The sequence below is a fragment of the Mesorhizobium ciceri WSM4083 genome, from assembly GCF_000519305.1.
GTDB classification, from domain to species: domain Bacteria; phylum Pseudomonadota; class Alphaproteobacteria; order Rhizobiales; family Rhizobiaceae; genus Mesorhizobium; species Mesorhizobium ciceri_B.
Window position 1 is genome coordinate 396,032 of record NZ_JAFG01000003.1, and the last position, 108,617, is coordinate 504,648.

121 protein-coding genes, 1 tRNA gene, 3 pseudogenes and 1 riboswitch (2 of these 126 running past the window's edge) are annotated in these 108,617 nt (G+C 63.8%); of the genes and pseudogenes, 45 read left to right on the top strand and 80 right to left on the bottom strand.

The genetic code is table 11. From position 1 onward, the window contains the following. The 12 genes from MESCI2_RS0101860 to MESCI2_RS0101915 form a co-directional block, all read right to left on the bottom strand. Positions 1-765: the 5' portion of a fatty acid desaturase family protein gene (locus MESCI2_RS0101860; protein WP_245270234.1), read on the bottom strand. 318 nt of this gene lie to the left of the window's left edge; the window shows 765 of its 1,083 coding nt (coding positions 1-765); the start codon lies at positions 763-765; its stop codon lies off the left edge, out of view. Positions 766-814: 49 nt separating this feature from the next. Beyond that, positions 815-1,996, bottom strand: a complete 1,182-nt coding sequence (locus MESCI2_RS0101865) for an aldose 1-epimerase family protein (protein WP_027035068.1) — start codon at positions 1,994-1,996, stop codon at positions 815-817. 16 nt (positions 1,997-2,012) lie between these two features. Further along, positions 2,013-2,795: an ATP-binding cassette domain-containing protein gene (locus MESCI2_RS0101870; RefSeq protein ID WP_027035069.1), complete on the bottom strand. Its 783-nt coding sequence runs from the start codon at positions 2,793-2,795 to the stop codon at positions 2,013-2,015. Further along, entirely contained in the window at positions 2,792-3,772 is a 981-nt protein-coding gene (locus MESCI2_RS0101875; RefSeq protein ID WP_032900356.1) for an ABC transporter permease, read from the bottom strand. The genes MESCI2_RS0101870 and MESCI2_RS0101875 overlap by 4 nt, the downstream gene beginning before the upstream one ends. Positions 3,773-3,854: 82 nt before the next feature. Beyond that, positions 3,855-4,799, bottom strand: a complete 945-nt coding sequence (locus tag MESCI2_RS0101880) for a sugar ABC transporter substrate-binding protein (protein WP_027035071.1) — start codon at positions 4,797-4,799, stop codon at positions 3,855-3,857. Between the two features lie 57 nt (positions 4,800-4,856). Further along, positions 4,857-5,771, bottom strand: a complete 915-nt coding sequence (locus MESCI2_RS0101885; protein WP_027035072.1) for a sugar phosphate isomerase/epimerase family protein — start codon at positions 5,769-5,771, stop codon at positions 4,857-4,859. Positions 5,772-5,826: 55 nt separating this feature from the next. Continuing rightward, positions 5,827-6,912: a Gfo/Idh/MocA family protein gene (locus tag MESCI2_RS0101890; RefSeq protein WP_027035073.1), complete on the bottom strand. Its 1,086-nt coding sequence runs from the start codon at positions 6,910-6,912 to the stop codon at positions 5,827-5,829. Positions 6,913-6,944: 32 nt separating this feature from the next. After that, positions 6,945-8,006, bottom strand: a complete 1,062-nt coding sequence (locus MESCI2_RS0101895; RefSeq protein ID WP_027035074.1) for an ABC transporter ATP-binding protein — start codon at positions 8,004-8,006, stop codon at positions 6,945-6,947. A 1-nt stretch (position 8,007) separates the two neighbouring features. Then, a complete protein-coding gene (locus MESCI2_RS0101900; RefSeq protein ID WP_027035075.1) occupies positions 8,008-9,099 on the bottom strand; it encodes an ABC transporter ATP-binding protein in 1,092 nt (363 codons plus the stop codon). Further along, a complete protein-coding gene (locus MESCI2_RS0101905) occupies positions 9,096-10,055 on the bottom strand; it encodes a carbohydrate ABC transporter permease (RefSeq protein ID WP_027035076.1) in 960 nt (319 codons plus the stop codon). The genes MESCI2_RS0101900 and MESCI2_RS0101905 overlap by 4 nt, the downstream gene beginning before the upstream one ends. Continuing rightward, positions 10,052-10,912 carry a carbohydrate ABC transporter permease gene (locus MESCI2_RS0101910; RefSeq protein ID WP_013530821.1) on the bottom strand — a complete coding sequence of 287 codons (861 nt, stop codon included), beginning with the start codon at positions 10,910-10,912 and terminating at the stop codon, positions 10,052-10,054. Before MESCI2_RS0101910 ends, MESCI2_RS0101905 begins: the two co-directional genes overlap by 4 nt. 81 nt (positions 10,913-10,993) lie before the next feature. Further along, entirely contained in the window at positions 10,994-12,607 is a 1,614-nt protein-coding gene (locus MESCI2_RS0101915) for an extracellular solute-binding protein (protein WP_027035077.1), read from the bottom strand. Between the two features lie 336 nt (positions 12,608-12,943). On the opposite strand from MESCI2_RS0101915, the gene MESCI2_RS0101920 reads away from it, so the two are divergent. After that, positions 12,944-13,972 (top strand): LacI family DNA-binding transcriptional regulator, encoded by a 1,029-nt coding sequence (locus MESCI2_RS0101920; RefSeq protein ID WP_027035078.1) that lies wholly within the window; start codon positions 12,944-12,946, stop codon positions 13,970-13,972. Positions 13,973-13,992: 20 nt separating this feature from the next. Here MESCI2_RS0101920 and MESCI2_RS0101925 read toward each other — a convergent pair whose 3' ends face one another. After that, positions 13,993-14,934, bottom strand: a complete 942-nt coding sequence (locus MESCI2_RS0101925) for a heme/hemin ABC transporter substrate-binding protein (RefSeq protein ID WP_027035079.1) — start codon at positions 14,932-14,934, stop codon at positions 13,993-13,995. A 181-nt stretch (positions 14,935-15,115) separates the two neighbouring features. Between MESCI2_RS0101925 and MESCI2_RS0101930 the strand changes: the two genes are divergently transcribed. Both MESCI2_RS0101930 and MESCI2_RS0101935 read left to right on the top strand, forming a co-directional pair. Beyond that, entirely contained in the window at positions 15,116-17,242 is a 2,127-nt protein-coding gene (locus MESCI2_RS0101930) for a TonB-dependent hemoglobin/transferrin/lactoferrin family receptor (protein ID WP_027035080.1), read from the top strand. A 2-nt stretch (positions 17,243-17,244) separates the two neighbouring features. After that, entirely contained in the window at positions 17,245-18,330 is a 1,086-nt protein-coding gene (locus MESCI2_RS0101935; RefSeq protein ID WP_032900286.1) for a siderophore-interacting protein, read from the top strand. Here the strand turns inward: MESCI2_RS0101935 and MESCI2_RS0101940 are convergent. From MESCI2_RS0101940 to MESCI2_RS0101985, 10 genes are all read right to left on the bottom strand, one after another. After that, a complete protein-coding gene (locus MESCI2_RS0101940) occupies positions 18,291-18,749 on the bottom strand; it encodes an aconitase X swivel domain-containing protein (protein ID WP_027035082.1) in 459 nt (152 codons plus the stop codon). The two genes, MESCI2_RS0101935 and MESCI2_RS0101940, sit on opposite strands and share 40 nt — an antisense overlap. Continuing rightward, complete coding sequence (locus tag MESCI2_RS0101945) at positions 18,746-19,996, bottom strand: aconitase X (protein WP_027035083.1); 1,251 nt, start codon at positions 19,994-19,996, stop codon at positions 18,746-18,748. The genes MESCI2_RS0101940 and MESCI2_RS0101945 overlap by 4 nt, the downstream gene beginning before the upstream one ends. Before the next feature lie 238 nt (positions 19,997-20,234). Beyond that, a complete protein-coding gene (locus tag MESCI2_RS0101950) occupies positions 20,235-21,299 on the bottom strand; it encodes an ABC transporter ATP-binding protein (protein WP_027035084.1) in 1,065 nt (354 codons plus the stop codon). Next, on the bottom strand, positions 21,299-22,087 hold the full coding sequence (locus MESCI2_RS0101955; protein ID WP_027035085.1) for an ABC transporter permease: 789 nt from the start codon (positions 22,085-22,087) through the stop codon (positions 21,299-21,301). Before MESCI2_RS0101955 ends, MESCI2_RS0101950 begins: the two co-directional genes overlap by 1 nt. Continuing rightward, positions 22,087-22,950, bottom strand: a complete 864-nt coding sequence (locus MESCI2_RS0101960; protein WP_027035086.1) for an ABC transporter permease — start codon at positions 22,948-22,950, stop codon at positions 22,087-22,089. Before MESCI2_RS0101960 ends, MESCI2_RS0101955 begins: the two co-directional genes overlap by 1 nt. 66 nt (positions 22,951-23,016) lie before the next feature. After that, positions 23,017-24,078 (bottom strand): extracellular solute-binding protein, encoded by a 1,062-nt coding sequence (locus MESCI2_RS0101965; RefSeq protein ID WP_027035087.1) that lies wholly within the window; start codon positions 24,076-24,078, stop codon positions 23,017-23,019. A gap of 57 nt (positions 24,079-24,135) precedes the next feature. Continuing rightward, positions 24,136-25,107 carry a PfkB family carbohydrate kinase gene (locus tag MESCI2_RS0101970; RefSeq protein ID WP_027035088.1) on the bottom strand — a complete coding sequence of 324 codons (972 nt, stop codon included), beginning with the start codon at positions 25,105-25,107 and terminating at the stop codon, positions 24,136-24,138. Then, positions 25,104-26,144 carry an ADP-ribosylglycohydrolase family protein gene (locus tag MESCI2_RS0101975; protein ID WP_027035089.1) on the bottom strand — a complete coding sequence of 347 codons (1,041 nt, stop codon included), beginning with the start codon at positions 26,142-26,144 and terminating at the stop codon, positions 25,104-25,106. Before MESCI2_RS0101975 ends, MESCI2_RS0101970 begins: the two co-directional genes overlap by 4 nt. Positions 26,145-26,147: 3 nt before the next feature. Continuing rightward, on the bottom strand, positions 26,148-26,873 hold the full coding sequence (locus MESCI2_RS0101980; RefSeq protein ID WP_027035090.1) for a GntR family transcriptional regulator: 726 nt from the start codon (positions 26,871-26,873) through the stop codon (positions 26,148-26,150). Positions 26,874-27,100: 227 nt separating this feature from the next. Next, positions 27,101-27,370 carry a DUF982 domain-containing protein gene (locus tag MESCI2_RS0101985; protein WP_027035091.1) on the bottom strand — a complete coding sequence of 90 codons (270 nt, stop codon included), beginning with the start codon at positions 27,368-27,370 and terminating at the stop codon, positions 27,101-27,103. Positions 27,371-27,454: 84 nt separating this feature from the next. On the opposite strand from MESCI2_RS0101985, the gene MESCI2_RS0101990 reads away from it, so the two are divergent. Together MESCI2_RS0101990 and MESCI2_RS0102000 are read left to right on the top strand one after the other, a co-directional pair. After that, the gene (locus MESCI2_RS0101990; RefSeq protein WP_023814060.1) at positions 27,455-27,712 is read left to right on the top strand and encodes a hypothetical protein; all 258 of its coding nucleotides are present in this window, start codon (positions 27,455-27,457) and stop codon (positions 27,710-27,712) included. Between the two features lie 253 nt (positions 27,713-27,965). Next, positions 27,966-29,036, top strand: coding sequence for a sensor histidine kinase (locus MESCI2_RS0102000; RefSeq protein WP_027035092.1), 1,071 nt, complete (start codon positions 27,966-27,968; stop codon positions 29,034-29,036). A gap of 14 nt (positions 29,037-29,050) precedes the next feature. Here the strand turns inward: MESCI2_RS0102000 and MESCI2_RS0102005 are convergent, their stop codons facing one another. The 4 genes from MESCI2_RS0102005 to MESCI2_RS0102020 form a co-directional block, all read right to left on the bottom strand. Beyond that, positions 29,051-29,521, bottom strand: coding sequence for a pyridoxamine 5'-phosphate oxidase family protein (locus tag MESCI2_RS0102005; RefSeq protein ID WP_346557993.1), 471 nt, complete (start codon positions 29,519-29,521; stop codon positions 29,051-29,053). Positions 29,522-29,953: 432 nt separating this feature from the next. Next, positions 29,954-30,112 carry a hypothetical protein gene (locus MESCI2_RS1000000137790; protein ID WP_155936561.1) on the bottom strand — a complete coding sequence of 53 codons (159 nt, stop codon included), beginning with the start codon at positions 30,110-30,112 and terminating at the stop codon, positions 29,954-29,956. Positions 30,113-30,416: 304 nt separating this feature from the next. Continuing rightward, positions 30,417-31,028, bottom strand: a complete 612-nt coding sequence (locus MESCI2_RS0102015; protein WP_081738563.1) for a hypothetical protein — start codon at positions 31,026-31,028, stop codon at positions 30,417-30,419. Between the two features lie 608 nt (positions 31,029-31,636). Beyond that, the gene (locus MESCI2_RS0102020; RefSeq protein WP_027035096.1) at positions 31,637-32,332 is read right to left on the bottom strand and encodes a methyltransferase family protein; all 696 of its coding nucleotides are present in this window, start codon (positions 32,330-32,332) and stop codon (positions 31,637-31,639) included. A 416-nt stretch (positions 32,333-32,748) separates the two neighbouring features. Here MESCI2_RS0102020 and MESCI2_RS01000000134065 point away from each other — a divergent pair, with 416 nt between their 5' ends. Then, positions 32,749-35,742 carry a tetratricopeptide repeat protein gene (locus MESCI2_RS01000000134065; protein ID WP_245270188.1) on the top strand — a complete coding sequence of 998 codons (2,994 nt, stop codon included), beginning with the start codon at positions 32,749-32,751 and terminating at the stop codon, positions 35,740-35,742. A gap of 168 nt (positions 35,743-35,910) precedes the next feature. Here the strand turns inward: MESCI2_RS01000000134065 and MESCI2_RS0102035 are convergent, their stop codons facing one another. The 4 genes from MESCI2_RS0102035 to MESCI2_RS0102050 form a co-directional block, all read right to left on the bottom strand. Further along, positions 35,911-36,933: an ABC transporter substrate-binding protein gene (locus MESCI2_RS0102035; RefSeq protein ID WP_027035097.1), complete on the bottom strand. Its 1,023-nt coding sequence runs from the start codon at positions 36,931-36,933 to the stop codon at positions 35,911-35,913. Beyond that, positions 36,930-37,694: an ABC transporter ATP-binding protein gene (locus MESCI2_RS0102040; RefSeq protein ID WP_027035098.1), complete on the bottom strand. Its 765-nt coding sequence runs from the start codon at positions 37,692-37,694 to the stop codon at positions 36,930-36,932. Before MESCI2_RS0102040 ends, MESCI2_RS0102035 begins: the two co-directional genes overlap by 4 nt. Further along, positions 37,691-38,443: an ABC transporter permease gene (locus MESCI2_RS0102045; protein WP_081738565.1), complete on the bottom strand. Its 753-nt coding sequence runs from the start codon at positions 38,441-38,443 to the stop codon at positions 37,691-37,693. The genes MESCI2_RS0102040 and MESCI2_RS0102045 overlap by 4 nt, the downstream gene beginning before the upstream one ends. A 102-nt stretch (positions 38,444-38,545) precedes the next feature. After that, the gene (locus MESCI2_RS0102050; protein ID WP_027035100.1) at positions 38,546-39,154 is read right to left on the bottom strand and encodes a YkoF family thiamine/hydroxymethylpyrimidine-binding protein; all 609 of its coding nucleotides are present in this window, start codon (positions 39,152-39,154) and stop codon (positions 38,546-38,548) included. Further along, positions 39,145-39,258: riboswitch (TPP riboswitch) on the bottom strand. Its footprint overlaps the gene before it by 10 nt. A gap of 194 nt (positions 39,259-39,452) precedes the next feature. On the opposite strand from MESCI2_RS0102050, the gene MESCI2_RS0102055 reads away from it, so the two are divergent. Then, the gene (locus MESCI2_RS0102055; RefSeq protein ID WP_027035101.1) at positions 39,453-39,782 is read left to right on the top strand and encodes a hypothetical protein; all 330 of its coding nucleotides are present in this window, start codon (positions 39,453-39,455) and stop codon (positions 39,780-39,782) included. Between the two features lie 96 nt (positions 39,783-39,878). Here MESCI2_RS0102055 and msrA read toward each other — a convergent pair whose 3' ends face one another. Then, the gene (gene msrA, locus MESCI2_RS0102060; protein ID WP_027035102.1) at positions 39,879-40,397 is read right to left on the bottom strand and encodes a peptide-methionine (S)-S-oxide reductase MsrA; all 519 of its coding nucleotides are present in this window, start codon (positions 40,395-40,397) and stop codon (positions 39,879-39,881) included. A 132-nt stretch (positions 40,398-40,529) separates the two neighbouring features. Next, positions 40,530-42,095 carry a glycosyltransferase family 39 protein gene (locus MESCI2_RS0102065; protein ID WP_032900287.1) on the bottom strand — a complete coding sequence of 522 codons (1,566 nt, stop codon included), beginning with the start codon at positions 42,093-42,095 and terminating at the stop codon, positions 40,530-40,532. 278 nt (positions 42,096-42,373) lie between these two features. Between MESCI2_RS0102065 and MESCI2_RS0102070 the strand changes: the two genes are divergently transcribed. Continuing rightward, a complete protein-coding gene (locus MESCI2_RS0102070; RefSeq protein WP_027035104.1) occupies positions 42,374-43,081 on the top strand; it encodes a hypothetical protein in 708 nt (235 codons plus the stop codon). Positions 43,082-43,167: 86 nt separating this feature from the next. On the opposite strand, the gene MESCI2_RS1000000136060 is transcribed toward MESCI2_RS0102070, so the two are convergent. From MESCI2_RS1000000136060 to MESCI2_RS0102110, 10 genes and pseudogenes are all read right to left on the bottom strand, one after another. Then, positions 43,168-43,482: a hypothetical protein gene (locus MESCI2_RS1000000136060; RefSeq protein ID WP_081738566.1), complete on the bottom strand. Its 315-nt coding sequence runs from the start codon at positions 43,480-43,482 to the stop codon at positions 43,168-43,170. 316 nt (positions 43,483-43,798) lie between these two features. Then, complete coding sequence (locus tag MESCI2_RS0102080) at positions 43,799-44,122, bottom strand: hypothetical protein (RefSeq protein ID WP_013530789.1); 324 nt, start codon at positions 44,120-44,122, stop codon at positions 43,799-43,801. Then, on the bottom strand, positions 44,122-44,307 hold the full coding sequence (locus MESCI2_RS1000000136425) for a hypothetical protein (protein WP_032900360.1): 186 nt from the start codon (positions 44,305-44,307) through the stop codon (positions 44,122-44,124). The genes MESCI2_RS0102080 and MESCI2_RS1000000136425 overlap by 1 nt, the downstream gene beginning before the upstream one ends. After that, on the bottom strand, positions 44,292-44,525 hold the full coding sequence (locus tag MESCI2_RS1000000136065; RefSeq protein ID WP_027035105.1) for a hypothetical protein: 234 nt from the start codon (positions 44,523-44,525) through the stop codon (positions 44,292-44,294). Before MESCI2_RS1000000136065 ends, MESCI2_RS1000000136425 begins: the two co-directional genes overlap by 16 nt. Position 44,526: 1 nt before the next feature. Further along, a complete protein-coding gene (locus MESCI2_RS0102090; RefSeq protein ID WP_027035106.1) occupies positions 44,527-44,745 on the bottom strand; it encodes a hypothetical protein in 219 nt (72 codons plus the stop codon). After that, a complete protein-coding gene (locus MESCI2_RS1000000139250; RefSeq protein ID WP_430981654.1) occupies positions 44,742-45,239 on the bottom strand; it encodes a hypothetical protein in 498 nt (165 codons plus the stop codon). Before MESCI2_RS1000000139250 ends, MESCI2_RS0102090 begins: the two co-directional genes overlap by 4 nt. Before the next feature lie 15 nt (positions 45,240-45,254). Beyond that, positions 45,255-45,845, bottom strand: a pseudogene (locus tag MESCI2_RS1000000139255) (terminase large subunit domain-containing protein); the annotation flags it as partial. A gap of 314 nt (positions 45,846-46,159) precedes the next feature. Then, a pseudogene (locus tag MESCI2_RS0102100) lies at positions 46,160-46,819 on the bottom strand (terminase large subunit domain-containing protein); the annotation flags it as partial. Further along, a complete protein-coding gene (locus MESCI2_RS1000000136435) occupies positions 46,740-47,162 on the bottom strand; it encodes a hypothetical protein (RefSeq protein WP_245270191.1) in 423 nt (140 codons plus the stop codon). The gene MESCI2_RS1000000136435 and the pseudogene MESCI2_RS0102100, both read right to left, overlap by 80 nt. Next, positions 47,155-47,589, bottom strand: a complete 435-nt coding sequence (locus MESCI2_RS0102110) for a hypothetical protein (RefSeq protein WP_027035108.1) — start codon at positions 47,587-47,589, stop codon at positions 47,155-47,157. Before MESCI2_RS0102110 ends, MESCI2_RS1000000136435 begins: the two co-directional genes overlap by 8 nt. A gap of 77 nt (positions 47,590-47,666) precedes the next feature. Between MESCI2_RS0102110 and MESCI2_RS0102115 the strand changes: the two genes are divergently transcribed. Further along, entirely contained in the window at positions 47,667-48,482 is an 816-nt protein-coding gene (locus tag MESCI2_RS0102115) for a class I SAM-dependent methyltransferase (protein WP_027035109.1), read from the top strand. A 67-nt stretch (positions 48,483-48,549) separates the two neighbouring features. Here the strand turns inward: MESCI2_RS0102115 and MESCI2_RS01000000134095 are convergent, their stop codons facing one another. Then, complete coding sequence (locus MESCI2_RS01000000134095) at positions 48,550-48,780, bottom strand: hypothetical protein (RefSeq protein WP_032900288.1); 231 nt, start codon at positions 48,778-48,780, stop codon at positions 48,550-48,552. 179 nt (positions 48,781-48,959) lie between these two features. Between MESCI2_RS01000000134095 and MESCI2_RS1000000136445 the strand changes: the two genes are divergently transcribed. The 3 genes from MESCI2_RS1000000136445 (at position 48,960) to MESCI2_RS0102135 (ending at position 50,233) form a co-directional block, all read left to right on the top strand. After that, a complete protein-coding gene (locus tag MESCI2_RS1000000136445) occupies positions 48,960-49,283 on the top strand; it encodes a hypothetical protein (protein ID WP_245270193.1) in 324 nt (107 codons plus the stop codon). A 301-nt stretch (positions 49,284-49,584) separates the two neighbouring features. Continuing rightward, the gene (locus tag MESCI2_RS0102130; protein WP_027035110.1) at positions 49,585-49,854 is read left to right on the top strand and encodes a hypothetical protein; all 270 of its coding nucleotides are present in this window, start codon (positions 49,585-49,587) and stop codon (positions 49,852-49,854) included. 73 nt (positions 49,855-49,927) lie between these two features. Next, positions 49,928-50,233, top strand: a complete 306-nt coding sequence (locus tag MESCI2_RS0102135; RefSeq protein ID WP_023813813.1) for a hypothetical protein — start codon at positions 49,928-49,930, stop codon at positions 50,231-50,233. A gap of 49 nt (positions 50,234-50,282) precedes the next feature. On the opposite strand, the gene MESCI2_RS0102140 is transcribed toward MESCI2_RS0102135, so the two are convergent. Next, entirely contained in the window at positions 50,283-50,711 is a 429-nt protein-coding gene (locus MESCI2_RS0102140) for a DoxX family protein (protein WP_027035111.1), read from the bottom strand. Between the two features lie 194 nt (positions 50,712-50,905). Between MESCI2_RS0102140 and MESCI2_RS0102145 the strand changes: the two genes are divergently transcribed. The 5 genes from MESCI2_RS0102145 (at position 50,906) to MESCI2_RS0102170 (ending at position 52,975) form a co-directional block, all read left to right on the top strand. Continuing rightward, positions 50,906-51,097 (top strand): hypothetical protein, encoded by a 192-nt coding sequence (locus tag MESCI2_RS0102145; protein ID WP_027035112.1) that lies wholly within the window; start codon positions 50,906-50,908, stop codon positions 51,095-51,097. Between the two features lie 492 nt (positions 51,098-51,589). Then, entirely contained in the window at positions 51,590-51,769 is a 180-nt protein-coding gene (locus MESCI2_RS0102155) for a DUF3606 domain-containing protein (RefSeq protein ID WP_024501602.1), read from the top strand. Positions 51,770-51,940: 171 nt separating this feature from the next. Beyond that, positions 51,941-52,384 (top strand): GFA family protein, encoded by a 444-nt coding sequence (locus tag MESCI2_RS0102160; RefSeq protein WP_027035114.1) that lies wholly within the window; start codon positions 51,941-51,943, stop codon positions 52,382-52,384. A gap of 94 nt (positions 52,385-52,478) precedes the next feature. After that, positions 52,479-52,715 (top strand): DUF982 domain-containing protein, encoded by a 237-nt coding sequence (locus MESCI2_RS0102165; RefSeq protein ID WP_027035115.1) that lies wholly within the window; start codon positions 52,479-52,481, stop codon positions 52,713-52,715. A 14-nt stretch (positions 52,716-52,729) separates the two neighbouring features. Further along, the gene (locus MESCI2_RS0102170) at positions 52,730-52,975 is read left to right on the top strand and encodes a DUF982 domain-containing protein (protein ID WP_027035116.1); all 246 of its coding nucleotides are present in this window, start codon (positions 52,730-52,732) and stop codon (positions 52,973-52,975) included. A gap of 49 nt (positions 52,976-53,024) precedes the next feature. On the opposite strand, the gene MESCI2_RS1000000139130 is transcribed toward MESCI2_RS0102170, so the two are convergent. After that, positions 53,025-53,159: a hypothetical protein gene (locus tag MESCI2_RS1000000139130; RefSeq protein ID WP_255337188.1), complete on the bottom strand. Its 135-nt coding sequence runs from the start codon at positions 53,157-53,159 to the stop codon at positions 53,025-53,027. A 90-nt stretch (positions 53,160-53,249) separates the two neighbouring features. After that, positions 53,250-53,552 carry a hypothetical protein gene (locus MESCI2_RS0102180; protein WP_027035117.1) on the bottom strand — a complete coding sequence of 101 codons (303 nt, stop codon included), beginning with the start codon at positions 53,550-53,552 and terminating at the stop codon, positions 53,250-53,252. A 145-nt stretch (positions 53,553-53,697) separates the two neighbouring features. Here MESCI2_RS0102180 and MESCI2_RS01000000134105 point away from each other — a divergent pair, with 145 nt between their 5' ends. Beyond that, positions 53,698-54,636, top strand: coding sequence for an alpha/beta fold hydrolase (locus MESCI2_RS01000000134105; protein WP_197031500.1), 939 nt, complete (start codon positions 53,698-53,700; stop codon positions 54,634-54,636). Here MESCI2_RS01000000134105 and MESCI2_RS0102190 read toward each other — a convergent pair. Both MESCI2_RS0102190 and MESCI2_RS0102195 read right to left on the bottom strand, forming a co-directional pair. Next, positions 54,616-55,164 (bottom strand): MgtC/SapB family protein, encoded by a 549-nt coding sequence (locus MESCI2_RS0102190; RefSeq protein ID WP_027035118.1) that lies wholly within the window; start codon positions 55,162-55,164, stop codon positions 54,616-54,618. The two genes, MESCI2_RS01000000134105 and MESCI2_RS0102190, sit on opposite strands and share 21 nt — an antisense overlap. 137 nt (positions 55,165-55,301) lie before the next feature. Beyond that, positions 55,302-56,357: a PAS domain S-box protein gene (locus MESCI2_RS0102195; protein ID WP_027035119.1), complete on the bottom strand. Its 1,056-nt coding sequence runs from the start codon at positions 56,355-56,357 to the stop codon at positions 55,302-55,304. 186 nt (positions 56,358-56,543) lie between these two features. Here MESCI2_RS0102195 and MESCI2_RS0102200 point away from each other — a divergent pair, with 186 nt between their 5' ends. From MESCI2_RS0102200 to MESCI2_RS0102225, 5 genes are all read left to right on the top strand, one after another. Further along, positions 56,544-57,026, top strand: a complete 483-nt coding sequence (locus MESCI2_RS0102200) for a pyridoxamine 5'-phosphate oxidase family protein (protein WP_027035120.1) — start codon at positions 56,544-56,546, stop codon at positions 57,024-57,026. Between the two features lie 381 nt (positions 57,027-57,407). Then, on the top strand, positions 57,408-57,701 hold the full coding sequence (locus tag MESCI2_RS0102205) for a hypothetical protein (RefSeq protein WP_027035121.1): 294 nt from the start codon (positions 57,408-57,410) through the stop codon (positions 57,699-57,701). A gap of 84 nt (positions 57,702-57,785) precedes the next feature. Further along, positions 57,786-57,859 (top strand) — tRNA-Gln (locus MESCI2_RS0102210). A gap of 314 nt (positions 57,860-58,173) precedes the next feature. Then, on the top strand, positions 58,174-58,359 hold the full coding sequence (locus MESCI2_RS1000000136455) for a hypothetical protein (RefSeq protein ID WP_081738570.1): 186 nt from the start codon (positions 58,174-58,176) through the stop codon (positions 58,357-58,359). Between the two features lie 196 nt (positions 58,360-58,555). Continuing rightward, positions 58,556-58,762, top strand: coding sequence for a hypothetical protein (locus MESCI2_RS0102225; protein ID WP_013530768.1), 207 nt, complete (start codon positions 58,556-58,558; stop codon positions 58,760-58,762). A gap of 89 nt (positions 58,763-58,851) precedes the next feature. On the opposite strand, the gene MESCI2_RS0102230 is transcribed toward MESCI2_RS0102225, so the two are convergent. After that, on the bottom strand, positions 58,852-59,094 hold the full coding sequence (locus tag MESCI2_RS0102230) for a hypothetical protein (protein ID WP_027035123.1): 243 nt from the start codon (positions 59,092-59,094) through the stop codon (positions 58,852-58,854). Positions 59,095-59,375: 281 nt separating this feature from the next. On the opposite strand from MESCI2_RS0102230, the gene MESCI2_RS0102235 reads away from it, so the two are divergent. Then, positions 59,376-59,693: a hypothetical protein gene (locus tag MESCI2_RS0102235; RefSeq protein WP_027035124.1), complete on the top strand. Its 318-nt coding sequence runs from the start codon at positions 59,376-59,378 to the stop codon at positions 59,691-59,693. 103 nt (positions 59,694-59,796) lie between these two features. Here MESCI2_RS0102235 and MESCI2_RS0102240 read toward each other — a convergent pair whose 3' ends face one another. After that, complete coding sequence (locus MESCI2_RS0102240; RefSeq protein WP_027035125.1) at positions 59,797-60,666, bottom strand: NmrA/HSCARG family protein; 870 nt, start codon at positions 60,664-60,666, stop codon at positions 59,797-59,799. A gap of 103 nt (positions 60,667-60,769) precedes the next feature. On the opposite strand from MESCI2_RS0102240, the gene MESCI2_RS0102245 reads away from it, so the two are divergent. The 3 genes from MESCI2_RS0102245 to MESCI2_RS0102260 all read left to right on the top strand — a co-directional run bounded on the left by MESCI2_RS0102245 (position 60,770) and on the right by MESCI2_RS0102260 (position 63,414). Next, positions 60,770-61,654, top strand: coding sequence for a LysR family transcriptional regulator (locus MESCI2_RS0102245; protein ID WP_027035126.1), 885 nt, complete (start codon positions 60,770-60,772; stop codon positions 61,652-61,654). A gap of 432 nt (positions 61,655-62,086) precedes the next feature. After that, positions 62,087-62,281, top strand: a complete 195-nt coding sequence (locus MESCI2_RS0102255) for a hypothetical protein (protein WP_027035128.1) — start codon at positions 62,087-62,089, stop codon at positions 62,279-62,281. 131 nt (positions 62,282-62,412) lie between these two features. Next, on the top strand, positions 62,413-63,414 hold the full coding sequence (locus tag MESCI2_RS0102260; protein ID WP_027035129.1) for an aldo/keto reductase: 1,002 nt from the start codon (positions 62,413-62,415) through the stop codon (positions 63,412-63,414). Positions 63,415-63,469: 55 nt separating this feature from the next. On the opposite strand, the gene MESCI2_RS0102265 is transcribed toward MESCI2_RS0102260, so the two are convergent. The 6 genes from MESCI2_RS0102265 to MESCI2_RS0102295 all read right to left on the bottom strand — a co-directional run bounded on the left by MESCI2_RS0102265 (position 63,470) and on the right by MESCI2_RS0102295 (position 69,206). Next, complete coding sequence (locus MESCI2_RS0102265; protein WP_027035130.1) at positions 63,470-63,958, bottom strand: GNAT family N-acetyltransferase; 489 nt, start codon at positions 63,956-63,958, stop codon at positions 63,470-63,472. 165 nt (positions 63,959-64,123) lie between these two features. Continuing rightward, entirely contained in the window at positions 64,124-66,109 is a 1,986-nt protein-coding gene (locus tag MESCI2_RS0102275) for an AI-2E family transporter (RefSeq protein ID WP_027035131.1), read from the bottom strand. A gap of 149 nt (positions 66,110-66,258) precedes the next feature. Beyond that, positions 66,259-67,332 (bottom strand): D-alanine--D-alanine ligase family protein, encoded by a 1,074-nt coding sequence (locus MESCI2_RS0102280; RefSeq protein ID WP_027035132.1) that lies wholly within the window; start codon positions 67,330-67,332, stop codon positions 66,259-66,261. Positions 67,333-67,356: 24 nt separating this feature from the next. Then, positions 67,357-67,974: a C39 family peptidase gene (locus tag MESCI2_RS0102285; protein WP_027035133.1), complete on the bottom strand. Its 618-nt coding sequence runs from the start codon at positions 67,972-67,974 to the stop codon at positions 67,357-67,359. Positions 67,975-68,075: 101 nt separating this feature from the next. Beyond that, positions 68,076-68,591, bottom strand: coding sequence for a hypothetical protein (locus MESCI2_RS0102290; RefSeq protein WP_027035134.1), 516 nt, complete (start codon positions 68,589-68,591; stop codon positions 68,076-68,078). 186 nt (positions 68,592-68,777) lie between these two features. Next, on the bottom strand, positions 68,778-69,206 hold the full coding sequence (locus tag MESCI2_RS0102295) for a VOC family protein (protein ID WP_027035135.1): 429 nt from the start codon (positions 69,204-69,206) through the stop codon (positions 68,778-68,780). 323 nt (positions 69,207-69,529) lie between these two features. Here MESCI2_RS0102295 and MESCI2_RS01000000134110 point away from each other — a divergent pair, with 323 nt between their 5' ends. Further along, positions 69,530-69,832: a hypothetical protein gene (locus tag MESCI2_RS01000000134110; protein ID WP_245270195.1), complete on the top strand. Its 303-nt coding sequence runs from the start codon at positions 69,530-69,532 to the stop codon at positions 69,830-69,832. On the opposite strand, the gene MESCI2_RS0102305 is transcribed toward MESCI2_RS01000000134110, so the two are convergent. The 3 genes and pseudogenes from MESCI2_RS0102305 to MESCI2_RS01000000134115 all read right to left on the bottom strand — a co-directional run bounded on the left by MESCI2_RS0102305 (position 69,809) and on the right by MESCI2_RS01000000134115 (position 72,643). Beyond that, entirely contained in the window at positions 69,809-71,008 is a 1,200-nt protein-coding gene (locus tag MESCI2_RS0102305) for a PLP-dependent aminotransferase family protein (RefSeq protein WP_032900289.1), read from the bottom strand. The genes MESCI2_RS01000000134110 and MESCI2_RS0102305 overlap by 24 nt on opposite strands. 176 nt (positions 71,009-71,184) lie before the next feature. After that, positions 71,185-71,637 (bottom strand): GNAT family N-acetyltransferase, encoded by a 453-nt coding sequence (locus MESCI2_RS0102310; protein WP_027035137.1) that lies wholly within the window; start codon positions 71,635-71,637, stop codon positions 71,185-71,187. Positions 71,638-71,895: 258 nt separating this feature from the next. Next, a pseudogene (locus MESCI2_RS01000000134115) lies at positions 71,896-72,643 on the bottom strand (pyridoxamine 5'-phosphate oxidase family protein). A gap of 35 nt (positions 72,644-72,678) precedes the next feature. Between MESCI2_RS01000000134115 and MESCI2_RS0102320 the strand changes: the two are divergent. After that, complete coding sequence (locus tag MESCI2_RS0102320; protein ID WP_081738571.1) at positions 72,679-74,094, top strand: PLP-dependent aminotransferase family protein; 1,416 nt, start codon at positions 72,679-72,681, stop codon at positions 74,092-74,094. A gap of 206 nt (positions 74,095-74,300) precedes the next feature. On the opposite strand, the gene MESCI2_RS0102325 is transcribed toward MESCI2_RS0102320, so the two are convergent. Further along, a complete protein-coding gene (locus MESCI2_RS0102325) occupies positions 74,301-74,798 on the bottom strand; it encodes a hypothetical protein (RefSeq protein WP_027035139.1) in 498 nt (165 codons plus the stop codon). A gap of 92 nt (positions 74,799-74,890) precedes the next feature. Here MESCI2_RS0102325 and MESCI2_RS0102330 point away from each other — a divergent pair, with 92 nt between their 5' ends. After that, positions 74,891-75,523, top strand: a complete 633-nt coding sequence (locus MESCI2_RS0102330) for a DUF922 domain-containing Zn-dependent protease (RefSeq protein WP_050596435.1) — start codon at positions 74,891-74,893, stop codon at positions 75,521-75,523. 165 nt (positions 75,524-75,688) lie between these two features. On the opposite strand, the gene MESCI2_RS0102335 is transcribed toward MESCI2_RS0102330, so the two are convergent. Together MESCI2_RS0102335 and MESCI2_RS0102340 are read right to left on the bottom strand one after the other, a co-directional pair. Continuing rightward, positions 75,689-76,747 carry a Gfo/Idh/MocA family protein gene (locus MESCI2_RS0102335; RefSeq protein WP_027035141.1) on the bottom strand — a complete coding sequence of 353 codons (1,059 nt, stop codon included), beginning with the start codon at positions 76,745-76,747 and terminating at the stop codon, positions 75,689-75,691. Positions 76,748-76,796: 49 nt separating this feature from the next. Next, positions 76,797-77,501 (bottom strand): SDR family oxidoreductase, encoded by a 705-nt coding sequence (locus MESCI2_RS0102340; protein WP_027035142.1) that lies wholly within the window; start codon positions 77,499-77,501, stop codon positions 76,797-76,799. Positions 77,502-77,628: 127 nt separating this feature from the next. Here MESCI2_RS0102340 and gcvA point away from each other — a divergent pair, with 127 nt between their 5' ends. Then, the gene (gcvA, locus tag MESCI2_RS0102345; RefSeq protein WP_027035143.1) at positions 77,629-78,525 is read left to right on the top strand and encodes a transcriptional regulator GcvA; all 897 of its coding nucleotides are present in this window, start codon (positions 77,629-77,631) and stop codon (positions 78,523-78,525) included. A 6-nt stretch (positions 78,526-78,531) separates the two neighbouring features. Here the strand turns inward: gcvA and MESCI2_RS01000000134120 are convergent, their stop codons facing one another. Together MESCI2_RS01000000134120 and MESCI2_RS0102355 are read right to left on the bottom strand one after the other, a co-directional pair. Continuing rightward, positions 78,532-78,780 carry a hypothetical protein gene (locus MESCI2_RS01000000134120; protein WP_050596436.1) on the bottom strand — a complete coding sequence of 83 codons (249 nt, stop codon included), beginning with the start codon at positions 78,778-78,780 and terminating at the stop codon, positions 78,532-78,534. Positions 78,781-78,885: 105 nt separating this feature from the next. Next, a complete protein-coding gene (locus MESCI2_RS0102355; RefSeq protein ID WP_024501633.1) occupies positions 78,886-79,503 on the bottom strand; it encodes a helix-turn-helix domain-containing protein in 618 nt (205 codons plus the stop codon). Between the two features lie 137 nt (positions 79,504-79,640). Here MESCI2_RS0102355 and MESCI2_RS0102360 point away from each other — a divergent pair, with 137 nt between their 5' ends. From MESCI2_RS0102360 to MESCI2_RS0102370, 3 genes are all read left to right on the top strand, one after another. Further along, complete coding sequence (locus MESCI2_RS0102360) at positions 79,641-80,774, top strand: NAD(P)/FAD-dependent oxidoreductase (protein ID WP_027035144.1); 1,134 nt, start codon at positions 79,641-79,643, stop codon at positions 80,772-80,774. A gap of 55 nt (positions 80,775-80,829) precedes the next feature. Then, a complete protein-coding gene (locus MESCI2_RS0102365) occupies positions 80,830-82,434 on the top strand; it encodes an ABC transporter substrate-binding protein (RefSeq protein WP_027035145.1) in 1,605 nt (534 codons plus the stop codon). A gap of 83 nt (positions 82,435-82,517) precedes the next feature. Next, the gene (locus MESCI2_RS0102370; protein WP_027035146.1) at positions 82,518-83,618 is read left to right on the top strand and encodes a serine hydrolase domain-containing protein; all 1,101 of its coding nucleotides are present in this window, start codon (positions 82,518-82,520) and stop codon (positions 83,616-83,618) included. Here MESCI2_RS0102370 and MESCI2_RS0102375 read toward each other — a convergent pair. Then, positions 83,615-84,328, bottom strand: coding sequence for a 3-keto-5-aminohexanoate cleavage protein (locus MESCI2_RS0102375; RefSeq protein WP_027035147.1), 714 nt, complete (start codon positions 84,326-84,328; stop codon positions 83,615-83,617). The two genes, MESCI2_RS0102370 and MESCI2_RS0102375, sit on opposite strands and share 4 nt — an antisense overlap. Positions 84,329-84,769: 441 nt before the next feature. Between MESCI2_RS0102375 and MESCI2_RS0102380 the strand changes: the two genes are divergently transcribed. Beyond that, positions 84,770-84,964: a hypothetical protein gene (locus tag MESCI2_RS0102380; RefSeq protein WP_024501638.1), complete on the top strand. Its 195-nt coding sequence runs from the start codon at positions 84,770-84,772 to the stop codon at positions 84,962-84,964. A 54-nt stretch (positions 84,965-85,018) separates the two neighbouring features. Here the strand turns inward: MESCI2_RS0102380 and MESCI2_RS0102385 are convergent, their stop codons facing one another. Beyond that, positions 85,019-87,115 (bottom strand): EAL domain-containing protein, encoded by a 2,097-nt coding sequence (locus tag MESCI2_RS0102385; RefSeq protein WP_027035148.1) that lies wholly within the window; start codon positions 87,113-87,115, stop codon positions 85,019-85,021. Positions 87,116-87,353: 238 nt separating this feature from the next. On the opposite strand from MESCI2_RS0102385, the gene MESCI2_RS0102390 reads away from it, so the two are divergent. Continuing rightward, positions 87,354-87,803 (top strand): ester cyclase, encoded by a 450-nt coding sequence (locus tag MESCI2_RS0102390; protein WP_027035149.1) that lies wholly within the window; start codon positions 87,354-87,356, stop codon positions 87,801-87,803. 288 nt (positions 87,804-88,091) lie between these two features. Further along, a complete protein-coding gene (locus tag MESCI2_RS0102395; protein WP_027035150.1) occupies positions 88,092-89,189 on the top strand; it encodes a phosphatase PAP2 family protein in 1,098 nt (365 codons plus the stop codon). Here MESCI2_RS0102395 and MESCI2_RS1000000138395 read toward each other — a convergent pair. Continuing rightward, a complete protein-coding gene (locus tag MESCI2_RS1000000138395) occupies positions 89,184-89,438 on the bottom strand; it encodes a hypothetical protein (RefSeq protein WP_032900290.1) in 255 nt (84 codons plus the stop codon). The two genes, MESCI2_RS0102395 and MESCI2_RS1000000138395, sit on opposite strands and share 6 nt — an antisense overlap. Between MESCI2_RS1000000138395 and ada the strand changes: the two genes are divergently transcribed. The 4 genes from ada to MESCI2_RS0102415 all read left to right on the top strand — a co-directional run bounded on the left by ada (position 89,437) and on the right by MESCI2_RS0102415 (position 92,407). Next, complete coding sequence (ada, locus tag MESCI2_RS0102400; protein WP_032900291.1) at positions 89,437-90,561, top strand: bifunctional DNA-binding transcriptional regulator/O6-methylguanine-DNA methyltransferase Ada; 1,125 nt, start codon at positions 89,437-89,439, stop codon at positions 90,559-90,561. The genes MESCI2_RS1000000138395 and ada overlap by 2 nt on opposite strands. An 18-nt stretch (positions 90,562-90,579) precedes the next feature. Beyond that, the gene (locus MESCI2_RS0102405; RefSeq protein WP_245270197.1) at positions 90,580-90,801 is read left to right on the top strand and encodes a hypothetical protein; all 222 of its coding nucleotides are present in this window, start codon (positions 90,580-90,582) and stop codon (positions 90,799-90,801) included. 308 nt (positions 90,802-91,109) lie between these two features. After that, positions 91,110-91,667, top strand: a complete 558-nt coding sequence (locus tag MESCI2_RS0102410) for a methylated-DNA--[protein]-cysteine S-methyltransferase (RefSeq protein WP_027035153.1) — start codon at positions 91,110-91,112, stop codon at positions 91,665-91,667. Then, positions 91,664-92,407, top strand: coding sequence for a 2OG-Fe(II) oxygenase (locus MESCI2_RS0102415; RefSeq protein ID WP_027035154.1), 744 nt, complete (start codon positions 91,664-91,666; stop codon positions 92,405-92,407). The genes MESCI2_RS0102410 and MESCI2_RS0102415 overlap by 4 nt, the downstream gene beginning before the upstream one ends. A 17-nt stretch (positions 92,408-92,424) precedes the next feature. On the opposite strand, the gene MESCI2_RS0102420 is transcribed toward MESCI2_RS0102415, so the two are convergent. Then, a complete protein-coding gene (locus MESCI2_RS0102420; RefSeq protein ID WP_027035155.1) occupies positions 92,425-93,024 on the bottom strand; it encodes a dihydrofolate reductase family protein in 600 nt (199 codons plus the stop codon). A 103-nt stretch (positions 93,025-93,127) separates the two neighbouring features. Between MESCI2_RS0102420 and MESCI2_RS0102425 the strand changes: the two genes are divergently transcribed. Continuing rightward, the gene (locus tag MESCI2_RS0102425) at positions 93,128-93,544 is read left to right on the top strand and encodes a winged helix-turn-helix transcriptional regulator (RefSeq protein WP_027035156.1); all 417 of its coding nucleotides are present in this window, start codon (positions 93,128-93,130) and stop codon (positions 93,542-93,544) included. Positions 93,545-93,664: 120 nt separating this feature from the next. Further along, entirely contained in the window at positions 93,665-94,912 is a 1,248-nt protein-coding gene (dinB, locus tag MESCI2_RS0102430) for a DNA polymerase IV (RefSeq protein ID WP_027035157.1), read from the top strand. Positions 94,913-94,930: 18 nt separating this feature from the next. Here the strand turns inward: dinB and MESCI2_RS1000000136070 are convergent, their stop codons facing one another. From MESCI2_RS1000000136070 to MESCI2_RS0102470, 7 genes are all read right to left on the bottom strand, one after another. Beyond that, a complete protein-coding gene (locus tag MESCI2_RS1000000136070; protein WP_081738573.1) occupies positions 94,931-95,959 on the bottom strand; it encodes a cupin domain-containing protein in 1,029 nt (342 codons plus the stop codon). Positions 95,960-96,092: 133 nt separating this feature from the next. Further along, positions 96,093-97,694 (bottom strand): FGGY-family carbohydrate kinase, encoded by a 1,602-nt coding sequence (locus tag MESCI2_RS0102445; RefSeq protein ID WP_027035158.1) that lies wholly within the window; start codon positions 97,692-97,694, stop codon positions 96,093-96,095. A gap of 97 nt (positions 97,695-97,791) precedes the next feature. Then, positions 97,792-98,520: an SDR family oxidoreductase gene (locus tag MESCI2_RS0102450; protein ID WP_027035159.1), complete on the bottom strand. Its 729-nt coding sequence runs from the start codon at positions 98,518-98,520 to the stop codon at positions 97,792-97,794. Between the two features lie 22 nt (positions 98,521-98,542). Next, positions 98,543-99,802 (bottom strand): sugar ABC transporter permease, encoded by a 1,260-nt coding sequence (locus MESCI2_RS0102455; RefSeq protein ID WP_027035160.1) that lies wholly within the window; start codon positions 99,800-99,802, stop codon positions 98,543-98,545. Further along, positions 99,799-100,629: an ATP-binding cassette domain-containing protein gene (locus MESCI2_RS0102460; RefSeq protein WP_027035161.1), complete on the bottom strand. Its 831-nt coding sequence runs from the start codon at positions 100,627-100,629 to the stop codon at positions 99,799-99,801. The genes MESCI2_RS0102455 and MESCI2_RS0102460 overlap by 4 nt, the downstream gene beginning before the upstream one ends. A 95-nt stretch (positions 100,630-100,724) precedes the next feature. Further along, on the bottom strand, positions 100,725-101,813 hold the full coding sequence (locus MESCI2_RS0102465) for an ABC transporter substrate-binding protein (RefSeq protein ID WP_032900292.1): 1,089 nt from the start codon (positions 101,811-101,813) through the stop codon (positions 100,725-100,727). Between the two features lie 246 nt (positions 101,814-102,059). Continuing rightward, positions 102,060-102,944, bottom strand: coding sequence for an AraC family transcriptional regulator (locus MESCI2_RS0102470; RefSeq protein WP_027035163.1), 885 nt, complete (start codon positions 102,942-102,944; stop codon positions 102,060-102,062). 456 nt (positions 102,945-103,400) lie between these two features. Between MESCI2_RS0102470 and MESCI2_RS0102475 the strand changes: the two genes are divergently transcribed. Next, complete coding sequence (locus MESCI2_RS0102475; protein ID WP_027035164.1) at positions 103,401-104,183, top strand: SDR family oxidoreductase; 783 nt, start codon at positions 103,401-103,403, stop codon at positions 104,181-104,183. Between the two features lie 136 nt (positions 104,184-104,319). Here the strand turns inward: MESCI2_RS0102475 and MESCI2_RS0102480 are convergent, their stop codons facing one another. Then, entirely contained in the window at positions 104,320-105,825 is a 1,506-nt protein-coding gene (locus MESCI2_RS0102480) for an ATP-binding protein (RefSeq protein WP_027035165.1), read from the bottom strand. 409 nt (positions 105,826-106,234) lie between these two features. Between MESCI2_RS0102480 and MESCI2_RS0102485 the strand changes: the two genes are divergently transcribed. Continuing rightward, positions 106,235-106,540 carry a hypothetical protein gene (locus MESCI2_RS0102485; RefSeq protein WP_013530714.1) on the top strand — a complete coding sequence of 102 codons (306 nt, stop codon included), beginning with the start codon at positions 106,235-106,237 and terminating at the stop codon, positions 106,538-106,540. A gap of 84 nt (positions 106,541-106,624) precedes the next feature. Here MESCI2_RS0102485 and MESCI2_RS0102490 read toward each other — a convergent pair whose 3' ends face one another. From MESCI2_RS0102490 to MESCI2_RS0102500, 3 genes are all read right to left on the bottom strand, one after another. Then, a complete protein-coding gene (locus MESCI2_RS0102490; RefSeq protein ID WP_027035166.1) occupies positions 106,625-107,473 on the bottom strand; it encodes an aldo/keto reductase in 849 nt (282 codons plus the stop codon). A gap of 143 nt (positions 107,474-107,616) precedes the next feature. Then, positions 107,617-108,249, bottom strand: coding sequence for a Vgb family protein (locus tag MESCI2_RS0102495; protein WP_027035167.1), 633 nt, complete (start codon positions 108,247-108,249; stop codon positions 107,617-107,619). Positions 108,250-108,285: 36 nt separating this feature from the next. Then, positions 108,286-108,617: the 3' portion of a hypothetical protein gene (locus tag MESCI2_RS0102500; RefSeq protein ID WP_027035168.1), read on the bottom strand. Its footprint extends 889 nt past the window's final position; the window shows 332 of its 1,221 coding nt (coding positions 890-1,221); its start codon lies beyond the right edge, outside the window; it ends in the stop codon at positions 108,286-108,288.

Here is a 108,617-nt window from a genome sequence, read left to right on the forward strand (position 1 = left end):
GACATTATCGGCCAGGCCGATATGCTGCAGCAGGCCGGTCAGCACCATGTGCCAGCTGCCGTAGAGGCGCGGCAGGCCGATAAGCACCAGCGGCAAGAACGACCACAGATAAAGCGCCAGCGCGATCGCCGCGACATAGATGGCGACATGCCAGCGCGCGGCTGTGACCACCTTGTGAAGCTCCATCTCGGGAATAAAGCTTTTCTCGTCGGGCGAGATGCTGCCGAACGCATTGCGCACCAGCGTCGGCAGCGAATAGCGGAAATCGAGAATGCCGGTGAAGGCGAGTGCGGCGCGCAGCAGGTCCGGCGGACGCATCACCGCGATCTCGGCGTCGCGGCCGACGATGATGGTGTCGGTGTGATGGCGGGCATGGCTCCAGCGCCAGGTCACCGGGTTGCGCATCAGCATGAAACTGGCGATCTGGTAGACGGCATCGTTCATCCAGCGCGTACGGAAGGCGGTGCCGTGGCCGCACTCGTGCCAGCGCGAGTCGCTGGACGAGCCGTAGAGCACGCCATAGACGAGCAGGAACGGCACCACCCACCACGTCCCCCAGAACCAGGCGATCCCGGCGGCCGAGCCCAATATGGCAACGATCCAGATGATCGTATCGCGGATCGCCGGGCCGTCCGAGCGCTGCATCAGCTCTTTCATCGCCTTGCGCGGCACATCGGTGTGATACCAATCGGCCGAGGCCAGCCCGGTCTCGATCGCGATGCGCGTGCTTTCCCCGACCAGGCTGTAGTCGCGCTTTTTCTCCATCACATCGACCTCCGATTTCCGGCCCGCCAGCCGGAGCATTCGTTTCGCATCATGCCCTGTCCGCCAATCCCGGGAAATTGCCCGACGGCACAGGATAATCCTGTTGCGGCTGCCTGGCGATCGACGCGATCTTTGCTTCGGCCGCCGCGATCGCGCCGGCGCCGTCGAGCACTCGGAACACCGCGTCGTAAGAACGGCTTTCGCCATGCTCCAGCCAGATCATCTCGCCTCGCTCGCGCGCCGCGAGATTGCCCAAGACATGGTGTGTCGAGGGCTCTATGCCCAGCGCATACTGCCCTGCCTGGAAATTCTGCCATTGGTAGGCGCAAGGCAGCTGATCCTTGCGCGTGATCACTTCGAAGCCGAGCCCGAGCTGATCGTTGACCACCGCCACCGGCACCTCGCCATTGGCGTCCGCCGCCATCTCGTGCTGCCAGACCTGCTCGCTGAACCCCGATTGCGGCGCCGGCACGGTGCGGTAGCCGACCTTCTGCGCCTCGTAGCGCTCGCCGGCATGGCCAGCCCAGACGACGTCGCGGATCGGCGCCAGATAGCGCGAACCCTCGTCGAGCAAAGGGTGGCTGACATTGACGTGGTAGAAATACATGTGCGGCGTGCGGTTGAAGCCGTGGTTGACGACGCGGTCCGACAGCCGGATCTCGTTGCCGCCGACATCGGCCTCGATGCGCCGGATCAGATGCAAATCCTCGCCGAACACCGCCGATTGCTGAACGATGCCTTCGGCCCACAGCACGCAGCGGTCGCCGTCCCAGGCCTCGCCATAACCGGTCAGCCGTGCCGGAATGGTGCCGACGCGGCCATGCAGCGAATGGATCACGGTCTTCTTGCCCGGGTAGTTGTAACTCTCGGCCGGCACCTCTTCCTGGCCCAATATGTGGTCGAGGCCGCAGGTGACAAGCAGGCCCGAAAACGAGCGCGCCCAAGCGAGGCCCCCTTCCCCCTCATAATCGTGCAGGCCGGGGTTGCGAAAGCCGCTCGGCGAATGCCAGCCGATCGCCTGGCCCTTGAAGTCGCAATCGGCGATGTCGAGCGCCCGGTCGACCAGCGCCGTGAAACGCAGGCCCGAGCCGGTGCGGAACTCGAGCATGCGGATGCCACGCTCCACCCCGTCGCCAAGCGTCATCAGCCGCACGCCTGCAAATTGCGACAGCATGCCCGAACGTTCCGATACCTCCCGGCGCGAAAGCGTCTTGCCGTAAAGTTCTACCATGTGACGGCCAACTTCTTCACTTCGCTCTCGTCTCTTTCAGCAGGGCCGACATGTCGGCCCCGGTGATGATGCTTTCCACGGTCAGAAGATCGGTATCGGCAACCGTCTGCTCGGCGACGATCTCGCCGCGGCGCATAACGATGATACGGTCGGCGACCTGGAACACGTGATGGATGTTGTGGGTGATCAAGAGCACCGAATGACCGGCGTCACGCACCTCCTTGACGAAGCGCAGCACGCCATGGGTTTCCTCGACACCGAGATTGTTGGTCGGTTCGTCGAGGATGATGACCTTGGCGGCAAACTGCATGGCGCGCGAAATCGCGATCGACTGACGCTCGCCGCCCGACAGCGTCGAGACCAGCGCATCGGCGTCGAGTTTTTTCGAGATGCCGACGCGCTTCAACAGCGCCGACGCCGCGTCGCGCAATTTGGCGAAATCGAGCGGCGCGAACACGCCCAGCCATTTCAGCTTGACCGGCTCGCGGCCAAGGAAAAGATTGCGCGCGATGCTGAGATCCGGCGCCAGCGACGTGTCCTGGTGGATGGTCTCGATGCCGAGGTCCATCGCATCGCGTGTCGAGCGGATCGAAACCTTTTCGCCGCGCACATAGATGTCGCCACGGTCGATCGGAAACACGCCGGAAATTGCCTTGATCAATGTCGATTTGCCGGCGCCATTGTCCCCGAGCAAGGCCACCACCTCGCCCTCGTTGAGGGCAAAGGACGCATTCTTCAGCGCGCGCACGCTGCCGAAGGACTTTTGCAGATTCTGCAGCCGAAGCACTTCCATCGTCAGCCCCTTGCGGCGTTCTTCTGCAGCAAAGCGTGCAGGATGAGCATGGCGAGGATGATGAGGCCCACGAAGATGTTGTAGGCGAGGCCCGGCACGCCGATCAGCACGATGCCGTTGCGGATCGCGCGCAGCATCAGCGCGCCGACAATGGTGCCGAGGATCGTGCCGCGCCCGCCGGTCAGCGCCGTGCCGCCGACCACCACCATGGCGATCACTTCGAGCTCGTAGCCGGTACCGGCCACCGGTGAAGCGGCCGAGATGCGGAAGGCGCTGATCATGCCGGCCAGCCCCGCCAGCACCGACGTCAGGATGAACAGCCACACCTTGACGGCGTCCGCCGGCACGCCACGCGCCACCGCCGCGTTCCGGTTCGAGCCGATGGCGCTGATCCAGTTGCCGAGCTTGGCATAGCGCAGCACGTAGATCGCCAGCAGCGAGAGACCGATGAACCACCACAGCGAGGTGTAGAACCGGAACGACCCGACATTGAAGCTGCCGGCCAGCAGGGTCACGAAGAAGCCTGGCTGGTCCCAGGATTTCAGCGGAAAGCCCTGCGTGATGTAGAGTGCCGCCCCGCGCACCACGAGCAGCATCGACAGCGTGACCAGGAAGGACGAAATGCCGATCTTGGTGACGATCAGCCCGTTGATCGCGCCGATGGCGACGCACAACAGAAGGCCGGCCAGAAGCGCGATGCCGATATCGACACCGCCGTTCTGCACCAGAAGCATGACGACGACCGGCGCCAACCCGAACACGGCGCCGACCGACAGGTCGAACTCACCCGCCGTCAACAGCAGCGTCATACCGAGCGCGATGATGCCGAGCTCGGGCAGGAACGCCATCATGTTGGAGATGTTGAGCGGCGACAGGAAATTGGCATCGGCGATGGCGAACACCGCGAGCAGGACAATGAGGATGATGAGCGAGGAGAATTGCGGCGAGCGTATAAGGCTCGATCTGCGTTTCCCGACAGGCATTTCGTCTTCTGCGGCGATCATCATGACTGCTTGAACCATGCTTTGAAGAGACGCCCGCGGCCTGCGCCGCGGGCACCGGTTTTCACTTCGTGTCGTAGAGTTTCAGGATCGGTTCGACGCTCGAGGCGTCGTAGAGGCTGAAAGTATGGATGTCGTAGCCGATCGGTTCGCCCGACGCGGCGAGCCCGAGCAGCGCCACCGGCATGAAGCCTTGCGCAGACGGGAACTGCCAGGCGGCCGCGTTGACGAAGCCGGACTTCACGGCTTCCGCGGTTTCCTTCGAATTGCCCCAGCCGACCACCGGGATCTTGCCGGCCGGCACACCTGCGCCGTCGAACACCCGCTTGACGCTGGCCGCGACGGAATCGCCGAGCGCGATGATCGCCGGCGGATTGTTGGCCACCATATAGTCGGTCATCTTGGCGATGATGCCGGCCGGATCGGTGCCGCAATCGACCACATCATATTTGATCCCCAACGGATCAAAGACGCTGGCGATGCCTTCGGTCTCGAGCTGCTGATAGCTGGCGCCAGGCACTTCCACCGGCAGGAACACCTTGTCGCCCTGCTTCACCATCTTGTGGTCGACAAGATACTTGGCCCAGATGACGCCCGCCTCCTTGAGATCGGCGCCGACATAGGCCTGCCGTCCGGTCGCCGGATCGTCTGTGTTGAAGAACACGATCGGGATGCCGGCCGCCTTGGCCGCCTTCACCTCCTCGGTCCACAAGCCCGGCTGGGCCGAGGTGGTGGCGATGCCGTCGGGCTTGGCCGCAAGCGCGGAATTGAAGGCCTCCTTCTGCGCCGCCATGTCGCCGCCGCTGAAGGAAATCTTGCAGGTCACCTTGAGCTGATCACAGGCTTTGGTCGCGCCGGCATTCCAGTCCAGCCAGAACGCATCCGACGGACCGCCATGCGACAGCAGGTAGAAGGTTTTCTGCCCATCCTGCGCCAATGCCTGCGCGCTCAACGAGACGCCGGCGAGCAGCGTTGCGGCAGCCGCCAGTTTCAATGCGAATTTCAACATTCTTTCCTCCCTTGCTTTTGGGCCGCGCCGCCGCAAATCGACGGCGCGCAGTGACCGTCACAGACCGTTCGCGCGGAACTTCCCGTCGAGGAATTTCTTGGCGCGCGGCACGTCGTCTTCCGAGAGATGCTCGATGATGACCGGAATGTTCGGATGCTTTTGCGCCAGCCGCTGCAAATAGAGGTCGTAGTTGAGCGAGCCGAGGCCCGGTGCCGGCAGCTCGATCTCGCCGACGCCACGGAAGGTGTGGCTCTCCAGCGCGTCCTCGTCGCCGATGTCGGCGTGCTTCTCGGACTTGTCGCCGCCCGAACGCTTGACGTCCTTGGCGTGAGCGATCTTGATCTTGTCGGTCAGCGTGTCGAACACCTGGTTCAGGATCTGGTCCATCCTGTCGATGTTATGCGTCTCGAAATAATTGGTCGGGTCCATCAGCAGACCGAGGCCGGGGTGATCGACCTGTGCGAACATCTTGACCGTCTCCTCGACCGAGCCGACGACGTTGTTGACATAGGTTTCGAGCAGGAAGACCGCGCCGTGGTCATAGGCCGTCTGGGCGAGGTCGGCGACCACCTTGCGGCATTCCTCGAACCCTTCCTCGGTCTTGTTCTTGGGGTGATGCACCCAGTCGGATTCGGTGTTGTAGGTGCCGGTTTCCGAGATCACATACGGGCTGCCGAAATGGCGGGCGTTGCGGATGATCTCCTTGAGGTAACCGACGCGCTTGTCGCGCTCGGCCTTGTCCGGATGGATGATGTTTGTGTAGCCGGAAATGCAGCACACCGGCAGGTGATGATCGCGGAAGACGTCGCGCACCTTCTTGGCCTTGTCCTTGGTGATCTGCCCGGCCGACAGGTCGACATCCTTGAAGTGGAGGTCGAGTTGCACCGTGTTGAAATCGAGCCCGCGGATCTTCTTCGCCGTCTCTTCGAGGCCGTACGGGAAATAGCCCGTGAAAATACCTGCCTGCATCATGGTGTGAATTCCTCCCTGTAAGCGATTCAGTTGTCTGGTGTTTCAGTTGCGGTGATCAGGTAGCGATTTCGGAAAGCTTGACCGTGCGGCCCTCGTCGATCGAGCGATAACCCGCCTCGACCAGCGCCATGGTCTTGACGTTGTCGGCGACCGACAGCGCCGGCGGTGTGCCGGACTTCACGGCATGCTGGAGCTGCTCCATCACGCCGATAAAGGCATGCGGGAACCACATCGTGTCCCAGCTCGGGCTGACCCATTCGCCGCCGGTCGTCTCGGCCGAGGCGTAAGTCAGCGTCGAGGCAGCGCCCGTCGGCCAGCCAATGGTGCCCTTCGCGACGCCCTTGGTGCCGTCGACGCGCCAGTTGATGTGCTGGTCGTCCTTGTAGCCATCCTGGCGCGGACCGGACCAGACATCCTCCAGCGACACGGCGAGCACACCGGACGGGAAGCGCAGCGTCGACACGGTGATGCCGTCGGAATGGTCGAATGTCGTGCGCGGATCCTTGCGCGTCAGCGTGGTGATTTCATCCGGGTCGCCGAACAGGAACCGCAGCACGTCGAGATGATGCACGCTCATATTGGCCAGCGTCAGCCGGTCGTAGTCTTCGAGGAAGCTCTGCCAGTGCGGGATGGCATGCATGTCGATCTGCGCGAAGACGATGTCGCCCAGCGCGCCGCTGTCGATGATCTGCTTCAGCACGCGCATCGACTGGTCGTAGCGCATGTTCTGGTTGACCGAGAGGATCTTGCCGGCCTTGGCCGCCTCGTCACGCAGCTTGACCGCTTCGTCAACCGACAAGGCCAACGGCTTCTGCGCCAGGATCGCCTTGATGTGCTTCTGCTTCAGCGCGTGACGGATCAGCGCCGGCTGCAGGTCGGGCGGGAAAGCAAGATCGATGATCTCGACATTCTCGTCCTCGATCAGTTTTTCAGGCGTGTCGTGGACCGTGGGGATGCTCCAGCGCGTCGCCACCTTCTCGGCGACGGCCCTGGTGCGCGAGGCGATCGCCACCACCGGGAATCCAGCTTCCTTGTAGGCGGCGAGATGGCACTCGGCCATGATCATGCCGGCGCCGACGCAGCCGATCTTGTATTCCTTCGTGCGGACCTTCACGTCCGGCTCGAAGCCTTTGCTTGCCATCTCTTCCTCCCGAAACTCATTCCTTGCGGCTGTCATCGTGCCAACGCCCCGCCGCTCTGTTCGAAATAATGCACTCTGGCCGGCTCGCAGGATATCGCCACCATGGCATCCGGCCGGATGTCGGGCTGACCGCGCAGCAATGCCTTCAGGCGCGCCTGCCCGGCAGCGAGCGTCACCACGGTGTAGCCGCCAAGCGGCTCGACCTCGAACACTCGCGCCGGGCGGCCCGGGCCCCCGTCCGCCCACGGTCTGACTTTGATGTCTTCCGGCCTCAGGCCGATCTCCACGGCGTCGGCGGGCGCTGTCTTGTCTTCGATGCGGATCGTGCCTTCAGCCGCTTCGACACCGCCCTCGCCGCGCGCCGATCTGAGGATGTTCATCATCGGCGAGCCAAGCAGCCTTGCCACATAGGTGCTGGCCGGGCGGTCGTAAATCTCCGCCGGCGTACCGATCTGCCTGATCTTGCCGTCTTCCAGGATAGCCATGCGATCGGCGACCGACATCGCCTCTTCCTGGTCATGCGTGACGTAGATCAGCGTCTTGCCGAGTTCGCGCTGGATGCGCTTCAGCTCGACGCGCGTTTCCTCGCGCAGCCTGGCGTCTAGCGCCGAGATCGGATCGTCCATCAGATAGGCATTGGGATCGCGCACCAGAGCCCGCGCGATCGCCACGCGCTGCCGCTCCCCGCCCGAAAGCTGTCCCGGCGGCTTGTGCAGGATCTGCCCGATATGCAGCTTCGCCGCGACATCCGTGACCCGCCGCTTGATCTCGGCCTCGGCGACCCGGCGTTCGACCAGGGGAAAGCGGACATTTTCGAGCGCGCTCATATGCGGAAACAGCGCCAGGTTCTGGAACACCATAGCCACGTTGCGCTCGGCCGGCGACATCGCGTTGACCGGCCTGCCTCCGATCAGGATTTCGCCGGTGTCAGGTGTCTCCAGCCCGAGCACCAGGCGCAGGATGGTCGACTTGCCCGACAGCGGCGGACCGAAGAAGCAGAAGAACTCATTGTCGTTGACGGTGAACGAGGCGTCGTCGACGGCGAGTGTATTGCCGTAGCGTTTGGTCACATTACGGAAGACGATATCGGCCATCTCAACCTGCCTTCATCGCAAGGCCGGTAGCGGCGTCGAAGACGCGCACCGACGACGCAGTGGGGGCGATGACGGCGGTGTCGCCGATAGCCAGTCCGACATCATTGTCGAACACCGTTTTCACAGCCGCCTCGCCCTGGCCGAGATGAACGATGGTGCGCGCACCGATCCGTTCGACAAAGGTCACCGGCATTGCGAGGCCCTGCCCATTCTGCACCAACGTCGCCTGTTCAGGCCGGAATCCGTAAAGCACCTCGCCGCGTGCACCACGCATGGCCGTCGCGAGTTCGCCCGGCAGCGGCGGCGTGAAGCCCAGCGGTCCGAGATCGACGACCAGTCCGCGGTCGCTTTCCGCCGGCCTGCCCTTGAGCAGGTTCATGCCCGGCGCACCGATAAAGCGGGCGACGAAGACATTGGCCGGATCGTTGTAGACCTCGAGCGGCGTGCCGACCTGCTGCAAAACCCCATGATCCATGACCGCGATGCGGTCGGCCATGGTCATCGCCTCGAGCTGGTCGTGGGTGACATAGACCATGGTCTGGCGGAACTGGCGCTGCAACTGCTTCAGTTCGGTGCGCATGACGGCCCGGAAAGCGGCGTCGACATTGGACAGCGGCTCGTCGAGCAGGAAGATCGCCGGCTCCATGATCGCCGAGCGGCCGATCGCCACCCGCTGCAATATGTTGACCGACAGCCTGTCGGCCTTGCGGTCGAGCAGCGGCGAAAGCTGCAGCGTCTCGGCGATGGCGCCGACACGGCGATCGATCTCGGCTTTGGCAGCCCCTCGCATTTTTGGTCCATAGGCAAGGTTCTGGCGCACCGTCATATGCGTGAAGATGGCGTAGTTCTGGAAGACGAAGCCGACGCCGCGCCGGCCCATCGGCACGCCGGCCATGTCGCGTTCGCCAAACAGGATCTTGCCGCCGGTCGGCTCTTCCATGCCGGCGATCATGTTCATCGTCGTCGACTTGCCGCAGCCCGACGGGCCGAGCAGCGCCATGAACTCGCCATCGGCAATTGCCAAATCCATGGTTTTCAACGCGGTGAAGTCGCCGAATTTCTTGACCAGGTTCTGCAAGTGGATCGCACTCATGCCGCCACCTCGCGTGCCCGCGCCATGCGCTTCATGGCGAACACCGCGACGATCGAGAGCACGATCAATATGGCCAGCGCGATCGCCGCCACATAACCCCAGATCAGGTCCTGCGTGGTGAGCTTGTAGATGTAGACCGAGATGGTCTCGGTAGCGACGCCGGGGCCACCGCCGGTCATGATGTAGAGCGTATCGAAGATCTTGAAGTTCTCGATCACCCGGATCGCCAGCGCGATGATGATGATCGTCTTCATCTTCGGCAGCACGATGGTGACGAAGCGCTGCCACGGATTGGCGCCGAGCAGCGTCGCCGCCTTGATCTGGTCCTCCGGCACGCCGACCAGGCCGGCAAGCAGGATAAGGAACATCAGCGGCGTCCATTGCCAGATGTCGGCGACCATCACCGCGATCAGCGCCAGAGTCGGATCCGACAGCCAGGCGATGGTGACGGGAGATCCGGTGAGCGCCGACAAGATGTCGTTCACCGGCCCCCCCGACTGGAACAGCATGAAGAACATGTAGCCGGCCACCGCCGGCACCACCATCATCGGCATCAGCAGGATCGAATAGAAGACGCGCTTGCCCGGGAAATCGTCGGCAAACAGCGTCGCCAGCGCCAGCCCGAGCAGGAATTCCGCCGGCACGCAGACGATCATGACGATGGCCGTACGCTTCAGCGCGCTCCAGAAGCGCGTGTCGACGGCGAGATCGGTGTAGTTGGCAAAGCTGTTCCACATCGACCAGGCGTTCCACCAGCCGGTGCCCGACAGGGGCGACCAGTCGGTGACGCTGATGTAGAGCTGCATCAACAGCGGGAAGGCCGAGATGAACAGCACCAGGATCTGCGCAGGCAGCGTGAGCCGGAAACCCAGCCTTGCGCTCTCATCGCGCGAAACCGGCTTTGCTCCGGCGGCTTTCATCTCATCCTTGGAAGTCATGACAGTCACCGCGCTCATTGCTTGAGCGCCCCGAACGTCAGCCCGCGCACCAGATGGCGTTGGATGGCGATGCCCATGATGACCGGCGGCACCGCGGCGATCAGCCCAAGCGCCGCCTTGGCGCCATAGAGCTGCCCGGTCATCGAGGAGGACAGCGAGGCCATGTAGACCGGGATGGTCACCCATTCGCGCGTCGTCAGAAGCAGCGCGATCAGATAATCGGACCAATTGAGGATGAAGACGAAGAGCGCGGCACTGGCCAGCGGCGCGCGCATCATCGGCAGCGTGATGCGGGTGAAGACGCGCAGCCGCGAACAGCCTTCGACAAGCGCTGCCTCCTCGATCTCGCGCGGCATGTCGTCGAAGAAGGTCTTCATCAGCCAGAAGGCGAACGGCAAGGTGACGATGCCGTAGATCAGCGCCAGGCCCCACCAGCTATCGGTGAAGTTGAGGAAAGCCCACATGATCATCACCGGGATCATGACCGCCATCGGCGGAAAGATCCTGAGCTGGATCAGCGCCAGCGGCAGGTTCTGGCCGGAGCCGAAACGCGACAACCCATAAGCCGCGGCAGTGCCCGCCGACATGGCGATCACCGTGCCGAAAACCGCCGACAGCAGCGATGCGAGGATCGGCTTCAATGCGTTACGGTCGAGCGCGACGATCAGATTGTTGGTCGACTCGCCGAAGACGAAACGAAAATTGCTGAGCGTCGGGTTCTTCGGCCACCAGGTCAGGTCGGCGCCGGTCGCCGACCATTCGGCGATCGGCTTGAAGGCCATCGACACCATCCACAGGATCGGCACCAGCGTCACCGCCATGGCCGCGAAGATCGCGGCATAGCGGAATATCAGGAAAGGAACGGAACGCTTCATCTGGCGGCTTTGCTGGTGGCGTTGTGGGCGGAGGGGAGAAGCAAGCTCCTCCCCTCCTTCGATATGATCCAGGGAGAAGGATCAGACGATTGGATCGAGAACTGTCGGCCAGGCCTCCTTGTTGGTCTTGATGGCTTCGAGCAGTTTGTCCTCGCCGGTGCGCCGGGCGATCTTCTTCCACTCTGCCTCGGTATCGGCCATCGCCTGCTCCGATGTCTTGGCCTTGGTCAGCGCCGCCATCAGGTTCTCGTCGAGCGCATTGTGGAAGGCTGTCGCGCCGGGATAGTTGATGGTCGGCACGGTGCGGGCGACCGTCTCGCGCACGACGTCCATGTGGTAGGCATGATAGGTCTGGCGCACTAGCGGATCGGAGAAGTCCGAAAGCCGGAACGGGTCCAGATAACCGCCGGGGTTGGCGCTCATCCATGCGTAGATACGGGCCGAGCCCAGCCATTGCAGCAGGAGATAGGCGACCTCCTGGTTCTTCGACTGCGACGAGACCATGCCGGTCAGCGAGAACCACAGCACGGAACGGCTGATCAGCTTGCCGCCGATCTCGCGGCCGGGCGGCAGCATCGAGCCGATCTTGCCGGTGACAGCCGAGTCCTTGTTGCCGGCATTGTCGAGGAATTTCGGCAGGTTGGAGAAGGCGCAGGTCATCGCCGCACCGCCCTTGGCGAAATTGCCATACTGTTCAGGCCAGCCCCAGGAGATCGCATCCGGCGAATGATGCGCGAGCGACGCGACATATTCGTTGGTCGCGGCAATGCCTTGCTCGGAATTGATCATCGGCTTGCCGTCATCGCCAAACAGAAACTGGTTGGGCGAGGCCATCGAGACATAGCGCTGATACCAGTTGGTATAGCCCCAGCCCTGGTTGCGCAGGTCGGTCGAGCCGAACAGACCCTTGTCCGGGCGCTGGAAAAAGGCGGCGATGTCGCCATGCTGCTTCCAGGTCTTCGGCGGCGCCAGATCGTAGCCATACTTGTCCTTGAACGCCTTCTTCTCGGCTTCGTCGCCGAACAGATCGGTGCGGTAGACCCAGGTCTGGAAGTCGCCGTCCAGCGACACGCCGTAGTTCGAGCCGCGATATTTGTTGAGCAGCGACACGCCCTTGGCGCCGTTGACATAGCCACTGACGGGATCGTCCCACTCGGGCTTGTGCTGCGCGACAAAGTCGTCGAGCTTGGCGATGCCGCCGGTTTCGGCGAGGTCGCCGAGGCGGTTCCATTCGGTCGAATAGATGTCGTAGGCCCCACCCTTGGTGGAGATGTCCTGCATCGTCTTGGTGAATTCCTGGCCGTTCGGCAGACCGACGATTTCGATCGCGATGCCGGTTTCCTTTTCCCACAGCTCCTTGATCGACGGCGCGCCGGCCGGGAACGGCTGTGTGAGCTGGCCGATCGAGCCGTCCGACAGGCCGAGCACGATCTTGGCCGGCGCCTTGCCGGCGCCCTTCAGCGCTTTGGCCGCCTCGATGGCGCGGCCTTCCGGCGTGTCGGCGCCATACTGGTAGCGCTCGGCGCCATCGAAGCCCGTCGGGCCGCCGATCATGCCTGGCGCCAGCGCGTCGGCCGCATAGGCACGGCCGGGACGAATGAATTGGGGTGCGATACCAGCGGCGGCCATGATCACAGCCGCCTTTCCTCCGGACGCCAGCAGCCGGCGCCGCGAGATGCGGATCAAGTCAGACATTGAAACTCCTCCCTCAGGGCCACGTTTCCTCCACGACCCTTATGAGGGATATTGACGGCAGCAGGGCAAGGCTGTCAACATCATAAATAATCAGAACACATCATAACATTGCAATGGGGCAAGGAAATGCACAAAAACGGGATCCCTACGTCAAGCCGGATGCCTCAATTTGAGGGCACCCGACCCTTCCCGGCCCCGCGCAGCCCTGCCGGGCCATTTGATTTAGCGCGGCGGCTTGCACATCGGCCAAGGGCGGATACATCATTTCCCATCAGAATCGCCGATGACGCGGAAGCCGTCACCAGCCGATCTGACGCATGCAGGAGATGAAAGACGGTGCGTTCCACCCTGACTGACATAGCCCGGGAAGCCGGCGTCTCGGCCGCCACCGTCGACCGCGTGCTCAACAACCGGCCCGGCGTGCGGGCGCGCACGCGGGAAATCGTGCTCGAAATGGCGCAGCGCCTCGGCTACATCGCCGAAGGCCCGAACGGCACGCCGCCACGGCCCTCGCCCGGCGAAATCATCCGGCTTGATTTCGCGCTGCCGGCCGGCACCAATTCCTTCATCAAGATGCTGCACCGCCACATCGAGGCACAGGCTCTGGCGCGGCCCGACCTCGATGTCCATATCGCCACCATCGAGGGCTTCAATCCTGACCGGCTCGCCCGCCTGCTGCAGGATCTGCGCGGACAGACGCAAGGCGTCGGCGTCATCGCCCTCGACCATCCGACGGTGCGCGAAGCGATCCGCTCGCTGTCGGCCAACGACATCAAGGTGGTGACCATCGCCTCCGACATCCTGCATGTGCCCAGGGTCGCCTATATCGGCATCGACAACCGCGCCGCCGGGCGGCTGGCCGGCTATCTGCTCAACCGCTTCATGGGATCGGGGCGTCCGGGCAAGGTGGCGCTGTTCGCCGGCTCGCTGTCCTATCGCGGCCACGAAGAACGCGAGATGGGGTTCCGTCACGTACTGACCGAGGAATCGCCCAATCTGCAGATCGTCGAGATGCGCGAAATGCTCGACGACCGCGAGAAGGCCTATTCGGAGGCATCGGCGCTGCTGGAGCGGCACCCCGACCTTGCCGCGATCTACAATGTCGGCGCCGGCAACACCGGTATCGCCCGCGCGCTCAAGGAGCGCGGCCGCGCCCAATCCATGGTCTTCCTCGGTCACGAAGTGACGGACGGCACCAAGGACCTTCTGCTCGACGGCACGCTCGACGCGGTCATCGACCAGAACCCGCGCGTCGAGGCCCGCGAAGCGCTCAACACCTTGACCCATGCGGTTCGGGGATTGCCCTATGAATTGCACCAGCCGAGGCTGCAGGTGATCTTCAAGGAAAACATCCCGGAGATTTGAGCAGCAAACCTAGTCAACGCCTACCCTTCCGGATAGAGCGCCTTCGCCAAGTCGCGGATCGCATCTGATGTGCGCGGGCCGAAGCCGATCATGTAGGCGCCGTCGAGCACGACCAGCGCCTTGTTGGCCGCCGCAGGCGTTGCCGCCAGCGCGCGGTTGCCGAACACCTGCTCGGCCGTTGGCCCGCCCTTGCCGTCACTCATCATCAGGATGACATCGGGCGCCATCTCGACCAGCTTTTCCTCCGACGCCGCCTTGTAGCCCTGCACGATGTCCATCGGGTTGAGGCCGCCGGCGTAGCGGATGATGGCGTCGGCCGAGGTGCCGGCGCCGGCTGCGCTCAGCTTCACAAGGCCATGGAAGAACACCACCTTCTTGCGCCGCTCCGGCGGGATTTTTGCTGCCAGATCGGCTGCCGTCTGAAAGGCGGTGAGCACCTCGGCCGAAACCGCCTTGCCCTTGTCCTCGAGCCCAAGGCTGGCGGCGATCAGCGTGATCTTGCGCTCGATGCCTTGCGGGCTGTTGTCCTGCGGGACGAAGACGATCGGGATCGCCAGCGACTTCAGCACCTCGACCGCTTCAGGAGGCCCGCTGTCTTCGGCGGCCAGGATCAGGTCGGGGCGCAGGCTGGCCAGCCCCTCGACCGAGAGCTGACGGCGGTAGCCGACATTAGGCTTCCCAGTCACGGATGGCGGATATTTGCTGCCGCGATCGACGGCGATGATCCGCTCGCCGGCGCCCAGCGCGTGGACGATCTCGGTGACGTCGGAACCGAGCGTCATGATCCGGGTCGCCGCGCCCGGCACGACGCTTCGCCCCAGCGCATCGACAACGGTCTCGGCGGCCAGCGCCTTGAAGCCGCAGGAAGGCGCCAGCACCGCCAGTGCCAGAAGCAGCACCGCCGCGATCCTGCCCGGTTGCGACCAGTGGGTCGTCTTGCCTTCGCCTAAACTGCCGACCATGCCGCTGTTCCTGTGCCAGATTGCTTCTCGATGATGGTCGGCTATAAATTTAAAGTTGACTTGTGTCATCATGTTTTAATATGTGACCCATGCCCTGACCTGCCTGGTCGAGGGATTTTCCATCATGCCAGCCAAGGCCGTTCAGCCACCGCCAGCAGTTTTGCTTTTGCTTGGGGGCTGCATGACAACGACAACAAACACGACATTGATGGCGAGCACCGCGCTCGCCTTCGTGCTCGGCCTCTGCGCCGTGCCTCTTGCCAGCGCGCAGGAACAGGACCGCGAGAAAAAGGCCGCCGCCAAGGCCGGCCGCCTGGCGCCGGCCAATCCCGCGCAGAACCAGCCGGCGACGATGCTCGACGTGATCACCATCTCGGCAACGATGATCAAAACAGCGGTGATCGAATCGATGGCCGCCATCAGCGCCGTCGATCAGGACGAACTCGACCGCATCCAGCCCGACACCGCCGCCGACATCTTTCGCACCACGCCCGGCGTCGCTGCCTCGATGAATGGCGACGATCCCGCAACCGCCATCAACATCCGCGGCCTGGAGCAATATGGCCGCGTCGTCGTCACCCTCGATGGCGCCCGCCAGGACTACTGGCGCGTCGGTCATGGCTCTGGCTCGTTCTATGTCGAACCCGACCTGATCAAGGAAGCCACCGTCATCCGCGGTCCGGTGTCGAATGCCTATGGTTCCGGCGGCATCGGCGGCGTCGTCTCCTTCGAGACCAAGGATGCCAGCGACTTCCTCAAGAAGGACGAACGCTGGGCGCTAAGCGAGAAGCTCGGCTATGAGGACAATGGCGACGGCTTCACCACCAGCACCACCGGCGCCTACCGCTTCAGCGACGATGCCGACATCATCGGCAACCTCATCTACCGCGACCGCGACAGCTACACCGACGGCAATGGCGAGACCGTGCCATGGACCGGCGAGCGGGTGACCAGCGGCTATCTGAAGGCCACGCTGCGGCCGGCCGATGGCCATGAGCTGAAGCTCGGCGCCATCCTGCAGCGCTACAACGACCAGATCACCGGATCGAGCGGCTCGACCTCGCCGACGCTGAGCCGCTACGACACCAACACCACCAACCAGACCTACACCGCCGCCTATACCTGGAAGCCCGACGACAATGAGCTGATCGACTTCAGCGCCAATGCCTACCACAACCGCACCCGCGCCGAGCAGACGCAGGTCTGGCCCACCTCGGCGATCGGCAATTTCCGTTTTTACGATGTCGCCACCTCGGGCTTCAACGCGAAGAACTCCTCGCGCTTCGACGCCTGGGGGCTGGCCCACACGCTGACCTACGGTCTCGACTACTATTATCTCGAGGCCTCCTCGGAAGCAGCACATTTCGGCGCCGGCGAGCAGCAGGGTTATGGCAGCTTCCTGCAATGGCAAGGTGACTACAAGGAGTGGCTGCAGGTGATCGCGGCCATGCGCTATGATGGCTACCAGCTCGATGGCGAAACGCGCATCCCGTCGCCACAGGAAGCCTCGATCTCTGGCGACCGCTGGTCGCCACGCCTCACCGTCGGCGTCACGCCGTTTGACGGCTTTCAGCTCTATGGCACCTACTCCGAAGGCTACCGGGCGCCTGGCCTGCAGGATGTCTTCCGTGGCGGCGGCGCGCATGGCGGCGGCGACACCTATCGGCCCAATCTCCTGCTGCAGCCCGAAACGGCGAAGAGCTGGGAGGCCGGCATCAATGTCAAATACGACGAGTTGCTGACGGCGGGCGACCGGTTGCGCGCCAAGCTCAACGTCTTCCACACCGACGTCGAGGACTATATCGACGTCGACCTGACCGTCCTTCCGCGCACGGCGATCAACATCGGCGACGCGCGCCTGAAGGGCGTCGAGGCCGAGATGGTCTACGACTACGTCTGGGGCTTCGTGAACCTCGCCGGGGCGCTGATCGACGCCAAGGTCGTCAGCGGCGTCTATTCCGGCCAGGCGCTGAACAACACACCGCTCGACCGCTTCTCGGCCACGATCGGCTTCCGCATGCTGGAAGACCAGCTCACCGTCGGCGCGCAATATCTCAGCGTCGGCAAGATCACCCGCACCAGCCGCACCAATCCCAACGCCGTGCCGGTCGTCGATGATGCCTTCGACCTGGTCAATGTCTTCGCCAACTGGCGCGTCAACGACAACCTCAAGCTCGATTTCGGCGTCGATAACATCTTCAACACCGCCTACACCGACCCGCAAAGCGCATGGTCGACCTCGGCGGCAACCGAACAGGGCAAGGGCCGCACCTTCAAGGTGGCCCTCACCGGCAGGATCGGAGGCTGACAATGAACGAAGCATCGGTGCGTGAACTGGCCTGCGAGGCGCGACTCAACCTGCGGCGTCTGCCTGATTACATGGACAGCATCAGCGACAGACTGCAGAGCTTCGAGGCCGATGCCTCGCATCATGGACAGCGCATCGATTTCCGCTTCGCCTTTGGCGAAGCCTCCATCGATATGAAGCGGCTGGTGATGCGGGCCAATGCTGCCGACCGAGACGGGCTCGCCCGCATCAAGGATCTGCTCGCCACGGCGGTGCAAGTCTATGCCAGGGACGAAAACCCCGAAATCGTCTGGACCGGCGATCTCTCAGGCGAAACCAGCCTCGCCCAGTTCCGCGAGATGGTGGTGACGGATGTTCGCGACCTCACTCCGCATATGCGCCGGATTCGCCTGGCCGGCGAGAATCTCTCGCGTTTCGCCAAGTTCGGCGGCATGCACATCCGCATGCTGTTTCCGACCAAGGAGGTGCCCGATCCGCTCTGGCCAGTGCTGGGCGGCAATGGCTTGCCGGTCTGGCCCGCCGACGACCGGCGCCCGGTGGCGCGCGTCTACACCATCCGCGCGCTCGACGTGGAAAAGGGCCTCATCGACGTCGACTTCCTCGTCCATCCCGGTGACAGCGTCGGCTCGAGTTGGGCGATGCAGGCAGATCTCGGCATGAAGGTCGGCATCATGGGGCCGGTCGGCCGTCCGGTGCGGCAGGCAGAATGGTATGTCTTGGGCGCTGACGAAACCGGCTTGCCGGCGCTGGCGCGGCTGCTGGAGACGCTGCCGGCCGAGACAAAAGGCGTTGCCTTCGTCGAGATCGCCAATGACGGTGAACGGCAGGAGATCGCCAATGCCACCGGCATCGAATTGCATTGGCTGACACGGGATGGCGTGGCGGCGGGCGAGGACAGACTGCTGGCCGAGGCTGTCCGCTCGGTGGCGTGGCCGCAGGACGGTTCGGCCTTCGGTTGGTTCGCGGCGGAAGCCGCTGCCGCCAAGATCGTGCGCGAATATTGGCGCGACACTATGGGACTTGGTCGCGATCAAACGCTGGCGGCTGCCTATTGGCGGCGTGGTGCTGCCGGATTGATGGCGGGGTGAACTCTGATGATCGGCCCGCCGTCTTTGCCGATGCCGATATCAATTTGATCACCGGAGACAAGCTTCGAAATAGCGCACACCACCAGCGGCATGCGGATATCATAAAGAAATTCGGCAACGATGGCGCCCACCGCCAGGATCGGGTCCGGCCGCTCCAGAAGAATACCGGCCGGCGCCGTGCCTCTGCGGATCGCCTCGGCCAGGACCGAGGATGAAGACGATGAGCCGCGCCCGCTCGGCATGACCAAAATCCTGCCGGCGACATTCTGGCCGAGACCGGGATGCGAATGGTCTGTTATCTCGCCGGTCTCGGCATCGATGCCGCCCCAGAAGCTGAGCGCTTGCGAAAATACCAGCGCCTGGCCCTTGGCCTCGCCGGCCAGCTGGAAGGTGCCGGTTCGTTCCACTGGTCGCGTCATGAGGCGCTCCGCACGACATGCCCGGCCGCAGCAGAGCGGATGCAATCCCGCATCTCGGCGAAGGCGACGGACACGCCGATATTGCCCGGCGCGTAATGTGCCCATTTGCCGGAATTGGTCATCACAACGCCGTCGAGGCGTTCCAGAATCGATGTGACATAGGTGCAGGTGTCGGCGACCGGAATCAGGCCGAACGCCTCCATGCCATCAAGCGCGCCCTCCTCCTGTAGCCGCGTCAACGTCGCACGGCCCGTGTTGACATAGATCGGGATGCGCCTGCCCGGCGCGACCTCGCGCAGCAGCGGCAAAAGACGCATCCATTCCTCATGCGAAAAATGCGGCGTGCCGAGCGACACGGCCGCAACCGGCGCGCCATCCGGCACGCTCGACAGCCTGGCCAGCGCGTGGTCGATATCGGCGCGGGTGATGCGGATCGTCTCGTCAGGGGCATGACCCTGGAACGCCTCATCGAGCGTCATCGCTTCCGGCGTGATGCCGACGGCATGGAACAGCGCCACAGCACCCGTCGTTGCGGCCGCCGCGCCCAGCGCCTTCAGCTGGTCCTCGTCGCGCGGCTGCGGCAGACCGGCAATCACCGGAACGCGGTCGCCACTCGCTTGCCCGATGATCAGCCCAATGCCGACGAACAGGCAGTCGCTCGGTTCGGGGTCCGCGACATCCAACTCGAACAAAATCCGGCCGCGCCGGTTCTCGCTCAGATGCAGGCCCCAGGCTGGCGCGCGGCCGGTCATGGCGCAGCACAGATCGATGAAATCGCCATAGCGGTTGGTGCGCGCGCCGATCACTGAATTGGCAAAGACGATGGCGTTGGATTCGCCCCAGGCGATCTGCTCGCCAAAGCCTGGCCGGAACCGCGTCTGGTAAGGCGCGCAAGTGAAGGTCGCCTGGCAGCCGAGCTCCAGATGCGCCTTCATCAACCGCCGCGCCGGCACCTCTTCCGCCGCCGGCATTTTCACCATGCCGGGATGGATGAGATCGAACGAACCGACATTCAATGTCGTCAGCACCTGGACGCGGCCACCGCCTTCGACCAGCCGCTCGACGAAATCGAGCCCTGCCTTGCCGTGGTAGAGACAACCATCGATATGGGCGCCAGTGATGTCGAGCAGACCGCGCGCCCCAACCGCATTGGAAAATGCGACCAGGATCTTCATGGCGGCAGCTGCGGATGGACCCTGCTCGCCGTCGAGCATGGATCGGTCGCGCGCGGTCAATTCAAGCGTCATCGGTACTCCAGCCACTTACGCGATCGTATGGCGGGGCAGCGCCCCCTCTGCCCTGCCGGGCATCTCCCCCACAAGTGGGGAGATCGGCAGCTTGAGCTTTATCGCAATTTTTTTGCAACGTCGGCGATTTGCGAAAACCGGCTATCAAAGCCAATCTCCCCACTTGTGGGGGAGATGTCCGGCAGGACAGAGGGGGGCGCGAAGGAACGCTAACCATCCCATCCCTCCACAGCGCTACTTAACCCGCCACGATCAACACCGTGCTCTCAGGCGACCAGCGCAGCACAACATCCTGACCTTCCGCCAGCCGTTCCTTGCCGGTATTCTGCACGATCACCTTCAACGTCTGGCCGCCACGCTCGACGAAATAGGTGCTGTTGTTGCCGGCGAAGATGCGCTTTGAGACCTGCCCCTTGAGCATGTTTGCGGAGCCATCCGAAGTCCCGGCATCCCTGGCAATGCGGATGCGTTCGGGTCGCACGGCGCAGCTCGCCTTGGCGCCGGCGGCAAGCTTGGCACCGGCGCCCGCGGCAATCGCCGTGCCGTCCGCCAGCCGGATGCCATCGCCCGTCGTATCGCCGCGAAAAATGTTGGCGTCGCCGAGGAAGGTGGCGGCGAACTCGCTCTTTGGCCGGTCATAGATCTCCTCCGGTGGCCCCTCCTGCACCAGCCTGCCGTCGCGCAATATGCCGATGCGGTCGCTCATCGTCAGCGCTTCTTCCTGGTCGTGGGTGACGAAGATGGTGGTGATGCCAATCTCGCGCTGGATGCGCTTCAACTCGATCTGCATATCGACACGCAGCGCCTTGTCGAGCGCGCCCAATGGCTCGTCGAGCAGCAGCACGCGCGGCTTGGTGACGATGGCGCGCGCCAGCGCCACACGCTGCCGCTGGCCGCCGGAGAGCTGATGCGGCCGGCGGCCACCGAGCTTGCCAAGCTGCACCAGATCGAGCGCGCGCTGCACCTCGGTGGCGATAACCGCCTTGGCCTCGCCGCGCACCGACAGACCGAAGGCGACATTGTCGGCGACGCTCATGTTGGGAAACAGCGCGTAGTTCTGGAACACCATGCCGATGCGCCGCTTTTCGACCGGCACCCGCTCGACGCTCTCGCCGCCGATGGCAATGCGGCCTGAGTCGGGAAAATCGAAACCGGCGATCTGCCTGAGCAGCGTGGTCTTGCCGCTGCCCGACGGCCCGAGCAGCGCATAGAAGCCGCCATCGGCGAAATCGATGGAGACGTTGTCCAGCGCCTTGTGCGCGCCAAAGCTGCGCGAGACGTTCGAAACTTGCACGCCGGCCATTATTTCTCTCCGCCGAATTTGAAGAACCGCGCCGTGAGCAGCATCAGCGCCATCGACACGACAATGATGATTGTCGAGACCGCGTTGATCTCGGGCGTGAAACCCTTGCGGATCGCGGCGTAGATTTCGACCGGCAGCGTCGTCTGGCCCGGCGTCGCCAGGAAATAGGACACCACGAACTGGTCGAATGACACGGCAAACGCAAACAGCCCGCCGGCGATGACGCCAGGCATGATCCACGGCAGCGTGACGCGTCTTGTCACCTGCCACTGGTTGGCGCCGAGCGAGCGCGCCGCCTCTTCCAGCTCCGGCGCGAAGGTCTGCAGCCGGGCCGAGACGACGACGATGACATAGGGCAGCGCCAGCGCGACATGGCCGAGCAGGATCGCATGCAGGCCGCGGCCGATGCCAACGCCGAAAAAGAAGATCAGCATCGCCGTGCCGGTGATCAGCCACGGAATGGCGATCGGCGGAAACAAAAGCGCCTGCAGGAATTTCTTGCCGCGAAATTCGTAGCGATAGAGCGCCAACGACGCCGCTGAGCCGAGCACGACGCAGATGATCGTGGTGATGACGGCGATCTCGACGCTGTTCCAGGTCGCGGCAATAAGCTGGTCGTTCTGCCACAGCGAGGCGTACCATTCCGTCGTCCATTCAAACGGCAGCTGGTAGAAGGGCGAAACGTTGAACGACATCAGCGCCATGATGATGATCGGCAGATAGAGGAAGGCGAGCAGCAGGCCGATGTAGAAGCGGCCCAGCCCTTCGAGGATGCGGGTGGTCGCCATCATGCAGCCCTCCGCAGCACCGGCGAGGCAACCGCCAGGATGACCAGCACTACGGCCAGCAGGATGAAGGAGAGCGCGGCACCGAGCGGCCAGTTGAACACGGCGACGAACTGGTCCTCGATGATCGTGCCGTAGAAGGTGCCGGTGCGGCCGCCGAGGATGCGCGGTTCCATGAACGAGCCGACGACCGGCACGAAGATCAGCGCCGCACCCGCCACCAACCCCGGCATTGACAGCGGGATGATCACCCGCTTCAGCACCTGCAACCGCGACGCCCCGAGCGAGCGCCCTGCCTCGATCAGCGAGTCATCGATGGCCTGCAGCGTGAGATAACAGGTCAGCACCATGTAGGGCACATAGGAATGCACCAGTCCGATGATGACGGCCGGATAAGAGTACATCAGGTCGATGTTGATCTTGAACGGCAGCACCGCGTTGAGCGCGGTGTCGAGAATGCCGCCTTCGCGCAAAACCATCGCCCAGGAGAAGATGCGCACCAACCCATTCGACCAGAACGGCAGGATGACGAGCAGGAAGATCGCCTCACGGCTGCGCCCCTTCAGCACCTTGGCCAGCACGTAAGCGGCGGGATATCCGATGACGACGCACCACAGCGTCACTTCGAGGCCAAGGCGCAGCGAGGCCAGCAGCAGCGTCAGATAGAGGCTCTGCGAGAAGAAGGCGGCATAGTTGCCAAGCGTGAACGCCCACGGCTTTCCCGACAGCGGCAGCTCGGTCATGAACGAGAAAAAGACCATGGCCGACAGCGGCAGGAAGATCGCCACCGTCAGCCAGAGATAGGCTGGCGCCAGCAGCGGCAATGCCGATCTCAGCCCGCTTCGCGACGCTGTCGCAGCTGCCATGGTACCCTCCTCCCAGTATTGGAAGAACCAGCCGACGCGAACCGCCGGCTGGTCCGGATGTCGGCTCTATTTCACGTCGACCTTGAGCTGCTGCCACAGCGCCAGATAGGCTTCGCGCTGGGCATCGGTGATCGGCGCCTGGAACTGGATGCGCTTGGCCACCTCGGGGTCGCCCATGACCTTGCGGTTGAAGGCATCCTCCGGCAGCGCTTCCACCGCCTTGGTGTTGGCGGAGACGGGAGCACCGACCTTGGTGACCCATTCGACGTAGAATTTCGGGTCGATCATGTAGTTGATGAAGGCCTCGGCACCGGCGACGTTCTTGGCGCCGACCGGAATGGAAAACGCGTCGAGCCAGGCGACGGCACCCTCCTGCGGCACGACCAGCGAGACCGGCAGCTTGAAATGCGTCTTGGCGCGATCGGCCGAGCCGCTCCAGTAGGTGCCGATGTCGATCTGGTTGGAGGCGACCATCTGGTTCCAGTCGTTTTCAGAGCTCCAGAAGGTCTTGATCTGCGGCATCAGCGAAGTCAGCTTCGTCTTGACAGCATCCATATCCTTGATGTCGTTGATGTTCTGGCCAGTGGCGATGGCGCCGAACTGCACCGCTTCGACGGCATCGTCGCGAATGACGACGCGGCCCTTGTGGGCGGCATCCCACATTTCGGCGATGCTCGTCGGTGGCTTGTCGAAGGATTTGTCGTTGATGGCGAGTGCGGTGAGACCCCATACCCACGGCACGCCATAGACCTTGCCGTCATGGACGAGCATCGGCGATCCCGCCTTGTCCTTGCTGATGTCGGCATAGTTCGGCAGCTTGGAAACGTCGATCGGCTGGATCAGTTTCCCGGCCATCGCCTGGTCGTTGAAGGCGGCGTTGATCATGACCACGTCATAGAGGCCGGGATTGGTCCGGATCTTGGTCAGCATTTCCTGTTCGGAATTGAAGAAATCGTTGACGACCTTGTTGCCGGTCGCTTTTTCGAAAGCCTCGACAGCCCACGGCTCGTCGGCGCCGTAGCCCTTCCAGTTGAGCACATGCACTTCGTCAGCCTTGGCGGCGAATGCGAGTGCGGAGGTAAAGACGGCGGTTGCCGTCAGCAGAGCAGTCAAGTCAGGCATGCGCATGGTTGGTTCCTCTCTGTGGGTTTGCCCGGTTCCCGGGCTTGTCAGGCTTTCCAGCTGTTATGCATTGGCCTTCTGTGTCCGGCCTGCTCCCGATGGGTCGGCGGCATGGCTCAGGAATGTCTGGATTTCGCGGTTCGTCGGCGCCGACGAGCCGCCATGGCGGGNGACCGAAACAGCAGCAGCAGCATTGGCATAGCGCGCTGCCTCGAAGGGCGTGATGCCGCGCGCCAGCGCGCTGACGAAAGCGCCGATATGGGTGTCGCCGGCGCCATTGGTGTCGATGGCGGTGACGTTGAAGCCGGCAATGATCTGCGCCGTGCCGTCGACCAGCCTGACATGGCAACCCTTTGCCCCGGCGCGAATGATCACGCCAGCAGCCGTCGGGCAATGGTCGCCCAGCAGCCGTGCCGCGACGGCCTCGACATCGCCCGAGCCGGCAATCTCGGCGGCTTCCGTCGTGTTGCAGCTCAGCCATGTGGTGCGGGCAAGCACCCGCGACAGGATGGAGGGTGGAATATCCGAGATGACCGGGGTCGGGTCGAAGACGAAGGGAATATTCGCCGGCAGCGCCTCGATCCAGTCGGTGAGCGCATCGCGGCTCTTGGGGTAGCTCAGCGTATAGCCGGAGGTGAACACCCAATCTCCCGGCGCCACCGCGACCGGCGCCATCAGGTCGAGGCTGAGGACGCTCTCCGCGCCTGGCCACGAGACGAAGGTGCGTTCGGCGTCGCTCGAGATCATGGCGACGCAGTTGCCGCTGTCCATCAGTGGCGATGGCGGCGTCAGCGTCGCGATCCCCTCGGCCATGAAAGCAGCGCGCAGGAAGTCGCCATTCGGTCCGCTGCCGAGCTGGCCGCCGAACACCACCTGCATGCCGGTGCGGCTGGCCGCGACCATCATGTTGAAGCCGCCGCCGGCGACCTGGGCGAAGCTCGAAGCCGTCTTTTCCATGCCGGGCGCCGGCAAGGCGTCGATGCGGTAGACATAGTCGACCACGGCACTGCCGACATGGACGAGACGGCCGCTCATTCTGCCGCGTCCTTGCCGGAACCGATTCTCGCCACCCTTGCCGCGACAAGATCGGCGGCGAGCGCGCGAACCTCTGACATGTCGAGGCCGACAAGCCGGGCGATGTGCTGTTGCGGCAATCGGGAAAAACCGCTGCAGGCGCCGGCCATGCTGGCGGCGATGGCGCCGATCGTATCGGTGTCGCCGCCGAGATTAGCGCTGATGACGGCTGCTTGCCAAGGGTCGCCACGCACGACCTCCAGCACGGCGAAGGCCGCCGGAACGGATTCCTGGCTGGCAACGCCGGTGCCGACCAGATCGGTGATCAGCCGGATCGCATCCCTCATCGCCTTGCCGCGCACGATGTCTTGCGCCCAGACGATGCGCGCGGCGATGTCGCCGCCGGTGACCCAATGTCCGAGCGTCGCCCCTCGCCTCGCCGCCGCGACCGCGCTGGCCGAAGCATCGCGCCAACCGCCGCCGGCGACGCCGCGGCTGACGGCGGCTGCGACGGCTGCGGCCGAGGCTATGGCGATCGAGGTGTTGTGCGTCGCCCGGCAAGTCTCCGCCACCTTGCCGACGAACGTCTCCAACGGTTCAAGCGGCATCATGATGCCGACAGGCGCGATGCGCATGGCCGCGCCATTGGTGTCGCCGCTGCGTCCCGCTTCCTCGGCCGGCACGCCATTGTTGATGGCATCGATGGCACGCTTGGTCGACGGCCCCAAAAGATCATAGCTGCCGCGCGCCTTGACCTCGCGCTCCCAGTCGAGCAGCGCATTGACCCAGCGCGCGTGGTCGAAACGGTCGCCGGATTCGACCAGGATGCGGCCGAGCAGCAGCGCCTGTTCGGTATCGTCGGTGATGGTGCCGGCAGCCAATCCCTTCGATACCGGATGATCGGCGAAAGGTGCGATGAAATCCTCGACATGGCCGTAGAGTTCGGCAATGCGGGCCGGCGACAGAAGCTGCGTCGGCATGCCGAGCGCGTCTCCCAGCGCTCCACCGACAAGCGCGCCCATGGCATGATCAATGGCTTTGCTGGTCGCATCCGACATCGCTCAGAACCTCATATGCAGCGCGAAATGCGCCGGGTTGAGCAGGCTGGTGACATACTCGATCGGCCGGTCGTCGGCCGCACGCGTCAGGCGGCGGCCGCGCAGGAACGGCGTGCCTTGCGGGCAGCCGAGGATGGCCGCATCCTCGGCATTGAGCATCTCGATCTCGACCCATTCCTCGCCATGGTCGGGAATGAGGCCGGCGGCGCGCAGCGTCTGGTGCAGCGAGCCCTCGCGCAGTCCGCGCAACGGTACGTCCTCAAGCTCGGAGGACAATGGCAGCCGGCTGCGCTCGATGGAGATCGCATGGCCGTCATTGGCGTTGGTGCGCACCCGGTCAACCGCAATGAAGAACGGGCTTTCGATACCAAGCAGCGCAGCCAGATCGGGGTCTTCGATGACCTCCAGCCGCAGCGTCCGCGTCTCGGCATTGGCGCCGGCATCGGCCAGCGCGCGCGACCAGCCGATGGAGTCATCGACCGGCTTGCCGTCGAAGGTGACGAACGAGCCGATACCGACCTTGGTCGTGATCAGCCCCCGGCTGGACAATTCCTCAAGGCCCTTGCGGACCGTATTGCGACTGACGGAGAAGCGCTGGACAAGTTCATTCTCGCTTTGCAGGCGGTCGCCGAAGCCGAGAACACCGGAGCGGATTTCATGTTCGAGGACGGTGGCGATCTGCTCGGGTTTGCCCGTACCGGGAGACAGTTGAACCGCGCGCCGCTTCATATGGGTACCTGTTCAATGAACCTGTATAGTCCTGTTCAATACAGAGGCCCGGATGCCTTGTCAACGGATGCTGAAGACTGACCAAAAGGCAGCGGAATGGGCGGAATAACCGTGCAGGGCGTGCCGAGAGGCAGGTCAATAGCCCCGAAAAGCCGGTCGGCCGTCGCCAAAAGAGGCACACATCAAGGGGATGGAGCCAGATCCTGATTCAATTTCACCGGGGCAGGCTACGGGATCGACACCTCACGCGGTTCGACGAGGATGTCCGCCTCGATCGCCGCGTTGATGAACGCCGCCCTTGCAGCCGAGACTTCTTTCTTTCCCTCGAGCACGGCCAGACAGACCTTGCGGGCAACCATATGCTTTTGCCCGGTCGCAACCGGCCAGCGGTTCAGCAGGATGTCGGCAGCCTGAGCGACCCGCTCCACGTTGAAGATCGAGTTTCGCGATCGGCCGAGCGCAATCCTGACCGGCTCATCGAAACGCTGATCCTGCACGATGCCACTCCCCAAAGTCGGCATTCATCGATTCGCGGCCTTCAACCCCGAGCAATGTGATAGGTTCCGCGCCAAAGGTGCAAGATGTCCGATTCCAGTGGCCAGAAAAATCCCAGGCTGATCGTCGTGGTCGCGTTCGATCGCGGTGAGGATGGCGAGCTGTTCCCAGCCTTTGGACCCGCCGACCAGCAGAGCGAAGACCGCGCCATACGCACCGCCAGGGCTCTGGCGGCAAAGCATGCCGGCGTCATCGCCTGGAGCCGCGAGGCCGATCCGACACTGGGCGAATATGGCCCGCCGAACACGCTCTTCGTCAGCGGCGACGTACCTGACATGGAATGATCGGTTGGCGCCGGGTCACATGATAATTTCTGCAAGATGACCAAGCAGCTCGGCGGCGCGAACTGACGCAGCACGATTTGAGCGCATGCCCGAATAGAACAGCCGGATGAAGGCGGGCCAGGCACCCGCCTTTTTTAGCGCGACGTGAGACATCACATCGCCGAGCCAGCGAATTCAAATCGCGACAACACCTGGACAAGGGTATAGTGTTGATGGCCGGAGAGGCAAAACGCCGCTCGTCTGGCTTGTGCCCATGTTTCAACCCATCGTGAATATCGAAGACGCGCAGACACTGGCGCAGGCGATCGTCAATACGATCACCGAGCCGTTTCTAGTCCTCGACGAGCAGTTTCGGGTGCTGGCGGCCAGCCGCTCCTTCTACAACACATTTGAAGTCGACCCGCAGCAGACCCAGGGCTCGCTGCTTTACGCGCTCGGCGACGGCCAGTGGGATATTCCGGCCCTTCGCCTGCTGCTGGAGACGATCATTCCCGAGAAGACCGCCATGGACGATTTCGAGGTCGAGCATGATTTCCCGCAGATCGGCCGCCGCACCATGCTGCTCAATGCCCGCAAGGTGCTTTACGACCACAGTTCGGCCATCACCATCCTTCTCGCCTTCAATGACATAACGGCCCGTCGTATCATCGAGCGGGAGAAGGAAGAACTGCTCGGTCGCACCGAAGACCTGCTTCGACAGAAAGACGTCCTGCTGCGCGAGATGGAGCATCGGGTTGCCAACAGCCTGCAGATCATTGCCTCGATCCTGTTGCTGAAGGCACGCTCGGTGACGTCGGAAGAGACGCGCCAGCATCTCAAGGACGCCCATCAGCGCGTTCTGTCCGTGGCCGAGGTGCAACGCCATCTCCACACCTCCGCCGGCGTCGACGAAATCGATGTCGGCTCTTACCTACCGAAATTGTGCAGCAGCCTCGCCTCGTCGATGGTCGGCGAAGCCCAGCCGATCGCGGTCACCGTAGTGGCCGAAGGCGGCAGGATGGATTCGCAAAGGGCCGTCAGTCTCGGCCTGATCGTCACCGAACTCGTGCTCAACGCCATCAAATATGCCTTCCCCAAGGAGAGAGCCGGCGCTCGCATCCAGGTGAGCTACGAGACCGCGGGCAGCGACTGGAAACTGACGGTTTCGGACAATGGCGTCGGCAAGATCGCCAACGACGTACCGGCTACCGGACTTGGAACAGCCATCGTGGAAGCATTGGTGAAACAGCTGGAGGCCAAGGTGGAAGTTATCAGCGACACTGACGGCACCAGCGTGTCGGTAACCCGGGCGACGTTCACCTCACGCGTGCCGCGAGCGGCGTAAAACCACTACCACGATTACCACGATGCCTGCCTTCCGGATATCGCTTCGATCCTGATCCGATAGAAGAGATGGCTGCCCGAAATTGTCGCGGCATCGCCTGGTTTCAGGGCGCCCGGCTCCCACCAGTTCGCGTGCGTTGCCAGAAGCGACCAAGCAAATTTGCGATCACTGTCGACGGGAGCAGTCATTCTTTCGACGCCGGCGATGCTGCCGTCCAGGTCCGGTCCTTTGGGCAACTCCTCGAAATGGCCGTCAACGACGACGCTCCTCCAGCCATTCATGCCACCAACGTCATCCACCTGAAGACAGACGTGGGGATTGGCTTGCATCCACTCGACCTTCTTGCCAGGAAGCGAAAAACCGAAGATGGAGTCGTCGCCGAAGGCGAAATGGATCGGCACCACGTAGGGCCTGTGCTCGCGCACGCAGGCCAGGCGGCCAAGGCGTTGCGTCTTCAACAGGGCTACGCAGTCCAGCCGCGTCATCTCCTTGACATTCATCCCGGTCCTTCTTTCTGTTCAGCCAGCGCGGCCGATGACCTTGATGGCCTCCGCTTCCGCAACCCAATCAGCGCATCGATTCCCTGGATGGCCTCAACATGACCGTGAGCCGCCACCATCCGCCGCAAGACGTGAAGATCATCGCGAATTCCACAGAGGATTGTCCGGAGCGTCAGGGGCATTGGCAGCCTTCCGCAACTCAACGGTGTCGACGCAAGCCGGTTCCGCTCGCCAGCAAGCAAAAGCCCGCTACGGTGAACCGGAGCGGGCCTTGGAGGAGGACAAGGGGTGGGACCCTCTCCTCTTGTTTCCACGGGGGGTGTGGACCGCAATGACCATACGAGAGTTTTGCAGAGTGCGGGATCACAAGCCGGCTAGCCTGCATCACAATCCGGTGCACGCCGACATTGGGGGCGCTCACGAGATTGCGATCAGTTGGCGATAACCCGGATAGATACGCCCGGGCACGAGATGAGCAGCAAGAGCCCAGGGCCGCCACCATAGGAGCCGGTGCCCACTGAGGCCGCCAAGCAGCGCAATGATAAGAATGATGATCAGCATGGTTCCAGGGCTCATGGCTTCCAACTCCCATAAGCGCTGTGGCACCGGGTTGAACATCGCTGCATGCGATGTTCAAAGACGAGCGTTCCAAAGGCCCCACCGTTCCGCGCGATTGTGGCGGGCATCGCGCGGAAGAAGCCTCGCCGGCAACAGAAACGGCCTGCCAGATGGTGACGAAACCACAGAACTTGGAACCTGAGAGCTCAACGCCGCAGAAAGCCCGCCAGGCCATGGCGGGCTTTCCGACCGGCCGGAGGCCAGGAGAGTGCGGTCGAGCCTCGCGGCTGGTTCGGCACTTCCGATCCCGGCACTCCTGGTGTCAGCGACGTGCAATAAGCAGGCAAAGCTGACGCAGGTCGCGGTCATAGACCCCGGAACTGCCGAGAACATCGACGCAGCGCTTCTTCATCCGCGCCGCCTGGCCGTCCGACATGTCGGCGACAACACCGGGCAGGCTCGGAGTGCCCGGTGTTCCGGGAGTACCCGGGTTGCCCGGTGTACCGGGATTGCCTGGATTGGTTCCTATGCCGACACCGACGCCAACGCCGATGCCGCTCGTCCCGCCGACATTGGCGCCAAGGCCGGCCGTAATGCCGCCAGACCCTCCGACGTTGGCGCCCGCCCCGGCATTGATGCCGTTGCTGCCGCCGACCGAAGCGCCGAGACCAGCACTGACGCCGCTCGAGCCGCCGACGTTGGCGCCGGCACCGGCCTTGACGCCGCCACTACCGCCAACGGAAGCGCCCACACCAGCATTGATGCCGCCGCTGCCGCCAATGGAGGCGCCGACACCAGCCTTGACGCCGCCGCTGCCACCCACCGAGGCACCAACACCAACGCCGATTCCTGCGGCACCCGCCGGCAGGGAAAGGGCCAAGATTACTGCACTACCCGCTAACACACTGGTGACTGTTTTGATAGTAAAAGTCATAACACTCTCCTGTTGTCGTTGCGCTAAAACAGCCGGCAAAAGGCCGATTGCAGAATCAACTACGCGAGGCAGGGAGTTTCAGTTTCATAATGCGACTACTGAACATAAACATTGGTATCTATTTAAAAAACTCAAAAATTATAACAATAATAAAAATTTATTCATATTTAAATACACAAAATTGCCATCATCGATATAATTATACATTGTAATAAAAAATCGACCTTGAAAACAAGTCCCATCATTTGCCCGACGGCCGGACGTTCTGCCCCGATCGTCTTGCAGCGATGCCGCGGACGGCGCCAGATACCGCATGAACCCCTGGAAGGACAACAAGGCCGCCACGAGCCGACCAGAGCCTGTCAACGGGCGGATGCGGGCAGCAAGGCTGCGGCATCAAGGCAATGACCTGCCTGGGAGAACCCGTGATAGCCGCCAATGTCTAGCGGTGCGACCCAGGCGATCTCCATCGCTTCTCGAGAACGCAAGGCATTTCGCCTTTGGTTTGACCGGCGAATATCGATCTACACTGGGGAGGAAGCGCGCAGATCACGCGAAAAGGCGACAGCGTGATTGCAAACGAACGATTCTGCGCCCCGGCCCGCTTGTCAGACGACGCCGTAGAACAGCCTGTAGCGGACGCGCTTCATATAGTCCCGGTACTCCGGCGTGGCGGCCAGCAGCGCCTCCTCGCGCAGGATGCGATGCACCTGGAAGAAGGTGATCACCGCGTAGACGGCGAGATTATGGAAGGAAAAGGCCGACAGTAGGAAGAGGACATGGCCAACAAGGTAGCCGGCATAGATCGGGTGCCGCACCAGGCGGTAGGCACCGCCGGTCATCACACCGCGATTGCCCGGTAGAATGGCGAACGAACGCCCCAGCGACATCTTTCCCCAGATCACGAACCACAACGCCAGGAACTGCAGCGGCGCCGCGAGATAGACCGGGATGATGGCCATGCCTGGTTCAAGGTCGATGAAGCCGACACCGAAGCTGGCGATCACGGAAACCACCACCGTGAGCGGATTCCAGTCGCGAACCTGCGGTCGCCGCGACAGAAGCAGCCAGGTAAAGGTCAGGATCTCGGAAATCGCCACCAGCGCCACATTGATGCGCGTCGGGTCGAGCATCAGGTGATACACGCCGCGGTAGACGAACATGCCCGCGAAGGCCAGCGCGCATATCCGAAAGAAACCTTCCCGCAAGTCCACCAGGATCTCGCGCTTTCGGGCTGCGGACAGAATCCTGCCGTCACTGACGTGCGAAAGCGCCTCGCTTTTTGATGTGAGCAATGCAGACACCCCAATGATCCCTCAGGGCGACCTTTGCACGCAACCATTGCCGGGCAGTTAAGCAACAAGATCAGATCGGCATTAAACGTACGAAACGTGTGAGAGCCTTGGCCACTGGGATGCACATCGGTTCCTCGATTGCAATTTATGCTTGCATTGTTAGAACAAATAAGGAACAATAGGTGATTACCCGCTGAGCGGATCAAGGTTTTCGGGGGAGGACCAGCGAGATGACGAGCAAAGGTGCGCGGCGGGTTGCCGCTGCGGTTGGGTCGTGCTTGCTGATGAGGGTTTTGCTCTCGGCCCGGCTGGCTGGGCTTGCTGGCATTCTCGCCCTGAACACCGCAGCGTTTGCGGATACGACAAAGCCCCAGACTGCCGTTTCGAATAGGGCGGCCACTGAAGACACGCTGGCAGCAAAGGCCTTGGAGTCTACTGACCCTAACGCCCTTGAAGCGATCCTGGGCGGTGACGCCTTCCTGGATATGGGCAAATACGACCAGGCGATCGGCGCCTATGCCCAGGCGATCGCGCTTGATCCGAACAACCGGTTTGCCTATTTCGGCCGAGGAAAGGCTTGGGCTGCCAAACGGGCTTACGAGCAGGCGATCGACGACTACGACAAGGTCATCGAACTAGCCCCTAATTTCGCTGCGGCCTATTTTCGCCGGGGCCTCGCCAAGATCACACTTGACGATATCGATGGTGCTCTCGCCGATTGCGACCGAGCAGCCACGCTCGATCCGAAGGCCCGCGACGCACACTTCTGCAAGGGCATTGTGTGGCAAGCGAAGGGCGACCCTGGCCGCGCGCTCGCCGCTTATTCCATGGCGATCAAGATCGATCCGAAGGACGATGCCAGCTATTACGGGCGCGGCATGGCGCGGGCCGGCAGCAGAGACTATGACGGCGCCATTGCCGATTTCGACGAGGCGATCAAGCTCGATCCGGGCAATGCGGATTATCTCGTCAGCCGCAAGGCGGCGGTAGCAGCAAGAGCCGAACTGCAACTCGGCGCCGAATCTGCGGTCCCGCAGGCCGACAATGATACTCAGCCCGATGCCAAGCTCTCGATCGCCGATATGGCGGAACTCATTCAGGCGACCGACCCGCGCATTCTGGCCGCGGTGCGACACGGCGACAGCCTGCTGGATGCCGGCAAGTATGACCAGGCAATCGGCGCGTATGGCAAGGCGATCGCGCTAGACCCGGACAGCCCCCTCGCCTACTTCGGCCGCGGCAAAGCTTGGGACGCCAAGCGCTTCTATGATCGGGCGACCACCGACTATGACCGGGTGATCAAGCTCCTCCCGAATATGGTCTCCGCCTATGTGCGCCGGGGTATGGCCAAGGCCACCTCCGAGGACGCCGAAGGTGCTCTTGCCGACTGCGGCCGAGCCGCTGCGCTCGATCCGAAAGTGGTGGATGCATATTTCTGTATGGGCATGGCCTGGCACGTCAAAGGCGATACCGAGCGAGCGATTACAGCCTATTCGGCGGCGATCGGGGTCGATGCGAAGGATGCCCCCAGCTATTACGCACGCGGCATAGAACGGGCCGACGGCAAGGATTATAGCGGCGCCATTGCCGACTTCGACCAGGCGATAAGGCTCTATCCGGGCAATCCGGACTACGCGGTCGCCCGCATGGCGGCCGCGGCCGCCTTGAAGAAGGGCGGCACCGCGCCAGATGCCGTCGGCTCGGATCCCATGGCCCTCAAGGCTTTCATGGATCGTGGCGACGCACTCTACAGCAAGCGGAAATACGATCTCGCCATTGCCGAATATAGCCGCGCGATCGCGCTCGATCCAAGGAAGGCTGCCGCCTATGTCGGGCGAGGACTGTCGCGCGTCGAAAAGGGTGATTATGATAGTGCCATCGACGACTACGGCAAGGTGATCGAGCTCTATCCGACCTATTTCGACGCCTATTTCGGCCGTGCCGTTGCCTGGGGCAAGAAGGATCAATTCGATCGCGCCATCGCCGACTACAATCGCGCGATCGAACTCGATGGCACCTACGCGCCCGTTTATTTCGGGCGTGGCAGCACCTGGTTCGCCAAGGGCGACTATCGAGCCATTGCCGACTACGATCAGGCGCTCGAGCTTGATCCAAAGCTGGCCATCGCCCGCAAAGGCCGCAAGGTGGCGGTAGCGGCGAAGGCGAAAGCGCCCGCCCCCGCACCAACTGGTCGGCTTCGAAACAAGGTTGCTGAAGAGGCCATCGAGTCGGGCACGATCTGGCGCTCTCAAAATCAGTTCGACCGTGCCATCGAACAATACAACATCGCGGTTGCCGCCGACCCATCCAACGCCCGCGCCTACAGTTTACGCGGCTTCACCTTCGCGCTGAAGGGCGATCCCGACCGGGCAATGGTGGACCACGACAAGGCACTGGAACTCGACCCCAATTTCATCGACAGCTATTTCTATCGTGCCTTGCTCTGGCGGCAGAGGGGCGACATCGACCGTGCCATCGCGGATCTGAGCACGATCATCTCGTTGCAGCCGAAGAATGCGGACGCCTACATCCTGCGCAGCCGCGCCTGGGCCGCCAAACATGATTGCGATCGCATCATTACCGATTCCACAAAGGCAATCGCCCTTCGGCCGACCGACGCGGAAGCTTGGTACAATCGTGGTTTCTGCTGGAACAAGAAGGGGAAATACGACCGCGCCATCGCCGATCTCGATGAAGTCCTGCGCCTCGATCCGAACTTTACCAATGCCCGCGAGGAGCGCGATGCTGCGGCAGCAGCCAGTTCAACTGCCGGTCCGGTCGCATCGAGCAACTCTGCTCCGGGAGCCGCCCAGGCGTTTTTCACCAAGGGTCGAGCGTTGCATGACAAGGGCGACTATGACGGCGCCATTGTACAGTTCGACAAAGCGGTTGCACTCGATCCCGCGTTCCATGACGCCTATTTCGCCCGCGCCTTGGCCTGGAATGCCAGACAGGACTACGATCGCTCCATCGCCGATTACAGCAAGGCGATCGCGCTCGATCCGAATTATGCCCCGACCTATTGCGGACGCGCTCAGAATTATACCTTGAAAGAAGACTACGAGCGGGCACTTGCCGACTACGACAGGGCCATCGACCTCGCCCCTGCCGAAGCCAAGGTCTACGCCGATCGCGGGCTCGTGCGGATGGGGAATCATGATGACGCCGACGCCTACAGCGATTTCGAAAAGGCGCTCAGCCTCGATCGCAACAACGTTTATGGTTACTACGGCAGAGGGGTGATCCGGACAACCAGGTCAGACTATGACGGGGCCGTTGCCGACCTCAGCAAGGCCATCAAGCTCGATCCCAATTTTGTCGGTCTCTACGAGGCACGGAGTCGGGCCTGGGACGCCAAGGGCAACCACAAACGGGCCGCGGCCGACCGTAAGAAGGCGCGCAGCCTCGGCGCGAAATGAGGGCGCGGCCTACTGACCCCTGGCCGACTACTTTGCAAGATCAATTGCGTCACAATAGTTACAGTGGGAGGGGGCACGAACAAATCGATCAGGAAGAATCTGATTTTCATATTGGTGGCGCACGCCTGCTTCCTTGCGGAGCCGGCCATGGTGCACACAGAGGACGCCCTAGGCTAGAAATTCGTTATTGAAATAACTCGCGAAATCAGGCCGTTGCGTCAGAACTTTGCCGTCGGCATCACGCAAAATGCCGGACGCGAAGAGATAGCCGCCGATCGCTTCCATCTTGGCCGGATCCATCGTGCCGATGGCGCCGCTTTGGCTGCGCAGATAGTGACCATTGATCAGCGCCTTCAGCGAGGCTTCGATCAGCGCCGGATTGGTCAGCGCATCCTTGTTGGCCGCGATCAGCAAAGCTGCCGCATCTTTGGGGTGATCGACCGCGAACTGGTAGCCGCGCCGCGTCGCCTGGACAAAGGCGGCCGCAGGCTTGGGGTTTGCCTGGAGATAGGCTTCGCTCGAAGAGATCAGTGTCGTGTGCTCGTCAGGCACGCCGTAATCGGCATAGACGAAGCTGCGTTGTTTGACGCCCTTGAGCTCGGCTTCGACACCCTCCCAGGTCGAGACTTCGAGCGTGAAATCGACCGAACCATTGGCCAGCGCCTCATAGGCTGAGGTGCCGAGCGTCACCGTCTCGAAATTGCCCTTGCCGCCATCATGGCGGATGATGGTCGATATCAGGGCGTTTTCCCAGGCGCTGCCGAATCCGCCATAGGTCAGGCCGTCGAGGTTTCTCGGGCTTACGATCTCGTTGCGTGCCGCATTGAAGACCACGCGGCCGGTTTCGGACTGCACCACCGCATAGACGCCCTTCAGGTCCGCTCCGGCGGTTCTCTGGGTGAACAGGCTGATGGTGCCATTGATGCCGAAATCGGCGACGCGATTTGCAACCAGTGTGCCCGCACCGGTATCGCTGTAAGGCAGGATGTCGACCTCGAGCCCGGCCTCGCGATAAAACCCTTGGTCGCGGGCGACGAACAGTCCGATGTGGTTGGTGTTGACCGTCCAGTCGAGGGCGACGGTGACCTTTTGTGCCGCCGATTGTGCTTTGGCTCGCCTTGCTCCGGCAACGAGCGGAAGGCCGGTGGCAAGGGTCAGCAACAAGGCCTGTCGGCGCGTCAAGTCAGTCATGGTCGTGTCCTTTGGATGGATTGGGGGTTGAGGATGATGTCGAGGATTTCGGCCTCGAGCGCGCTTGCCTGCCGCGCGGCATCGCCGCCAAGGCTGCGCGGGCGCGGCAACGGCACCTTGATTTCACGCACGATGCGGGCCGGGCGCGCCGACAGCACATAGATGCGGTCGGACAGGAACACGGCTTCGCGCACGTCATGGGTGATCAAGAGCGCCGTCCAGCGGTGATGCCGCCACATCTGTTCGAGCCAGCGCTGCATGGCGGTGCGGGTCAGTGCATCGAGCGCGCCGAACGGCTCGTCGAGCAAAAGCATGTCGCGCTGCTGCACCACCGTGCGCAGCAAGGCCGCGCGCTGGCGCATTCCGCCGGACAGCTGCGCGGGAAAATGCCGCTCGAAGCCGGCAAGCCCGAATTCGGCAAACAACGGCGCAACGCGCGCCCGCGCCGCCTGTCTCCTCATGCCTTGCACTTCGAGCCCGAGCGTCGTGTTGTCGAGAATGCGCCGCCACGGCATCAGCGCGTCACGCTGCGGCATGAAGGCGAAATGCCTGCCGTGGTCGTCGAGCGGCGCGCCGTCGAACGACATCTCGCCCTCGCCATGCTCGGCGCCGGTCAGAAGCTGGAAGAGCGTCGACTTGCCGGCGCCCGAGGGCCCAAGGATCGAGACGAACTCACCGGCGCCAACGCTGAGCGAAATATCGGCCAGCACGTCGAGCCCACCGAACGCCTTGCGCACATGTCGCAGCTCGAGCCGGCTCATCGCCGCGGCCCCGTCCCCCCGGTTTTCTTGCCGGCCCGCTCCCAGGGCATGGCAAGGCGTTGCACCAGTACAGTCAACCCAAACAGAATAAGAGTCAGCGCCGCGCTGACACCGACGGCGGCCAGCACCAGATCGGGGCGGAAATTGTTCTTGGCGTTGAGCATGTAAATGCCCAGCCCCTTCGCGGCGCCGGCATATTCGGCGAAGATGGCGCCGACCACGGCATAGGTGATGGAGATCCTCAATCCAGCAAAGAAGTAAGGCAGCGCCGAAGGCAGCCGCGCCAGCAGGAAGATGCGCCAGCGCCCTGCCCCCATGGCGCGCAGCATTTGCCCGATCTCGGCCTCGGTCGACTCATAACCCTCGACCAATGCAACCAGCATCGGAAAGAAGGTAACCAGCGCCACCAGCATGATCTTGGGCGCCAGCCCGAAGCCGAACCACAGCACCACCAGCGGCGCGATCGCCACCAGCGGCAAGGTCTGGCTGATGATGAAGACGGGAAACAGCGCACGCCGCAGCGGCTGGAAGAAGTCGACCAGCATCGACAGAGCAAAGGCGGCACTGAGCGAACAGGCAAAGCCAAGCAGCGTGGCGCGGATGGTCGGAACGGCGTTGTCGGCCAGCGCCTCGCGATTGAGCGTCGCTTGCTCGAAGACGCGCGACGGCGCCGGCAGGATCGTCGGCCTGATGCCGGAATAGGTGGCATAAAGCTCCCACGCCAGCAGGAGCAGCCCGACCGAGATCATGGCCGGTCCTGCCTTGACAAGAAAGCTCGCGATCGGGCGCGAAGCGACTGATGATGAGACCACGGGAGATAACCTTTGACGGCCGCGAGAGCGGCAGCGGCTTCAGACAGCCGACGGGCTGTTAGCCGAGATCGTGACGTCGAGGGTTACGTGGCCGGCGCCTGGTCCGAAGCGGCAGAAAGCCTCGTCCAGCGCCGAAAAGATCGCACCGGCATCACCGCGCAGTTTCGTGCAGAAATGCTTCGAGCGCTCATAGACGCCGGACTGCTTGAGAAAATCTATGCAGCCGTAGATCTCGTCCATGTGGTCGTCGGTGCCCATCACATAGAGCGAGAACTGCGCCGCCGCCGGCTGGCCGGTTGCCGCGGCATTGCGCACCGCCGCGATGGCCGCATCCTTGCGCGGGCCGAGTGGCCCGACGGGCCCGCCAAGTGCATCGGAGCGGCAGATCGGATCGTCCGGCTCGCCAGGGCAGCCGCGCGAGATGGTGGCCGACAACACGCAATGTTTGCCGCTGCGTGCCGCCGCCACGAAGAGGTCGCGCATGGCAGGAAACAGCACTTCGGGCGGCCCGACCAGCAAGGTCGAGATGTCGTCGGTCTCGATCCTGAGCTTGTCGCGCCAGGGATCGAGCGCGCCGAGCGCGCCAAGGATGACACCGACGAAATCGTCGGTCATGGGATATAGGGAAATCTGTGCGCCTGAAAACATCGCCCGCCTCGCTCCGCTGGTATTACCCAGATCAGCTTCTAGGGTCTGTGGGCTTGCCGCCCCCGTCTCAGCCCCGACCGTACGGAGCACCCCTGTGGATGTGCGCCTTAAAGCATCATTCGAGTTGAAGGGAAAGCCGTTTTTTCAGCACACTGCGCCAAAAGGATTGCGCCAGTCGTGGTGCGCCTGAGCGGAATTTTGTCGGGAACCTTCACTGCCGCGACCGGTTGTCCCCATAGTCGCGATGCGATCACCTTCGTAAGAATGAGCGACGAGTTCACAGAAATGGAGACAAACCATGTTCATGAAAATCCTCGCAGCTTCGGCTCTCACCATTGGCCTGGCGACATCAGCCATGGCGCAAAGTGCTGGCGATAACGGCGCCAATGGCGGTGGTAGCGGCCAGTCGGTGACGGTCGACCCAAAAACCCCTGCTTCGCCGAACCCGATCGACCCGGGCACTGTCGACCCCGGCACGACCAACAGCACGACCGGCACGGCAGGAGACATGAATTCAAACGCGGATCAGAATTGCCCGGCAGGTCCGCAGGGTGCGCAGGCAGATGCCAACGGCACCTCCCCAGGCACCACCTCGCCGACAGTCAACGACAACAACTGCGGCAAGTAATCTGCACTCAATCGAACCAAAAGCCGCGGAGCACTACCTCCGCGGCTTTGTTCCACCACCACCCGGGGATCGGGGTTTTTGGCACAACCCTGAACTCTACGAAACAGCCTTCTCACGAACCGGCAGCTTCCAGCCTGGCCTGACGAAGTGGCAGGTGTAGCCGTTGGGGTATTTCTCCAGATAGTCCTGATGCTCAGGCTCGGCTTCCCAGAAGGGATCGGCCGGCGCGACTTCGGTGACGACCTTGCCCGGCCACAGACCCGAGGCATCGACATCTGATATGGTGTCCTCGGCGACGCGCTTCTGTTCATCGCTGGTGTAATAGATCGCCGAGCGATAGCTCATCCCGACATCGTTGCCTTGGCGGTTGCGGGTCGTCGGATCATGTATCTGGAAAAAGCGCTCCAGCAGCGTGCGATAGCTTATGATAGCCGGATCGAAATTGATCTCGATGGCTTCGGCATGGGTGCCGTGGTTGCGGTAGGTGGCGTTGGGCACGTCGCCGCCGCTGTAGCCGACGCGGGTGGAGATGACGCCGGGATAGCGCCGTATCAAATCCTGCATGCCCCAGAAACAGCCGCCGGCAAGGACTGCACGTTCGGTCGAAGTCGCCATGTCACGTCTCCTCAAAAGCAATTCCAGGAAAAGTGTGTAGCGGTTTTCCGCCTGGAATTGCGTGAAAGCAAGTGGTCTCGCCATAAATGGGCATTGTCACCTGCTTCGTCCAGCGGACGCGGTGGATCTACCTCAATTGCTTGTTTGGGCGAGGCTGTCGACCAAACCCGGCTGCTTCACGCCGGGCGGAATGGCGGCAAAGCTGATCGCCACCGGTGGTGCCCTGAGCGACCAGTCGAAAAGTACGGTCTTGACCGGGATGTTGCCCAGCCACGTCAGCAGCCGAGGCGGCACGCCGCTCCCGGGCCAGACTAGGAGCATGCCGTGATCGCGCAGCCGTTGGCTGGTGATCCAGGGGGCGAGCCGCATGTCGAGGTCGGTGAAGATCGACGGCTTGTCATAGGCGTTGAGGCCCGCCAGCAACGCGATGCGGGTATCGCCGCCGACGATGTCGAGCCGACCGGGCACAGCCGCGTGCCAGACGGCCTCGGCTTCGTCCGAGATCTGCCGCGCCGGCCAGCAGACGGCATCCATGCGCCCGCGCAAATTGCAGCTCGTCCAGCGGATGCCCGCATAGGCACCGGACATGCCGATGATGCAGGCAAACGCGCAGATCGCCAGCCGTCGCATCTCGCCGGNGNCGAGCCGATGACCCAGCAAGGCGAGCGCCACAACGCCCACCAGATTGTACATCGGCGCGCCCCAGGCCTCGCCTGCGCCGGTAAACAGCGAGGCCACCATGACAAGCACCGCCGGACCAAGCCCCATCCACACGAGATAGGCCAGCGTGCCGCGCTCGACGGGCTGTTGCGGCGCGGGCGAACGCCGCAACAGCCCCGATATCGCCAACACCAGCAATAAGCCGCAGAGCCCCGCCATCTGGACGCCGATATAGTAAAGGCGAGCGCGGTGGACCAACACCCATTCATCGCGCCCGGCGACATAGGTCAGCGGCAGGAAATCGATGCGGTAGAGCTGGACGGCCAGCGGCGCGGCGACGGCGAGGAAAACCGCGAGCCCAAGCCAGGGCCAGGGCGTGGCGAGCCGATTGCGTGCCCGTGCGTCCGACAGCAGCCAGACCGCCCCGAAGAGCAACAGCAGCCCGGTGGAAAACTTCGCGTAGAGCCCGACGCCCGACACCAGTCCGAGCGCCAGCCAGCAGCCCGGCCCACCGCCACGGCCCGCACGCCACAGCAGCCAGCAGATTGCGGCCCAGAAGGGCATCTGCGCATAGTCATGATTGAATTGCGGTGTCGGCCAGCCGAAGAAATACAATGACGGCATCAAAAGCACGGCGGCCAGCGCGCGGGTTCTCCCGAGCATGTCGCGGCCCAGCAGGTAGACGAAGACGAAGGTCGCCGAGACGACAAGCTGGGCGAGCAGATATTCCGGCCAGCGGAACGATCCGGTCAGAAGATGGCTGATCTCGAGCAGCCAGCCGGGAAGCTGCGGATGCTTGTAGGTCAAAAGCACCCATTCGCGGCCCCACATGAAACTCTCGACGACATCTCCGGGCGGGGCGGCATCGACAAGCGCCGGCACCACGGTCCAGCACAGGATCTGGGTCAGGCATAAAAGCGCCAAGCCGGCTTCTGGATAGCGCGTCAGCCCTGGCCAGATCGACGACTGCCGCCAGTCGCCTGGAACAGAACTGCCGACAGGCAGCCAACCGTTGATGGGCTCGTCGATTCGCGTCATGCGGTGGATAAATCACACCGGACGGTTTTACGAACAGCCCAGAACTCGAAGCTTACGAAAATGTATACTTGGGCGACCATGGCAAAACCAAGATTGAGGCAGAGTTTCGCGCCACCATGCCGCCGCTCCCATCATCACATGCCAGCAAGACAACAATGGAACACGCCATCCCACAGCACCCTGAACATGCCGGGCATGGCGCATTGGGCGTGATCGCGGCAGGCGTCGCCTAAGCCTGACCGGCTCCCGTCCTCAGAAAAGCATCCAGGATTTGAAAAATGCGCCACCACCATGCCGTCATTCACTACCGTGCGCTCGATTTCTGGATGGCCCGTGCGGCCGTTCTCGTCATCATCTGCCTGCAGCTTCTGGTCATCAACAATCTCTCATTCGGGCCGCGCTGGCTGGCGCCCGCGCTGGAAGCCGCCCTGCTGCTGCCCTTGTCGGTGGCCACCGCCTGGACACAGGCCGCCACCCGGAAGGCGGTCGAGGACCACGAGTGGCATACGATCGGCCAGTTTCGGGTCATGATCCGCAGAACAGCCCTGACCATGACCGCCATCATCAGCATCATGAATTGCGGTTCGCTGGTCCTGCTGGTGCATGCCTTGCTGGAGGGCCATGCCGGCAACAGCGGCACGACCCTGCTGATCGACGCACTCAACATCTGGGTCACCAACGTCATCGTCTTTGCCTTGTGGTTCTGGAGCACCGATCGCGGCGGGCCACCGACCTGCGGTCTGGTCAAGCTCGCGCAGGCCGATTTCCTGTTTGCACAGATGACGTTGAACGACCGTGAACTCCGAGATTGGCTGCCCGGCTTCGTCGATTATTTCTTCCTCGCCTTCACCAATGCGACAGCGTTTTCGCCCACCGATACCTTGCCACTTTCCCAGCGCGCCAAGCTGCTGATGATGGCCGAGGCCATGATCTCGCTGCTGACCATCGCGCTGGTCGCGGCACGCGCGGTCAACATCCTCGCTTGATCGGCCCGACACGCAAAAATAGCCCGCCCGGCGCACCGGAACGGGCTATTTTGGGTTGTCTTCGATGGTTCGATGCAGCGCCGAACTTAGTGGCGCTTGCCCAGCCTGTAGCTGTTGCCGCCCAGCAGGTTGACGCCGAGCCCGCTCAGGACGCCACCGACGATATTGGTCTTGTTGCCGTTCAGAATGCCTGAGACGACATTGCCGCTCAGGATGTTGTTGCCGCTGAGCACGTCGTTCAGTGCGGTGATCTTGCCAAGGTCGATGGACGGCGAAACATTGATCAGGCTGCCCGAATTGCCTCCCAAGCCGCCCGAACCTCCGCACCCACAACCCGCCTCGGCGGCTCCAACGGACGATGCAACTGCAACAGCGGCGAAAATGACAGTGAACTTGTTCATGAAAGCTACTCCCGTTTGATGATGGAGATGGCTTCCGTCTTCTGTGGTCTATGTATTTTCGGTACTTCAATCAAAAATTAACAATAATCATTATGCATAACCGATATGATTAACATGCTTGTGACAACGGGCGATGACGAGACCGGTCAGCTCGAATGCCGCTCAGCAATGGCCGATCGGAAATACAAAAAAGCCCGCCCCGGCGTGGGCCGAAGCGGGCAGCGGTCGGTCCTGGAAATGAAAGCCACGCCGCGCCAGGTCGCCCGCCTCGGTAATTCCGTCAGGCAGTGGCCAACAGACGACGCGGTGCCAACAGCTACTCCTCCACCCCCGGCTTGAATCTCCGCACCACAAACTCGAACAGCACGTCCGAAATCCACATGGCGCAGACGCCGATCAGGAAGGCGGCCGCCAGCGTGGTGGTGTCGTCGGCTGGGTCGGGCATCGGCAGGCCGGCGATCCTGGCGTAGGAAACAGCCGGCAGCGTCAGATAGGCCGCGGCAAGCGCGCCGCAGATTGGCGAGGCCACCATTTCGCGCAGCTTGTAGCGATGCCGCGACAGCGCGCGCAGAACGCCGCCGGCGAGACCCGCCGCCACGACCGGTCCCTTGATGCCGAGCAGGTCGAAAAGATCGTTCATCATGGCCTCCAGCCGCAAAGTTTCTGGCCCTTTTCGTTGTGAGCCAGGATCGCCGCCACCGACGCGTCGGAAAGGGCCACCGCCTCTGCCCTTGTCGGCCGGATGGGATGCCCGGCCGCGCAGAACGACCCGCCTGATGTGGTGCAGCTGGCCAGCAGGAGCGAGAGCGCTATGATTTTGACCATCTGGCCAGCCTCCCTCTGTTGTCGTCCGGCGCCCGGCCGGCGACGGCATCGTCGATCTTTTGGGCTTCGGTGCGCGCCGCGGCGTCGGCGGCATCCTGCCTGGCCTTCTGGCTGGCCTTGCCCTTGGCATAAGCTGTCCAGACACCGGCAAGCGCGGCGCCCATTGCCAGAAGATACGGCCAAGCCTGGCCAAGCAGCGCGAGGGTGATTGTTCCCATCTCATGTCTCCTTGGCCGGCGGCGCGACCATGCCGCGCGGCCCGTCACGCACCGCGTTGATGATGATCTTGGCAAGGGCAATGGCGCCGCTGATCTGAAGCGCGGTGCGGTCGCTCACGCCGAGCAGCGTCCAGTCGAAGCCGGCGAGCGCGCCGCCGCAGATGATGGCGATCAGCGTGTTGAGAAGATTGTGCAGCGCATTGGTGTTGAACCATCTCATCGAAACAGGCTCCCCAAAAAATCGACGACCTGATGCCGGAAAGCCGCGAGCGCTCCGGCCAGGAGAACGAGGATGCCGGCCGCGGCAGCCGCCTTGCCGCCAGGCGCCGGCGGCACGGGCTGGATCGACGACGCCCCATTGGGCAATGTTTCGACCCTGGGCGGCGGCGCCGCGGTCACCGGTGCCGCCGGGCGCTGCGCCGACATCAGCAGGGCCTGAACCCGCACCGACCTGACCCGATCCGACCAGCCGCGCCCGAATGTCGCCCATGTCGGCAACCGCTTGAGGAACGCCAGCCGCGCATCGCAAAGCGCATCGATGGTCACACCGGCCGGCTTTGCCTTGGCCGCCGCGACGGTGACCGGTCCGATCCGCCCGTCCTGCGCAACGCCGACGGCCGCCTGCAAATATTTGGCTGCCCGGCCAGGCCCGCTGTTGACGGCGAAATCGAACACCGCATGGTCGACGCCATCGGGCAATTCGGCGCCGAGCACAGCGTCCCAGTAGAAGCGGCGAAAAAGCCGAAACTCCTCGAACCAATCGGCCAGCGTGGAAAACACCTTGAAGCGGCCGGATTGCATGCGGTCGAGCATCTCCATCAGCCCGGCCTCGACCGAGACCGAACCGTCCGGGAATTGCGCGTGGCGGGTCAGCATGTTCAGCCCGTGCGCTGAATATTGCCGGGCAAGCGCCACGCCCGCCCCTTCCAGCGTCTCGCGGCGGCCGTCGCGCGGCCAGGCGAAGGGCAGCCATTCGCCCCAGGGTTTGAGCGTCAGCGTCTGCATCGCCGGCGTCTGCTGCGAGGCCCGCGCAGCCTTGGTGACATAGACGACATCAGCCTCCGTATCCCAGGCAAGCTCGACCGCGGCCGAAGGATGGTCCCAGCCGAAATCGAGCGCGCCGAGCCTTGGCCAGTAGCGCGGCAGCCGGAACGGCTCGCAGGCGATCAGCGCCTCGGCCACCGGGAAGATGCGGCCCGAACCCAGCACCGGAATGCCGCGGGCGCGGGCCTCGCGCTCATGCGCCGGATAGGCGGCAACGATCGCCGCGCGCTCCTGCGGCGTGTAGTGCGCGGCATCGTCGATGGTCATGAAGGTGACGTGTCGGGACATTCTTTTGCCGCCTGACATTGTTCGAAGAGAATCTTGGCACCAGGAACCACCGCGAGGCCATTGGAAAGCCTAGGTTCCTCGCCCCCGTGAAACGGGGGAGAGGTGTCGCGGCGAAGCCGTGACGGAGAGGGGGATGGCGCGGACATAACCAGGTGAAGCGCATCCAATCTTGTTGAGCCAGCGCCCTACGAAGCCCCCTCTCCGGTCGCTTCGCGCCCACCTCTCCCCCGCCGCTGGCGGGGGCGAGGAACCCAAGTTCTGACGCGTCAATCCTTCCCGATCTCTTCCACCTGTTCCGCCGACAGAAACAACAGCACCACATCCGACATCCCCAGCAGCGGCGTGAACGTCACGATGGTGATGCCGCCTGTCGCGTTGGTGCGGGTCAGGCCTTCGGAATAGATATCGAGCGGCGGTTCCTCGTCGAACCAGACGCCGTGTAAAGTCTCGCCCTGCCATCTCTCGCGGCCCTTCTCGAAACTCTTGAACGACAGCACCGATTCATCGGCCTGCACGTCGCCACCGCCACCCCAGCGCACCACGACGCTGTCGAGCGCGCCCGGTGCGCCGCGGCCCATGAAGGTCTGCACAATGGCGTCGGCCGGGATCATTCCGGTGCCCCAGGCCGCCTGCTGCTGCGGCGGACCGACCAGCACGCGCTGCGGATTGTCACGCGTGCCTTCGCCGGTGACGCCAGCCGCCCACAGCCTGACAGCAGAGTCAAACACCTTGCCTTGCCACCACTGGGGATATCGACCGGTCAGGTGCATGGCCCATTCGGCGCCCCCTGCCCTGGTCTTGCCGAGCTGGTTGCCGGCCATGAACAGGCGCTCGCGGTTCTGGGCGCCCGCTGCGTGAAACTCGGCTTGGCGTTGATACGGTCTATAGGCCGCCAATTGATTGGTCCGGCGCCGTCTGTCCAGTTCGGCCATCAGCGCCAGATATTCCGTCTTCACGGACATCGCCGGGCTCTTCGAGGAACGGCTTGATGATCGTCTCGAGGGCGCGGATGCGGCTGCGGATTTCGTCATCGCTCAGGCCGTCCATTTGGTTGATCGTGGCATCGAAATCCTTGGGCAGCACCGACAGCACGATCTTGAGATACTGATCCGGCTTGTCGGCCCGCACCTCGGCGATGACGCCGGCGCCATGTGTGCGGAAATCGGCGCGCACGGCGGCCAGGAAATCGTCGCCCAGTGTTTTCCTGGCGCGCTTGCGGCGCGGCTTCTGTGTCGCGGCCGGTTTGGCGGCGGGCCCGCGTCTCGCCGGCTTGCGGCGTGGCCTGGCGGCTGTCTTTTCAGTCATGGACGTCACCACCCACGGCGTTGGCAGCGGGAATGCCGGGCTTCGGCATCGATCCGGCCCGGCTGGCCGGTTTCTTTGAACGAGCGGATTTCTTCCTGGTCCGCTTCTTGGCTCCCTGGATGCGCTTTGGCTTTGCCGCGTCGGCAGGCTTCGCCGCCGGGGCAGGCTTTGCCGCCGGGGCAGGCCTTGCCACACCGGCCCGCGCCCTGAGACGCGCCATGACCAGACCGACAAGGTGCCCGGCGATGCCGGCCTGCGGGAACCCGAACCCGCCGGCCTCGTCCCGCACCATGCCGATCTTTACGCCGGGTGCGACCTGCTCGACACGCCCCAGGCGTGGCTGCGGCGCGGCGCCCTCGAACTGGCCAATGGCGCTGACGATTTCCTGGCCGTCAGCATCGGTGATGATGGTGGCGTAGCGGGTCATGAATCACACTCCTGAATCAGCGCGTGTTGCGGGGACAACCCATTGATGGGAAGCTGGCTGTTCGAGGGAGGACAGCCATGAGCAACGTCACCACGCATTACGGTAGCGACGGCATCGTCGAGCGTATATTGGCCGCGATTCCCGATGCGAAATCCGATAAAATCAGTGCCGCGCAGCTTTATCCGTTCGACCAGCTTCACGGCCGCGAGCTCATCGCCACGCGAGACCATGGAGCTCGTCTTGCCCCCTCGCCCACCGACCGGATCCTCGATATCGGCAGCGGCATTGGCGGCCCGGCGCGCTTCCTGGCCGCCACCTATGGCTGCCAGGTCGACGGCGTCGACCTCACACCAGCCTTTGTCGAGGCATCCGGCCGACTGACCACGCTCATCGGCCTTGGCGACAGGATTCGCTTCCACGAAGCCGACGCGGCGAAACTGCCCTTTGCCGACAACACATTCGACGCCGCAATCTGCTTCTATGTCGGCATGAACATCGCCGACAAGGCCGCCGTCATCGGGCAGGCTTTTCGCGTTCTGAAGCCGGGCGGCAAACTGATCTGGACCGAAGCCGTGCTGGCAGCCGGCGAGCCGAATTACCCCTTGCCCTGGGCGGTTGCACCGGAAGCCAGCCACCTTGTTGACCGGGATACCCTGAAGACCCTGTTCGCCGACGCGGGCTTCCATATTGACGAAATCATCGACGAGACCGGCGAACATGTCGAACTGGCGATGCAAAGGGCCAGTTCCGGCATCATTCCTTCGCCTGCGCAACAGCAGGCCAATGAAATCGTGCTCGGCACCGAATTCGTGCAGCGACGCAAGAACTACATCCGCAGCCTGAGCGAAGGCAGATTGGCGTCACTGGCCGTCATCGTTTCGAAGCTTGCCTGACCGGAGCCGTGAGCGTAACGAAGGGCAGAAACAAAAAACCCGCCTGGCGGCGGGTCGTTGGCGCAACTCAGCACCATGGGCAAAAATGTAGCATAGCTGCACTCAACCCGTCAACCGTTTTCTGAGAAAAAATTCCTAAATCGGTAGAACCCGCCCGCACCATGCCGATCTTTACGCCGGGTGCCACCTGCTCGACACGCCCCAGGCGTGGCTGCGGTGCGGCGCCTTCGAATTCGCCGATGGCGCTGACGATTTCCTGGCCGTCATCGTCGGTGATGATCGTGGCGTAGCGGTACATCGTGAGCCTCTTGAAGACTGGTGTAATTTGGTTCAATCAAAGGCGGCGGCGTCGCGGTGGCTGATGGCCAAGATAGAGGGCGAGTCCGATTGCCTCGATACCATCCGATCAGAGTGACCCCCGAGATAGATTGCGTCCAAAGCGACCTGCGCGAATTGCGCTGGACAAATGACGCGGTCGTGGCTGACTTCATAATCCCCGGCGACGAACACCATGTCTTGCGTGTTCTGTTCACCAATCAGGTGATCATCCGCATCCTCGACGAAATGCCGCTGAGCACCGAGCACGAGAACACGCCCAGGGAAGGTAACATTCCCCATCACTTCGCCTATCGGGTCGAAGGCGCCACCTTTGAGACAATGCAGTCCGAGACGTGGAAGTTCACGCAGCACCCGGCAACACATTATCGCTTCGTGACCGGCTGGACATGCCTAGACGTTTTGTCGTCCAAGGAGCCGACCTTTCGGGTCGTCAAGCGAATGCCAATTTCAACCTTCGACTGACGACGAGAAACGTCTCGCAAAATACGGCAGCACAAAAGCCAGAAACAAAAAAACCCGCCTCGGCGGCGGGTCATTGGCGCAACTCAGCACCATGGACAAAAATGTAGCATAGCTGCACTCACCCCGTCAACCGTTTTTTGAGAAAAAATTCCTAGACCGGTCGGAACTCCCACTCGGAGCGACGCTGGCAGCTGCGTAAAACCCTGCTTTTGCCGGCCGCTGGTCATAAGCCGGCAGGTGTGAAATCATTCGTCGAAGCTCATGGAATGATTCCCGTCGCACGGCCTTGTGGGAGAGGACGATGGACAGACCAGCCATGGCATCCGTGTACAGGATGCGGCATGCACCGGCCACGGTTTCCGGGGTGCGCAGCACCGGCCAAGGTCAGGCCGATCCGGTCATCCGCGTGCGTTCGCTGGGCGAAGCCATCCGTTTCGTCGCCAACGCCTACCCCCAATACGACATCGGCGCCGTCGCCATCAGCTGTGGGGATGTTTCGATCGGCAGCCTCGGCAACCTGGAGGTCAAGGCGCTGTGGCGCGAATATGGCGAACGGCTGACGCAGGAATAGGCGTTCGCCCGCAGCCTTTCTGGAGCGGAAATGCCGCTCGCGCGTTTCAACCCCAGCCACGGGAGCAATCGCCATGAATGTCGCCAACCTGCAACTCGAAGGCCTGTTGATGGCCGTCGCCTCGATCAACCGCCTCCTGGTTCAAAAGGGGGTGCTGACGGCGGAGGAGATCGACCTGGCCTTGCGCAAGACCGAGGCCGGCGAAACCAACCAGGAGCGGTCCGAAGGCATGTCCGCGTCCAGCCGCGACGCCGTCAACTTCCCGATCCGGCTGCTGGAACTCGCCAACCAGTGCCAGCCGGAGGCGGAGATGCCGTCCTTTTCGAAGCTGGCCCGCATGGTCGGCAAGATAAAGGAACCCTACAACGACCAGCTGTGAGCGGTGCCGGCGGGCCGGCGTGCGTCCGCGGTGGCCCGCTGTCCTCGCCTCAAGCCCTGCCCGGCCATCCCGAATTGAGCGAAAGCACCTTGCCCGGTCCATGTACGGCCGCAAACAGCAGTCCGGCCAGGAACGAAAAATGGTCGACGAAGAAGCCGAATTCGGCCTGGTTGCCGGCCCAGTGGCTGGGTCCGTGAAAGGCAAAAGCGAGGAACAGCACATAGGCGGCGGCGACCAGGGCTGCCTGCGAGAAGAAGGCGCCGGTCAGGAAGCACAGCACCAGCGCGACTTCCAGGATCGCCGCGCACCAGGCCAGGAACAGCGGAAACGGAAAGCCGGCAGCGGCGATATAGCCGGCGGTGGCCGCCATGCCCATGAATTTGAAGGTCACGGCCATCAGGAAGACGCCGGCGAAGATCAGCCGGGCGATGAGAAGGGCCGCGGTCTGCCACGGCGATTGAATGATTTGCGACGACATGCTCGTTCTCCAGCTTCGCAGGTTGCTCGCTCCTAGGACGCGCGACGGGCGCCAGCTCCGACACGCCAGGCCAATTTTTATCGACAGGGCGCTTGCCGCGGGTCGAAGCAGGCCTCGAAGCCTCGCACCCACCGAACGATTTTCGGCTTGCCGGCTGACGGTATAGTGTTGCTCGCTCAAAGGGGGAAACGGACATGGCCAAGGCATTGACCATCGGCGCACCGCGGCATCCAGCGATGAGCACCGCCTACGAACAGCAATGCAGGGATATGCTGGCTCCGCATCTCGACGCCCTGCTCCGCAAGGTCGAGGCCGCCGGCTGGGACCGCGGGCAGGCCGCCTCGGGGCTCATGTATCTCGCCGCGATGCGGCTGAAGCCGGCCTGACGACGCGCCGGCCCGAACGGCTTTCCCGCGCCTCGCGCGATTGAAACTTGTTGGTAATCACGGACGTGATATTGTTAGCCGGGGCTAATGCAGCGGTGTGCCGGTGCAGCGATTTTGGGTGGGCTGAAATTTGCGAACAAGCGTCAGGTTTGGGGCGATATCGCGTGGCGTGGGGTCGGCGACGCTGGAATGCAGCGGCTGCGGCGGCGCTGGCCAGGTCTTCCAATGCCCGCGCTGGACGAGTTCCAACGGCCATTGCTGCCCTGCCGGCACCCACCGGCGCGGCTGCCCCGGCCTCAGCGCGGCATGCTCCGAATGTGACGGCGACCACGCTGCCGACGCCGACCCGATGCGGCCATCGGCCTGATACAGGCCGGTTGCGGCCTGGACATGTCGCCGGGTGGAACCGGCGGCGCCGATCTGTGTTATGTCGTGTTGATCGCGGGCGCCGAAGGTTGCGCGTTTCCCCGACAACAGAAAGCGAGGCCTGAGATGGCTGACGACAAGTCGAAGACGAAACAGGACCGCAAGCTGGTTTCGAGCGAAGAGCCCTACGAGGTTGCAGCCTTTGCCCGCAAATACGGCATTCCGCCAAGCGAGGCACAGACCATCATCAAGCGCTACGGACCCTCGCGCAAGAAGCTCGACGCCCATATGGCGGCCCGCGGCTAGCCGAAACCATTTCGCCTGGGCGGCGTTGAAGATGCTGCGGGCCGTGTCAACCGGGCCTGGTGGTACGGTGAACAGGATGTCTTTTTCCCGGTTTCTCATCCTGGCCAACGAAACGGCAGACGAGCATCTGTCCCACCCGGCCCGCAGCGCCACGTATTGAGGGAGGGCGTCATGTCCGACACCATACGCAGGACCGGCAGTTGCCTGTGCGGCGGCGTGCAGTTCGAGGTTCACGGCGCGCCGTTGCGCGTCGGCCTGTGTCATTGCAAAGATTGCCGCAAGGCCGGCGGTTCGGTCTATTCGGCCTTTGCCATCTGGCCGCGCGAGGCTTTCGAGACCACCGGCCTCGTCAGCTCCTATGGCACGCGCAGCTTTTGCCCGACATGCGGCGGCCGCGTCGCCTGGGTCGACGACAACGAAGCCGAGGTGGCGATCGGCAGCCTCGACATCGCGCCGACCGATCTCGTGCCCGAATATGAATTGTGGACCTCCAGGCGCGAGACCTGGCTGCACGCTTTGCCCGGCGCCGAACAGTTCGAGCACGACCGCCCAACGGCGCACAACGCCGAAGCGCCGACACCGAGATCGCTGTCGGACATCGACGCCGAGATTTGATCTCTGCGGAAGGGAACCCTGCCCTGTTGCCGACGTTACCGGATGCCTCTCACGCATGTCGCCCGGCGACTTGCGGCAATCATGGAGACGACCGTTGAACGACAAGATGTTTCCCCGCCCCATCAGGCTGAAATTCGCGCCTGAGCGCGAGCGCATCATCCGCAGCGCCTGGGAAGGTCTGGAATGCCTCGGCGACTGGCCGGCTGGCCAGGGACGGCGCTACCGGGCAGCGTTGCGCAGCTGCCGCGATGCGCTGGATGGCTGGACGCCGCCGGAAAAAGCGATGCGGGCGGTGATCGACGCCGCGCGCGAAGCAAAACTCCTGCAGTAATTGGAAAACAGGACATGTCCGAGCTCATCCTGCCCACGCCGATGCGGATCAAGCCGCACGGGTCGGACACGATCCGCGACGTCGCCACGCTCAAGGATGCCAGCGAAATCCTGATCGACTGGCCGCAGGCCAAGCGCGGCCCGTTCTACCAGGCGGCGCGCGAGAAAGTCGAAGCCGCATTGGAAACCAAGACAGGCGCCGCCGAGGCGCAGGAAGCCTTCGCAGCGCTCTGCAGCCACGCCGGCGTCTTGGTGCGATAGCGGTTTCCATAAAAAGAAGCAGGCGGGGCATCGTGCCTCGCCTGCTTTGTCATTTCGTTGGAAGCTCGCCCTGGACAATCGGCTGAGAGGTTTCGAAGCCAAAACTCTTCGGCGCCAGAAGAATCAAGGCAATCACGATGGCTATCGAGGCAAGCAACGTGGCCGTGGTCGCAATATCTCTCACGATAATCTCTCCGAATTCCAAGTTGTGAGAGAAACGCTCCTGAGATAACGAGGTTCCATTAGCTTGCGCGATAATACCAGCCAGCGGCGTTTATTGCTTCGGCGGCTGGGGCGGCACTTCACCCGGCTTGATCACCGGCGTCTTGCCTTCGTCGGGGGCCGGCGCCGCCATGCCCTGGTCGCCCGTCGGGGGCGGTTTCAGCACGCCGCCGCAGTCGTTGAGCTTCGCGGTCAAATTGCCGCCATCGGCCTGCTGTCCAGGCTGCTGTTTTGCCCCTTGCTCGGTCTGGGCCCTGCATTTGTCGGCCTGCGGCGCCTCGTTCTGCTGCTGGGCCGCGGCCGGCACTGCTAGCGCCAGCATAAGGCCGATTGGCATGATGGCGAGAATTCTCATCACTGCCTCCTTCTTTCTTTCACGGTCGCCCGCGGCGACCTTCCCTTCACAGGACAACGCCTGTCGGCGAAAAAGGTTGGCCGCCTCGCCGGGCGGCATTGCAACCAAATCCGTTTGCCGGCCGTTGCGCGTGCCGGAGGCGGTGATGTTCGACGGTTTTCAAGACGCTGAAATCGACACCGGCGATGCCAACATATTCTGCCTGCGTGCCGGCGGCGGGCCGCCATTGCTGTTGCTGCACGGCTTTCCGCAGACGCACCTGATGTGGCGCGACATCGCGCCCGCCCTGGCCAGCCGGTTCAGCGTCGTCTGTGCTGACCTGCGCGGCTATGGCCGCAGTTCCTGTCCGGCATCCATTCCGGACCACGCACCTTATGCCAAGCGTGCCATGGCCGCCGATATGACGAGGCTGATGGAGAAGCTGGGGTTCAGCAGCTTCATGGTCGCCGGCCATGATCGCGGAGGGCGTGTCGCCTACCGCATGGCGCTCGATCATCGGGGCAGCATCGACAAGCTCGCCGTTCTCGACATCGTGCCGACCGCCGATGCCTGGGACCGGGCCGACGCCAGGCTGGCGCTGGGTTATTGGCCATGGTCGCTGCTGGCGCAGCCCGAGCCGTTGCCGGAAAAGATCCTGTCCGGCGCCGCCGAGGCGATCGTCGACAATGCGCTCGACGGCTGGGGCTCGTCGTCATCGGCGTTTCCAGCCGAAGTGCGTCAGGCCTATGTCGAGGCCTTGCGCGCGCCTGCCCACGCCCATGCCATCTGCGAGGAATATCGGGCGGCAGCCACGCTCGATCGCGAGCACGACCATGCCGACAAGGCAGCCGGCCGGCGCATTCGCTGCCCGCTGCTGGCGCTATGGAGCGGTCAGGGCGCGTTGGCGCAATGGTATGCCGGCGAAGGCGGGCCGCAGGCGCTGTGGCGCGGCTGGGCCGACGATGTGTGGGGCCAGGCGATGCCAGGCGGACACTTCTTTCCCGAGGAGAATCCGGCGCGGACGGCCGATCTGCTGGCCGGCTTCTTCGGTGAAACCAGTCACGGCATCTCTCGGCGAACGGGATTACCTTCGCCCTCCCTTTGATCGGGCCGAGGCCCCCTCCTTCTCCGCCTTTGCCTGACTGCCTTCATCACCGGCGGCAAGGCCGGGTCCGCTTTCGAACCGGCGCAGAAAGCCGGCAACGATCAGCACGATCAGCGTGCCGAACCCGGCCACTTGCCAAAGACCCAGTCCGCAGGCGACGCCGATCGCGCCCGCCAGCCACATGCCGGCGCCGGTCGTCAGCCCATGCACCTCGCCGCGCGAAAACATGATCGAGCCGGCGGCGAGGAAAGCGACGCCGGCGGTCACCGCCTCGACCACCCGGATCGGATCGACCTTGACCGATTCCCCCGCGAACATCGGCGCGTGCACGATCTCGACCGTCAGGATGCCGAAGGTGGCGGCGGCGACGCAGACGAGGATATGCGTGCGAAGTCCGGCCGGGCGATTGCGCCATTCGCGTTCGAAACCGATGACCGCGCCGTAGAGCGTCGCCAGCAACAGCCTTGCCGCGATGACCGGAAACGAGGTGTAGGTGGGATGGCCGAATTCCTCGACGAGCTGTTCCATGATGTCCCCTCCGAAAGCTTGACGCCACAACGCGGCCGCCGGGTCACGGTTCCTGAATCCGTCGCCGGATGCGGCAAGGATGCGGCCGTTTTTGAAATCGCATCTGTCGGGGTGTTGATGGAACGACCCTCAAGGGCTCAGGACGTTTCGGTTTCAGGCAGGTCGGCGCCCAACTGCGGAACGATGATCGAATCCAGCGGCGCCGTCAGCGACCAGCTGAGATGGCCCGGGCTGCGATCCAGCACCGCCAGGCCGTTCAGCGATTGCGGCGCGACCCGTTGCAGGACGACGGTGCCGAAACCCTTGCGCGTGCTTTCGTCCCGACGCTCTCCCTCACGCACCGGCATCGTCTCGTCCCAGAGCAGATGGATTTCCAGCTTGTCCGAAGCGCCTTCGACGATCCGCCAGGTGATCTCCAGCCGCCCGGCCTCGCTCGCCAGCGCGCCATATTTGGAAGAGTTGGTGCCGAGCTCATGAAACGCCATGCCGAGATTTTGCACGGCATTCGGCTGCAAGGTCAAAAGCGGTCCCGACAGCGATACCCGCGCCTCGTGACCGAACGGCTTGAGCTGCTCCTGGGCGAGGTCGAAGAGGCTGGCGCCGGCCCATTCCGAGTTCACCAGCAGATCGTGCGACCGCGACAGCGCCATGATGCGGGAACGGATCAACTCCTCGAATTCACGCGGATCGGTCGAGCGTTTGCTGGTCTCCCGGATCATCGAGAGGATCACCGCGAACTGGTTCTTGACGCGATGGTTCACCTCGCGGAGCAAAAGCCTGATCCGGCGCTCGCTCTCCTTGCTGGCGGTGATGTCGCGGGCGATCTTCGAGGCGCCGATGATCTCGCCGGACGCGTTCCTGATCGGCGAAATGGTCAGCGACACGGCGATGAGGCCGCCATCCTTGTGCCGGCGGATCGTCTCATAGCTGGCCAGGAGTTCGCCCTTGCGAATCCGGCTGATGATGTCGGTCTCTTCATCCTTGAGATGATCGGGGATGAGCATGAGCACGGACCGGCCGACGGCCTCTTCGGCGGTGTAGCCGAACATGCGTTGCGCCGCCGCGTTCCAACTGGTGATGATGCTGTTCAGATCCTTGCTGACGATGGCGTCGAAGGATGAATCGACAATCGCCGCCAACCGCGCATCGGCGGTGATGGCGATCAAGGCATCACGGCCCGCCAAATCTGTCACTGTCGTCCCCTTCTCCCTCATGCGCGGATTGCGCGCATGGCCACCAATGCGCCGCGGTGCGTTTTGGTTGCAATCGCCTCCAACATTCCTCCCGGGAACAGTCCGGGCAGTTCATGTCCGGAACCTTGCGCGCCTGCGCGAGTTGCACCCGACACCCCCATGGACGGCTCAATAAGGAGGCACACAATGAGCGACGGCAACAGCGATCTCGACCGGGTCTGGAAACTGATGGACAGGATCGGTTTCTGTATGCTCGCCACTCGCGAAGGCGATGACATCCGCTCGCGACCGATGGCGGCGCATGTAGTGCGCGACGAAAACGCCATCTACTTCCTCACCGATGTCGACAGTCACAAGGATGACGAGATCGAAGCCGAGCCCAATGTCGGTCTCGCCTTCGCCGATTCAGGCGGCCAGAAATATGTTTCCGTCAGCGGTCTGGCGGCGGTTTCGAACGACCGCGCCAAGATCAGGGAGTTGTGGTCGACCCCGGCCAAGGCCTGGTGGGACAGCGCCGATGATCCTTCGATCCGCGTGCTTAAGGTGACGCCGAAAGACGCCCAGTATTGGGACAGCCCCGGCACCGTGGTCAGCTACGTGAAGATGCTGGCCGCAGCGGTCAGCGACAGCCGCCCGGAAATCGGTGACACCGGTAAGGTCAGGATGTAGCCGGACGGCGTTGAAAATCCCGACATCAGTCAGATGTGCGAATGCCGGCGGGTCGCATTTTCGCATATTGCCGGCGGCATACCGGCGCGGATCAGTCTGGCTTGGGAGGGTCAGGGGCATTCGGCACTGGCTCGGCCGAAGCCTCCCTTTGCGGACAGTCCTCATAGCTGTGGTCGCGCCCGCCGCAGAAAGAACAGCACATGGCCTCGCGATCCCCGTTTCCGGGCCGCCATTGCGGGGTTTCGTAGGGCTTCCTGCCATCCATCCCCAGCAATGCGCGACGGACCATTTGGTTGCGCCGCCACAGACGGCCAGCCGGCGGTTGCGGAACCACCCGTCGGGATGCGAGTTTCGCCCGATACATCCATTCGAGGAACAGCCATGCCAATGCGCCGAATTGCCTTGATGACGGCAGCGATCCTGCTGGCCGCGACCGGCCTCGCCGAAGCCAGGCCCGACACCCGCAAGATGAGTTGCGATCAACTCCGGCAACTGCTCCAAAGCCGCCATGCCGTGGTGCTGACCACAGGCCCCAACACCTATGACCGCTATGTCAGGCAGTTCGGCAACGAATGCGACTGGCCGGAGGTGCCGATGTCGGCCTATGTCCCGACCCGTGACGGCAGTTGCCCGGTCTACCGCTGCGAGGAACCTGTCACCAACTTTCCGGACTGACACCGCGCCTCCAATCGGCTTTGCCGCCGCAGTGCGTTGATCCCGGCGCGCGAACCGGCTAGGGGTGGGACGCAACGTGCATTTTCCCGCTTCGTCTAATGGTAGGACAGCGCCCTTTGAAGGCGTGAATCGAGGTTCGAGCCCTTGAGCGGGAACCAGCAACCAAGCGTTCGGCTGTCAAAAGCTGCGCGCAGGGCTGGCCAGCCGGCATCAGCGTATTAGCGAACGCTTGTATTTCGCCCCAAGCAGGATCATCATCCGGACCGTGAGTGGCTTGAAGGGGTACAGCGCCATGGAACTGAGTTGCTTTGACGGGGGCGTCCTTGCGTCGACGATGTCCCTGAACGTCACGGCGGTTTTCATAATATTGGCCGCATTTGCCGCATTTCGGCTGGTTGCAATGTCAGGCGAAGGTTCTGTCGACCAACTCCAGACGGCGTAGCCCGCAGGGAACTCCCGTAGGAGAAGGCATATGGCCGCGAGAAAAGTGGTCGCCGTCAAGGATTGGTCTTGCGGCATGAGCGACGAGCTTGGCCGCGTCGTCCTGACCATCAACCCGACCGAGGGTGAGCCCATCCTGGTTTTGATGACAATTTTCCAGGCGGCAAGGATGGCCGGGGAATTGCGGGCGCCGAAACTCGTCTCCATATCTCGGTGACGCAGCGCCCCTGGGCAAAGCGGATCAAGCTCGCCGGGGCGGCCCCAACGCCCTCCCCAGCGAGCTGTTGCTCCGTTACGATGAACAATGGAGCAATTACTGCTTTACGGATCCGGGCGCCGTTAAGTTGCATCCGGCTCCTGAAACCATTTCGCGGACCCTGCGTTGACCACCGGGCCGACACAGGAGACATTCCATGACCGTCAACTGCCGCATATCGATCGACAACCGGCCGGAGGCCACCGACGCCGTTTTCCAGGCGGTTCCCCGGATCGGCGAAAGCGTTGCGCTGTCGATCGACGGAACCACGCAGGATCTGCGGGTATCGCGCGTCGTGCACGTCACCAATGGCAGCCTGGAAGGTGCCGCGATCGTCGTCGAAGTGACGACCAACATCCTCTGAACCGAGAGTCTCGTCCCGGTACGCCAGCCGGCGCCGCGTCGCGGCAACTGCCGAACGGCCTACGGGCCAGGGCGGCTCAGTGAACCGCCCTACTCCTTGTCGCCGTCGGAAATGCCGTTGCCGCCGGCGGTTGGCAGGATGCCGAAGTCTTGCGACTTCGTCCCTTGCTCCGCCGTCAGGAAGCCATCCGAGGCAAGACCGCGCCGCAGCAATTCCCTCACGGCGGCCGAACGGCTCGGCATGCGCTTGTCGAAGCGCCAGTTTTCCAGCGCCGCCAGTTCTTCTGACGTCAGCATGATCTGCAACCGTTCCGGGCGTTCCAGTTCAGTCATCGCGCTTCCCTCGCTCAGCACCACGAATACGTAGAATGAGTATTCAACTTACTCAACTCATAATTAGGAAACCGCTCCTAGCGCGTCAAGACCTCGCGATGGGTGAACTGCTTGTCATGCTCAGGATGAGCCTTATGCGTATTCGGCGTAAGGAACACACTTGCATAACTATTCTAACTATTTGATTTGTTTGAATATTATTTAATTAGTGACTTGCCAGGGCGATCCCCCTGCCGCATTGTGCAACCTGAACAGAAAACCGTTCCCTTTGGGAGGTTTCGATGCGGTATGATTACTCGGCGCGACTGCGCGAAGACATCCGTTCAGCGGTCCAGATCGCCTTCAGGAAGACCGGCATCGTCAGTATCACGGCGGTGGCGGAGCATGTAAGGGTCAGGAATCTGGCCGAAAACGTCGCCCTCGAGGACGTCGAATACCTTGTCTTCCAGGCAGCCCAGCTGATTGGCGCCGCAATTGAATTCGACGGGCTCACCAATTTCGATGGCGTGGCTGGTCTGTTCGTGGATGGCCTCGGTGGTGATGATGGCGAGCACGTCATCACCCAACGCGACAGGCCTGGTCCGGCCACCCTGCAGTAGGGCAGTTCCGGTTGAACCCGCATTTGTTCCGTGCCGGTCAGGGGGCCTCCTCAAAAGGCCGCCCTGCTGTTTCTGTACCCTGGTGATGACCGGAGCCGTTCCGTCAGGCGGAACCGGCGACTTGTGAGGCGAAGTCGCGGTAGGAACGCAGCGGGCGGCCCAGAAGCGCGGTCAGCCGCTCGACGTCGCCGGCCTCGGGCAGCATGCCGTCGGTCAGGAACCGTTCGCCCATCAAGCGCATGTCGTACGCCATCCAGGCAGGCAGGAACTGCTTGAGATTCTGCTCGAAACCTTCAGTGTTGTCGCCGCCGTAGCTGATCGGGCGGGCGAGCACGTCAGACCAGATGCCCGCGATATCCGTTCCCGTCAGTGTCTGCGGACCGACGAGGTTGATCCGCTCCAGCGCAAGCGGCTCCGCGGACCGTTCGCGACGCAGCAACTCGAGAGCGGCGATCTCCGCGATGTCACGCACGTCGATCATGGCGAGACCCTTGGCGCCGATCGGCATCGTGTAGGTGCCGTAGCCGGTGATCACGTCTTCGATCATCAGGTCGTTCTGGATGAAATAGGCCGGGCGCAGGATCGTAGCCTGGAAGCCCATCTGCTCGATCATTCGCTCGACGCCGAACTTGCCGGCGAAATGCGGCACGTTCACATAGACGTCGGCGTGGATCACCGAGAGATAGACAATCCGCTCGATGCCCGCCGATCGGGCGACGTTGAGCGCGACCAAAGCCTGGGTGAATTCGTCCGCCACCACCGCGTTCAAGAGGAACAGGGTGGAAACACCGGACATGGCTTTGCGCAGCGAATCGACATCGAGAAAGTCGCCTTTCGCGACCGATACGCCCGCCGGGAAGCTGGCTTTCGACGGGTCGCGGACGAGAGCACGGACATCGGCGCCGCGCTTGACGAGGTGCTCGACGACTTGGCGGCCGACATTGCCTGTGGCGCCGGTAACGAGGATGGTCATGGAATTTCTCCTGTTGGGTTGCTTGACAGGCCCAATATGTGTGGCTCACAAACATTCAAATAGGCGGAAATTTTAGACGTACCGTCTCACTGGTGGAACACTCATGGATCTTCTGGCCCTGACCGATTTCAACCTCGTTGCCCGCCATGGCGGTTTCGGCAAAGCGGCAAGGGCCACCGGCCGGCCCAAGGCAACGCTGTCCCGGCGGGTTGGAGACCTGGAGAGCAGCCTTGACCTGCGCCTGTTTGAACGGGGTGCGCGTAACCTGAAGCTGACCGAGGAAGGACGAGCGCTTTTCGAGCGGACGGGGGCGTTGCTTGCCGAACTGGACGAGACGGCCGCGGCGATCGCCTCGGGCGGTCAAAGACCCAAGGGCAGATTGCGTATCAGCGCGCCCCTGCTTTTTTCTCAGACCGCGATGGGGAGGATCGCCGCGGGATTTGCCCTCAAATTTCCGGAGGTGAGGCTGGAGGTCACGACCGAGGACCGGGCTGTGGACATGATCGAGGAAGGCTACGACCTGGTAATCCGGGTCAACCCGGATCCCGACGAAAGCCTGGTCGGACGGGCGTTTCTCCGTGACCGGCTGGTCGTCGTGGCGAGCCCTGACCTTCCTCGCACCGGTGGTCCGGCCCCTGGCGTTGCGCGCGGGACAGGCGAACGGCAAACATGGCACGTGAAGACTGAGGGTGGCCGGTCGTCGATTAAAATCGAGCCGGTCCTCACTTTGGGAACGCTCATTATGGTGCGCGATGCGGTGCGAGCGGGGGTCGGTGCGGCACGTCTTCCCATTTCGTTGGTGGCCCACGATTTGGCTGACGGCACACTGGTGAATTGGGGAGACATTGACGGCCCTGAGATCGCTCTGTGGACGCTCTACCCCTCCCGGCGGCTGCTCAGCCCGCGCGTGTCGGCGTTCCTGGACTTTCTGAAACAGGCCTTCCCGAACGGGACGCCGGACGAACTGGCCGCCTATATCGGCAGGTGATGCCCGGCCGCTTTCGGGCGCCCCGGGAACCTTGGCAGAGCGTAGGCTTCACGTCACCTGCCAGCCTGCTTGGCAGAATATGCCTTGGCCTGTTTCCGATTCACTCATTCGACAGAACCCGGCAAACAGGCCGATCGCGCCGGCAGGACGCCGTTTCGCGAACGATTGTTTTTGGTATGGAACAAACTGGGTGCATGGAGGTTTGGCCTCGCCGCACTCAGGAGGACGTGGTGAAGGCTCTGCGCAGTCTCCTTGCCGAACTGTCATCCAACTGGCTCAGGCGCCGCAAGGCGCAAGCGTCCAATACCGCTGTGAATGCCAAAGCCACGCCCAGCGTTGCGCCGCAGGCGTCAAACCAGCGTGCCGCTCATAGGCCCAAGCCTCCGTCCACCCGCGATGTCGCTTCCAACATGTGAGTGAGTTGCAAAGGCCATGATGATGCTGAATCGCCTGATTACGGATCCGCTTCTCCGCCTTTTCCTCGGTATAGTTGCCGGCACATTGGCTGGAGGCGGTGTCGGCGAAGTGGTCGGCAACCATATTATGGCCGATCCCCTTGTCGGCGCTTCCGTGGGCGCTTTTGTCGGCGCCGCGATTGCCGGAGTGATACTGGCCGTCGAAGAATAGCGCTGCCGCATGGTGAACAAGCCATTCGGCGGCCGCGTCATCTTCAAGCCACCGACATGCGGCCGAACACCCTGTGGGAATTGAGCGATCGGCTGCTATAATTCCTGGACCTTTCCAGGAGAACGCCTGCCATGACCCTGAAAACACGCAAGCTCGGCAGCCAGGGGCTGCAGGTCTCGGCCATCGGCCTCGGCTGCATGGGCATGAGCCAGTCCTACGGCCCGGCCGACGAGGCCGAATCGATTGCCACGCTGCATCATGCCATCGAACTCGGCTGCACCTTCCTCGACACCGCCGAGGTCTATGGCCCTTACGACAACGAAGCCCTGCTCGGTCGGGCGTTGAAGGGCAAACGCGACCAGGTGACGATAGCCACCAAATTCGGCTTCCGCATCGAAAACGGCAAGCAAGCCGGAACCGACAGCCGGCCCGAACACATTCGCGAGGTCGTGGAAGCCTCGCTTGGCCGCCTCGGAACCGACCGCATCGACCTGCTCTACCAGCACCGCGTCGACCCGGCGGTGCCGATGGAGGATGTCGCCGGGGCCGTCGGCGAACTCGTCGCGCAAGGCAAGGTGCGCTTCTTCGGCCTGTCGGAGGCGGGCGCGGCCAACATCCGCCGGGCGCATGCCGTGCATCCGGTGTCGGCGGTGCAAAGCGAGTATTCGCTGTGGGAGCGCAATCTGGAGCCGGAGATCATCCCGCTGCTTGGCGAACTCGGCATCGGCCTGGTGCCGTTCTCGCCGCTCGGCCGAGGTTTTCTTACCGGCCAGGTCAAGCGCGCGGAGGACTATCCCGACGGCGATTATCGCCGCAACGACCCGCGCTACCAGGGCGAAAACTACGACGCCAATGTCGAGGCGGCCGCCAAGGTGAGCGACATCGCCGCTGCGCGCGGCGTCAAGCCCGGCCAGGTCGCGCTGGCCTGGCTGCTGGCGAAGGGCGACGGTTTTGGCATCGACATCGTGCCGATCCCCGGCACCAAGCGCAGAAAATACCTCGAAGAGAACGTCGCCGCCGCCGCCATCAAACTCGATGCCGCCGAGATGGCCGCGCTCGACGAAGCGCTCGCGCCGGGAAAAATCTCCGGCCCGCGCTACACCGAGCGGGGCATGGCGATGGTCGACCGGTAGGGGCTCCTGCCCCAGCGTCCGCGACGGTCTCGCCAAGCTTCGTTCGATAGACAAGCTATCGAAAGCCGAGATGCTTCCGATAACAATGGGTTTCCACGGTGAACCTGCCGGCGGCATTGTCCGGCAGCCAAAGTGCGTCTTCGAAGGTGCGGCTCAAGCGCCACCCTTCGCGGGCATAAAATCTCTGCGCGCGGAGATTTCCCGCCGTGCAGAAAAGCTCTGCCTCCGCCACGCCTTGTTCGGACAAGAGATGCTCGGCGCGTGACAGCAGATCGCGGGCGGTCCCGCTTCCCCGTGCTTGCGGGCTTACATAGAGTTTGACCAGTTCCGCTCCGTTGATGGAGACGAAGCCAAGCAATCCATCGGCTGCCGCCACATGGAAGGCATCGGTGGATTGCTCCAGCCACAGCGCAAAATGCGCCGGCGTTCGGTACGCCAGGATTTCGGCTGGAACCAGATGCGCATGGGCATCATGCCAGCCCTGATGCCACAGTTGCACGATCGCCGACCGGTCGGCTTCTTGGGCTGGACGAATTTCGAGCATTTCTCACCGCCGACGGGTGGCCAATTCCGTAAGGCCGCGTGGAGGGCGGCCTTGTTGCATGGGCCTTCCGCCGATTTCGGTCAACCCAGATTTATGGGTTCACAGCCTCGCAATTCATGCCTGCCTTGTCGATCCCGACATTGCCGAAGAAGGCCAAGGCAGAGCCTAACCCGCCGCTGCCGCCGTGACCTTCTTGGACGCGGCCCGCGGTCGCCGCATGCGCCGTTTGGCGACAAGCTTGAGCGCGACCGGGGGCTCGTTTGACAGCGCGCCCAGCACGGCGTCGACCATGCCATGCGCCACGAAATCCGCGTTCAAGTCACGGGCCAGTTTGTCGGCCGTCTCCTTGTCCTCAGCAGCGGCCTCCGACCAGAACACGATTCCCACCCGAAGTGCGGCCTTGGCGCGCTTCAGCCGGCGAACCAGGAAACGGGCGTGCTTGACGGAATCCCGGTTCAGGAATCCGACCACGACGGTGTCGACGGTTTCGAGCTCAAGGCGGCGAATGCTGGCGGGCTCCATATCGGCGAAGCCGGCTTTCGATACCGTCGCGCCCTGGACCTCCAGCACCTGCGCCAGCATAGCGGCGGCGGCGTCGTCGAGCTCGCCACGCCCGCCGGCGCAAAGCACGGACATATCCGTGCCGTCGGGCAGTTCGGTCTCGTCCTCCCCGCCGGGATCGCCATCGTCGCTCGCCTCTGCGGCCACGTGCGGCTCTTCCGCCTCGCCTGCCTCCTCCTGCGCGCTGTCGTCGAGATTGGCCACCAGCATCAGGGCACTGGCCGCCACCTGCCGCCTCTGCAAATCGCCCATGACGCCGCGCACACGGTCCTGTTCGCCCAGCAGAAGCGCCGGAATGGCAACCTTGTCATAGAATTCGACCAGATATTTCTCCTCCAGCATCTCCTCGGCATGATCGGTGGCTTCTTCCGGATCGCCGGCCAGCAGCCGCTGGTACAGGCGTGCATGGGGTTCGAGCACGGGCTCGTTGCCGAACAGCACGTCGAGGAATTCAAACTGCGGCACGTGCCTGCCCAGCACCACCAAGCAGACGGTGAGCGGTGTCGACAGGATCAGCCCGAGCGGTCCCCAGAGCCACGTCCAGAAAATCGCCGCGACGATGATCGCCAGCGGCGACAGTCCGGTCCGCGAACCATAGAGCCAGGGTTCGATGACATTGCCGGTGATCAGCTCCATCACCACGAACAGGGCGGCCGTCCACAGCACGAGCGACCAGCCCGGTGCCACGGCCAGCGCCAGGAACAGCGGCAAAAGCATGCCTATGATCGGGCCGATATAGGGCACGAAACGCAGCGCCAGTGCCAGCAGCCCCCACAGCAGCGCATTGGGAATGCCGAGGGCCCAGAGCCCGATCGCGATCGGCACGGCGTAGACGATGTTGACGACCAATTGCATCAGGAGATAACGGCCCACCCGCTTGGCGGCCTCCTGAAGCGCCTCGGTGGTTCGGTGGAGGTCGCCGTAACCGACAAGCCGGATGAAGCGGTCACGCAAATCCTCCCGCTCGAGCAGCATGAAGATGACGACGACGATGATCAGCCCGGCCGATCCGAGCGGGCTGATCAGCGGCCCGACGATGTTCTGCAGGACCTGAAGCGGCCTTTCGCGCGCGACGATCTCGACCGGCACCGGCTCGCGCGGCGGCTTTTCCGGGGTGGCAGCCGGCAGCGAGGGGTCCTGCCTGTCGATCTCCTGGCCGACCCGCTCGACCACCTGGCTCAGTCTGGCAAGGATCCCGCCCCCGACCCCGGTTTCCTTGAGCGAGCGGATCTTGGTCAGGATGTTGGTCTGGTAGACCGGGATGTTCTGCGCCAGTTCGCTGACCTGCGTGGCGACGATGAAGGAGAACAGGCCAAGTGCGGCGAAAGCGCCGAGCACGCTGGCAATGACGGCGGCAATCCGGGGTATGCCGATCTTTTTAAGTGCCGAGACAAGCGGCGCCAGTGCGAAGGTCAGCAGCAGCGCGATCGCGATCGGCAGGAAAACCTCGCGCCCGAAATACAGGGCCGCCACCGTCGTGACGATGGCCGCCACGTTGGGCAAAGAGGTTCGCGGATGGGGCGCGGCCGCTGAAAGGGCGTCCCCCAGCCCATCAGCCGGAGACGCCGTGCCGTTTCGACGATTGGCCACGTGATGCCTCCCCTGCCAAATGCCATGATCGGGCATATAGAGCGGACGTGCAACTTTAGCCAACGATGAAATACGCCGCACTCGACAGGCAATGATCCGGCCCGCACCGGCCGCTCTCGAAGGGCGGACGTCAGGCTCGCCCGATCGGATCAGCGTGCCGCGTGCCTGGCCAGCGCGTGCTCGATCAGCACGTCGATGGTCTGGCTGTAGCCGATGCCTGAGGCGGCAAGCGCCTTGGCATACATCGAGATGTCGGTGAAGCCAGGAATGGTGTTGACCTCGTTGACGAGCAGGCTGCCATTGGCGCGCAGGAAGAAATCGACGCGCGCCATGGCTTCGCAGCCAAGCGCCTGGAACGCCTGCCGCGCCATATCCCTGGCCTTCTCGGCCACATCGGCCGGGACATCGGCGGGCACCTTGACCAGCGCGCCGTCGGCATCGAGATATTTGGCTTCATAGGTGTAGAAGCCGTGCTTGCCGGCCGGAATGATCTCGCCGGGCAGCGACACCGTCAGCGACCCGTCGGCGCGCTCCAGCACCGAGAACTCGATCTCGCGGCCCTCGACGAATTCCTCGATCAACACTTTGCCGTCGTAGCGGAAAGCCGTGTCGATGGCCTGCTCGAAGCCGTCCCTGTCATTCACCTTGCTGACCCCGAAGGACGAGCCCTGGCGCGCCGGTTTGGCGAAGAACGGCAGGCCGAGCGTGCCGGCAATCTCCTGGAAGGAATGCTTGCCGTTTCGATGCACGGTGACGGAGCGGGCAACCGCCAATCCCGCCTCGCGCATCAGCCGCTTGGCGACATCCTTGTCCATGGCGGCGGCCGAGGCGAGGATGCCGCAGCCGACATAGGCGACATCGGCGACCTCGGCATAGCCCTGCACCGAGCCGTCCTCGCCGAACGGCCCGTGCAGTACAGGGAACACGACGTCGATGGGGGGCAGGTCAGGCTGCGTACCATCCCGAGCCACAGCGACCAGCCGGCCCTTACCGCCGGGCAGCAGCGCGACCTCTGCACCATCCCCGGATACCGGCGCCCCTGCCCCGTCGGCCACGGAGGATTGTTGCAGCAGCCACCTGCCGTCTCGCGAGATGGCGATCGGCACGATGTCGTAGCGTGTCCGGTCGATCGCCTTCAGCACATTGGCGGCCGAAAGGCGCGACACGTCATGCTCGGCCGAACGCCCGCCGTAAAGGATGGCCACTCTTGTCTTGTCCGTCATCGAAATCCCTCGATTGTCAAAAAATCAAATGGCGACGGCAATGCCGCGATTGGCGAAGAAGCAGTCGAAATCGGCCGGCGCCAACACTGCGTCTGCCTGTGTGGCGGGGTCATGGCCGGACGGGTTGTGGAAGCGGAAACCCTCGTCGGACGCCGCGGTGACCAGCACCAGATGGCCGCCCTTCGAGGGCGGCTCGCGCTCGGGCCAGCGGATCGAACTGCTGACCGACGCGATGAAGAAGCGCGTCCGCTGTATGATCGCCGGAATCTCCGCCGTCGCGACATTGGTCACCACCTCGGCCCGGAGTCCAAAAACCTCTTTCACGAAGCTGACGAAGGGCGCGTAGATCAGCCCCTTGATCGATCCTTCGTTGACGACATAGCCGCCATATAAGGTGCAGCGCCTGGCAAGCTCGATCGTCGGCACGATCTCGCCGCGGCTGGCCAGGATCATCTTCAGGCACGCCATGCCGCAGATATTGGCCGCCCAGGCCGCATACTCATCGAGGGTTTCCGCCCCGGATCGCCTCCACAGCGGATCGCGCCTGAGCGCAACATCCGCGCCGTCGGCGAGCACGTCCAGCGTCAGGTCGGGCGTCTCCCACTGGCTGAAAAACGGCACGGTTTCAGGCAATGGGCTCATGCGGACTCCTCGGGCGGCTGGCTTCATCTCGTATACGAGGATACGAGATGAATGAAAAGCCGCTTAGGCCCGTTCAGGTGTGGCGAGCCGTATGCTGCGCCCTACTCGGCCTTCGCCCAGGCGAAAACCAGCCATGCATATTTCGATTTTTCGTCGGGTTCGACAGTGTAGGTCATCTGCATGTCGCCGTCCTTGGCGTAGATATCCAGCCGGGGCGCCGTATCCAGCTTGAGCCACGCCGAACTGTTGCTGAAGGACCAGGTTCCGCACCAGACGCAAGGCCCCGACGTCGGATCGCCCGGCTGATGAAAATTGTAGCGGCCGTCCGCCGTGATCTCCAGATAGTCGAACGCGCCGTAAAACGCGGTCACCGTCTGCTGGAACTCACTGGCGGCCGCTTCCTGTTCCGGTGTCGGCGCATCCTTCATATCGCGCGGCGGCCGGATGGCTCCACCGTTGAGTTTCCATTTGCCGACAAAATCCTTCTCGGTCGGAAGATATTCTTCCTGAGCCTGCGCCGATGAAATATAAGCAAAAGATGATATACTTGTGAGGTCCGCGGCCCCGATCGCAAATAGAAGCGTGGCGGCACGGACCGCCCTTGTTGGGTTTTGCATAAAAAATGTGTCTCCACGGGGTAAGGGGAGTTTTATTGAGGATTTTGCAGCGTGCGTTGCTTCGATACCGATTCCCGCCCGCCATTCGCACGGTTAGCATCGGGGCCATCGATCTGGCAACGCAAGGCAACTTCTCTCCGGCATAGCCCATGCGCCCGCGATCCCGGCCGGCTGAATATCGGCAGCTTAGAAGGTGATCTTCACCGAAGCGGCGCTGCGCGTATGCGGACCGTGATGGACCGCCTCGATGTTGTTGCCGTCGGGATCGAGCAGGAAGGCGGCGTAATAGCCGGGGTGATAGGGACGTTCGCCCGGCGCCCCATTGTCCGTGCCGCCAGCCGCCAGCCCGGCTTTATAGAAGCCATCGACCATGGCGTGGTCCCTTGCCTGGAAAGCCAGGTGATGGCGGCCGGTGAGTTTTCCCTGTGCGGCCCGGCTGTCGGCAGTGGAGACAAACAGCTCGTCGGCCCAGAAAAAGTCGGCGCCGCTACCGCCGATCGGGACATCGAGCGCCTGCAGGACCGCCTCGTAGAAACGCCGGCTGGCCGCGAGGTCCCTGACCACCAGTTGGATGTGGTCGATGAGGCGGCCGCGATGTAATTCCTGGGTTCCCATGAAAACGCCTCCTCCTGTGGGTTCGAATTTAGGTTCGGACAGGGCGTCGTCAATGCGGATACTTCCCAGCAAACAAAAAGCCCGCCGGGAGGGGATCCGGCGGGCCTTTTGAAAGCATGTCTAGCCTTCAGAGGTCTGAGGGGGGATCAGACCTGGTAAGAACCTTTGTTGGCCGCGGAGGTTCCACCCGAACAAAAAAATTGCCGATGGCCGGTCGAAACCGCGGAATTCAAGCGGCGGAGGCGATTTCTTAGCGAGACCACTCACAGTTTGGAACTTTCCGCTCGCAACCGGGTTTGGTGGCGCGGTGGGAGGAATTGCGATTGGATAGTTTTCAGAGGCTCGAAGCGCTGGTCGACAGCGCCGGTGTCGACGATATCGAGGAAGCAACCGCTCTGCTGCGCCGGTTCAAGGGCAGGTCGCGCGAGGTCGCGGCAGCCATCGACGAATTCATGCTCGATTTCATGACCTTGGTCTTCGTCGTCGAAAACGGCGAAGAAGGTTTCGAAAGGCCGGTCCGCGAGCTCGCTCGCACCAGGCTTTCAAAGCTTGAGCGGCTGGTGACTGTAACGGCGGAGGAAAAGCCGGCTTCCAGCGCCGGCCTATCCCTTCAGGATGGCGGCTAGCCTTGGAATGCCTTCGCTCACCGCGCGCCGGTCGGCGAGCGTGAAGGACAGCCGCAGCGTGTTGCGCCCGGTGCCGTCGGCAAAAAAGGCGCTGCCCGGCACGAAGGCGACCCGCGCCTCCTTCACCGACCGCGCCAGAAGCGCCGTGGCATCGGACCCCTCGGGCAGCGTCATCCAGACGAACATGCCGCCTTCCGGACGGCTCCAGGTCACGCCTTCCGGCATGTTGGCTTCCAGTGCTGCCAGCAGCCCGTCGCGACGCTCGCGATAGGCGCCGATGAGTTTGTCCACCTGGCCGTCGAACACAGCCTCGGCGACGCGATGCATCACCACCTGGTTGATCGACGGGCTGTGCAAATCGGAGGCCTGCTTCATCAGCACCAGCTTCTCGACCACATGGCGCGGCGCACAGACCCAGCCGACGCGCATGCCCGGCGACAGGATCTTCGAGAACGAGCCGCAATAGAGCGTACGCGCCTTGTCGATGGAGCCGGAGCGCGCGCAGTCGAGCGCAAGGATCGGCGGCACGCCTTCGCCGTCATAGCGCAGCGCGCGATAGGCGGCATCCTCGATCACGGCGATGTCGAGTTCGCCGGCAAGGTCGAGCACCGCCTCGCGCTGCTGGCGGTTCAAAGTCTCGCCGGTCGGGTTGGCGAAATCCGGCACCAGATAGGCGAACTTGACCTTGCCGCCACTCGCGGCCGCCGCCGCGCGATAGGCATCGGGCGTCATGTTGCCGCCGTCCACCGTCAGCCGCTCATAGCGCGGCTCATAGGCGTTGAAGGCCTGCAGGGCGCCGAGATAGGTCGGCCATGTCACCAGCGCGCTATCACCCGGCGACAGGAACAGCTTTCCCAGATAATCCAGCGCCTGCTGCGAGCCGGAAGTGATGAAGATGTTGGCCTCGTCGCAGGTAACGCCGAGCTTGCCCATCTGTCCGGCCAGCCAGCGCCGCAGCGGCAGATAGCCTTCCGAGACCTGGTACTGCAGCGCCGCACCCGCCTCCGAGCCGCCCAGGACATCGGCATAGGCGTCGCGGATGGCATCAGCCGGGAACAGCGCCGGATCGGGAATGCCGCCGGCAAACGAGATGATGTCCGGCTGGTCGAGCAGCTTCAGCAGCTCGCGGATTTCGGACGCTTTCATGCGCGACGAGCGCGAAGCCAACAGGTTCATAAGGGTCACGGCACGCCTCCCCGGACGCTGCAATATAGGTCAACTTGGCTGACCTATATCCCCTCTTGGCCGCGAATTGAAGTGTGCCTGAACGATTTCCCGAATGCGCCAGCGCTGGCGCAATGCTCGAACGCCGCGAGCAGTTCCACCAAAAATGTGCAGCGGTTTCCGTCCGCCTAAAGGCTCTTCTTGTAGCCGAGATGGCTGCCGGTGAAGCCGAGGCTTTCGTAGAAACGGTGCGCGTCCGCCCGCCCCTTGTCGGTGGTCAGCTGGACGAGGTTGCAGCCCCGCGCCCGGCACGCGTCGATCGCCCATTCGATCATCTGCCTGCCGATGCCGTCCGAACGCCTGTGGCCGGCAACCCGAACCGCCTCGATCTGCCCGCGCCAGGCGCCCTTGCGCGAGAGCCCGGCAAGGAAAGAAATCTGCAAGGTACCGATCACTTCGGCCCCGTCGACGGCCACCGCCAACAGCTGATTGGGATCGGCATCGATGGCCTTGAACGCATCGGCATAGCCTTGCGCCAGCGGCACCGAGGCGTCCTCGCGGCCGGCGCCAAGCGGATCGTCGGCCAGCATGGCGACGATATCAGGCAGGTCGGAGGCTTGCGCACGGCGGAAGGTGATCATGGTGCGGAGATATCGCGAGGCACTGGTGGCCGCAAGATTTGAATACGCTCTCCACCGGGCGCTGGTGCCGCCCCTCATCTGCCTGCTGGCATCTTCTCCCCGTATAGTGACGGGGAGAAGGACGCTGTGTCAGATGATTTCGCCAAATCGCCAGCGTCGCAGAAAAAGCGCCAACGTGGCGGCCGGCCCCTTTCTCCCCGTCACTATACGGGGAGAAATGTCCGGCAGGACAATGAGGGGCAGCGCTAACTTTGCTGGCTACACCTCGCCTTCATACGCCAACTGCGCCTGCGTCAGCGCCTCATCGAGCCTCGCACCCTCGGCATATCCAGCCAGGTTCTGCGGCCGCTCGATGCCGGGCAGCAGCCTCGGACACGGCTCGGCGGCGCCGACCACCATCCGCACCGGGATGACCCCGGCCCAAACCGGATGCCCGTAATCCTCCTCGTCGTCGCCGACGCCCTTGGCGCGCACTTTGGCCGATGCCTCTTCGATGCGCATGCCGATCACCGTCGTCGCCTTGGCCTCCTGCGCCGAAATGGGCCGCAAGGTCTCGCTCCGGCCAGGATAGAAGCGGTCGACGACGCCGGCCAGCGCCTTCATCTTCCGGATCGTCGACGATCCGCGCCGTGCCGAAACACATCGCCGAGCGGTAGTTGGCCGAGTGGTTGAAGCCCGAGCGCGCCAGCACCAGCCCGTCGAGATGCGATACCGTGAGACACGCCGGCGTGCCGCCGCGCAGATTGCGCAGCATGCGGCTGGCCGACGAGCCGTGCCAGTAGAGCATGTCCCCCTCGCGCCAGTGGATAGTCGGCGTGCAATAGGGCTGGCCGTCGAACGTATAGGCGACATGGCATAGCAGCCCGGCATCCAGTACCGCGAAGACCGCCGCATGGTCGTAGCTGCCGCGCTCGTGCAGGCGCTTGACGCGGTTGCGGCTGGTGGTCGGAAAGCTGGCTGGCGTGTCGTTCACGGCTTGCATCCTTGGTTGTTGTCTGCCAACCATGCGCCATGACATTGGTCGATAAAAGAACCAATCCGATGAAGAAAAAACAGACCAATTTGCCGGATTGGTCGGCGCTGATCCCGGTCCTCCCGGGCGACGGACCGCGCAGCCGCGAGCTTTATGCGGCGCTCAGGCGGCTGATCGAGACCGGCGCGCTGGCCGCCGGGGCGAAACTGCCGACCACCCGGGATCTCGCACAGCGCTTCGGCCTGTCGCGTTCGGCGGCGGTTGCCTGTTTCGAAATCCTGATCTCGGAGGGGTTTGCGGTTGCCAAAGTCGGCGCCGGAACCTTCGTCGCGCCTGACGTGCCGCATCTGCCGACAACACTGGTCAAGCCACGGCCACCCGAGATCGATGCCGCCACATCGTTGCCTTGCGGCCTTGGCGTGGCGGTGTCCGATCCGCGCACGCTTGATTTGTTTCGCATCCTTTTGTCGCGCCACCTCGCCCGCCCCGGGCCGGAGCATTTCCGCTATGGCGATCCGCGCGGCGGGCTTGGCCTGCGCACCGCGATCGCAACCTATCTCCGAACCGCACGCGGCGTGCGCTGCGACGCCGGCCAGATCGTGCTGACCTCGGGCACGCAGCAGGGGCTCGATCTCCTGGTGCGTGCAGCACTTCGTCCCGGCGATGCCGTCTGGATCGAAAACCCCTGCTATCCCATGGCGCACGCCGTGCTTGCCGGCAGCGGCGCCAAGGTTTTTGGGGTGCCGGTCGACGCGGAAGGGCTCGATCCCGAGATCGGCGAAAGCCTGTGTTCCAAGGCGCGCGCGGCCTATGTCACGCCTTCGCACCAATATCCGCTCGGCGTGACGATGACGATGCGCCGCCGTCTCGCTTTGCTCGACTGGGCGCGGCGCAACGATGCCTGGATCATCGAGGATGATTACGACAGCGAGTTCCGCTATGCCGGCCCACCGCTGACCTCGCTGCAAGGCATGGACGGTTCAGGCCGTGTCGCCTATCTCGGCACCTTCTCGAAAATCCTCTTCCCCGGCCTGCGCATCGGCTATGTCGTGGTGCCCGAAGCGCTGCTCGATGCCGTGATGGCGGTCAGGGCGCGCTCCGACCGCTTCCCCTCGACGCTGGCCGAAGGCGCGCTGACCGACCTGTTGAACGAGGGCCATTTCGCCGCGCATCTCAGGCGCGTGCGCCGCCGGGTGCAAGCCGCGCGCGACATGCTGGTCGCCGGCCTCGATATGCATTGCGGCGATGCCCTCGATGTGACCGTCCCCGAACAGGGGCTGCACTTGATGGCGACGCTGAAGGATGCCGGGCCGGACACAGCGATCGTCGAGGCGGCGAAGGCGGCAGGTGTCGGCGCCAGGGCCTTGTCCTCCATGTTCATCGGCGGGGCGCCCCGGCAAGGTCTGGTGCTGGGTTTTTCCGGCTTTTCGGATGAGGAATTGATGGCCGCGACGGTGCGACTGGGCGGGGTGATGGGATATTGAGTGACAATGGGCAAGCACAGCGCTGCCCCTCATCCGCCTACCGGCACCTTCTCCCCGTTAGTGACGGGGAGAAGGGAGCTGCCGCGATCCTGGTGCCTTTGCCTGTGGGGATTGGCGAAAGCGCCGATGCCAGCGTCTTTCTCCCCGTCACTATACGGGGAGAAATGTCCGGCAGGACAATGAGGGGCGGCGCAACCCTCTGAGGTTCAATCCGCATCACCTGCAGGCCCGGCCTTGCCGCACTGCGCCAGCACCTTGCCGATGGCCGCGCTCGACCCCTTCAGCGGAAAGCTGATCTCGCCATATTTGGCTGAACTGACCGACACATCGCCCTTCCCACGCAACAGGTCCAGCAGCGGATCAGCTTTCGCCAGATTGACCACGAAGTAGTTGTACATGGCCTCCAGCTGCAGTGTCTTCGTTACCGTCTTGCCGTCGGCCTTGAACGCGAACGAACCGCTGATGCCAGGCTCCAGCTGCTGGCCGGTGGCGCCGAGATCGTAGCTCAGCACCGCCGTGTCGAAACAGATGAGCATCAGATGCGCATCGCCTTTTGGCCCACCGCAGACCGAGGCCGTCAGCACACTGCCGCCCTCGTCTTCCTCCATCTTCGCACTCCAGCCACCGCAGGACGCGGCAAACGCCGGTTGCGCGGCCTGCAGGACCGCAACCGCACCGGCAACGACGAGATATCCAGCTCTCATGACTTCCCCCCAATTGACTCCATCTAGGGCATTTGCAGCACCAGCAGGCATTCTATAGGAAAAGCAGTCCTGTGGCATTGCCTGTTGCGGCGATGTCGCCCGGTCTGATTTTGCGGAGAGCGGTGTTGAGAGCTTGTGTTCGTCTGTGTCTTCTGTTGGCCGCTTTGCTGGCCTTGCCGCTGGCCGCCCATGCCGAGTGGAAGCCGGTCGAAAAGATCGAGCCTTACGCCGTCTCGGGCCAATCCGGCGCCGAACTCTACCGCTCGATCGGCGAGAACGGGCCAAAGCTCGGCGTTGCCCGCGCCATCGCCTACACCAATTTCAAACTGACCTGGGGGGTCAGGAACTACAAGCCCAGCGGCAAGGACTGCGTGCTGACGGCGGGGCGGCCGAAACTGATCATCACCTACACCTTGCCGAAGCCTGCGGGTTCGTTGCCGCCGACCGTCCAGAAGAACTGGGACGTGTTCATAGCCGGCGTCAGTGCCCATGAGAAGGTGCATGGCGCCAGCATGGTCCAGATGGTCCACGACATAGAAGCGGTGACGGACGGCCTGACCCTTACCGATGATCCCAAATGCAGCAAGACCAGGGCCGAGGTGGTCCGTCGGCTGGACGCGATATCGAAGGCGCGGGTACAGGCAAGCCGCGATTTCGACCGCGTCGAATTCGGCAATGGCGGCAATTTGCAGAAACTGGTTTTTTCGCTCGTGACCGGCCCCTGAAGCCACCAAAAGCTACTGGGCCAATCTCAACCGGGACCCGCCCTTCGGTCGGATGAGGGGTGTTCCAGCTTGGCGCCGACGGCGCTCCGTCACCCACCCCTCAACCGTCTCGGCGCTGCGCGCCGATCCACCTTCTCCCACAAGGGGAGAAGGGAAAAACAAGCCTCACCGCGTTTCCGCACTCGCCCGCAGCTCCGCGCGCTTCTCGTCCGATACCACTGCCAGATCCAGCACCTTCTGCAATTCGGCGGCATGGCGGAAGGACGGTTCGGTCTGCACGCCGGATCGCACCGCGTCAGTGAAACGCTGGTAGTTGGTCGGCACCGTGCCGGCGTCGAGCTCTTCCCATATGGCGTTCTCGACATTTTCGCCGATGCAGGCCTTGAGCGTCGAGCCGTCGAGATTATGCACCACTTCGATGCCGCCTTTCTCGCCATAGATGCGCAGACGCAGCTCGTTGAGATGGCCTGTTGCCCAGCGGCTGGCATGCACCACGCCGAAGGCGCCGTTGGAGAAATCCAGTGTCATGGCGAAGCTGTCATTGGCGTCGAGCCCGTAGTCGCCGATGCGGTTGCCGGGCGCCTTGTCGAAGGCGCGCAGCCGGCAGAAGACATGGTCGATGTCGACGGCTGCGCCATAGCTGGCGAAATCGAGGATGTGGATGCCGACATCGCCAAGCACGCCATTGGAGCCGTGGCCGCGCGACAGGCGCCAGAGCCATTTCGGATCGGTGCGCCAGTCGCCCCAGAATTTCGACACCAGCCAGCTTTGCAGATAGGACGCCTCGACATGCCTGACCGTGCCGATTTCGCCCGCCTGCACCATCTGGCGGGCCTTCTGCAGCGCCGCCACATTGCGATAGGTCAGGTTCACCATGTTGACGATGCCCGCGGCCTCGGCGGCGTCGGCCATCTCGGTCGCCTTGCCATAGTTTTCGGCCAGCGGCTTCTCGCACAGCACCGGCTTGCCGGCGGCGATCAGCGCCATGGTGGTCGGGTGGTGGATGCGGTCGGGCGTGACATTGGCCACCGCGTCGAACTCACCCCATGCCAGCGCCTCCTCCAGCGCGGTAAAGCGGTTGGGAATGTCAAAGCTGTCGGCGAACTCGCCGATCCGTGCCGGATCGACATCGACCGCGCCGACTATGTCGACGCCGTCGATGGCGGTGAAGCGCCGCGCATGTTCCTGCGCCATCCAGCCGGTGCCGAGTATCAAAAGCCGCATTCTTTGCTCCTTGGGGTGAGATGCCGCAATCCCCTCCCGGTCGGAGCCATCAAATAGCGCGAATGATGCCGCCGTCGACCCGAATGTTCTGGCCGGTGATGTAGCCGGCGCCTTCCGAGGCCAGGAAGGAGATGGTCGCGGCGATCTCTTCCGAGGTGCCATAGCGCTGCATCGGCACGCTGTCGCGGCGCTCTTCGGTGGCTGGCAGGCTGTCGATCCAGCCAGGCAGCACGTTGTTCATGCGCACATTGTCAGCGGCATAGGTGTTGGCGAAGATCTTGGTGTAGGCGGCGACGCCGGCGCGGAACACGGCGGAAGTCGGGAACATCGGGCTCGGCTCGACCACCCAGGCCGTCGAGATGTTGATGATGGCGCCGCCCTTCTGCTTGACCATCTGCGGCGCCACGATGCGCACCGGCCGGATGACGTTCAAGAGATAGACATCCATGCCGGTGTGCCATTGCTCGTCGGTGATTTCGAGGATCGGCGCGCGCGGCCCGTGGCCGCCGCTGTTGACCAGCACGTCGATGCGGCCATAGCGCTCCAGCGTCAGGTCGACGAGGCGCTGCAGATCTTCATTGGATTGGTTGGAGCCGGTGACACCGAGCCCGCCAAGCTCTTTGGCCAGCGCCTCGCCCTTGCCGGACGAGGAAAGAATGGCGACCTTGAAGCCGTCCGCCGCCAGCCGCTTCGCCGCCGCCGCACCCATGCCGCTGCCGCCGGCCACCACAACAGCTACTTTTTCTACACTCATCGGATTTTCCTCTCAGGGTTTGCGGGCACCGCAAGCGGTGTTTTCGGGAGTTGAGCGTTGATATAGCTGGTTTTCCCCGCTGGTTCGAACCAGAATGCTTGAAATCAACCTGTAGAAAAACTCCTGCATGCCCGAAGCCTTCCTCAGCCTGCCGCCGTTGAATGCGCTGCGCGCCTTCGAAGCCTCGGCGCGTCATCTCAACTTCCGCATCGCCGCCGAAGAGCTCAACGTCACGCAAGGGGCGGTCGCCCAGCACATTCGCGGGCTGGAAGCCGATCTCGGCACAAAGCTGTTCGAGCGGCTGCCGCGCGGCCTGGCGCTGACCGATGAGGGCCGCGCCTATGTCCCCAATATCCGTCGCGCCTTCGACCTGATCTCGGAGGCGACGCTGCTGCTTCGTCCCGAGCCGGCGCGGCTGACGATCAGCGTGACGCCGAGCTTCGCTACCAAATGGCTGATCCCGAGATTGCACGACTTCGTCGCGCACAACCCGCTGGTCGACCTGCGCGTGCTGGCCAGCGAAAGCCTGTCGAGCTTCCAGGCCGACGGCGTCGACATTGCTGTACGGCAAGGCCGGCCGCCCTTCGGCGCCGGACTGGTCGTCGACCTGCTGTTTCCCCAGCAAATCGTCGCCGTGTGCAGCCCGGCCCTGCTGCCGGCCGGCGCGATCGAGATCGCAGCCTCCGAAATCCAGCACCACGTGCTGCTGCACGATGCCCACAATCTGTGGCCGGAATTCATGGAGAAAGCGGTCGGCCTGAAGATGACGACCGAATTGAAACGGATGCGCTTCAACCAGACGGGCCTCGCCATCGACGCGGCCGTCGCCGGCCAGGGCATTGCGCTGGCCAGCCGCTTTCTCGTCGCCGCCGACCTCGCCGCCGGCCGTCTGGTTCAGCCCGTCAGCGGCGAAATGCGCGGCACGCAGGATTTTTATGTCGTGATGCCGAGAAAGCAGCGCCATCCCGAGCCGACGCAAGCCGTGCGGCAATGGTTGCTGGATGCGGGAGAAAGGCCAATCTAGATCGGCCTAGATCGGCAGCAAGGCGTCGGGCTTCACATTGGCGATCGAAGCGTAGGTGTGCGTTTCCCGCACCCCGGGCAGCGGCAGGATGACCCGCTGCAGAAAGTCCTGGAACATCACCATGTCGGCGAAGCGGTCGAAGACATGCGGCGCCATGTGGTCGAGTCGCACCTCGATGAAGACGAGTTGCGCCTGCCCGATCCGAGCAGGGTCGAGCATGGCGCGGATGAAGCCTTCGGCGAACGGCCGCTTCACGCGCTGCGTCCGTCCCTCGCCCCGTTTATGGGGAGAGGATGCCGGCAGGCAGGTGAGGGGCAGCGCCGACGCTGAAATAGAGCGGCAATCGGCACCGCCAGTACCCTACCCCTCCACCGTCTCCAGCACGCTCAGCAGCGTGCCTTCCATGTCAGGCTCGTCGCCGGAGCAGACGCACAGCATCTCGGCGTCGCCTTCGCCGACCGACAAATAGGCGTGGCCCATGGTGGAATCGATGTAGACGCTTTCGCCCTGTTTCAGCCGCACCGGCGCGTACTGGTCGGTGTGCAGTTCGATCTCACCCTTGAGCACGATCAAAAATTCCTCGCCGGCATGCCTGGTCAGCGGACCGAATTCCTGCGGCGTGCGGGCGCGTGCATAGGCGTGGATCGGCACCATGCGCTTGCGCACCAGATCGGTCGCCAGATAGCGGTAGTCGTAGTTGCGGGTCAGCTGGCGCAGCGTGTTGGACGGCGAGGTCACCGAACGACGGGTGCGCGCGGACGGCTGCTTGCGGTCGCCGCTGAGCAGTTCGGTGACATGGATGCCCAGCCCCTCGCAGATCTGCAGCAGCTTGTCGTAGCTCAGCGACATCTGGTCGTTCTCGACCTTGGACAGCGTCGACACGGCGACGCCGGTCAGCGTGCTGACCTCCTGCAAGGTCCAGCCATGCGTCTTCCTCAAGCCGCGCAGGCAATCACCGAGGTTCGGTTGCTCCGACATCGTCAGCTCCGTTGCGCGGCCCATCGAGCCGCCAGTCTACCCTAGGTAGTCCAACTCCCTGCCGCTATCAACAACGCTAACAATTTTCTTATACGCTAAATATTGACTGGATACGAAATTATTTCTACCCATAGGAGATGCAGTCGAAATCTCCTCAAAAAATCGTCGTCATCGGCGGCGGCATTGCCGGCCTCTCGCTGGCGGCTGCCGTGCAGCCCTGGGCCGAGGTCACCGTGCTCGAGCGCGAGCCGCATCTCGGCTATCACGCCAGCGGCCGCTCGGCGGCGCTGTTTTCCGAAACCTATGGCAATGCGCTGGTGCGGGCGCTGTCGCTGGCCAGCCGACAGGCGATCATCGATGGCGGCTTCGCCGCTCACCGGCGCGGCGCGTTGCACGTCGGCGGTGTCGAAGACAATGCAGCCGTCGACCGCATGGCGGCCGAGATGCAGGCGCTGGTGCCCAGCGTGCGGCGCCTGTCGGCTGCCGAAGTCAACGTGCTGGTGCCGGTCATCGCCACGGCAACCACTTGCGGCGGCGTCCATGAACCCGGCGCGCTCGATGTCGACACGGGAAAGATGCTTGCGGCTTCAGCCTCGGCGCTCAAGGCGGGCGGCGGCGTCATCCGCACCGGCGAGGAAGTGCTGGAGATTTCCCGCGTCGCAAACGGCTTCAGCGTCGCGACCAATGCCGGCGCCTACCAGGCCGACATCGTCGTCGACGCCGCTGGCGCCTGGGTCGATGTCGTCGCCGGGCTGGCCGGTCTCTCCGGTCTCGGCTTCCGGCCGAAGCGCCGCACCGCCTTCCTGTTCGATCCACCCGCCGGCACGGACATCAGCGCTTGGCCGCTGGTGGTCGATTTGCATGAACAATTCTACTTCAAGCCCGATGCCGGCAGGTTGATCGGCTCGCTGGCCGACGAGACCGATTCCGAACCCTGCGACGCCTTTCCGGAAGACATCGACGTCGCCATCGCCGTCGACCGCATCGAACAGGCGACGTCGCTGCGCATCGGCCGTCCGTCGACGCCGTGGGCTGGCCTGCGCACCTTTTCGCCCGACCGCACGCCGGTCATCGGTTTCGACCCTCGCCTGCCCGGCTTCTTCTGGCTCGGCGGCCAGGGCGGCTACGGTTTCCAGGTGTCGCTGACGCTGGCGCGGCTGGGCTCAGTGCTGCTGCGCGGCCAGCCGCTGCCGGACGATCTCACGGCACGCGGTATCACCTCCGCCGCGCTTGCGCCCGACCGTTTCATCACCCCGGCGGCGACGCCATGAACTTCACCGGCCTGCCCTTCCCTCAACCCGTAAAGTGTCATCAGGAGCGTTTGCGATGAAATCCACCGTTCTGCGCGCAGTGCTTACCTCGTCGCTGCTGGCCTCGTCCGTCCTTCTTGGCGGACAGGCCTACGCCAAAACCCTGGTCTATTGCTCGGAAGCCAATCCCGAGACCTTCAACCCTGCGATCGGCACGGCGGACTCCACCATGGATGCCGCCGCCAAGACGATTTTCAACCGGCTGGTCGAGTTCAAGCCTGGCACGACCGAGGTCGGGCCGGCGCTGGCCGAAAGCTGGGAGGTCTCAGCCGACGGCAAGATCTACACCTTCCATCTCAGGCACGGCGTGAAATTCCAGTCGAACGACCACTTTACACCGTCGCGCGAGTTCAATGCCGACGACGTGCTGTACACCTTCAACCGCCAGCGCGATGCCAGCAATCCCTACCACAAGCTCGGCGGCGGCGCTTACGAGTACTTCAACGCACTGGGTATGGGCACGCTGATCGACAAGATCGACAAGGTCGACGACCACACCGTGCGCTTCACGCTGACGGCTGCCAACGTCACCTTCCTGCCCGGCATTGCGCTCGACTATCTCTCCATCCTGTCGCTGGAGCAGACCGAAAAGATGGTCGCCGCCGGCACGCCGGAACTGATCGACAGCGAGCCCGTCGGCACCGGCCCGTTCGTGCTGCAGGCCTATGTCCCCGACAGCCAGATCCGCTACGCCGCCAACAAGGATTACTGGCGCGGCGCGCCGAAGATCGACACTCTGGTCTTCGCCGTCACGCCCGAACCGACCACGCGCGTCGAGCGCCTCAAGGCCAATGAATGCCAGGTCGCCGCCGCGCCCCCGCCAAGCGCCGTCGCCGATTTGCGCACCGATCCCGACATCACCGTGCTCGACCTCAAGGGCCAGAACATCGGCATTCTCGGCTTCAATGTCGAACACCAGCCGCTCGGCGATGTGCGCGTGCGCATGGCACTGGCCAAGGCCGTCGACCGCAAGGCGATCGTCGACGCCGTCTATGCCGGCGCCGGCACGGTCGCCGGCAGCGTCGTGCCGCCGGCGCAGATCGGGGCCGTCACCGACGCCGGCATCGACTATGATCCGGATGGCGCGAAGACACTGCTGAAGGAAGCCGGCCACGAAAGCGACCTGAAAATCAGCCTGTGGGCGATGCCGGTGTCGCGGCCCTACAACCCCAACGCCAAGCGCATGGCCGAGATGATCCAGGCCGACTGGGCGAAAGTCGGCGTCAAGGCCGAGATCGTCAGCTTCGAATGGGGCGAATATCTCAAGCGCACCGCCTCGGGCGAACAGGACGCCTACCTGCTCGGCGGCAGCAGCGACAATGGCGACCCCGACAACATGCTGAGCTACCTGCTGTCCTGCGACGGCGTGAAGGGCGGCTCCAACCGCTCGCGCTGGTGCGATCCAGCCTTCGAGAAGCTGCTGCAGGACGGCCGCGTCGCCGCCGATCCGAAACAGCGCGCCGACATCTACGCCAGGGCGCAGGCGATCCTGAAGGTCGAGGTGCCGGTGGCGCCGATAGCCCATTCGGTGGTGGCGATCCCGATCCGCAAGAGCGTGCTCAACTATGTTCTCGACCCATTCGGCCGGCAGAATTTTGCCGCGGTCGATATGGCGGAATGAAGTTTGGCGCCCTGCCCTCGGGCTCGACCCGAGGGCGCACCGATATGAATAAAACCAGTAATTTAGCGGCGAAAGCAGAATCCATGCGTGAAGACCTGAACGCCCTCCTCAAGACCTATCTCACCGATGGCGCGGTGGGCGCATCACTCGCCTACTCGACAGGCGCCGCACCAACCGCCCTCACCGCCGGCCTCGCCGATCGGGAACATGGCGTTGCCGTCTCGCCCGACCGCCTGTTCAAGATCGGCAGTTGCACCAAGACCTTCGTTGCCGCGGCGCTGGCCAAGCTCGCCCAGGACGGCAAGCTCGATCTCGGCGCGCCGATCGCCTCCTGGTTTCCCGACCTGCCAGGAGCAAAAGACATTTCGGTGCGCCAGCTGATCAACCACCGCAGTGGCCTGCCGGAGTTCGAATATTACATTCCGATGGACCCGAGCCGGCAATGGACGCCGCAGCAGCTGGTCGACATCGCCTTCGCCTCCGACAAGCAGAAGGCGCCGGGCGGAGCCGCCGTCTACAACAACACCGGCTATGTGCTGGCCGGCATGGTAATCGAGGCGGTCTCCGGCCAGCCGCTCGGCGGCTATGTCAGAAGTGCAGTGCTGCAGCCGCTTGGCCTCAAGAATACCTGGTCGCCGGCCACCGAAGCCTTTCCGGAAAAACCGATGGTGCGCGGCTATTACCACCGGCCGCCGCCGGCGGCGAATGCGCCCGCCGATATCGCTTCGGGTGGCGAAATGTGGCGCATGGACGGCGTGCTCCCCTATTCCGACGAATTGCAGGATTCTTCCGATTCCTTCCCGTTCGGCGCCGCCTATGGCTGCGGCGACATGGTGTCGACGCCGTCGGATATGGTGGCCTTCATGCGCGGCCTCTTTTCCGGAAAGCTGCTGTCGCCGCCGTTCTTCGCCGAGATGTTCGAACACCGCGTGCCAGCGAGTTTTCCGGGCACCCGCATGCGCGAAACCGGCGCCGGCATGTTCCAGAGCACCTACGCCAACCGCGCCTTTTACGGCCACCAGGGCAGCATTCCCGGCTACGTCGCCGTCATGTTGCATGACCCGATCTCAGAACTGACCATCGCCATGACCAGCAATGTCGGTTCCGGTAACCGGCTGTCCTTCCAGGCCAGCGGCTTGCATCCGGTGGTCGATAAGGCGATCCAGATCATTCTGGAAAACTAGCCGCGAAAGATCGCCACGGCGGCAGCGACGATCGCCGCGTTGTCCTTCGCCACAGTTCCGTCGGAGAGCGTCTTGCCGTCTTCCAGACCGACCCGTGTCGACCAGCGCTGGAGATGCGCAAGCTTGACGAAGGGCCAGACAGTTGCATCGACGCCATGCAGCAGGATCGGCCGCCGTAGCCCGGCGCGCTCGAGCACGGCGGCGATGCCATGCGCTTCGTCGAGTGCAGCGGACAGGTCCGGGATGTCGATCTCGATCAGAATGCGCAGCACCTGGTCGTGGCCGGGAAGCGCTACGAAGCGCTCGGCATCGGCGACGACGGCAAGCCCCGTCTCGATGCCGACACCACGCTGGCGCAGCAGCTCCATCACGGCGGGCGCATCCGGTTCGGACAAGTTGACCGAGGCATAGTCGGGCAGGTCTCGCCAGCCTGCGATCGCCGTGCGGGTCCGCTCGACGTCATTCTCGATCCAGGCGCCGGTCGACACGCCAACCAGTGTTCCCGGGCAGGTCCGGCGCACCGCCAGCACCGTGGCGTCGACGGCTGCCAGGCTTTCGCGCCCGTCAGTGCCGCGCGGATGGATATGCAGTTCGGCCGCTCCAGCGGCGACGCAGGCTGCGGCATCGCTGGCCATTGCCTGCGCGTCGAGCGGCAGCCTTGGATGAAAATCGCGCACGCGCGCGCCGTTGATGCAGGCCTGGACGATCATCGGTCTCACCTTGCGCAGGAAATTGACAGTCTAATCACGCGGCGGTGAAACCGCCAATCTCCCCCTTGGGGGCAGGGCTATCGCATATGGATTTTTGCGAAGAACCCCCACCCTCACCCTCCCCACAAGGGGGAGGGAACGCTGCCGCGTGCCTCTAATTCTTCTTTGGTGCCGAAAAGACAGGCGATTTGCGCAGGTCAGCGCCTACGGAAGTTTCCCCCCCTGTGGGGAGGGGTTAGGGGTGGGGGTCCGTGCCGGGCAGACATCTCAGGAACTCCATATGCGATAGCCATGCCCACGTAGGGGGGAGCTCGGCAGCTTCAACGACGCGCGCCTCCCCGCAACATTCGGCGGCATTTGAATAAAAGCCGCTTGTGGATATTTACCCGGCGTTCCCTCGTCTCCGGCAAGGTCTTTTAGGGCGGGATCATGGAGGGACCATTGACCAGCGATTTTTCAGCCGCCCGCATCCACCTCGAACGCGCCTATCATTATCTGCAAGGCAACGACGAGACGAGTCGCGCGGCCTGCGACGCGCTCGATCTGTTGATCGAAGCGGTGACGGAGGCGCAGCACAGGCGACCCGAGGCTGGAGTGCTGGAGTTTCCGCAATCGACGGCGCGGCGAACCGGATAGACTGTGGCGAGTTTCAGGTCAGTCCGGCCTGGCCTGAAATTCGCCGCACCCGGATCACGATGCCTTGCGGGCCGCCGCTCCCTTGGTCGCACGCACGACAATCCGCTCCAGCGGCTCCGGCCGATGCAGCAGAAATCCCTGGCCGAAGGCGACGCCCATGTCGCTCAGCATCGCCAGCGTGTCCTGCCGTTCGATCTTCTCGCCGACCACGTCGCAGCCGAGGCTGCGCGCGATGCTGGTGATGGCCAGCACGATCTCGCGGTCGAAACGGCTTTGCGTGATGTGCTCGATAAAGGAACCGTCGATCTTGATCGTGTCGACGGGGAAGCGCCTGAGATATTCGAACGAGCTCATGCCGGCGCCGAAATCGTCGAGGCTGACCCGGCAGTGCCGTTCGCGCGCCTTGCGCACGAACTGTTCGGCGGCATCGAAATTGGTGACGGCGGCGGTTTCGGTGATCTCGAAGCCGATGCCCGAATGAAGCGCCCCGGTCTCTTCGATGACGCTGTCGACAAATGCCCATAATTGCGGATCGCTCAGCGTCTGTGCCGACAGGTTGAAGCCGAGCGTCAGTGCGCCCGAGCGCAAGGCAGCACCATGCCGCGACAGCGCGGTGCGGATGATCCAGCGGTCGAGCCGCGACGCGATGCCGAAGCGCTCGGCCACCGGAATGAACTCGCCGGGCGGCACCAGCCGGCCATTGCGTGCGGCAAGCCTGGCCAGCACTTCGACATGGCGGCTTTCCTGCCACGGCTTGCCGAGCAGGTGGATTTCCTGACCGAACAGTTTCAGCCGTCCGTCTTCCATGGCATCGACGGTGTCGGCGGCGACACGCGCGGCATTCAGCCCGCCCAATCCCGCCTCTGCTGCCGCGGAGAAGACCGCGAAGCGGTTGCGGCCGGCGGCCTTGGCCGCGTAGCAGGCGTCATCGGCACAGGCCAGCGCGTCGGCGACCGTGGTGCTGGCATCATCGACGAAAGCGATGCCGATCGAGGCCGCCAGCTTGCGGGTCGACGCGGCCACGCCGAGATCGGCCTCGCGCACCGCGCCAAGCACGGCCGCGGCGATCCGCTCGGCCTGCGCGGCATCGCAATGCGGCACCAGCAGCGCGAATTCGTCGCCACCCAGCCGCGCCGCGTGTGCTGTCGGCGGCAGGCAGGCGCGGATGCCGGCGGCAACGCTCTTCAGCGCCAGGTCGCCGGCGGCGTGGCCGGCAAAATCGTTGAGCGCCTTGAAGTAGTCGAGATCGACGTAAAACACCGCCAGAGGCGCACCCGCCGCGATATGATCGGCGAGCAGCCGGTCGAAGGCGGAGCGGTTGTACAGGCCGGTCAACGCATCGTGACGGGCGGCATAGGCGAGCTCCTGCTCGCGCAGTTTTTCCTCGGTGATGTCGCGCACCGTGCCAAGCACCTGGCCAGCCGCACCGGCGATGGCGATGAAGCGCACTAGCGATTCGACATGGCGAATGACGCCGTCGCGCTTGATGATCCGGTACTGCGAGGCGGTAACTCGGTCCGAACCGGGTGTCGGCAAATGCGCCTGCTCGGTGGCTTCCCTGTCGTCGGGGTGCAGGAACGTATGCCAGAGGTCGGCGGTCACCTCGTCGGTATCGGCGACGAGGCCGAATATGTCTCTGGTGCGGGCGTCCCAATAGCTCTTGTTGGTGGCGATGTCGTGGTGCCAGATGCCGGTGCCGCTGGCAGCGAGTGCCAGCCGGAAGCGCACATTGACCTGCTCGAGTTCGGCTTCGGCGGCCTTCTGCTTGGTGATGTCGGTCTGCACGCCCATCAGCCTGAGCGGCTTTCCCATCGCGTCGCGCTCGACAATGCCGCCGCGATCGAGCACCCACACCCAGTGGCCCTGCTTGTGCTTCAGCCTGAGTTCGGTCTCGATGGCGTCGGTCTGTCCGGCAATGTGGCGGTCGCCGCTGGTCAGCGCCCGCTCGCGGTCGTCGGGATGGGTCAGCTGCAGCCAGAGATCGGCCGTGTCGGCAAGCTCGCCCTCCTCATAGCCGAGCATGCGCCACCATGTCGGCGAATAGAAGCAGCTGCCGTTTGCAATATCCCAATCCCAGACTCCAAGATGGGCGCGCTCGAGCGCCAGCGCCCAGAACTCTCCATTGCGATTTTTCTTGCTCTGACGCGCCATCGTCTGCTTCGCCTGCCCCACTGCGGGCAATCTGCGGCAAAACCAGAGAAGAAAGCGTTACTTGGCTGAGGCGGGCTGTTTCCTTGGGGTCCTCACCCGCCTTTCGATTGGTCGGCAAGAACCGGAGTTTTGCCTCCGGCGGATCGTCCTAGTCATGGCTCCAGGTCATCGGCCAATCCGATGATCCCGGATCATCGGCGGCGCCGATGATCCGTTGCAGAGACAAGAGGACCTTCCAATGACCAAGCAAGAGGATAACAAGGCCGTCGTCGTCAGATGGTTCACCGACTTCTGGGGTGAAACCTGCGACCTGTCCGTGGTCGACGACATCGCGGCACCCGACATGCTGCTGAGATACTCGCTGCACGAGCCGCGCCGCGGCCGCGACGACATCAAGGCCTTCATGACCGACTTCCGCGCCGCCTTCCCGGATCTCAACTTCTGGGCCACGGCCGACCTGATCGCCGAGGGCGACTATGTCGTCGGCCAGTGGGAGGGCGGCGGCACGCACACCGGCCCGGCCTTCGGCGATTTCCTCGCCGGCTCGCTGCCCGCCGCCACCGGCCGCACCATGCGCTTCACCGGCACCACCGTGCTGAAGGTGGTCGACGGCAGGATCGTCGAGGAGATCGGGCTCGATGACGGCGTCGCCGCCCTCACCCAGCTCGGCCTGATCAAGGCCGCATGATCGAGCCGTATGATTGAAAGGGCCATCGCCACGCAGGCGATGGCCCTGTTTCAATCGTGACCGAAGCCTGATGACACGGAAGCCTGCAACAGGTGAAACCAGCGCGCAAACGTGACGCCGGGCCGTTGCGGCGCAACATCTCCGTCAATAAATCCTTGCCAACAAATTACGAATTATAACTATCTAATTTGGAAAACTCTACTTGAAATACAGTGTAACATGATGGTAATACTTTATCCGCAAAATACTCCACAACAGTCTTTTGGGCAACTGGCGGGATGTCCCTCGATGAATGAGCACACCGGTCAGCGCGGCGACAATCGCCGCCCAGCTGCAACCCTGGACCTGGACATCGCAACGACCAGGAGCGGCTGGCTGCTGCTTGCCTTGTGTCTGACCTATGCCGTGACCGCTCTTTGCCTGCAGCCGGATCGCTACCTGCATCTGGCGCAATCCTATGCCGAGCCGTTCGCCTTCTTCCTGCCCGCGCTTCTGGCGGCTGGCCTTGGCGTGGCGGGGCTGGCATTTGCCCGGCATACCCCAACGAGGTTTATCCTCGACATACTCAGGCAGCGTTGGCTGACAGCCGCGCCCGTTATCCTTCTGTTCTTTCTCGGCATCACCGCCTTCACCACCTTGAAGGTCGCCATCCCGGACACGGTGCCGTTCTACGCCGACCGTGCCCTGGCGGAGCTTGATCTTCGGCTGCATGGCGTCGACCCCTGGACATGGGCGCACAGCGTGGTTCCCGAATCGGTCTCGGTCGCCATTTTCGCCGGCTATGGATATGTCTGGCTCGTGCAATGGTTCGGCACGGTGCTCTTCGTTGCCTTCTGGAACAATCCGGCCAGCCGCTTGCGCTATCTATGGGCGTTCGCGCTGACCACGATCCTGTGCGGTACCGTTCTCGCGACCCTGCTGTCGTCCACCGGCCCGATATTCCACGACCAGTTCTACGGCGGTGACCGGTTTGCCGCACTGCAAACCGCCCTGGCGCAGAACCGCTACGCCGCGTCGGTACATGTCTATGCCGACTATCTGCTTGTGGCCTACCAGAGTGGCCGCCCGGAACTGGGCGGCGGCATCTCCGCCATGCCAAGCATGCATGTCGCCATCGCCACGCTCAACGCACTCTTCCTGGCCGGCTTCGGTCGTCGGTGGGCAATCGCCGGCTGGTCCTTTACGGCCTTCATCCTATTCGGCTCGGTTTACACCGGCTGGCACTATGCCGTGGATGGCTATCTCTCGATCCTTGTCGTGTCCCTGCTCTGGTACGTGACGGGACGCTTCGTCTTGCCGCAAGCGAGCCGGGATGCCATCGAGGTGGGATTGGCGATCCCGGATCAGGCGGCACAAAGACCGATCGGGCAGCGCTTTTCCTCATAGGAGTTGCGAGAACGTCGAAGCGGTCACCATCGGGAGTGCCAAGCTCCGGCTCGCTCTCAAAACAGCTGTGATTTCGGCGATCGCCCAATGGTAATCGGCTTCGGTCCCAATGGGTCGAATGTTTCCACACTTCTCCAGATCAATCTTGTCATACTCTTTGTGCGTGCCGACGAACAGGCATGCACGTTTCCTGACGCTTGTCAGGAAACGGGTGGCGAAGCCGGCCTCCAGCGGCTTCAATGCGGTCATGTTCATCACCCTGGCCAAGAATCTGAAATCCACGCCGCTGCCGGTTGCCGATGATCCGCGCTGGGCGCGCATCGTTGCGCGCGACAAGTCGGCCGACGGCGAATTCTGGTATTCGGTGGCGACGACCGGCGTCTATTGCCGGCCTTCCTGCCCGTCGCGGCGCGCCAACCCCAGGAATGTGCAACTGCACGGCACGCTGGATCAGGCCAGGGCAACCGGCTTTCGCCCCTGCCGGCGCTGCAACCCGAATGGCCCGTCGCTCGAGGCCGGCAACGCGGCGATGGTCGCCGATGCCTGCCGCAGGATCGAGCAGAGCGAGGAAGAACCGTCGCTCGCTGAACTGGCTGATGCCGCCGGCCGCAGCGCCGGGCATTTCCACCGCATCTTCAAAGCCGTCACCGGGCTGACGCCGAAGGACTATGCCGCCGCGCATCGCGCCGCCAGGGTCCGCCAGGGTCTGGAAGACGGCGCCAGCGTGACGACGGCGATCTACGATGCCGGCTTCAATTCGAGCGGGCGATTTTACGAGAAATCCACTGGCATGCTCGGCATGACGCCAACGCGCTATCGCGCCGGCGGCGCCCATGAAGAGATCCGCTTTGCCGTCGGCGAATCCTCACTCGGCACCATCCTGGTCGCCTCCAGCCAAAAGGGCGTCGTCTCAATCCTGCTCGGCGACGATCCCGACGCCCTGGTGCGCGACCTGCAGGACCGTTTCCCCCAGGCACGGCTGATCGGCGGCGACCGCGACTATGAGGCGCTGGTCGCCCGCGTCGTCGGTTTCGTCGAGGCTCCGGCGCTGGGCCTCGATTTGCCGCTCGACGTGCGCGGCACCGCCTTCCAGCAGCGCGTCTGGCAGGCCTTGCGCGACATCCCCGCCGGCCGCACGGTTTCCTATGCCGAGATCGCGCAGCGCATCGGCGCGCCGAAGGCGACCCGCGCCATCGCCGCCGCCTGCGCCGCCAACAATCTTGCCGTCGCCATTCCCTGCCACCGCGTGATCCGCAGGGATGGCGCCCTGTCCGGCTACGCCTGGGGCGCTGAGCGCAAACGCGCACTGCTCGACCGCGAGGCGGACGGGTCGAACGCACCCGGCAGCGCTTACCGATCCGCGCGGAGATGACGGCCAAGCATGCGCGCGATGGCAATATCTCATGACAGCGTCACCGATGGGACAGCCCGCACCACCGCCGCCGGCAACCGCGCCCAAGAGGCGAAGTCCCAGGTCATGGCCGCCATCGGCGGGCTTGTCGACGAGGGTAAGGCTGAGTGGAACCACACCGCAACCGGCGACATCGAGCTGCGCCTGCTGAGCGGTGAGGTGTTCATGCTCGGCGAAGTGTCGGTCACGCGTGTGGCATGAGCATGCTTGGCTGAAGTGCGGACGGTTCAAAATCAGCACTCTATGGCGCCCCCCTCTGTCCTGCCGGACATCTCCCCCACAAGGAGGGAGATTGGCCGTTCCGGCGCCGGCTCTCGTCCTGCAACGTTGGAGATTGGCGAAGGCCGTAATGACAGCCAATCTCCCCACTCGTGGGGGAGATGTCCGGCAGGACAGAGGGGGGCGCCGTAGAGCGCCTGCCTTGGAGATTCGAATTTGAAAGCAAGCATCGGAGTGAGCACCGACCGGCGCACGGCTAGGGTTCAGGCACAGACAAAGGAGTAAAGGCGATGAGCCTCATGCAAACTCAAACGACCGCACCCACCGCGACCGTCCACAATGCCCTCGACACCATCGCCTACGCCATCGGCGAATCCCCGATCGGCAAAATCCTGGCAGCGCGCAGCCAGATCGGCGTCTGCGCCATCATGATCGGCTCCGACGCCGACGCGCTGGAGCGGGACCTTGGCGATCGCTTCCCCGGCAAGGTACTGGTCGAAGACGAGGCCGCACTGCGCGACGATCTCGCGGCAATCGCGCGCTTCATCGAAATGCCTGGCGTCGGCCTCGACCTGCCACTCGACCTGCGCCAAGGCACGCCATTCCAGCAGCGCGTGTGGGAGGCGCTCCGAGGCATCCCGTGCGGCGCCACCATCACCTACACCGCGCTCGCCCGGCGTCTCGGCCAGCCGAACGGCGCCCGCGCCGTGGCGACCGCCTGTGCGGCCAACGCGATTGCGCTGGGCATACCCTGCCACCGTGTTGTCCGCGCCGACGGCACGCTGTCGGGCTACCGCTGGGGCGTCGAGCGCAAGCGCGCTCTGATCGACAAGGAGGCTACGATATGAATGCCCATGCCAAGGTTGCCGCATCGGCGGTTGAAGCTGCTCAGACACGTGTTGCCGTTTACGACTGGCCCGCCCTTGCCGCCGAACTCGACGGCTTCGGCTGCGCGGTGATTGAAAAGCTGCTGTCGCCCGAAGAGTGCCGGCAGATCGCCGGCCTCTATCCCGAGGAGAAGCATTTCCGCAGCCACATCCATATGGCCAGGCACGGCTTCGGCAAGGGTGAGTACCGCTATTTCCGCTATCCCTTGCCCGACCTCCTGGGTGGCCTGCGCAGCGCGCTCTATCCCAGGCTGGCCGAGGTCGCCAATCGGTGGAACGAGCGCATGGGGCAGGCCATGCGTTATCCCGCGACGCATGCCGCGTTTCTCGAACAGTGCCATGCCGCCGGCCAGACGCGGCCGACGCCGCTGCTGCTGCAATATGTGCCTGGCGACTTCAACTGCCTGCACCAGGATCTCTATGGCGACCTCGCCTTTCCGCTGCAGGTGGCGATCCTGCTCTCCGAACCGGGCCAGGATTTCAGCGGCGGCGAGTTCGCGCTGACCGAGCAGCGGCCGCGCATGCAGAGCCGGGTCGAAGTGGTGCCGCTGCGACAGGGCGACGCCGTTGTCTTTGCCGTCCACAACCGGCCGGTGCAGGGTACCAAGGGCAATTACCGGGTCAACCTGCGCCACGGCGTCAGCCGGCTGCGCTCAGGCATGCGCCACACCGTAGGCATCATTTTTCACGATGCGAAGTGAGCAGGGAGAAGACCCCCTCACCCCACCGGCGCGTAGCGGTTGACCACCATACCGCAGGCATAGGCCTTCGAGCCGAGCAGCGCCAGGTTTTGGAAACCGCCCTGGTCGAAGATGCGGCGTCCGGCACCCAGCACCGCCGGGTTGATGAACAGCTGGAACTCGTCGACCAGCCCGGCGGCGATCAGCGCCGCGGCGAAGCCAGCGCCGCCGAACACCGCCATGTCGCCACCCTCGCCTGCCTTCAGCGCATTCACTTCGCGCGGCATGTCGCCGCTGACCACGCTGGTGCGCTCCCAAGCCGGCTCCCAGTCCGATTGCTTGAGCTTTTTGCTGAGCACCACCTTGCGGGCGTCGACGACGCGCTGCGCAAAGGCGTAGAACGGATCGCGCGGAAACTTCCTCGCCGCATTGCTCCAATGGGTGAGATAGCCCTCCTGCGCCATCTTGCGGCTGAGCAGGATGGTGTCGATGCCGGCGAAAACGGCGTTGAAGTCCTGCTTCAGCGCGTCGTCCCAGGCGCTCTCGTCGCCCCATTCCCAGAGCTGCCAGGGATGGTCCTCATTGGCGCCGACAAAGCCGTCGACCGACATCTGCATCTGAAGGATCAGCTTTTTCATTGTCGTTCTCCTCAGGGCCATCGCAAAACAGTTTACATTTGGAACCGTTGACGCAAGGCCAAAACGATGTCAATAGTAAAGTGATTTAAAAATGGAAGCATAGATGTCGACGCGCGAAAAGTCCGGCTGCCCGATCAACCTGTCGATCGAACTGATCGGCGACCGCTGGACGCTGCTCATCATCCGCGACATGGTCTTCGCCGGGAAAAAGCACTTTCGCGAATTCCTGCAATCCGACGAAGGCATCTCCTCGCGCACGCTGGCCGAGCGACTGCAAACGCTTCAGGAGGAAGGCATCCTCACCCGAAGCGACGACCCGACGCATGGCTTGAGAACGGTCTACCGGCTGACCGAAGCAGGCATCGACCTCTTGCCGGTGCTGGCGACGCTCGGCGCCTGGGGCAGCAAGCACCGCAAGGCCGACGACAAGCTGGCCAGGATTGCCGACGAATTGGCGGCAGGCGGCGAAGCGGCGCTGGAAAAGATGAAAGCGGCGCTGCGATCGGAGCATATTGTCTAGGCGGTTGCGTTCAGGCCAAACCGGCACGGCTGTTGCCGCACAAATCGCCCTTCGCTTGACAACGATCCACCTTTGTTCTTTATTTGTTCCAATCTATCAGCAACTGCGGATGTGCGGTCGATGGAAACGACAGCCACCATCCTGCATGCCGATCTCGACGCTTTCTACGCCTCGGTCGAGCAGTTGCTCGATCCGTCGCTGCGCGGCAAACCGATCGCCGTGGGCGGCGGCGTCGTGCTCGCCGCCTCCTACGAAGCGCGCGCCTTCGGTGTGCGCGGCGGCATGCCGGGGCGCAAGGCGCGCGAACTCTGCCCGCAATTGATCTTCGTCGGTGGCAATTTCAGCCACTACCAGCGGCTGGGCGACGCGGCGATCAAGGTGCTCGACGATTTCACGCCATTGGTCGAGCGCATTTCCATCGACGAGGCGTTTGCCGACGTCGCCGGCTGCACGCATCTGTTCGGCTCCCCGCAGGAGATCGCGACAACCATCCGCCGCCGCGTGCGGGCCGAACTCGGCCTGCCGATCTCGATCGGCGTGGCGCGCACCAAGCATCTGGCCAAGATCGCCTCGCAAGTCGCCAAGCCCGACGGGCTGGTGGTCGTCGAACCCGGCACCGAGCTCGCCTTCCTGCATGATCTGCCGGTAGGTCTGATGTGGGGCGTTGGCCCGGCGACCAGGGCGCGGCTGGCCGAAATCGGCGTCGAGACCATCGGTCAACTGGCCAGGACGCACAGCGGCGCGCTGACGCGCCTGCTCGGTCCCGCCGCCGGCGAAAAGCTCGCCGCGCTGTCATGGAACCGCGACTCGCGAAAGCTGGAGACGAAGCGCCGCGCGCATTCGGCCGGCGCCCAATCGGCGCTTGGCCAGAAGCCCGCCGTGGCTGATGTCATCGTGCCCACTCTGCTGCATCTGGCCGACCGCGTCGCCAGCCGGCTGCGCGCCAAGGCGCGGCCCGGCCGCACGGTGACGGTGCGCGTGCGCTTTGCCGATCTCCGCGCCGTCACCCGTTCGATCACGCTTGACCAGCCGATCTCGGCGACCGCGATGCTGGCCGAGATCGCCGGCGATCTGGTGCGCGGCGTGCTCGCCGATAATCCACAGGAGAAAACGATCTCGCTGCTGGCGATCTCGGTCTCGCATCTCGAGGAAAGCTTCGAGTTGCAGCTCGACCTGCCGCTTGGCCTCGCTGACGAGAAACACCGGCCCGGCACGAAGAAGGGCCTGGCACGCTTCGACGCGGACCGCGCCATCGACAAGATCCGCGAGCGCTTCGGCAAACAGGCCGTCGGCTACGGCACGGTGGCGCTGGAGGCGGCACGCTCGGTTCCCGACGAATTCAGGGAATTGGCGCAGAAGGAGTTGTGAGCCGGAGACAGCCGGGCTTTATTGCGTCTCTTCGCCGTCCCAGTACCGCCTTACCGCTCCCATGTCGAAAATGCCGTCGCGCGGGCGCAAGGCGTCGACCGCCATCTTGTTGGAATCGGGATAGACACAGACCTCGTTGGGGTTTTTCTCGCCGATCATCAGATAGCGGCACGGTCCCGTACCGCTGTTGAGGAAGGAATGTCCGACCGCCCGGCCGGCCGGAAAGCAGACATAGTCGCCGGCTTTCATCTCATAGCGCTCCTCGCCAAGCAGCAGCGTCACCTGCCCTTCCAGGATCAGCGCATGCTCTTCTTCCAGCATATGGTAGTGCCTGGGCGCCAGGCGCATGCCGGGGCTCGGCGCCTCGATCAGCATACCGACATGATAGTCGGACCGTCCCAAGGCGGCATAGGTGAGGTGTTTGGACTGACCACCGAACCGCGCGCCCTCGCCTTCCTGTTTCCACTCGACAGCATCGCTGGCGACCGGCGAGATCGGAGTGGCTGCTGCCTTGGTGACACCGGCCATCACATCCGATGGCAGCGGGTCGCCGGCGGCGAGGCCGGTGTTCTCGCCGTCCCAGTAGGTTCGGGTTGCCGATAGGTCGAAGATCGCGCGGCTGCCCAGCGCGCGCACCAGCACCTTGTTGGAGGCGGTGTAGACGACAACGTCGTTCGGGTTGCGCTCGCCTACGATGACATAGCGGCACGGCGCATCGCCGGTGTTGATCAGGCAGTGTCCCGCCGCAGCACCAGCCGGAAAGCAGATGTAGTCGCCGGCCTTCATGGCGTAGGCGGCGTCGCCGACATAAGCGGTCAGCGCCCCTTCGAGGATGAAGACATGCTCTTCCTCGAAAATGTGGTAGTGCGCCGGTGAGGTCTGCTTGCCCGGCGGCAGTTCCTCGATCGCCACGCCGACATGGTAATTCTCGCCTAGGGCGGCCAGCGACAGATGCCGGTAGCGCACGGCAAAGCGCGGCACATCGGACCATTCCGTCCATGGCACGCTGTCCGATGCGAATGGCACTGGCGATTTGTCGTCTGCCATCAGGCCTCCTGCTCCTGCCGCCTACCTCGTCGCGACGGAACAAAGCTGCCAGCTTCCGGCATCATCGCCAAGCGGTGTTCGCCACACTCCTGACAGAGCCGGGCAGGAGTCGCTGGCCTTTCGAAACAGGCTCTCAGCCCCTGATCGCCTTGCCCGCCTGCTGCAGCAGCTCGAACGCCGCGAAGCGCTTGGCGTGCCAGCCGGCCAGCGTAGCATCGGGACGGTAGACCTCGCCGAGTTCCGACATGCCGGCCATCGCCGTAACCAGATCGTTGTAGGTCCCGGCGGCGACCGCACCTAGCATCGCCGAGCCGAGCAACACCGGTTCCGGCGAGGTCGACGCCACCACCACCATGCCTGTGGTATCGGCAAGCAGCTGGCGCACCAGCGGGCTTTGGCCGGCGCCGCCGCTGACCACGATGGTGTCGACGGCAATGCCCTTGTCATGCTCGGCCCGCACGATCTGGCGTGCGCCGTAGCCCAGCCCGCAGACCCCGGCGACATAGAGCCCGACCAGGCTGTCGAGGCTGGTGTCGAGATCGAGCCCGGCGATCAGCGCTCGCGCGTCCGGGTCGCCGAAAGGTGCGCGGTTGCCGAGGAATTCCGGCACGACATGGATACCGCCGACCAGCGCCGGCGTTGCTGCGGCCCCGTTGCGGCTTTGCGCCTGCAACGACAGCCAGGCGCTGAGGCTGAGCCCCTCGGCTTGCGCGTTGGCGGTCGCTTCGCCAGCCGCGGGATGCATGCACACCAGATGGTCGATAGCGGCACCGGCTGCCGACTGGCCGCCCTCGTTCAGCCACAAGCCCGGCACCATGGCCGAGAAATACGGACCCCAGACGCCGGCGACGAAAGCCGGCTCGGCGGTCGACGACATGGTGCAGGCCGAGGTGCCGAAAACATAAGCCATGCGCGAAAGAACGCTGCCGAACTCGCCGCGCGCGCCGACCGTACCGACGCCACCGGCATGCGCATCGATCAGCCCGGCCGCTACCGCCGTGCCGGGGACGAGGCCAAGGTCCGCAGCCGCCTGCGCGGTCAACCCGCCGCCAAGTGCGGCACCCGCCGGCACGATCTGCGTGCCGATGCGCTCGAATGCCTCGTCGGCCAGCGCGCCGAGGCCGATCTTGCGGAAATAGGCCTCGTCCCAGCGGTTTTCATGCGCCAGATAGGTCCATTTGCAGGTCACCGTGCAGACCGAACGGGAAAGGCTGCCGGTCGCCCGCCAGGTGAGGAAATCGGCGAGGTCCATGAACTGCCAGGCAGCGTTGAAAGTGGCAGGCAGGTTTTCCGCCAGCCACAGGAGTTTCGGCGTTTCCATTTCCGGCGAGATGACGCCGCCGACGTAGTTCAGTACCGCCTCGCCGCTGCGGTTGATGCGGCGCGTCTGCTCGACCGCGCGGTGATCCATCCAGACGATGATGTTGCGTTCCGAATTGCCGGACTTGCTTACCGGCAGCGGCACGCCGCCCTTGCCCAGTACCACCAGCGAACAGGTGGCGTCGAAACCGATGCCGCTGATCGCCTCGGGTGCCACGCCCGATTGCGCGACAGCTTCACGCGTGGCCGCGCACACCGCCCGCCAGATGTCGTTGCTCGACTGCTCGACAATGTCGCCGGCCTCGCGCCAGACCTCGATGTCCCGCTTGGCCGAGGCGAGCAAGGTGCCGGTGTGGTCGAACACCCCGGCCCGCGCGCTGCCGGTGCCGACGTCGATGCCGAGATAATGGGGCATGGGGGAAACCTTCGGTTTAGCGAGTAGCGAGTAGCGAGTAGCGAGTAGGTAAGTCGTTGGATTCTTCCCTATTCGCTACTCCCTATTCCCTATTCGCTTAGAGATCATTGCTCTGCGGCAAAATCACCAGATCCCGGATCGTCACGTTGCGCGGCCGGGACAGCATGAACATCACCGCCTCGGCCACCTCGCGCGGCTGCATCAGGCCGCCGGCGGCGAGTTCTTCCTCGAGCTTCGCCTTCGGCCAGTCGTCGACCAGTGCCGTCACCACCGGGCCGGGCGCCACCGCACCGACGCGCAGGCCGTGCTTGGCTACCTGCCGGCGCACCGTGTGGACGAAGGCCTGCACGGCGTGCTTGGAGGCCGTGTAGATCGGCTCCCACACCACCGGAACCAGTCCGGCGATCGAACTGGTGACGATGATGTCGCCGGTCTTGCGCTCGATCATGTGCGGCAGCACCGCCTGGATCGAGCGGAAGCAGGCATTGATGTTGAGGTTGAGCATGCGGTCCCAGGCGTCGGGATCGCCGGTCGCCACCTCGCCGCCGACATAGGCGCCGGCATTGGCATGGAAGATATCGAGCTGGCCGGCCTTCTCCAGAATCTGCGGCATCATGGTGGCGACGCTGGCCGGCTGCATCAGGTCGATGACCAGCGGGATCGCCTTGGGGCCGAGTTCGGCGCACAGTTTGTTCAGCGTCGCCTCGGCGCGGTCGACCAGCACCACGCTGGCGCCCGCCGCCAGCATGTGCCTGGCGCATTCGAGGCCGATGCCTGATGCCGCGCCGGTGACGGCGGCAACTTTTCCGGACAGTTCTTCGCTCATGTCTTGCTTCCTGTTGATGGGTTCAGGCCCGGCCATGCGAGACACGCGAGCGGCGTGCCAGCGAGTCGACGATGACCGCGATGGCAAGCACGGCGCCGGTGATCATGTACCGAAGCGACGAGGACAGATCGAGCAGCGTCAGGCCACTGGCGATCGACTGAATGACGATGATGCCGAGCAGTGCCGAATAGGCGCTGCCGCGGCCGCCGAACAGGCTGGTGCCGCCGATGACGGCCGCCGCGATGGCGTTGAGGTTGACGTCGCCGGTGCCGGCCTGCTGGCTGGCCGAGGCAAGGCGGGCAGCCGACAGCACGCCACCGAAAGCGGCCAGCATCGAGCACAGCACGAAGGCGCTGGAATAGATCAGCCGCACATTGATGCCGGCGCGCCGTGCCGCCTCGCGGTTGCCGCCGACCGCCGACATCGAGCGGCCCCATTTGGTCCGCGTCAGCGCGTAATGCATCGATATGACCAGGCCGACGAACAGGCCGAACATCCACGGAATGCCGCGCGCCTGGTTGAGATAGAAGACAATGAGTTCGAGAATGACCGTGATCACCACCGCCCGTGTAACCAGGCCGCCGGTCGACGGCGCCGACAGATTGGCGGCGCGGCGGCGCGTAACGGTGCGCAGGCCGGTGACCAGCATGACGATGCCGGGCACGGCTGCCAGTCCGAACGATACGAACTTCGGCATCATCAGCAACTGACCGAAGTTCACCAGGTTCGAGCCGTAGGGCAGGTTGATCGAGCCGGTGGAACCCAGGATGTAGAGCTGCAGGCCGAGCACCGCCAGCAGGCCGGCAAGCGTCGAGACGAAGCTCGGCATGCCGAGCCGGTTGAACAGCAGCGCATAGAGTGCGCCGATGAAGCCGCCGACGGCCACGGCGGCCAGAATGGCGAGCGCCACCGGCCAGCCCTGGTTGACCCACAGTGTGCCGACCATCGCCGAGGCGAAGCCGCTGATCGAGCCGACCGACAGGTCGATTTCGCCGACCATCAAGACGCAGACGATGCCGAGCGCGATGACGCCGACGGTGGAGCAATCGAACAGCAGATTGACCAGATTGCTTGATGACAGGAAGATCGGGTTGATGCTGGCGAACACCGTCCAGATGATAACCAGCCCGACGATGACCGGCAGCGAACCGAGATCGCCGGAACGGACCCGGTCGAAGAACCTGCGGATGGCGCCGCCGATCCCGGCCTCATGCTTGACGCGCACATCGGCGCGGTCGAGCTGCGGCGGCACGGGGGCGGCCTGTTCGGCTTCGCGGCTCATGGGCGTGGCTCCTGGGTTTGGTCTTGCCTGGCAGTTTGAGCCTGGCGTCGCTCGGCACGCCGCGACACCGAATTGTTCGACGCGCCGGTGATGGCGCTGACCAGTTCCTGGTTCGAGGCATCGGGTGAGAAGATGCCGTTGTTGCGGCCAAGCCGCAGCACGACGATGCGGTCGGCGACGGCGCGCACGTCTTCCATATTGTGGCTGATGATGACGACGCCGAGGCCGCGGTCGCGCACGCGCTCGATCAGGTTGAGCACTTCCGCGGTCTGCGCCACGCCGAGCGCTGCCGTCGGCTCGTCGAGCAGGATGAGCTTGGGTTCGAGCAGCAGCGAGCGGGCGATCGCCACGGTCTGGCGCTGGCCGCCCGACAGCGACGCGACCACTTCGCGCACGCTTGGGATACGCGCCGAAAGCTCGTTGAGCAGCGTCCAGGCGCGCACTTCCATCGCCACCTCGTCCAGCCGCAGCGGGCTGAGCTCGCGGCCGAGGAAGATGTTGGCGACGATGTCGAGGTTCTCGCACAGCGCCAGATCCTGGAACACAGTGGCGATGCCAAGCGTCAGCGCCGCGCTCGGATCGGCAAGCGTCACCTGCTTGCCGCGAAAACTGATGATGCCCGAACTCGGCTGGTGCACGCCGGCCAGGATCTTGACCAGCGTCGACTTGCCGGCGCCATTGTCGCCGACCAGCGCCACCACTTCGCCGGCATGGACATCGAGATCGATGTCGGTGAGCGCCGAAACGGCGCCGAAATTCTTCGAAACGCCGCGCAGGCTGAGCACCAGCTCGCCTGCCGGAACCGGTTCGTCCGGGGTATCGATCATGCCTGGAAGCCTTTCAAAACCGGTTCAAAAGTGTCGGATGAGCGCTGCCTGGCCACCGCGCGGTGGCCAGGCAGCGGAGCGGGCAAGGGTCGCGGTCAGTTCCCGATGCCCAGCTTCTTGCAGCCTTCCGCGTAACGATCGACGCAGAGTTCGGCCGCGGTGTTGATCTTCTTGTCGATGATCTCGGCCTTCAGGTTTTCCTGCGTCACCACGGCTGGCGTGAACAGCTGCGAGGGCGTGTCGTACAGCGTCATCTCGGCCTTCGGCGTCTCGCCTGAAAGCAGCTTGATGGCGATGTTGGCGGCGGCCGCCGCCACGATCTCGCTCGGCTTGGAGATGGTGTTGTACTGGTCGCCGGCGATGATCAGCTGCAAGGCGGCGATCGTCGCGTCATTGCCGGTCACCGGCGGCACTGGATCGACGCCGGCCGCCTTGAAGGCTGCGATGGCGCCGCCACCGGTGCCGTCATTGGCGGCGACCACGCCGAGGATTTTTGGTCCAAAGCGGGTGATCTGGCCGCCGGCCCATTGCTGTGCCTTCGGCGGCGCCCATTCCGGCGTGTCGTATTCGGCCAGGATCTTGTAGCCGCTATTGTCGAGGCCGGCATGGATGCCCTTCTTGATCAGGCCGGCCGCCGCGTCGGTCGGCGAGCCGTTGATCTGCAGCACACCGCCGCTGGCCGGATCGACCTTCAGCGCCTTCAGATGCTCGACCAGCGAGTCGGCGATGGCCTTGCCGATGCCTTCATTGTTGAACGACACATAGAAATCGGCCGGCGCTGTCGGGATCGGCCGGTCATAGGCGATGACCTTGATGCCCTGGCTCTGCGCCAGCTTGACCAGCGAGGCGGCGGCGGTCGAGTCGACCGGATCGAGCACGATCGCCTTGGCGCCCTGCGAGATCACCGAGTTGAACTGCTGCTGCTGGCGCGAGGCGTCGGCATCGGCGTTCTGGTAGAGCACCTTGCAGCCCGGGCACAGCTTCTTCATCTCGGCGGCGAAGCCGGGATAATCATGCTGCTCGTAGCGGGTCGAGGCCTGGTCGGGCATCAGGAAGGCGACGGTCGCGTCGGTGACTTCGGTGGCCCTGGCGATAGCGGCGGTGCCGGCCAGCAGCGACAGCGCAAGGGCTGCCACGCCGGCGGACTTGCCAGCGGACTTCAATGAAGATGAAAGTTTGGTCATTCGGTCTTCTCCGTTTCTGGATATGGTTGTAAGAAGGTCGTTGACTGCTTTGGTCTGAAGACACCCATCCGCCCTCGCCCAAACTGCATTGGGAACCGGGACCCGGCGCCGGCCTTTTGAGCCGCGCCGACAACCTCCGCCGACGGAGGAAATTTGAGACAAGCACTCTCCATCGCGAACCGCTCCACGGCTCACGTCGTCATGCAAAAGAAAAAATCCTCCCTTGGTTCCTCCCTGGCTCCTCCGTTAAGCGGCTTTTCCCGCGTTGATGTTGTCGGCCAGCAGGCGCCTGAAGCGCGAGGGCGGCATGCCCTTCTCCGCCAGGAACTGCCGGTTGAAATTGGACAGGTTGTTGAAGCCGACCTCGTAGCAGATGTCGGTGATCGAGGCCTGCTCGTCGCTCATCAGGATCTGGCAGGCGAGATTGATGCGCAGCCGTTTGACATACTGCACCAGCGACATGCCGGTGTGGCGGCGAAACGAGCGCGAGAAGGCGCCGGTCGACTGACCGGCGATGGCGGCGAGATCCGCCTCGTCGAACAACTGCGTCAGGTTCTCCCTAATATAGGCGAGTGCCTTGTTCATGCCGGCGGTCATGTAGCCGGAGGGGTCAGGCCGGTAGCTGGCGCTGGCCAAAAGCTGGAATTCCTGGGCGCGGCTGAGCAGGCCGGCGATCATCATGAACAGCTCGATGCGGCGCACGCCTTGCGCCTGCATCATCTCTTCCATCAATGGTGCCAGCGCCTTGCTGGTGCGGCTGGAAAACAGCACGCCGCGACGTGACGCCTCGAGCAGAGCCGTAAGCCCCGCCAACTCCGGCAGCACATGCATGGCATCACCGATAAAACTCTCGGAAAACTGGATGATGCGGCCGCGCAGCGGGATCGAGCTGTCCTTGGGTATATCGCTGACCCAATTGTGCGGCAGGTTTGGGCCCGTCAGCACCAGATTGCCCGGCTCGAACTCGCCGATGAAGTCGCCGACGAAATAGCGGCCATTGGTGAAGATCACCTGATGCAGTTCATATTCGGGATGGAAGTGCCAGCGCACCGTATGGAAGGGGTAGCCATGCGACCACGCCTTGAAGGACTCCCCGCGTCGTATCTGGACTACTTCCAGGTCCGGTTCCATGTCCGTTTCCTCCCGGGCCGGCACGGATGTTTGCCGCGTTCGGCCCAATTCCCTAAACCGGCCGAATTGGTTTCGGCTCTGCATTTCAAGAGCCACGGTACCGGCTCATGACAACAGGCGCCACCACGATTCAAGGCAATGGATGATACTTTTTTAACCGTGAGGAGGCGCTCAGAGGCGTTATTCGGGCAGAACAGGTCAGTCTTGCTGACGCGTTCGCTCAACTAACCCAGGACAATACCGCCGCCCGGAAAGGAATTCCGACGTCTCCGGTGGTCGCCTGGCCTACGCTTCACGACATCCCCGGTGATTGGCGGATCAGGCAAGCACGATCTTCATGGCGGATCCGATCTATGGGCCCACATGACGCCGCCAGCACTTTCGAACAAGATTACCAATTTCCATATTTGTAAAACGATCGGGCCGCGCTAGCCTGAACTCATGCGGGGAGGACGGATGGAGCTTCAACTCAACGGCAAGGTGGCGCTGGTCACCGGCTCCACGCAAGGCATTGGCCGCGCCATCGCAGAGACGCTGGCGCGCTGCGGCGCCGGCGGCCTGCTCGTCACCGGGCGCGAGAAGACGCGCGGCGATGCCGTGGCGGAAGAGCTTTCGCGGCTCGGCACGCCGACGGTTTTCGTCGCCGCCGACCTCGCCGACCCGGCCGCCCCTGCCCTTTTGGCGCAAGCCTGCATCGAGCGCTTCGGCCGCATCGATGCGCTGGTCAACGCCGCAGGGCTGACCGACCGCGCCTCGTTCCTCGATGCCGATCTCGACGGCTGGGCCTCGCTGTTCGCCGTCAACGCGCGGGCGCCGTTCTTCCTCATGCAGGCGGCCATCGCCGACATGAAGAAGCGCGGTCAGGGCGGCGCCATCGTCAACATCCTGTCGATCAACGCCCATTGCGGCTCGCCGGAGCTCGCCGTCTATTCCGCCAGCAAGGGCGCGCTGGCCACGCTGACCAAGAACGCCGCCAACGCCCATCGCTTCGATCGCATCCGCGTCAACGGCATCAATGTCGGCTGGACCGACACGCCGGCCGAACGCGTCATGCAGGCCGACACGCTGGGCAATGGGCCGGGCTGGCTCGATGCCGCCAACGCCTCGCAACCCTTCGGCCGCCTGTTCTCGACAGGCGATATCGCCAACCTCGCCGTCTTCCTGCTTTCGGATGCTGCCGGGCCGATAACCGGCACGCTCGTCGACCAGGAACAGTGGGTGATCGGGGCGAACCGGTGAGCGCCAGCGAAACGCAAGCGCCCTGCATGGCGCATTTCGGCGTCGGCGCTTTCACCGTTGCCATCAGAAGTTGATCGCGAATGACGGTAAGCTGAAAAAGCCTATCGCCGCATTCGCTCAAAGCACCCGCGCCGCCTCACAGCGCCAGGCTCCCCTGCTCCACCTCCACGGCATTCGGATCTCCCGGTGCGGTGGCCCAGGCCAATTCAACCAGCGTCACGGTGCGCCGGCCTGTCCCGTCCAGCTGGCAGACGATGAGGCCCTGCTCCTCGATATAGGTCAAGAGGCGCCGGGCGCGGCGCAGCGAGTGCGAGCCGTAGGCGCGGGCGATCGCGGCGTCGCTCGGGCACGGCCAGCCCTCCTTCGCCGCGCGGGCGATCATCATGAACACGCCCTGCATGTCGTCGGGCAGCAGCGACGCGCGGACGGAAACGTCCCGCCATGCGTCATCACTTTCGGCCACGTCGGAGCCGAGGCCGGCCCGGGCGCGCGTCAGCATGCGGCGGAACTCCGGCAGGTCGGGCACGACCGACGCGAGGCCTTCTATGCGGCAGCGGACCACGAATTCCTGATAGAGCACCCCGATCACGCGAAAACCCGCATCGGGCTGCGCCAGGATGGCGCGCAGCACACGATCGACGCGCTCGCGGCGCTCGGCCAGATCCTCGGCGCTGACTTGCGGCTCCGCAGGTTCGGGGCGGATTTCCAAGGCCGCCGACTTCGCCGCCATCAGCTGGTCAAGCAGGTCCGGCGACGCCGGGCGGCGCGGCGTACGCACCGTCTCGGGCGGCGGCGCCGCCAGTATGATCGCGCGTGCATCCTCGAGTGCTGCTTCCGGCATCGCCATCAGCCGCGGCGTGCCGTTGCGCGGGCTCGTGTCGGTTGGGCCGATGCGCAGCCCCAGCGGACGGCGCGACAGGGCCGGACCGAGCGCCATGAACTGCCCGCGTTCCAGATCGCGGAACGCTTCCGCCTGGCGTCGCTCCATGCCCAGAAGATCGGCGGCGCGCGCCATGTCGATATCGAGGAAGGTGCGGCCCATGAGAAAATTGGACGCCTCGGCTGCCACGTTCTTGGCGAGCTTGGCCAGCCGCTGGGTGGCGATGATGCCGGCCAGCCCGCGCTTGCGGCCACGGCACATCAAATTGGTCATGGCGCCGAGCGAAAGCTTGCGCGCCTCGTCGGACACCTCGCCGGCCACCGCCGGCGCGAACAGCTGCGCCTCGTCCACTACCACCAGCATCGGATACCAGTGGTCACGGGCGACCTCGAACAGCCCGCCGAGGAAGGCGGCGGCACGCCGCATCTGGTTCTCGGCGTCGAGCCCTTCGAGATTGAGCACGGTGGAGACGCGATGCATGCGCGCCCGCTCGCCGGCCGCCTGCAGGCCGCGCTCGGTATGCTGCTCGGCATCGATCACCAGATGGCCGTAACGGTCGCCCAGCGAGACGAAGTCGCCCTCGGGATCGATGATGGTCTGCTGCACCCAGGGTGCGCTCTGTTCCAGCAGGCGCCGCAGCAGATGCGACTTGCCGGAGCCCGAATTGCCCTGCACCAAAAGCCGGGTCGCGAGCAGTTCCTCGAGATCCAGCTTCGCCGGGGCGCCTGCGGTCGTCTGTCCCATCTCGATCGCAACGGTCATCTCGACTCAGGCGCTCCTTTCGCAGACGGGCTTATCAATCGAAGCATAGCCAGTCGAGCGCCGATGGCCGATCGTGGCGTGTTGCACACAGCTGTCCTGACGCGGTCTGTCGGGTGAGCCCTGTGGATAGTAACCGCCTGTTCACCATGAGCCGGTGTTCCGATTGCAGACGCCCGGCAGGCGCCTAGCCTGACCTTGCATCGCGTCCCCAACGTGATGCGTCCCAACCCCGCCCCTGGCGACCGACGTCTTCAAGTTCCCCTCTCCAGTATATGTCGGTCGCCAACTTCGCCTGATCCCACCTGTTCTGACATCGTACGGACCCGCTCCCTGGCACAAACTTTGGGTTGACCCCTTCGGACCACAAGGCGACACTCCACCCAACGCTACGAGTGCGAGGAGGAATGCGATGGACGAGCCCGAACGGTGGCGCCACATGTCGACGGCGCCGAAGGACGGCAGCCGCATCCTGGTCACTGTGCGTCCGTCCGAACAGGGACCGGCGGAAGTCGACCTAGCCTATTGGTCGCGTGCCGACCAGTTCGCCTCGGAAGGCTGGCGCGCGTCGGACTCTTCACCGGGGCGCGTCATCGAATACGCCGATCCGGAACTGAAATGCTGGATGCCGCTGCCGACCGCCAACCTCAGCCGCGCGTCGATGCCGGCACCGTGGGAAGGCGAAGACGCCCAGCAGCTGGATGGGTCCGGGATTTAAGCGCACGGAGAGGCCGGAGATTGGCCAATCTCCCCTTCGTTGGGGGAGATTGGCAGCTTCGCCGCCAGCTCGTTAACTTGCCCCTCAGAACAGGAACGCGGCAGTGGCGGGGTTGGGTCCGTTGCGGCCTTCGGGCGAATCCATGCCGCGGATCGTCTGCAGGTCCTGCGCATCCAGTTCGAAATCGAAGACATCGAAATTGGCGGCGATGCGATCCCTGCGGATCGACTTTGGAATGACAATCAGTCCCTCCTGGAGATGCCAGCGGATGATCGCCTGGGCGACGGACTTGCCATGTTTCTTGGCGATGCCTGCAATGGTCGGATCGCCGAGCAGCCGGCCGCTGCCCAACGGGCTCCAGCTTTCGATACGGATGCCGTGCTTGGCATGAAAATCCCTGACACCGCGCTGCTGGAACTGGGGATGCAGCTCGATCTGGTTGACGACGGGCGTCACGCCGGTTTCCGCGATGATCCGCTCCAGATGGTCCTGGTTGAAGTTCGAAACGCCGATCGACTTGATGCGGCCGGCCTGCCGGAGTTCGACCAGCGTCTTCCAGGCCTCGACATATTTGTCCTGGCTGGGCACAGGCCAGTGGATCAGGAACAGGTCGATCTGTTCGACGCCGAGTTTCTCCATCGTCTCGTCGAAGGCGCGCAAAGCCGCATCGCGCTGGTGCGCGCCGTTGCGCAGTTTCGAGGTGATGAACAGCTCAGCCCGCGGCACGCCGGCGCTGCGGATCGCCTCTCCGACCCCTTCCTCGTTCTGATAGCCTTCGGCGGTGTCGATCAGGCGATAGCCGGCCTCGATGCCCCAACCCACCACGTCGGCTGTGATGCCCTGGTCGACCTGCCACACACCGAGGCCGAGTTGGGGAATGGCGGAGCCGTCGTTCAATGCAATCTGTTCGGGCATGGTTGGCTGTTCAGGCATGGGGGGATCCTTTGCAAAGCTGGCCGGGCGTCTGCCCGGTGCACAGCCTATCTAGGTCCGACAGGGTGCGACGACCAGCCGACAGCGGACAAATTGCCGTGTGAAGTGCGCCTGCAAGTGTGACTTCGGCGTCAGCCGCATTCTCACCGCGGCCGGCGCACCGCCCGCACCACCCCGGCGGATGTGCTGCCGCAATAGAGGCGGTCGCCGCCATCGGATTCCAGTCCCGACACGCCCATACCGGCCGGCATGTCGAGCTTCTCCAGAACCTTGCCTGATTGCAGGTCGACGCGGCGCAGATCGCTCTGGTCGCCCTCCCAGGTGGCGTGCCACAGCTCGCCCTCGACCCACGTCACACCGGTGACGAAGCGGTTGGATTCGATGGTGCGCAGGATCGCCCCGGTTTCCGGGTCGATCTGGTGGATCTTGCGCTCGCGGTACTGTCCCACCCAGAGCGTCCCTTCGGCCCAGGTCAGCCCGGAATCGCCGCCGCCGCCGGGCGCCGGAATGGTCGCCAGCACCTGGCCGGTATCAGGGTCGATCTTCTGTATCAGGTCGTTGGCAAGCTGGAAGAAATGCTGGCCGTCCCAGGCGGTACCGGCATGCGCCGCGACATCGATCGAGCGCAGCGCCTGCCCGTTTTCCGGATTGAAAGCGTTCAGCTTCTCGCCCGAGGCGAACCAGACATTGCTGCCGTCAAAGCTCACCCCATGCACCCTCTCCACATCGGCAAAGGGTCCGTATTCGCGCAGGATTTCGGCTGCTGACTGTTTCATGTCCTTGTCCTCATTGAGATGATCCGACGTCACTTCCTAACCGTTCGGCAGCGGGGCCGGGAGTAACAAGGTGGTCGTGAATCCAACCACTGGAGGCGTCATCCAGCGGCGCGCCCGGCCGTGACCGAAAAACTGCACCTTGCCGGCCTCGCCAAGCTGTTCCAGCGCCCGCTGTACGCTGCGCTGCCCGGTGCCGAGCGCCAGCGCCAACGCCGAACTCGCCCAGGATTCACCATCGGCGAGGAAGGCCAGCACCGCCGCGTGCCGCTCCTCGATCGGCCGCGCCAGCACCAGCACCTCGCGTGCCTGGCGCGGCGCCAGCGCGAAGCCCTGGCTGGTCGCGCCGATGTCGGCCAGCCCGCGCAATT

Bases quoted from the DNA above. Each gene is read 5' to 3' on its own strand.
- MESCI2_RS0101865 (WP_027035068.1), bottom strand. From the start codon at position 1,996: ATGGTAGAACTTTACGGCAAGACGCTTTCGCGCCGGGAGGTATCGGAA.
- MESCI2_RS0101875 (WP_032900356.1), bottom strand. From the start codon at position 3,772: ATGCCTGTCGGGAAACGCAGATCGAGCCTTATACGCTCGCCGCAATTC.
- MESCI2_RS0101880 (WP_027035071.1), bottom strand. From the start codon at position 4,799: ATGTTGAAATTCGCATTGAAACTGGCGGCTGCCGCAACGCTGCTCGCC.
- MESCI2_RS0101885 (WP_027035072.1), bottom strand. From the start codon at position 5,771: ATGATGCAGGCAGGTATTTTCACGGGCTATTTCCCGTACGGCCTCGAA.
- MESCI2_RS0101890 (WP_027035073.1), bottom strand. From the start codon at position 6,912: ATGGCAAGCAAAGGCTTCGAGCCGGACGTGAAGGTCCGCACGAAGGAA.
- MESCI2_RS0101895 (WP_027035074.1), bottom strand. From the start codon at position 8,006: ATGGCCGATATCGTCTTCCGTAATGTGACCAAACGCTACGGCAATACA.
- MESCI2_RS0101900 (WP_027035075.1), bottom strand. From the start codon at position 9,099: ATGAGTGCGATCCACTTGCAGAACCTGGTCAAGAAATTCGGCGACTTC.
- MESCI2_RS0101905 (WP_027035076.1), bottom strand. From the start codon at position 10,055: ATGAGCGCGGTGACTGTCATGACTTCCAAGGATGAGATGAAAGCCGCC.
- MESCI2_RS0101910 (WP_013530821.1), bottom strand. From the start codon at position 10,912: ATGAAGCGTTCCGTTCCTTTCCTGATATTCCGCTATGCCGCGATCTTC.
- MESCI2_RS0101915 (WP_027035077.1), bottom strand. From the start codon at position 12,607: ATGTCTGACTTGATCCGCATCTCGCGGCGCCGGCTGCTGGCGTCCGGA.
- MESCI2_RS0101925 (WP_027035079.1), bottom strand. From the start codon at position 14,934: ATGGTCGGCAGTTTAGGCGAAGGCAAGACGACCCACTGGTCGCAACCG.
- MESCI2_RS0101930 (WP_027035080.1), top strand. From the start codon at position 15,116: ATGACAACGACAACAAACACGACATTGATGGCGAGCACCGCGCTCGCC.
- MESCI2_RS0101935 (WP_032900286.1), top strand. From the start codon at position 17,245: ATGAACGAAGCATCGGTGCGTGAACTGGCCTGCGAGGCGCGACTCAAC.
- MESCI2_RS0101940 (WP_027035082.1), bottom strand. From the start codon at position 18,749: ATGACGCGACCAGTGGAACGAACCGGCACCTTCCAGCTGGCCGGCGAG.
- MESCI2_RS0101945 (WP_027035083.1), bottom strand. From the start codon at position 19,996: ATGACGCTTGAATTGACCGCGCGCGACCGATCCATGCTCGACGGCGAG.
- MESCI2_RS0101950 (WP_027035084.1), bottom strand. From the start codon at position 21,299: ATGGCCGGCGTGCAAGTTTCGAACGTCTCGCGCAGCTTTGGCGCGCAC.
- MESCI2_RS0101955 (WP_027035085.1), bottom strand. From the start codon at position 22,087: ATGGCGACCACCCGCATCCTCGAAGGGCTGGGCCGCTTCTACATCGGC.
- MESCI2_RS0101960 (WP_027035086.1), bottom strand. From the start codon at position 22,950: ATGGCAGCTGCGACAGCGTCGCGAAGCGGGCTGAGATCGGCATTGCCG.
- MESCI2_RS0101965 (WP_027035087.1), bottom strand. From the start codon at position 24,078: ATGCGCATGCCTGACTTGACTGCTCTGCTGACGGCAACCGCCGTCTTT.
- MESCI2_RS0101975 (WP_027035089.1), bottom strand. From the start codon at position 26,144: ATGTCGGATGCGACCAGCAAAGCCATTGATCATGCCATGGGCGCGCTT.
- MESCI2_RS0101980 (WP_027035090.1), bottom strand. From the start codon at position 26,873: ATGAAGCGGCGCGCGGTTCAACTGTCTCCCGGTACGGGCAAACCCGAG.
- MESCI2_RS0101990 (WP_023814060.1), top strand. From the start codon at position 27,455: ATGTCCGATTCCAGTGGCCAGAAAAATCCCAGGCTGATCGTCGTGGTC.
- MESCI2_RS0102000 (WP_027035092.1), top strand. From the start codon at position 27,966: ATGTTTCAACCCATCGTGAATATCGAAGACGCGCAGACACTGGCGCAG.
- MESCI2_RS0102005 (WP_346557993.1), bottom strand. From the start codon at position 29,521: ATGACGCGGCTGGACTGCGTAGCCCTGTTGAAGACGCAACGCCTTGGC.
- MESCI2_RS1000000137790 (WP_155936561.1), bottom strand. From the start codon at position 30,112: ATGAGCCCTGGAACCATGCTGATCATCATTCTTATCATTGCGCTGCTT.
- MESCI2_RS0102015 (WP_081738563.1), bottom strand. From the start codon at position 31,028: ATGACTTTTACTATCAAAACAGTCACCAGTGTGTTAGCGGGTAGTGCA.
- MESCI2_RS0102035 (WP_027035097.1), bottom strand. From the start codon at position 36,933: ATGACTGACTTGACGCGCCGACAGGCCTTGTTGCTGACCCTTGCCACC.
- MESCI2_RS0102040 (WP_027035098.1), bottom strand. From the start codon at position 37,694: ATGAGCCGGCTCGAGCTGCGACATGTGCGCAAGGCGTTCGGTGGGCTC.
- MESCI2_RS0102045 (WP_081738565.1), bottom strand. From the start codon at position 38,443: ATGATCTCGGTCGGGCTGCTCCTGCTGGCGTGGGAGCTTTATGCCACC.
- MESCI2_RS0102050 (WP_027035100.1), bottom strand. From the start codon at position 39,154: ATGTTTTCAGGCGCACAGATTTCCCTATATCCCATGACCGACGATTTC.
- MESCI2_RS0102055 (WP_027035101.1), top strand. From the start codon at position 39,453: ATGTTCATGAAAATCCTCGCAGCTTCGGCTCTCACCATTGGCCTGGCG.
- msrA (WP_027035102.1), bottom strand. From the start codon at position 40,397: ATGGCGACTTCGACCGAACGTGCAGTCCTTGCCGGCGGCTGTTTCTGG.
- MESCI2_RS0102070 (WP_027035104.1), top strand. From the start codon at position 42,374: ATGCGCCACCACCATGCCGTCATTCACTACCGTGCGCTCGATTTCTGG.
- MESCI2_RS1000000136060 (WP_081738566.1), bottom strand. From the start codon at position 43,482: ATGAACAAGTTCACTGTCATTTTCGCCGCTGTTGCAGTTGCATCGTCC.
- MESCI2_RS0102080 (WP_013530789.1), bottom strand. From the start codon at position 44,122: ATGAACGATCTTTTCGACCTGCTCGGCATCAAGGGACCGGTCGTGGCG.
- MESCI2_RS1000000136425 (WP_032900360.1), bottom strand. From the start codon at position 44,307: ATGGTCAAAATCATAGCGCTCTCGCTCCTGCTGGCCAGCTGCACCACA.
- MESCI2_RS1000000136065 (WP_027035105.1), bottom strand. From the start codon at position 44,525: ATGGGAACAATCACCCTCGCGCTGCTTGGCCAGGCTTGGCCGTATCTT.
- MESCI2_RS0102090 (WP_027035106.1), bottom strand. From the start codon at position 44,745: ATGAGATGGTTCAACACCAATGCGCTGCACAATCTTCTCAACACGCTG.
- MESCI2_RS1000000136435 (WP_245270191.1), bottom strand. From the start codon at position 47,162: ATGACTGAAAAGACAGCCGCCAGGCCACGCCGCAAGCCGGCGAGACGC.
- MESCI2_RS0102110 (WP_027035108.1), bottom strand. From the start codon at position 47,589: ATGACCCGCTACGCCACCATCATCACCGATGCTGACGGCCAGGAAATC.
- MESCI2_RS0102115 (WP_027035109.1), top strand. From the start codon at position 47,667: ATGAGCAACGTCACCACGCATTACGGTAGCGACGGCATCGTCGAGCGT.
- MESCI2_RS01000000134095 (WP_032900288.1), bottom strand. From the start codon at position 48,780: ATGTACCGCTACGCCACGATCATCACCGACGATGACGGCCAGGAAATC.
- MESCI2_RS0102130 (WP_027035110.1), top strand. From the start codon at position 49,585: ATGGACAGACCAGCCATGGCATCCGTGTACAGGATGCGGCATGCACCG.
- MESCI2_RS0102135 (WP_023813813.1), top strand. From the start codon at position 49,928: ATGAATGTCGCCAACCTGCAACTCGAAGGCCTGTTGATGGCCGTCGCC.
- MESCI2_RS0102140 (WP_027035111.1), bottom strand. From the start codon at position 50,711: ATGTCGTCGCAAATCATTCAATCGCCGTGGCAGACCGCGGCCCTTCTC.
- MESCI2_RS0102145 (WP_027035112.1), top strand. From the start codon at position 50,906: ATGGCCAAGGCATTGACCATCGGCGCACCGCGGCATCCAGCGATGAGC.
- MESCI2_RS0102155 (WP_024501602.1), top strand. From the start codon at position 51,590: ATGGCTGACGACAAGTCGAAGACGAAACAGGACCGCAAGCTGGTTTCG.
- MESCI2_RS0102160 (WP_027035114.1), top strand. From the start codon at position 51,941: ATGTCCGACACCATACGCAGGACCGGCAGTTGCCTGTGCGGCGGCGTG.
- MESCI2_RS0102170 (WP_027035116.1), top strand. From the start codon at position 52,730: ATGTCCGAGCTCATCCTGCCCACGCCGATGCGGATCAAGCCGCACGGG.
- MESCI2_RS0102180 (WP_027035117.1), bottom strand. From the start codon at position 53,552: ATGAGAATTCTCGCCATCATGCCAATCGGCCTTATGCTGGCGCTAGCA.
- MESCI2_RS01000000134105 (WP_197031500.1), top strand. From the start codon at position 53,698: ATGTTCGACGGTTTTCAAGACGCTGAAATCGACACCGGCGATGCCAAC.
- MESCI2_RS0102190 (WP_027035118.1), bottom strand. From the start codon at position 55,164: ATGGAACAGCTCGTCGAGGAATTCGGCCATCCCACCTACACCTCGTTT.
- MESCI2_RS0102200 (WP_027035120.1), top strand. From the start codon at position 56,544: ATGAGCGACGGCAACAGCGATCTCGACCGGGTCTGGAAACTGATGGAC.
- MESCI2_RS0102205 (WP_027035121.1), top strand. From the start codon at position 57,408: ATGCCAATGCGCCGAATTGCCTTGATGACGGCAGCGATCCTGCTGGCC.
- MESCI2_RS1000000136455 (WP_081738570.1), top strand. From the start codon at position 58,174: ATGGCCGCGAGAAAAGTGGTCGCCGTCAAGGATTGGTCTTGCGGCATG.
- MESCI2_RS0102225 (WP_013530768.1), top strand. From the start codon at position 58,556: ATGACCGTCAACTGCCGCATATCGATCGACAACCGGCCGGAGGCCACC.
- MESCI2_RS0102230 (WP_027035123.1), bottom strand. From the start codon at position 59,094: ATGACTGAACTGGAACGCCCGGAACGGTTGCAGATCATGCTGACGTCA.
- MESCI2_RS0102235 (WP_027035124.1), top strand. From the start codon at position 59,376: ATGCGGTATGATTACTCGGCGCGACTGCGCGAAGACATCCGTTCAGCG.
- MESCI2_RS0102240 (WP_027035125.1), bottom strand. From the start codon at position 60,666: ATGACCATCCTCGTTACCGGCGCCACAGGCAATGTCGGCCGCCAAGTC.
- MESCI2_RS0102245 (WP_027035126.1), top strand. From the start codon at position 60,770: ATGGATCTTCTGGCCCTGACCGATTTCAACCTCGTTGCCCGCCATGGC.
- MESCI2_RS0102255 (WP_027035128.1), top strand. From the start codon at position 62,087: ATGATGATGCTGAATCGCCTGATTACGGATCCGCTTCTCCGCCTTTTC.
- MESCI2_RS0102260 (WP_027035129.1), top strand. From the start codon at position 62,413: ATGACCCTGAAAACACGCAAGCTCGGCAGCCAGGGGCTGCAGGTCTCG.
- MESCI2_RS0102265 (WP_027035130.1), bottom strand. From the start codon at position 63,958: ATGCTCGAAATTCGTCCAGCCCAAGAAGCCGACCGGTCGGCGATCGTG.
- MESCI2_RS0102280 (WP_027035132.1), bottom strand. From the start codon at position 67,332: ATGACGGACAAGACAAGAGTGGCCATCCTTTACGGCGGGCGTTCGGCC.
- MESCI2_RS0102285 (WP_027035133.1), bottom strand. From the start codon at position 67,974: ATGAGCCCATTGCCTGAAACCGTGCCGTTTTTCAGCCAGTGGGAGACG.
- MESCI2_RS0102290 (WP_027035134.1), bottom strand. From the start codon at position 68,591: ATGCAAAACCCAACAAGGGCGGTCCGTGCCGCCACGCTTCTATTTGCG.
- MESCI2_RS0102295 (WP_027035135.1), bottom strand. From the start codon at position 69,206: ATGGGAACCCAGGAATTACATCGCGGCCGCCTCATCGACCACATCCAA.
- MESCI2_RS0102305 (WP_032900289.1), bottom strand. From the start codon at position 71,008: ATGAACCTGTTGGCTTCGCGCTCGTCGCGCATGAAAGCGTCCGAAATC.
- MESCI2_RS0102310 (WP_027035137.1), bottom strand. From the start codon at position 71,637: ATGATCACCTTCCGCCGTGCGCAAGCCTCCGACCTGCCTGATATCGTC.
- MESCI2_RS0102320 (WP_081738571.1), top strand. From the start codon at position 72,679: ATGAAGAAAAAACAGACCAATTTGCCGGATTGGTCGGCGCTGATCCCG.
- MESCI2_RS0102325 (WP_027035139.1), bottom strand. From the start codon at position 74,798: ATGAGAGCTGGATATCTCGTCGTTGCCGGTGCGGTTGCGGTCCTGCAG.
- MESCI2_RS0102330 (WP_050596435.1), top strand. From the start codon at position 74,891: ATGTCGCCCGGTCTGATTTTGCGGAGAGCGGTGTTGAGAGCTTGTGTT.
- MESCI2_RS0102335 (WP_027035141.1), bottom strand. From the start codon at position 76,747: ATGCGGCTTTTGATACTCGGCACCGGCTGGATGGCGCAGGAACATGCG.
- MESCI2_RS0102340 (WP_027035142.1), bottom strand. From the start codon at position 77,501: ATGAGTGTAGAAAAAGTAGCTGTTGTGGTGGCCGGCGGCAGCGGCATG.
- gcvA (WP_027035143.1), top strand. From the start codon at position 77,629: ATGCCCGAAGCCTTCCTCAGCCTGCCGCCGTTGAATGCGCTGCGCGCC.
- MESCI2_RS0102355 (WP_024501633.1), bottom strand. From the start codon at position 79,503: ATGTCGGAGCAACCGAACCTCGGTGATTGCCTGCGCGGCTTGAGGAAG.
- MESCI2_RS0102360 (WP_027035144.1), top strand. From the start codon at position 79,641: ATGCAGTCGAAATCTCCTCAAAAAATCGTCGTCATCGGCGGCGGCATT.
- MESCI2_RS0102365 (WP_027035145.1), top strand. From the start codon at position 80,830: ATGAAATCCACCGTTCTGCGCGCAGTGCTTACCTCGTCGCTGCTGGCC.
- MESCI2_RS0102370 (WP_027035146.1), top strand. From the start codon at position 82,518: ATGCGTGAAGACCTGAACGCCCTCCTCAAGACCTATCTCACCGATGGC.
- MESCI2_RS0102375 (WP_027035147.1), bottom strand. From the start codon at position 84,328: ATGATCGTCCAGGCCTGCATCAACGGCGCGCGCGTGCGCGATTTTCAT.
- MESCI2_RS0102385 (WP_027035148.1), bottom strand. From the start codon at position 87,115: ATGGCGCGTCAGAGCAAGAAAAATCGCAATGGAGAGTTCTGGGCGCTG.
- MESCI2_RS0102390 (WP_027035149.1), top strand. From the start codon at position 87,354: ATGACCAAGCAAGAGGATAACAAGGCCGTCGTCGTCAGATGGTTCACC.
- MESCI2_RS0102395 (WP_027035150.1), top strand. From the start codon at position 88,092: ATGAATGAGCACACCGGTCAGCGCGGCGACAATCGCCGCCCAGCTGCA.
- ada (WP_032900291.1), top strand. From the start codon at position 89,437: ATGTTCATCACCCTGGCCAAGAATCTGAAATCCACGCCGCTGCCGGTT.
- MESCI2_RS1000000138395 (WP_032900290.1), bottom strand. From the start codon at position 89,438: ATGACCGCATTGAAGCCGCTGGAGGCCGGCTTCGCCACCCGTTTCCTG.
- MESCI2_RS0102405 (WP_245270197.1), top strand. From the start codon at position 90,580: ATGGCAATATCTCATGACAGCGTCACCGATGGGACAGCCCGCACCACC.
- MESCI2_RS0102410 (WP_027035153.1), top strand. From the start codon at position 91,110: ATGAGCCTCATGCAAACTCAAACGACCGCACCCACCGCGACCGTCCAC.
- MESCI2_RS0102415 (WP_027035154.1), top strand. From the start codon at position 91,664: ATGAATGCCCATGCCAAGGTTGCCGCATCGGCGGTTGAAGCTGCTCAG.
- MESCI2_RS0102420 (WP_027035155.1), bottom strand. From the start codon at position 93,024: ATGAAAAAGCTGATCCTTCAGATGCAGATGTCGGTCGACGGCTTTGTC.
- MESCI2_RS0102425 (WP_027035156.1), top strand. From the start codon at position 93,128: ATGTCGACGCGCGAAAAGTCCGGCTGCCCGATCAACCTGTCGATCGAA.
- dinB (WP_027035157.1), top strand. From the start codon at position 93,665: ATGGAAACGACAGCCACCATCCTGCATGCCGATCTCGACGCTTTCTAC.
- MESCI2_RS1000000136070 (WP_081738573.1), bottom strand. From the start codon at position 95,959: ATGGCAGACGACAAATCGCCAGTGCCATTCGCATCGGACAGCGTGCCA.
- MESCI2_RS0102445 (WP_027035158.1), bottom strand. From the start codon at position 97,694: ATGCCCCATTATCTCGGCATCGACGTCGGCACCGGCAGCGCGCGGGCC.
- MESCI2_RS0102450 (WP_027035159.1), bottom strand. From the start codon at position 98,520: ATGAGCGAAGAACTGTCCGGAAAAGTTGCCGCCGTCACCGGCGCGGCA.
- MESCI2_RS0102455 (WP_027035160.1), bottom strand. From the start codon at position 99,802: ATGAGCCGCGAAGCCGAACAGGCCGCCCCCGTGCCGCCGCAGCTCGAC.
- MESCI2_RS0102460 (WP_027035161.1), bottom strand. From the start codon at position 100,629: ATGATCGATACCCCGGACGAACCGGTTCCGGCAGGCGAGCTGGTGCTC.
- MESCI2_RS0102465 (WP_032900292.1), bottom strand. From the start codon at position 101,813: ATGACCAAACTTTCATCTTCATTGAAGTCCGCTGGCAAGTCCGCCGGC.
- MESCI2_RS0102470 (WP_027035163.1), bottom strand. From the start codon at position 102,944: ATGGAACCGGACCTGGAAGTAGTCCAGATACGACGCGGGGAGTCCTTC.
- MESCI2_RS0102475 (WP_027035164.1), top strand. From the start codon at position 103,401: ATGGAGCTTCAACTCAACGGCAAGGTGGCGCTGGTCACCGGCTCCACG.
- MESCI2_RS0102480 (WP_027035165.1), bottom strand. From the start codon at position 105,825: ATGACCGTTGCGATCGAGATGGGACAGACGACCGCAGGCGCCCCGGCG.
- MESCI2_RS0102485 (WP_013530714.1), top strand. From the start codon at position 106,235: ATGGACGAGCCCGAACGGTGGCGCCACATGTCGACGGCGCCGAAGGAC.
- MESCI2_RS0102490 (WP_027035166.1), bottom strand. From the start codon at position 107,473: ATGCCTGAACAGCCAACCATGCCCGAACAGATTGCATTGAACGACGGC.
- MESCI2_RS0102495 (WP_027035167.1), bottom strand. From the start codon at position 108,249: ATGAAACAGTCAGCAGCCGAAATCCTGCGCGAATACGGACCCTTTGCC.